Origin of the sequence: Sphingomonas zeicaulis (genome assembly GCF_050433225.1) — a bacterium.
In the GTDB taxonomy this organism is placed as follows: domain Bacteria; phylum Pseudomonadota; class Alphaproteobacteria; order Sphingomonadales; family Sphingomonadaceae; genus Sphingomonas_D; species Sphingomonas_D zeicaulis.
This window is the reverse complement of record NZ_JBNPXQ010000001.1, coordinates 1,767,988-1,882,639: the sequence shown is the minus strand read 5'-3', so window position 1 is coordinate 1,882,639 and position 114,652 is coordinate 1,767,988. Positions and strand designations below refer to the sequence as shown.

Sequence of the window (114,652 nt, the reverse complement as noted above, 5' to 3'; positions counted from 1 at the left end):
TGGAGGCGATCGGCCAACTTACCGGCGGCGTCGCACATGATTTCAACAATCTGCTCACCATCATCCGTTCCTCGGCGGAGCTTCTTGCCCGCCGTGAACTGCCGCGGGACAAGCAGAAGAAATATATCGATGCGATCGCGGAAACTGCAGATCGCGCTGCCAAGCTGACCAGTCAGCTGCTCGCCTTCGCACGGCGTCAGGCGCTCAAGCCGGAAGTCTTCAACGCCGCGACGCAGGTCGGCAGCGTGGCCGACATGCTGCGCACCGTCGTCGGCGCGCGGGTAGATCTCGTCGTCGATGCGGCGTGTCCGTCCTGCCACATCGAGGTCGACGCCAGCCAGTTCGAAACCGCGCTGGTCAACATGGCGGTGAATGCGCGTGACGCCATGGACGGTGAAGGGCGTATCACGATCGCGATCGAGGCGGCCGGATCGGTGCCAGCGCGTCGCGGCCATGCCGCGGCGAAGGGGGATTTCGTCAAGATTTCCGTGGCGGACACCGGTTCGGGTATGCCGGCCGGGCAGTTGGAGCATATCTTCGAGCCCTTCTTCACCACGAAGGAGGTCGGCAAGGGCACAGGTCTCGGGCTGAGCCAGGTCTATGGCTTCACCAAACAGTCCGGCGGCGAGATCGACGTGCAAAGCTGCGTTGGCGAAGGCACGACCTTCAGCCTGTATCTCCCGAGGGCAGCGGCGTCGAATGAGTCGGAGGCGGTTTTCGTCTCCGAGCAAATTGCCGCGGCCGAGGCCAGCATCCTGATCGTCGAAGACAATGAGCAGGTCGGTGAATTCGCGTCGCAGCTTCTGGGCGACCTCGGTTTCACCACCCGCCGGGCAGCCAATGCGTCCGACGCAATCGCCATTCTCGAACAAGACCATGCTGAGATCGACATCGTGTTTTCCGATGTCATCATGCCCGGCATCGATGGCGTGGAGTTAGGCCGGCAGGTCCGCGTGCGTTGGCCGGAACTGACCGTCGTCCTGACCAGCGGCTACAGCCATGTTCTGGCCGGTGACGCACGGCACGGGTTTGCGCTGCTGCACAAGCCCTATTCGGTCGATGAACTGTCACGCGTGCTGCGCGATGCGCGCCAGGCCTGCGCACGGCGCTGATCGCGGGGATACGCGGCCGCATAGCCTTGCGCGCTTCGAGTAAGCGGCTCGTGAGGAAATGACCGGTTGCGACGGGCCGGCCATTCCCTCACGTGAGGCGACTACATCTTCAGGCGAAGGCCGGCGTAGAAGCGGCGGCCAATCTGGTCGTAGACGTAAAAATTACCGGGAAGGCCCGCATAGGGAACGATCGGCTTCACGTCGAACAGGTTGCGCACCCCAAAGAACATCTGGAACTGATCCGAGACTTTGAAGCGCGTCTGCATGTTGGTGTAGAAGCGGTCCGGGATCTTGAATTCCGATTTCGGAATGAAGCTGCCGTCCGCCAGCGGGAAGGTCTCACGGAAGGGCTGTTCGTGATAATAGCGCGGCACATAGTTGCCGCTCAGCGTCAAACCGAAATCGTCATTCTCGAACGTGATGCTGCCCGATGCGGGATTGTCCGGCGTACCCAGTTCGCCCTTCAGGTCCCGGCGGGCGGCGCCGGCTACGGCGGTGGTGTAGCTGCGCAACAAATGGCTGTAGGCGATCTGGAAGCTCAGGCGGCTGTCGTTCAGTCCGATCCCGTCAAGATTGGTGAGGTAGGACAGGGTGAAGTCCAGTCCTTCGATCAGGCGTTTGCCGGTGCCGTTCTGCAGTTGGCTGCTATAGGTGTCGATCGTGCCGACGTTGAAGCCGGCAACCGCTTCGGGGCGGCGCGTGATCAGCGAACACCAGTCGGCGCGGCGGTCGACGTAGCAGAGGATGCCGGCCTGATCGATGCTGATCGTGCCGATGCCGCCGGAGATGTCCACCTTGTAATAGTCGGCGGTGAAGACGAGGTTGCGCAGCGCCCGGATCGATGTCGGGTTGACGACTGCACCGAAGGTGATCGTGTTCGAAAATTGCGGTCCGAGGTTCGGGTTCGGGTCATTGACAGAACGGATCGATGCACCGCGATCGGCCGCGCTGAGCGTGAACGTACCCCCGTTGGCGTTGATGTTTGCCAGCACCAGCGGATCTGCACGGCAGCCGGCGCTCGCCGCACTTGTGGAGGTCAGGGTCACGCCGGCGCAAATGTCGCGAGTGCCAAGATCGAACGTTGTGGTCTGCGGGCGGGTGAGGTTGTCGATGGTGGGCGCCCGAATGGCGTAGGATCTCGTGCCGCGGAAACGGATGTCGCTGATGGGTGACCATTCGAAGCCGACGTTCCAGCCGTAATAGGCCTTGTCGAGCTGGCGATATTTGGAGGCGCGCCCCGCGGCACGGATCGTCAGATTCTCGATGAACGGGGTGTTATGGATAAGCGGAATCTGGATTTCGCCATAGGCTTCCTTGATCGTCGTCGAGCCCGACGCATTGCCGCGTGAATCGAAGCCGTTTCGCCCCGCCACATGCAGCGGATCATGGACCGTCAGTTCAGATTCGCGTCGATGTTCGACGCCGGCGACGACCTCGACCGGACCGGCCGACCAGAGCTGGAAGAGCGGCCCGGCGATGTTGGCCTGGAAGTCCGACAGCGTCTGTTTGGTGTAGCGTGAGCCGGTGGCCTTCGTCCAATCGACCGCCGCCTGCGACACGCCGTTCGCGCCCGCGAAGATGTTGATCGGAATGCAGCCGGCGGCACGCGCGGCCGCATCGGCGCAGATCGCCTCGGCCCGATTGCCATTGCCGTTGAAGTCGAAGACATCGGAAATGACGTTCAGTGCCTGCGCATAACGATCGGCGTTGAGCCCGTTGGGCCAGGTGTGAAACTGCGTGGCCTCGCCATAAGCGTAATAGGCCTCGTACCGCCACTTGCTGCCGATCTCGCCTTCGACGCCGCCAGTGATCTGGAAACCGTCGCGTTCGAGCTCCGAATTATGCGGTCCCCATTCCAGCCCGCGGCGCTGGAAGGTGATGTCGCGCAGGCCGTCGCGCCAGGTTGCGTTGGTGGTGTCGGTCGCACCATTGTAGATCGCGTCCGGAACGAACGGGTTGCGGACAATGGCGACCTCGCCGGTAGGCGCCATCACACGAGTCTCGATATTGTAGGGCGCACCGCCGGGGATGATCGACTGGCCCGACGAGGATTGATGCGCGAGGGGGCCCGAATAGCCCCGCGTCTTCGAGCGCGCATATGTGCCCTCGACGAAGACCTTGAGCTTGTCGGTCAGCTCATAATTGATCCGTGCCGCGGTGTTGATGCGTTCCAGGGGGCTGGCGATCGCGCCGTAGGGCGCGCCATCGAAGAATTCGGAAGCAAGGGGGGCGCGCGCGGTGCCGTCCGGTGCGATGGTGAAGGTGCCGCCGCCGCGCGTTACGAACAGGCCGGCGCCGGTGATCGGATTATTGTCCAGCGCGACCGGCACGAACAGGTTGCGCACGGCTTCCAGATTGGCGTCGCTGCCGCCGCCCCGGCGCTGCTGTACGCCCAGGCTGCTGAAGCTGCGGGCGGTGTAATCGCGCTGTCTGTTGGACAGCAGTGCCTGGTCAGACCAGCCGACATAGAACATCGCATTGCCGCGTCCGCCGGCAAAATTGCTGCCGACAGTCAGGTCTGCGGTGTATTCGGCATTGTCGCCTTCCTCGGAGATGCCGGCCTGGAAGTTCGCCTGCACACCTTCAAACTTCCGCTTGTAGATGAAGTTGACGACGCCGATGATCGCGTCCGAACCATAGACGGCGGAGGCGCCGCCGGTGAGGACTTCAACGCGGTCGACAAAACCAGTGGGGATGAACGCCAGTTCCTTCGAGACGGTGCGGCGTCCCTCGATCAAGGTCAGGGTCAGCGTGTCGCCGCCATTGCGCAGGCCGACCGTGTTGCCACCGAGACCCTGGCGGCTGCCGTTGCTTGTCGTGCGGCTGTTGCTCGGGTTGCCGAACGCCGGGTTCTGCTGGATCGCGTCGATGACGTTGATGAAGCCTTCGCGCTGAATCTGCAGTTGGTCGATCACCTGCACCGGGGCCGGGGCGGTCAGTGTCGGGCTGCGCAAGCGGCTACCGGTGACGATGATCTGCTGTTCGACCGAAGGCGGCAGCTCAGCCGAGGAGTCCCTCCGCGGGATGACCGGCGGCTCGGCGGCCGGTGTCGATTCGTCCTGCGCATATGCCGCGGATGCTTGGCCGATTGCGATTGCCGCGACCGCGCTCGTAAAAAGGTAACCCCTGCGCCTACCCATCAGTCCCCTCCGGTTATTTGAACGGTCCTGCTGGTCCGTGAAGGCAACGTTACAGGTCGGGTGGCAAGTTGTAAATTAGATACGTCATTCGTCAGACGAATTCCGCTGGCTGACGTGGGCGCTTGTGGGTCAAGTCGGCTCCATACCGTCACTTAGGGCTCAGCTAAGATGCTCGCGGTTCAGGCATTTGCCTGATCCATTGGTAAAATTTGTAAGTGCCACGCGCCACGGCAGATCGTTTCGCTAGCATGACCCGGAGAGGTTAAGTCGCCATCGGCACGTATCGTCCTAGCAGGGGCGACGGCGAGTCGGCTTTGCCGAGGCAACCTGTCAAATAAGTGGTCATCCAATGATCCTGCGCCATGCGAGACCCTTCAAAAATATGCGGGAACGCGATAGTTTCCCAGAATGCAGACGAGTCAGGCGCCCGACGACAACCGGTTTACATCCCACGTGCTGGCCGGGAACGGCGAGGCTGGCTTTCGCGGCACCACCTTGGCGGACAAGGTGTATGAGCAGTTGTTCGGCTGGATTTCGAGCGGCCAGTTCGCTCGCCAGTCCAAGCTGCCCAGCGAGAATGAATTGGCCCGCTCGTTCGAGGTTTCGCGCCCGATCATTCGAGATGCGCTGAAACGACTGCGCGACGACGGCGTAATCTATTCGCGTCAGGGCGCTGGTAGCTTCGTGCTGGGGCATGAGCCGGCGGGGGCGACGGATAGCGCGGAGATTCCGCCGATGTTCAGCCCGGCGCAAACAATCGCGGATATCCAGCGCTGCTTCGAGTTTCGCGAGACGATCGAGAGCAAGACCGCTGCGCTGGCCGCGGAACGGCGCAACGATGCGATCATCGCCCAACTGGCCGATATCCTCCACCGACTCGAGCGCGCAACCGCCGACCATGTCCATCGTGACGATGTGGATTTCGAATTTCACCTGACGATCGCCAAGGCCGCCAACAATCAGTATTTCTCAAGCGTGTTGTTCGCGCTGCGCGATCAGGTTGCCGTGGGCATGAAGTTGCACGGCATGGCGCTTCTCAAGCCCAATGCGCGGCTGGAGGAATCGACCGAGGAACATGGCGCGATCTTCAAAGCGATCCGCGTCGGCGACGCCGAGCGCGCCGCGGAGGCGATGCGACGTCACGTCCGCAGTTCGAGAGACCGGCTGTTCGGCGGTGGTTTGATCGACCTTCGTTTGTAGACTGATCCCGGCACCGCCCTTGGCGACTTTCAGGCCAGTATCCCTGCGGCCCGCGCTGCGCGCAGCCAGCTCGGAAATTCGCTGAGAATGCGGTCGTAAAGCTCTTCGTCGCTGATCTGGCGGAGATCGTCGACGCTGAAGAAGCCGGCATTGTCGACGATTCGACCATCCACCGTATCGAGTTCGACCAGCACGCCGTAATTGTCGCGATCATCCTCCTCGTTGTCTTCGTCTTCGAAGTCATCCTCATCCTCGCCCAGATCATTGTCGACGCCAATGAACTGCCAGAAGATCGGCAGACGGGAGGATTCGCGAAGGATCTCGATGATCCGTTCCGACTCGTAGATGCCGCCATCCGTCAGCAGGATCACGAGGCGGGGCACCGTGCGCCGTTCGGGTTCGGTCTGCAGAACTGCGTTCATCACGACTGGCTCGTCATTGCCATAGCCGAGCGACTTGTCGGGGCCGGACTTGGCAAAGCCGAGAAAACCGCGCTTGACCGGATCCGCTCCGCCGACGGGGGCGCCGGGGCTCGGCAAGGTTCGGGCGATGAAGCCGTCGAGATTGTCCGCGTTCAGCGCCTCCACCTGCTTGCAGCGCGAGGCGTAGAACCAGGTGTCCATGCTGCCGTCATCGTCGAGCCTGAGCGCGATCGGGGCGATGCGCTCGACGGTCTCCTGTACGATGCCCCGATCATAGAGCTCACACATCGAGCCGCTGGCGTCGATGATGAAGGTGACTTCGGCCTTCTGATGCTCGATGCCCAGCTTCCTGAGCGACACGCTGACCTTTTGCTTGCGTAGGTCGACCTTGATCAGGGGCGCTCTAGGCGTTGGGGCAGGTCCTGTCATGGTCGGCGGCGTGGCGGGCGGTGGCGGCGCGGGGGGCGGTCCGTCATCGGCAACATCGCCGCCGAAATGCTCGACCAGCGCCGCGAGGCCGCCGTTGAATCCTTGCACGACCGATCCGATCCGCCAATCGCCGCCATGGCGGTAGAGGTCGACCAGCATGATCGCCTTCTCGGCGCCAAGGTGCGGCTTCGCGTCGATGCTGGCGGCACCGGCAACCGCAACCGTCAGCGTTTCGGCCTGGCGCAATGGCAGATCGTCATGCGTGGCGGTGATTGAGATGCGGTGGATCTCCTCCGGCAGCCGATCGAGTCCCACAGCGATGTGCGTCTCGCCACCCTGCTTGGCGTAGGTAATCGCGCCTTCGGGGCTGCGCTCGTTGCTGAACAGGATCACATAGCGGTCATCGCCGATCCGGCGATCGCCATTCAGCCCGAAGGCGGCGATATCGATGTCGGCGGGTGCATGGGTGACGGCGATATGGATCGTGCGGTTGGCGGTGAGGCTGGAGAGGGCGCGCTTCTCGCCCGGTGTCATGATCTCCATGCCGTCCCTCGCCCCCTTGCGGCGCCGGCCTAGCCGTCCCGCCCATAGACGTCCGCGCGGAAACCCAGACCGCGCTCGGTCGGAACCGCGGTGATATAGGTCAGATACACCGGTACGCCTACCGGCAGCGCCACCGCCTGTTCGGGCTGCTTCGGATATTTCAGCGGCTTCTGCATCAGCCAGCGGCCCAGCGCCGCGGCGTTTTCCAGCCGGATGCAGCCATTGCTGAAATGCCGGTCTTCCTTCTTCAGCAGATCGCGATCGGGCGTGTCGTGCAGGTAGATGCCTTCATCGTTGGGGAAGAGGAATTTGACCTTGCCCATCGAATTCTGCGGCCCGGGAAGTTGCCGGATGCGCACCTCGCGCGTGCCCGCCGCCACCGTGTTCCAGTCGATCGTGCGCGGATCGAGCCGGACCGGGTTGGCGCTCCAGTCCGACAGCGCTTCCATCCGCATCATCGCCAGCGATCGGCCGGCGAGCACTTTCTTGGCGATGCTCCGCTGCGCCAGATAATCGGGCACGTTCCAATAGGGGTTGAGGATCGCCCATTGCAGCGTGCCCGCCAGCATCGGCGTCTGCGTCTCCTTTGCGCCCACGACAACGCGCATCGTGCCGACCTGTACGCCGCCCTCATAATACCACAGCCGGCCTGACGAGGCATCGACCACGATATGCTGCGCGAAGGGGCCGGGCAGCAGTCGCGCGCGCTCGAGGTTGAGCCGCAGTCGCTCGAGCGCATCCGCGCTGGCACCGGTCTTCCGCGCGCGGCCGGTCAAGGTGCGCAGACGGACATAATGCTCGCTCATCCACGCCATGTCGGTGATGTACGCGTCGAAGGACTTAGGGAAGGCGGCAGCGCGCAGCACGGCTTCGGGCTTGGGGCGCCGTGGCTTCAGCCGGCGGTCGGCATAATCCATCTTAACGCGGGCCTTGCCGCGCTGATCGCGCGCATAGCGGGCGAAGGCAGCGGAAAGCCGCACCTCCGCCTCTGCCACCGCGTGCGGATCGCCGCTGCGAGCCGTGACGACGGCGGCGCGCAGCTTTTCGACGCCGTAGGACGACGGACGAAGGCCATCGAGTTCGGCGGTTTCCAGATAGGTCAGCAATGTTTCGGCGCTGCGCCCGATCCGGCCGTTCGCCGCCCATAGCGGTTGATATCCGCGGGCTGCGTAGAAGCTCTTCTCCGTGCCGCCGGCCGCATCACGGATGGCCTGTCGCAATGCAGTGGTGTCCACCGGAGGTGCCGGTCTCGCCGCACGCGGTTTCGCTGCCGGCGCAGCTGCGGTTGCAGAGGCGGGCAGGGTGACGTTCAGCGAAAGCGCCGCCAGCGCGGCGATGAAGCAGAGGGGAATGCGGCCGAGCCGCATTCCCGATCGTCGCGTGATCAGCCGCGCTCTCCCGCGCGGGTCGGAGCCGGCGGCGCCGCAGGCGGGGCGGGCGGAACATTGGGATGATAGATCCCGTCCGACGTGTAATAGCCGTCGACGATACCGTCCCCGTCCCGATCGGCCGCTGTGCTTCCCGCGACGGAGCCCGGGGGCGGTGGTGGCGCCGCCGCAACCTCTTCCTGCTTCGAACATGCCGTAAGCGCGATCGCGCTCAGTCCCGCCAGCATGATGGTTTGGAAGCGCATGTCTGTTTCGTCCCTTTATACTTGTCCCCAGGTGGTCCCGAAGACTTACGCTCCCCCTGCCGGAGGATATGGAGCGCGGCGGGCGACGGCGGTCATCAGCCAAGCGGCGACCGGTGCGATCCGCGCGCCGACCTGCCGACCGATGCATTTACGGCTGACAGAGGCTATCGCAGGCGGGTGAGCGCGCGCATGACCTTCTATTTTGACGGTGGCTGCCGGCCCAACCCGGGGCCGATGGAAGCCGCGGTGGTGATCGGCGGCGCCGCCTATCTGCGCGACGGGCTCGGCATCGGCGACAACAACCAGGCCGAATGGCTGGCGCTGCTGCTCGCCGCCGAACTGGCGGCGGCGGCCGGCGCGACGGACGTGCTGTTCGTGGGGGATTCGACGCTCGTCGTCGAGCAGGCGCGCGGGCGGTGGCGGTGCCGCAGCCCGCAGCTGCAGCCCTATGTCACGGCGTTTGCCGCCATGGTTGCGGCGATCCCGAAAGTGCGGCTCAAACAGGTGCCGCGATCGAAGAATCTTGCCGGGATCGCGCTTGCGCGGCGGTGGGATGGCGCGCGCTATAGCGAGAAGAAGTTGGGAAACCGCTTCAACAGCTCTCCGATTTCATTGTCCGAGATGTTGAACTCGAACCCTTCCTCATCACCCTTGCGGCGATAGCCATAGATGTTGAGCCACGACCAGCCGGGGGTGCCATCCTGCGGGAACACCTCCCAGGTCAGGTGGCACAAGGCGGCATCGTCGGAGACGGGAACGACCTTATAATCCTTCAGCCTGATGTCCGTGCCGATACCGGCGCGATCGAAGCGCGCGACCTGCTGGGTGCAGGCCTCGTCAGCGGTGCCACGATCCTCGAAGCTGTGGACGCCGCCCAATGTGAAGGAGATGTAGGGAAAGAGATAATGGCCCGCGATCGCGCGGCCATCCTTGTCGAGCATCGCCTGGCCGTAGCTCCGGCAGAGTTGATCCGGTCCCTTCATCATTCTCTCTCCCTTTTCTTGTGTTTCTTCACCCCTCCCCTTCAGGGGAGGGGCAAGGGTGGGGAGCGGTGACGGGGGCTCAAGGCTCCCGTTTGCGCTTTTCCCGGCTTCGCCGGAAGCTCGCTGCGCCCGCCTCCACCCGAATCCGCCATCAGGTTGGACTGCCCCCGGCAGTCCAAGTCCAGTCCGGGGGACTGGACGACCCGATGCCCTGAAGAGGAGGGGTTGGGGATTTCACCCCTTGAACTCTTGAAACACCCAGTCCCAATACCCCGGCTCAGGCCCATCCTCGAACCCGAACTCGGCGCGGATGTCGGCAATCGACCGATCGAGATGGTCTTCCCAGCGGATCATGAACAGCGGCTTTTCCTGCCGCGCGCCCAGCGCATAGCCGCGTGAGATGCCCTCCAGCAGCGAGGGTAAAGTCTTGGGATAATGCAGCCCCGACCGGCTGAGCGAGGTGGCCATCAGCACGGTGCCGTAGAGGTTGAGCTCGTGCGCAAACTCGACCGAGAAATAATTGGCGTTCGCCATCGTGTTGGCTGCGATCAGCGCGATCTCGCCGACCTGGCTGGGGCAGAGCCCGGTGACCATATGCTCGATGTCATGGTTCTGGGCGCGGCGCTTGGTCAGAAACTGATAGTCGGTCTTCGGCTCGTCCCTGAACAGGAAGTCGATCGCATAGCCGCTGTCGGCGATGAAGGCGTGAATGCGCCCGCCGAGCGTATCGGGCGCGCAATGCGCCACCTGTTCGGCAGTGAAATTGGAGGTGAAGCGCTCGTCCAGCCACGCGGCGAATTCGGGCAGGCGTTCGCGTTCCGCCGCCAGCAGCGCGTCGATGCGCGCAGGGTCGGTCACCTCGCCCATGGCGCGCGACAAGGTTGGGATCAGATAGGCGTCAGGCAGGTCGTGTCCGTCGCGCTTCAGCCCCATCTGGGCATAGACATCGCGGAACAGCGGGCTGTTCAGATATTTGGAATTGCTGATCAGCACGCTTGAGGTTGCCGGTTCGGCGGCACCCATCAGATAGGCGGCCTCGTCGGGCGCCAGCTTGGTTTCGGCGTTCATGCCACGCTCTCCCTGTTCGATTGCTTCGGTGCGCCGAGGAAGGCGGGCGTCTTCACGTCCAGTACCGTCCAGCAGCGCCCCACCAGATCCATCGCATTGCCGACGCCGGCCTTCGCCATCACTGCGCGCACCTCGTCCGCGGCGATCTGGACGTTGGATCGGCCGCCATTGGCGAAGCGCAGGCCGATCACCAGCGCCGCCTCTCCATCGTGCGTCGGCGTCAGCCGCACGGTGTCGATGACGGCGCCGTTCGAGGTCACTGTGCCCGCGGAGGTTCGACGAACATCACGTCCGAAGGCGTGATCACGCTGACCGGGCGGAAGGCGAGGTGGAGGTTCCAGCTCTTGAGCTGTGCGATCGCCTCCTCCCGGTCGGCATCGGGCATCAGCCGGTCGGCGATGCTCGCCCAGTCGTCGCTCGAAAGCGGCTGGATGAAGCGACGGACCGGGGGCAGGGCGGCGGCGCTCATGCCGCGATCCTTTCGGCGACCATGCCGGCGCGCGCCGGCGCGTAACCGGTGGCGCGGCTATAGGCGAGCGCACCATTGACGAACACGCGCATCACCCCCTTGGCGCGGCGGATGTAGCGGAAGCCGGGGGCGGGGAGGTCATCCACCGCGATCTCGGGCCCGCGATCGATCTTCTCGGCATCGAACAGCACGATGTCCGCTGCATAGCCGGGCCGCAGCAGGCCACGATCCTTGAGGCCCCACACCGTCGCCACGTCGTGGGTCAGCTTGCGCACCGCCTGCTCCAGCGGCATCGCGCCGAGGCCGCGGACGAAGCGGCTGAACAGATAGCCGGTATCGCCATAGGTCGCGAAATTCGTGACGTGTGCGCCACCATCGCCGGCGCCGATACCGATCAGGGGATCGGCGAGCAGCCCGGCGATCTTCGCAGCATCGTCATGCCCGATCGCGTCGAGACCGAAGGCGGTTTCGAGATCGTCGGCCAGTGACAGGTCGATGATGGCCTCGGCGATATGGACGCCGCGCTCGGCGGCTATGTCGCCCACGCGGCGGCCCATCAGCGCCGGATCGGGGTGCCCCATTCGCTTGATATAGGCATCGGCGAAATCGATCTTGAGGCCGATCGGCATCATGAAATGATCCATCTCCGCCGCCAGCACGCGCCGCCGTTCGGGATCGGCGAGCGCGGCCAGCTTCTCCTCGCGCGGCAGCAGGGTCATCGCCCACCATGCGGGCAAGGTCGCGAAGGTGGACATCGGCGCGGTCAGGTCGAACGACAGGTCGATCGGCCGGGTCTGCATCTGCGGCGTCACCCGCGCGCCATGCGCGGTCTGCAGCCGGATGCGATCGAGCGCGATGCCGACCAGTTCGGGGGCCGCATTGCTGTCGAACAGGGGTGAGAAGGTGGTGGCGATGCCGTGGCGGCGCGACAGATCCGCCAGCAGGTCGATGCGCGCGCACAGCAGGTCCGCATCCCAGAATTCGGGCACGATCTGGAGGATGCCGCCGTGCGCCCCCAATGTGGCGCACAGCGCATCGAGTTCCTTCGGTTCGGCGAGCCGCGCGGCCACCGGGCGATTCTCATGATCGATGTCGACCCAGGATCCGCTGAGCCCGACCGCGCCGGCGGCGAGGCATTCGGCGAGCAGCGCCTGCATCGCCGCAATCTCCTCGTCGGTCGCAGCGCGCTCCCGCGCCTCCTCTCCCATCACCCACAACCGCACGAGACTATGGCCGACCAGCGGCGCGACATTGACGCCAAGCTGGCCGCGGATCGCCGCGAGATAGTCGGCGAAGCTCTCCCACGTCCACGAGAGGCCGGCGTCGAACGCGTTCTTCGGCATCTCCTCGATCTTGCGGAAGGTGGCGCCCAGCAATTCGCGATGCTCGGCGCGCAGCGGCGCTAGGCTCAGCGAGCAATTGCCGGGCATGATCGTGGTTACGCCATGTTCCAGACTGGGCTGGGCCAACCCATCCCACACCAGTTGTGCGTCATAATGGGTGTGCGGATCGATGAAGCCGGGCGCGATCACCAGCCCGGTGGCGTCGACCGATTCGCGCGCGCGGCCGATGACCTCGCCAATCGCAACGACCTTGCCGTCGCGCACGCCGACATCGCCGCGAAATGGCGGCGCGCCGCTGCCGTCGCAGATCAATCCGTTGCGGATCACCAGATCGAGCATCATCCTCTCCATCGCTGCCGGCGGCCTCTTCGGGCCATCCTTGCGACCAAAAAGGTACACTCTGTTCCGAAAACTGCAAGCGCTTATGATCCGCTCTGGACAGGCTTCCGTGCGTAGGGCCACCACGGGTTATGGAAGTCAGCATCAGGAAAGCACGGGGCCGCCCGCGCGACGCAGACATCGATCGCCGGATCCTCAACGCCGCCCGCAGCCTGCTGGCGGAGGGCGGCTTCCGCGCGCTTTCGTTCGACGCGATCTCGCAGATGGCGGAGGTACCGCGATCGATGATCTACCGGCGCTGGCCGACCAAGGTGCACATCGCCAACGCCATTGCGACGGGCGGCGAGGGACGGCTGCCGGATGTGATTGATACGGAGGGGCTAGAAGCGCAGGTGCTGGCGCTGGTCGAGCAATTGCTCGACCGCTACCAGCGGCCGGATATCGGCGCGGCTGCTGTGGGCGTGATCGCAGTGACCCAGGGCGATCGCGCATTGCAGCGGGAATTGCAGGCGGAGTCGGAAGCGGCGGCTCGCGCGACATTGGCGGATATCGTGACGCGGGGTCAGCGCGCCGGACTGATCGCGGACGGCGTGAGCGCGGATGCGCTGTTCGATCTGGTGATCGGGAGCCTGATCTATCGTGTGCTGTTCAGCCTGGAGCCGCTGCCGGAAGGCTATGCGGCAAGTGTGACGCGGTTGATCGTGGATGGGCTGGTGCGGCGGTAGGCGGCCCCCTCTTCCCTCGGGGGAGAGCGCTAAGTCCGCGCGATGAACACCGGCGGCACATGTGCCGCCAGCCACACACCGTTGCCCGACAAGCGAAACACATGCCCCGCCGTAGCCATTTCCGCCGCCGCGATGCGCAGGATCACCGGCACACCACGCCGCGCGCCGACGATCGTCGCGGTCGCGACATCCGGCGAGAGGTGGACGTGATGGCGCTTCATCGGCCTCAGTCCCTCGGTGAGGATCGCGTCGAGGAAGCGGTCGATCGTGCCGTGATACAGATGTTCTGGCGGTGGCGTGATCGGCCAGTCGAGGTCGACCTTCACCGAATGGCCCTGCCGCGCGCGGATCATGCTGGTGTCCGCGGAAAGCTCGAAGCGGTTCTTGTCGCTCTCCGCGACGACGCGCATCAGCGTTTCCGAATCGTCGGGCAATCCGGCGCGGCCGAGCGCGGCCAGTACTGCGTCGGCTGGCGTCCAGCCCGCGGCGTCTAGAGTGAGGCTGCCCGCGTCAGGCCGGTGGCGCAGCCAATAGGACAAAGTCTTCGATATGTTCTTGTCGTTGTTCATGAAACGCGCCCATAGCCGAACGACGCTACCTATGTAAGCGATCCGCCTAGTGACCGTGCGCGCCGCTCTGCTATTTTCGCTCGCATGACCGAAGGCCCCTGGATCGCCGCCGAAGCCGGCTCCGAAGATCGCCGCCACGCGCCGGCGACCTTGCGCAACCGCGACGCGATCCTCGCGGTGCTGCGGCAGGTGTTGCCGGCGCAGGGGCTGGTGCTCGAAATCGCCAGCGGCAGCGGCGAGCATGCCGCCTGGTTTGCGGGCCAGCTCCGGCGCCTCGTCTGGCAGCCGAGCGATCCCGACGAGGCGGCGTTGCGCTCAATCGTGTCCTGGTCAGCCGAGGTGGGCCATATCAACCTGCGGCCGCCGGTGCGGATCGATGCCGCGGCGGCGGATTGGCCGATCGAGGCCGCGGACGCGATACTGTGCATCAACATGGTCCACATCAGCCCGTGGGCGGCGACCCGGGGGCTGTTCGCGGGCGCGGCGCGGTTGCTGCCGGAGGGCGCGCCCCTCTATATATACGGCCCGTTCGTGCAGGCGGGCGTGCCGACCGCGCCAAGCAACCTCACCTTCGACGAGTCGCTGAAGGCGCGAGACCCGGGCTGGGGGCTGCGCGCAGTCGAGGATGTCTCCGAACTGGCAGCGCGGCACGGCTTCGCCAAAGACCGGATCGTGCCGATGCCGGCCAACAACCTGTCGTTGGTCTATCGGCGCTGACGGCCGGAAAGGAGCGGATCGATGACCGAAGAAAAAGCGCGCGTGGTCGCCACCCCTGCGGCGCTGGCACTGATCGAGCAGATCCGGGAGGAGCATGGCGACATCTTGTTCCACCAGTCCGGCGGCTGCTGCGACGGTTCGGTGCCGATGTGCTATCCCGTCGGCGAATTCCACATCGGCGACAACGATATCCTGCTGGGCGAGGTTGGCGGCGTCCCTGTCTATATCGGCGCAGCACAGGGCGAATTGTGGGCGCATACGCAACTTATCCTCGATGCGGGACCGGGCCGGGGCGGGACGTTCAGCCTCGACAATGCCCGCGGCACCCGCTTCCTGACACGCGGGCGCCTCTTTACCGACTGACGCCTTGACACCCTCTCTCCTAGGGGAGGAGGGTTGGGTGAGGGGCCGAGCGGAGCGAGGCGCTTTTCTTTCGAAGAAGAAGGCCCTCACTCAACCTCTCCCTGGAGGGAAGAGGAGTAAGTAAGGAGCATTTTTGACCGCCTATCGAGTCGATCTTGCCGGCACCCGCCACGTCTTCCGTGACCTTGGCCATGTGCTTGCGGCCGCGTCGCCACTGCGGTCGGGCGATGTGCTTGCCGGAATCGCCGCCGAAAGCGCCGAGCAGCGCGTGGCCGCGCGCTATGTGCTGGCGGACCTGCCGCTCGCGCATTTCCTCGATACGGCCGTTATTCCCTATGAAGTGGACGAAGTCACCCGACTGATCGTCGACCGCCATGATGGGGATGCCTTTGCCTCCATCCGCCACCTCACTGTCGGCGGTTTCCGCGAATGGCTGCTCGATCCTGCGACCGACGATGCCTTGATCGCCGCGGCTGCGGCCGGCATCACACCGGAGATGGCGGCGGCCGTCTCTCGCCTGATGCGCAATCAGGATCTTGTCGCGGCGGCGCGGCGGATTCGCGTGGTCACCGCGTTCCGCAACACGCTCGGCCTGCCGGGGCGGCTTTCGGTCCGGTTACAGCCCAATCATCCCACCGACGACCCGACCGGCATCGCCGCCTCGATCCTTGACGGGCTGCTGCTCGGCAGCGGCGATGCGGTGATCGGCATCAACCCGGCAAGCGACAGCATCGATCAAGCGGCGCTGCTGTTGAATTTGCTCGACGAGGTTCGGCAGGGCTGGCGCATTCCGACGCAAAGCTGCGTGCTCACCCACGTCACCAATACGCTCGCGCTTGTCCAGCGCGGCGCGCCGGTGGACCTGTGCTTCCAGTCGATCGCGGGCACGGAGGGCGCCAATCGCGGCTTTGGTATCGACATCGCGCTGCTCGCTGAGGCGCATGCGGCGACTAGCGCGCTCCAACGCGGCACAGCCGGCAGCAATGTCATGTATTTCGAGACGGGGCAGGGCTCCGCGCTTTCCGCCGATGCCCATCACGGCATCGACCAGCAGACGCTCGAAGCGCGCGCCTATGCTGTCGCGCGCGTCTTCGATCCGCTGCTGGTCAATTCGGTGGTTGGCTTCATCGGCCCCGAATATCTCTATGACGGCAAGCAGATCCTGCGCGCGGCGCTTGAGGACCATTTCTGCGGCAAGTTGCTGGGCCTGCCGATGGGGCTGGATCTCTGCTACACCAACCATGCCGAGGCGGATCAGGACGATATGGACATGATCCTGACGATGCTGGGCGTGGCCGGCATCAATTTCGTGATGGGCGTGCCCGGCGCCGACGATGTCATGCTCAACTATCAGTCGACCAGCTTCCATGACGCGCTTTACCTGCGCGAGGTGCTGGGGCTGCGGCCGGCGCCCGAATTTGAGGGTTGGCTGGCCGATGTCGGGCTGATCGGTGCCGATGGTCGCATCGCCGACGCACCCGCGGCGCTCCCGCTGCGCGCGGTGCCGGCACTGGCGAAGCTCGATGGCTGATCTTCCCGATCGTTCCGCGCGGTTGCGCGCGCTGACGCAGGCGCGGGTGGCGCTGGGGCGGGTGGGGCATGCGCTGCCGACCACGCCGATGCTCGATTTCCAGCTCGCTCACGCCCGCGCCCGCGACGCGGTCCATGCCGAACTGACGGCCGAGGGGTTTGCCGAGGCGATCGGGCGGCCGGTGATCGAAGTGAGCAGCCGCGCTCCCGATCGCGCGACCTATCTCGCAAGGCCTGATCTCGGCCGGTTGCTCGATGAGGGCGACGTGGCGCGCTTCCGGCCGGCTGAGGCCGACCTCGCGATCGTCGTGGCGGACGGGCTGTCGGCGGCAGCGGTGCATGCCCATGCGGCGTCTCTGGTCGTCGCGCTGGTGGAGCGACTGCCGGGCTGGCGGATCGCGCCTGTGGTGCTGGCGCATCAGGCGCGCGTCGCTCTCGGTGACGAGGTGGGTGCGGCACTGGGCGTCGATCTGGTCGCGATGTTGATCGGCGAGCGGCCCGGCCTCTCCGCGCCGGACAGCCTCGGCGCCTATCTCACCTGGGCGCCGAGGCGCGGACGGCTGGACAGCGAGCGCAATTGCGTCTCCAACATCCGTCCGCCGCATGGCCTCTCCTATGATCAGGCGGCAGGGCGCGTCGCCTGGCTGCTGAAGGCCGCACGCGAACGCAGGCTGACCGGCATCGGACTGAAGGATGAGGCTGCGCTCGGCCATGACGGCTGAAGCGCGCGCCGCTTCATTGCTCGATGATCTGCGCGCCGCCGCCGACCCGCGCTACCGCGCCGACATGGGGCCGCGCTACGGCATCGTCGTGGCGGACGCGCTCGGCGTGCCGATGGCGATGCTCCAGAAGATTGCGAAGCCGTTCGGCCGCGATCAGGCGCTGGCAGAGGCGCTGTGGGAGACCGGCGTCTATGATGCGCGGATGCTCGCTAGCCTGATCGGCGAACCGGCGCGGCTGACGCCGGTGCTGATGGACCATTGGCGTACGGGCTTCGATAATTGGGCGATCGTCGACACGGTCTGCTTAAAGCTGTTCGACCATGCGCCGGGCGCTTTCGCCAAGGTCGAACAATGGGTACTGCTCAACCACGAATTCGGCCGCCGCGCCGGCTTCGCCCTGCTCGCCGCGCTGGCGCTGCACCGGACGGGGAGCGAAGACGAACTGCGTCGCGGGTTGGCGTTGATCGAGGCGGCTTCGGGGGACGAGCGCAATTTCGTGAAGAAGGGTGTCAACTGGGCGTTGCGCGCGATCGGGCAGAAGGGCGGGGGCAGTCTGCCGACGGAGGCCTGCGCGCTGGCGGAGCGGCTGGCGGCGTCGAAGGACAAGACCGCGCGGTGGATCGGAAATGATGCGCTGCGGGCGTTTGCGAAGCGCGACTTGCCTCCCGCCTAACGCGAGGGGAACGCGCATGACCATTCCATGACGCGCTGTATTCAGCCTGTCACGAAAAACGGGGATCTGGCGCCGGTCCGGCCGGCTGGGGCCGGTGAGCGGGGAGACCGGCCATCTATCAGAGTGGTCCACTGGTCGCGGCGGGTGAAGAGCGGCGGCTGAGCGAAATCCTGATCCACCTGCTGGCGGCGCTGCTGCTGTTCGCGCTGCTGCGCCAAGGCACGGATTTCGTTGCCGATGCGGCACCCCGGCACATCTGGCTCTGGACGGGGATCGTCGGCGTGCCCGCGCTCGGCTCCGGCTGGGTCGGTTATCGCGCGCTGCCGGCATTCGCGGTCAGGGCGATGCGCGCCGCCGCCTGCTTCCTCGCGCTCTACTTCCTCGCCGAGCCCTTCGCGATTCCCTACGCCGCGCTGGGGGCAGACCATCCCGCCAGCCTGTTCCATGCCCATGCGCGCTATGTCGGGGCCGCGCTTGCGCTGGTCGGTTTCTGGCGCCCGTCCGCGATCTTCGCCGCCGCGATGATTCTGTGGATGATGCGCGAACTGCAGACCGGCATCACCGGCTTCTATTTCTCCACGCTGGACATCCGCAACGTCGCCGAGGTGATCGCCTTCTGGTCGATCGGGTTCGTGTTGATCGGGTCGGCGCGTGCGATCCCGCGGATCCGCGTTGCGCTGGGCGTGGACGAGGCGGTCCTGGGCCGTGCGGCGCTCACCATTTTTGCCGCCGGCGTCGGCGCGCATCTCGCCAATTATTTCTGGTCCGGGCTCGCCAAGCTCGCGCTTGATGGCGGCCCGCTCTCCTGGCCGCTGGGTAATCGGCTGGCCGATGGCGTGCCGGCCGCGCTGGAGAAGGGGACGATGCCCTTCGCCGCCTGGCCCGGGGCGGTGCAGATGATCCACGACGTGCTTCTGTGGACCGCGATACCGGTCAACCTGCTCGCGCTCGGCGTGCAACTGATCGCTATCGCAGCACCGCTGCGCCGACGCTGGCTGCTGCTCGCGACACTGTCGTTCGATGTGTTCCATATCATCGTCTGGGCGAGCCTCGGCCTGCTGTTCTGGAAATGGGTCGCGCTCAACCTGATCATCGTCGTGGCGCTCACCCGCATCGACGAGCGCGACTGGACCGCGCTGCCCCGCTGGACCTGCATCGCCTTCGTCATTGCCGGCATGGCGATGTTCCGCACCGCGACGCTCGCTTGGTACGAGACGCCGGGTTTCGCGACCCCGCATTTCGAGGCGGTGATGGACGATGGCACGCGCCACCGCATCCCCAATGCCTATTTCAATTCGTCTTCCTACCAGGTCTCCCAGGGGCGGCTGTGGTGGCCGGGCGGGAGCGGCCATTTCAACCCGTCAATCTGGGGATCGGTGCTGCATTGGGACGATGCACTGGCGGGCCGGAATTGCCACGTGCCGCCGCGGACGGTCCCCGCGGCACCCGAATGGGGGCCGACAGACGCACTCGGCCGCTTCGTGCAGGCGCATCACCGTCAGATGCTGCCACGCCTCGATGCGGCAGGGCGCAGCAACTATTATCTTGTGCCGCATCACCATGTGCCTTCCGCGTTCGTGCCGGATCCCTTCTTCGCACTCGATAAGCGCCGCATCGCCACCTACATCTACGTCATGGATTCGGTCTGCCTCGGCCTCGATGATGGACGGCTCACCCGCCGCGTGATCGCGCATACCGAATTGCCGCTCTACGACGCGAAGCATGATCGGGTGCTGCCATGAGCCGCCCCGGCGTCGACATCGTCTATGATGGCGAATGTCCCTTCTGCTCCGCCTATGTGAAGATGGTGCGGCTGCGCGAGGCGGCAGGGCCGGTGCGGCTGGTCGATGCGCGCAGCGACGATCCGCTGGTGGACGAAATGCGCCGGCGGGGCTTCGACCTCGATCAGGGCATGGGGATGCGCATCGGCGACGATTATGTCCATGGCGACGCGGTGATGCAGCGCATCGCGATGATGAGCAGTCCGTCGGGCGCGCTCAACCGGGTGCACGCGTGGATCTTCCGCGACGCCCGCCGCGCGAAGCTGCTTTATCCGCCGCTCCGCGCCTGCCGGAATGCGACATTGCGGCTGCTGGGGCGCAAGCCGATTGGTGCGGGCGCGGCCTGAGCCGCGCTATTCTACCGCGGCCGCCGCCTCGGTCAGTTCCCTGTTCCGGCGATGCTCGCGCCAGACGATGTAGAGGCCGCTGGTGATGATCAGCGGCGCCCCCCACCAGGTGCTCTCCACCGGCAGCATGCCGAACACCAGCCAGCCGAAGATCGTCGCCCACAGCAGGTTGGTGTAGTCGAAGGGCACCACCAGCGAGACCGGCGCCCAGCGCAGCGAGGCGGTCAGGGCGATCTGGCCCATGCCGCCCAGCGTGCCCATCGCCAGCAAAAGGCCCCAGGTGCCACCATCGTGCCATCGGCCCGCAAAAGGCAGGATGAGTCCCAGCGGCAGTACCGAGAGGAAACTGAACCAGAAAACGGTGGTGAGCGCCGGTTCCGTCCGGCCGATCTGGCGGAGCAGCACCGCGATCAGCGAGATCATGAAGGCGGAGGCGAGGGCGACCAGCGCGCCGACCATCGGGATGTGGCTCTGCCCCGGCTGCACCACGACGAGCACGCCGATGAATCCCAGTAGCACCGCCCCCCAACGATGGATGCCGGCCTGTTCCTTGAGCAGAAGCACCGAGAGGATGGTCGCGAAGATCGGCACGGTGAAGCCGATCGTCGTCGCTTCGGCCAGCGGCAGCAACAGGACCGCGCCGAACGTGGCGGACATGCCGATCAGCCCCAGTACCGAGCGTGAAAGATGGGCGCCGAAACGCTGGGTGCGGATCGTGCCGAGGCCCGGGCCGAGGATGATCGCGCCGACCACGATGGGGAGCGCGAAGAATTGGCGGTAGAACATGGCCTCTGGCAGGGAGACACCGCGATCGCCGCTCAGCTTCACGATGGCGGCCATCGATGCGAGGCACAGCGTCGCCAGCAGTCTCAGGCCGATCGCATATAAGCGCCGTTCGCCTGCCCCATAGCCGTCCGATCCGTTCACGCCGTCTCCGCCCCATGAGCCACGGAGGTGCGGTTGGAGCGGGTCAGTCGATGCGTCAAGCCATTCGGCGCGCGGATGACCGCCAGCGGGATATCGCGACAGCGGCACCGGCAGATGCGGTGGAGACATGGCATCGGGCGATCATGCTGGCTATGGAGGCGTCCATGATTTGGCACCGGGCGGGTTCAACCCGATCCTGCCGCGGCGTGCGACGGGCAATGGCCTGCGCGTCTCGGGTGCCTGAATGGACATGAGAGGAAGCCGGCGGAATGACCGCAATGTTCGACCTGACCGATGACCAGCGCGAGATCCAGGATCTCGCCCGGCGCTTCACCGCCGATGCCATTACCCCGCACGCCGCGGAGTGGGACGAGAAGCATATCTTCCCGCGGGATACGATCCGCGCCGCTGCCGAACTCGGATTCGGCTCGATCTACGTCTCCGAAGCGTCGGGCGGAATCGGCCTGGGGCGGATGGAATCGGCGTTGATCATGGAAGCGATGGCCTACGGCTGCCCTTCCACCAGCGCGTTCATCTCGATCCACAACATGGCATCGTGGATGATCGACCGCTTCGGCAGCGAGACCGTGAAGGCGCGCTATCTTCCGTCGATGGTGACGATGGAGCGGATCGGGTCCTATTGCCTGACGGAGCCTGGCTCGGGGTCCGACGCGGCGGCACTCAAGACCAAGGCGGTGCTCGACGGCGACCATTATGTCGTCACCGGCACCAAGGCGTTCATCTCTGGCGGCGGCGAGAACGACATTTACGTCGTGATGGTCCGCACTGGTGAGGATGGCCCCAAGGGGATTAGTTGCCTGGTGATCGAGAAGGACATGCCGGGCGTGTCGTTCGGCGCGCAGGAACGCAAGCTGGGCTGGCACTCGCAGCCGACCGCGCAGGTCAATTTCGATGCTGTGCGGGTTCCTGTGGATAACCTTGTGGGCAGCTTGGGGGAAGGTTTCCGCATCGCGATGATGGGGCTGGATGGCGGGCGGCTCAACATCGGCGCCTGCTCCCTGGGGGGGGCGCAGCGCTGCCTCGACGAGGCGGTGAAATACACCAAGGAACGCCGGCAATTCGGTCAGGCGATCGCCGATTTTCAGAACACGCAGTTCATGCTCGCGGACATGGAAACCGAGCTGCAGGCCGCGCGCTGCCTGCTCTATACCGCCGCGGCGAAGGTAACCGCGAACGCGCCCGACAAAACCCGCTTCGCCGCGATGGCCAAGCGTTTCGCGACCGATACCGGATCCAAGGTGGTCAACGACGCGCTGCAGCTTCACGGCGGCTATGGCTATCTGATGGACTATCCGATCGAACGCTTCTGGCGCGACCTGCGCGTCCATTCGATCCTCGAGGGAACGAACCAGGTGATGCGGATGATCGTTGGGCGCGAACTCACCCGTCAGTGAGCGAGCCGATCCCGCCAGGAGGATATGTGACCGAAGACCTGATCATTCGCACCGAGGGCGCCGCCGGGCGCATCCGCCTCAACCGCCCCAGGGCGATCCATGCGCTGACCGCCGGCATGGCCGAGGGCATATTGCACACGCTGGAGGGCTGGCGCGGGGACGGCGCCGTCGAGCTGGTGATGCTCGATCATGCCGAGGGGCGCGGTTTCTGCGCGGGCGGTGATATCCGCCTGATCGCGGAGAGCGGGGCAGGGGACGGGGTAGCAGCGCGGCGCTTCTTCTATCTCGAATATCAGATGAACCATCGGCTGTTCACTTTTGCCAAGCCGACCGTGGCGTTCATGGACGGCATCACCATGGGCGGCGGCGTTGGCATCTCCTTGCCCTGCAAATATCGCATCGCGACCGAGAATACGCGCTTCGCCATGCCCGAGACCGGGATCGGCCTGTTCCCCGATGTCGGCGCCGGCTGGTATCTGTCGCGCCTGCCCGGGCGGGTTGGGCAGTATCTGGCGCTGACCGGGGCGCGCATCGACGGCGCGGATTGCCTCGCGCTGGGGCTAGCGAGCCACTATCTGCCGGCGGCCGTGCTCGAAGAGGCGAAGACGCGGATCGCGGCCAATCCCCGCGCCATCGAGGAAATCCTCGAATCCTTCGCGGTCGCGCCGCCGCCGGCCGCGATCGAGGGCCAGCGCGCGGACATCGCCCGGCTGTTCGCGTCGGACGTGCTGGAGGATGTCTATGCCGCGCTTGAGGCCGATGGCGGCGACTGGGCGGCGGCGCAACGCGCGACGCTCGACAGCAAGTCACCGCAGACGATGAAGGTGTCGTTGCGGCTGCTCGCGGATGGCGCGCTGTTCCAGGATTTCACGGACGAGATGCGGCAGGAATATACAGTCGCCTGCCATGTCGTGCAGCGCCATGACTTCATCGAAGGCGTCCGCGCGGTGATCGTCGACAAGGATCATGCACCGAAATGGAATCCGGCGACGCCCGAGGACGTGACCGATCATCTGATCGACACGATCTTTGCGCCGCTGCCCGAGGATGAGGCGTGGCAGCCGGCGCGGGCGGTCTGACCAGCGGAAGATAATGCAACGATACGAGCATGAAGGAGCAGCGCGTTAGATGAGCTACGAGACTTTGCTGGTTGAAACCCGCGGGGCGGTTACGCTGGTGACGCTGAACCGGCCGCAGGCGCTGAACGCGCTCAATTCGCAGGTTCTGGCCGACCTGATCGCCGCGTTCGCCGCCTATGATGCCGATCCGGCGCAGCGCTGCCTGGTGCTTACCGGCAGCGAGAAGGCGTTCGCGGCGGGCGCCGACATCAAGGAGATGCAGGCAAAGGGCTTCGCGCAGATGTTCGGCGAGAATTTCTTCGCTGGGTTCGAGAGGGTGACGGCGACGCGCAAGCCTTGGATCGCCGCGGTTTCTGGCTATGCGCTGGGCGGCGGCTGCGAAGTGGCGATGATGGCCGATTTCATCATCGCCGCCGACACCGCGAAGTTCGGCCAACCCGAGATCAAGCTGGGCGTGGCGCCCGGCATGGGCGGATCGCAGCGTCTGACCCGCGCGGTCGGCAAGGCCAAGGCGATGGACATGTGCCTTACCGGGCGGATGATGGACGCGGCCGAGGCGGAACGTGCCAGCCTGGTCAGTCGGGTCGTGCCGGCGGCGGATCTGCTTGCTGAGGCGCTGAAGGCCGCCGAAGCGATTGCGGGCATGCCGCCGCTGGCCGCCATCGCCAACAAGGAAATGGTCAACACCGCGTTCGAAACCGGGCTTGCCACTGGCATCCTGTTCGAGCGCCGGCTGTTCCACGGCCTGTGCGCGACCGATGACAAGGCGGAAGGCATGGCGGCGTTCGTCGAAAAGCGGCCGGGGAACTGGACGGGGCAGTAAGGATCGACGTTCTTCCCTGAAGGAGAGCGCGCAAGAAAAAGGGAGAGGATATGCCACGCATCGGTTTCATCGGGCTCGGCAATATGGGCGGCGGCATGGCGGCCAACCTCGCGCGGGCGGGGCATGACGTTCGCGCGTTCGATCTTTCGGAAGCGGCGCTGGCTCGCGCGGCTGAGGCGGGATGCGCCGTCGCCAGTTCCGCCGCCGCGGTGGCCGAAGGCGCCGAAGTGATTGTCACGATGCTGCCGGCGGGCAAGCATGTCGAACAGGTTTACACCGATGCGCTGTTCGGCGTTGCGACCGTCGGCACCTTGCTGATCGATTGTTCGACCATCGATGTCGCAACGGCGCGGCGCGTGGCGGATGCGGCGGGCAGCGTCGGACTGGTCGCGGTTGATGCGCCGGTCTCCGGCGGCATCGCCGCTGCCAATGCCGGCAGCCTGACCTTCATGGTCGGCGGTACGGACGAGGCGTACGGCCGGGCCGAGCCGATCCTTGCGAACATGGGAAAGGCGGTGATCCGCGCCGGCGGCAATGGCGCTGGGCAGGCTGCCAAGATCGCCAACAACATGTTGCTCGGCGCAACGATGGTTGCGACCTGCGAGGCCTTCCTGCTTGCCGACAAGCTCGGGCTCGATCTCCAGACCTTCTACGACATCTCGTCGAAGGCGTCCGGCCAGAGTTGGTCGATGACCAGCTACTGCCCGGTGCCCGGGGTCGGACCGCAGACGCCTGCGGACAACGGCTATCAGGGGGGCTTCGCTGCCGGGCTGATGCTGAAGGATCTCAAGCTGGCGATCGAGGCGGCAAGCGGCGTCGGCGCTAGCGTACCGATGGGCGCGAACGCGCTGGCGCTCTACCAGGCGCTGCAGAACGCCGGCGGCGGCGGGTTCGACTTTTCGTCGATCATCCGGCTGCTCAACGGCGATGGCGTGCCGGAAGCGTAATTCCCCTCCCGCTTGCGGGAGATGAGGGGAGGGCCTGTCCGCCCGCTCCTCATCTCCCGGCAGGCCCTCCCCCGGCCCCCTCCCGCAACCGGAAGGGAGCAAGGGCGTTGCGGTTTGGTGCCCATCAGGGCATGTGCGGCGGCTCAACGAGCCATTGAAGAAGATCATGAAGCACGCCCTTTCCGTTACCCGTGAGCAGGATTTCGCCGCCTGGTATCAGGCCGTCGTCTCGGAAGCCGACATGGCCGAGGAATCGGGGGTGCGCGGCTGCATGGTCATTCGGCCGTGGGGCTATGGCGTGTGGGAACGCATGCAGGCGCTGCTCGACAAGGCGATCAAGGAAACCGGGCACGAGAACTGCTATTTCCCGCTGTTCATCCCCTTGAGCTATTTTGCCAAGGAGGCCGAGCATGTCGAAGGCTTTGCCAAGGAGATGGCGGTTGTCACCCATCATCGCCTGAAGGCCGCGGACGGCACGCTTGTCCCAGATCCCGAGGCGAAGCTCGAAGAACCGCTGGTCGTGCGCCCCACCTCCGAAACGGTGATCGGCACCGCCTTTTCGCGCTGGACGCAGTCGTGGCGCGATCTGCCGCTGCTGATCAACCAGTGGGCGAACGTCGTCCGCTGGGAGATGCGGACGCGCATGTTCCTGCGCACCACAGAATTCCTCTGGCAGGAAGGCCACACCGCGCACGCGACGCGGGATGAGGCGGTGGAAGAGACGCTGCGGATGCTCGAAGTCTATCGCCGCTTCGCGGTCGACGGGCTGGCGCTGCCGGTGATCGCCGGCGAGAAGCCGGAGAATGAGCGTTTCCCCGGCGCCGACGCGACCTATTCGATCGAGGCGATGATGCAGGATGGCAAGGCGCTGCAGGCCGGCACCTCGCACTTCCTCGGCCAGAATTTCGCGCACGCGCAGAACATCCGCTTCCAGGATCGCGAGGGCGAGATCGCCTATGCGTGGACGACGAGCTGGGGTGTCTCCACCCGCATGATCGGCGGCGTCATCATGACGCATGGCGATGATGACGGGCTGCGCCTGCCGCCGGTGATCGCGCCGCAGCAGGTGGTGATCATCCCGATGCTGCGGGACACCGAGGAGGACGAGACCGTCCTCGCGCATTGCCGCGCGCTCGCCGCCGAACTGCGCCAGACCAGCGCGTTCGGGGAGGCGCTGCGCGTGCAGGTCGACGCCAAGGACATCAAGGCCTCGAACAAGCGCTGGGCATGGGTGAAGAAGGGCCCGCCGCTGATCGTCGAGGTCGGCCCGCGCGACATCGCCAACGGCGTGGTTTCGGTGGTGCGTCGTGACCGGCTCTATGGCGACAATGGCAAGCTTGCTTCGGCGGCGACGCCGCGGGGCGATTTCGTCGCGGGCGCGGCAGCGCTGTTGGAAGAAATCCAGGCCGGCATGCTGGCGGAAGCGACCGCACGGCGTGACGCCAACATCCATTATGACGTGGCCACCGTCGAACAGCTGACCAGCTTCTACGAGAAGGGTGGCAAGTTCCCGGGCTGGGTCTCGATCAACTGGTCGCGCCCGACCGGCGCCGCGCTCGACAAGGTGGTCGAAACGCTCAAGGGGCTGAAGCTGACCATCCGCAACGCGCCGTCCGACGCCGCGCCGGCGGAGGGCAATTGCCTGTTCACGGGTGAGCCGGCTGTGGAACGCGTGCTGATCGGCCGCGCTTATTGATGCGGGGCAAGGCCTGCGGCGCGCTGACCCGCCTGGGTCAGCGCCGTCGCCGGTCGCCCAGCCACAGCCCGACCGCGACAAGGACGCCAAGCGCGATGCCGGCGATCAAGCCTGCCGAGGGCTGGCCCACTATCGCGCCCACGACGGCACCGGAGATCGAAAGAAGCGCGATCGCGGCGCCGGCGCCGCGCGGTTCGGGAGTCTTGGAACTCGTCATCACCGCCGCATAGACCATGCTCCGCGCCAAGCGAACGGCTTTTCGATCGCGGCGGCGGCACGGCCTGCCGACGATCGCCATCTTGCTGATCGGCAAGTGCGAAGGCCGCTGGCGGTGCTCGCGGTGAGCGGCTAAGCGACGAAAATGTGTCGCGTCCCATCCGCAGGCAAGGGATCTGCCGCGGCGGCCTTTCTGATTTTGGCGGCTTCGCTCGCGTCGACGGCGCGCGCGCAGGTGCAGACGCCGGCTGCCGACCCGGCGCAGGCGGGAACCGGCACGCTCGATCCCTCGTCGCCGCTCGACGAGATGCCCGATATTGGCGTGGATTGGCCCGACCTCTCGCGCGCCGATGGGCTGGCGCCGGGAACGCCTGTGCCCGACAGCGCACAGCAGGCGACGGAGATCGCGGCCGAGCAACGTTACAGCCTGTCGGTAGAAGGTCTGGACGATCTCTCAACCGAGGATGCCGCGCAGTTGCGCCAGCGCTTCGATGCTCTTTCGACGTTGAAGGCGGGGGAAAGCAAGCCGGCGAATGTCGCGCAGATCGATCGTCGCGCGCGCGAGGATGCCGAATTGATGGCGCAGTTGCTACGCGCGGAGGGCTATTACAGCGCGAGCGTCGAGCCCGTGGTTGCGGCCGACCCCGCTCGCCAGCATATCACCGTCACGCTCGATATCCGGCCGGGTGATGTCTACAGGCTGGAGGCGGTCGAACTGCCCGGCCTTGATGCGGCCGGCGACAAGAGTGCCGCGTTGCGTGGCGTGTTCGGTGTTACGCCGGGCGCGCCGGCGGATGCCGACGATATCGTGAAGGGCGAGGATGAGTTGCGCGCGCGCATTGGCGCGGAGGGCTTTCCCTTTGCCAAGGTCGCGGAACCCGAACTCGTCGTCGACCACGAGACGCGTACCGCGCGGCTCAAGGTTGATGTCGAACCTGGCGAGGCCAAGCGCTTCGGTACGATCCGCATGGCCGACCGCCGCATCTTCGGGCCGCGCCATGTGATGAGGATCGCTCGGTTCGAGACTGGCCAGCCCTATGATGCGCGGATGATCGAGGATCTCCGTCGCGCGCTAATCGCGACTGGGCTGGTTTCCTCCGTAAAGATCGAGGCGGTGCCTGCCGGCGAGGACAAGGTTGACATCGCCGTCGCGGTCGAACCCGCGCCGCGCCGCACGATCGCTGCCGAGGCGGGTTATGGCACGGGCCAGGGCATTCGCACCGAAGTGAGTTGGCAACACAGGAATTTGATCCGCCCAGAAGGCGCCGTCACCTTCCGCGGCGTCGCCGGTACGCAGGAACAATTGATCGGCACCAGCCTTCGGCGTAGCAATTTCCGCGCGCGCGATCAGGTGCTGACCGCGCAAGCCAGCCTCGCCAACATCAACCGCGATGCCTATGACGCGCGCACCTTCAGCGTCGGGGCGGGCATCGAGCGACAGACCAACATCATCTGGCAGAAGACCTGGACGTGGTCGGCCGGCGTCGAACTGCTCGCGTCCGACGAGCGCGACACGGTGGGGCTGGAGGCGACGCCCCGCCGGCGCACCTTCCTGATCGGCGCGCTGCCGGGCATGTTGGCCTATGACGGCACTGACGATCTGCTGAACCCTCAGCGCGGTTTCCGTCTGTCTGGCCGGCTCTCGCCCGAATTGTCGCTGCAGTCGGGCGCGTTCGGCTATGCGCGTGCGCAGATCGATGCCAGTGCCTATCAGCCGGTCAGTGAGCGGGTGGTGGTGGCCGGGCGCGTTCGGCTGGGCACGATCCTGGGCGCAGGGCGGGATCGGATCGCGCCGTCGCGGCGCTTCTATGCCGGCGGCGGTGGATCGGTGCGCGGCTATGGCTATCAGGATATCGGCCCGGTCGATCCCAACAATGATCCGATCGGCGGCCGCAGCCTCACCGAATTTTCGCTGGAAGCGCGCGTACGCATCGGCGATTTCGGCATCGTGCCCTTCGTCGATGCCGGCAACATCTATACCTCACCACTGCCGCGGGTGAACGACCTGCGCTACGGTGCCGGCATCGGCGCGCGCTATTACACCAGTTTCGGTCCCATCCGGGTCGACGTCGGCACGCCGCTCAACCCGCGCGCCGGCGATGCGCGCATCGCTGTCTATGTCTCGCTGGGGCAGGCGTTTTGAGCGCGGAGGCGGCGCTTCCACTGGCCGATCCGGCACCGGCGCGGCGCCGCCGGCGCGGATTGTTCGGCTGGCTGTGGCGGCTGCTGCTGATCCTCGTCGGCTTCGCCGCCGTTTCGCTATGGCTCATCGATACGGGGCCTGGGCATCGCCTGATCATCGATGGCATCGCCCGCATCGAGACGCCCACCGGATTGCGGTTCCGCGTCGGCCGGATCGACGGATCGATCTATCGCCGCGCGACGTTGCGCGAGGTGAAGATCCTCGACCCCAAAGGCGTCGTGTTCAGCACCCCCGAGGCGCGGCTGGATTGGCAGCCGACCAAATGGCTGGTGAACCGGCTGGAGATTCGCAGCCTGACGATGGCGCAGGCGACGTTGCACAAGCTGCCGCAACTTCGCCGCACCGGGCGCGCCAGCCCGATCCTGCCAGGCTTCGACATCCGCATCGGCGAACTGCGCATCGATCGGCTCCGCATCGCCGCCGGCCTTGCCGGGCCTGAGCGGAGCGGCCGGCTGGCGGGCGTCGCCGATGTACGCAGCGGACGCGCGATGGTCCGCCTCAACGCCGCCATCGGCCGGGGTGACCGGCTCAACCTGGTGCTCGACGCCGAGCCTGACCGCGATCGCTTCGACCTCAAGGCGGGTCTGGTCGCTGAGGCTGGTGGGGTGTTCGGCAAGATCATGGGCACCGACCGCTCGGTTGCGGCGCGGATCGACGGCGACGGGCGTTGGACGGCGTGGCAGGGCCATGCGCAGGTGGACATGTCCGCGATGCGCATCGTCGATCTGTCGCTGGGTGTGCGCGGCGGCGATTACAGCCTCTCCGGCATCCTCTATCCGTCGCGCGTCAGCCAGGGCAAGCTGATGCGGCTGTCGGCGCCACGCATCCTCGTCAACGGCAACGCGACGCTCGTCGCGCGACGCATCGACGGTCGCCTTTCGCTGCGGTCACAGGCGGTGGCGCTAGAAACCGAGGGACGCGTAGATCTCGGTGCGGGCGCCTATGACGATCTGCGCATCGACATTCGGTTGCTGCGCCCCTCCGCGCTGTTCCCGAACATGACCGGCCGCGACGTCCGCGGCCGTCTGCGCCTCGATGGCCCGTTCGCCACCGCGCGCTTCGACTATCTGCTCACCGCGCCGCGGCTGGCGTTCGACAACACGGGGTTCGAGACGGTGCGTGCCGAAGGGCGCGGCCGGCTTTCGCCCGCACCGATCGCCGTACCGATCAAGCTCAGCGCGCGGCGCGTGACCGGGGTGGGCGATGTGGCGGGCGGCATCCTCGCCAATCTGCGCGTCGAGGGGCTGCTCAAGCTCACCGCAAAGGCGCTAACCGGCGATGGCCTACGCGTCCGATCGGACAAGCTGAACGGCAAGCTCTCGTTGTTCGTCGACCTCGTCACTGGCCGCTACGATGTCGGGCTCGCCGGCGGGCTCACGTCCTACCTGATCCCCGGGCTGGGCATCGTCGACGTCAAGACCGAACTCAAGGTGGTGCCGGGAGCGGGCGGGCGCGGTACGATGGTCGTCGGCCGTGGCCAAGCCTGGGTGCGACGCTTCGACAATGCGTTTCTGCGCTCGCTCGCCGGCGGCTTGCCCTATCTGGATACGCGATTGGAGCGCGGGCCCGACCGCGTGCTGCACTTCAAGGGGCTGAAGCTCACTTCGCCGGACCTGCGGCTGACCGGCAACGGCTATCGCCGCACCGATGGCAGCTTCTTCTTCGAGGGGAGCGGCGATCAGGCCAGGTACGGCCCGGTCAAGCTAACGCTGGACGGGCGGATCGAACGGCCCAAGCTCGACATCTTCCTGCCCAAACCGCTCGACGCTCTTGGCCTGTCGGATGTGCGGCTGCTGCTCGATCCGGCCGCCGACGGGTTCAATTATCGCGCCGCCGGCGGATCGATGCTCGGTCCGTTCACCAGCAATGGCCAGATCCTGCTGCCGAGCGGCCAGCCCGCCACGATCCGCGTCGCCGACGTGACCGTATCCGGTACGCATGGGCGCGGCGACGTTCGTTCCGATCCAGGCGGCTTCACCGGCCGTATCGATCTTTCCGGCGGCGGCGTCTCTGGCCCCTTGCTGTTCGGTGTAGAGCGCGAACTGCAGCGCATCGAGATGCAGTTGCGGGTCGCCGACGCCAGCTTTGCCGGCCCGCCGGCGATCAGCATCCGCCGCGGCAACGCGAACGTCGTGTTCCTGCTCGATCCGGAAGGCATCTCGATCAAGGGTAGTGCCTCCGCACGTGGGCTGCGGCGCGGCGGTGTGAGCCTCGCGCGTTTCGCGGGCACCGCTGACCTGAAGGGTGGCACCGGCACAGTGACCGCTGCGTTCGCCGGCTCGCGCGGGCGCGCCTTCGATATTCAGACCAGCGCGCGGATCACGCCCGAGCGCATCGAACTCAGCGGCCAGGGCAGCGTCGATCGCCGCCCGATCGCGCTCAAGCGGCCGGCTGTGCTTACCGCCGAGGATGGCGGCTGGCGCGTGGCGGAGGCAGCGCTCGCGTTTTCCGGCGGCGATGCCACCCTGTCCGGATTGTTCGGCACCACCCGCACCGAGGTGGAGGCGAAGCTTACCCGCATGCCGATGACTGTGCTGGACATCGGCTATCCGGGTCTTGGACTCGGCGGCTATGCCTCCGGCTCGCTCAGCTACCGCCAAGCCGATGGGGCGCTGCCCTCAGGGCGGGCGGACCTTACCATCCGCGGGTTGAACCGGTCCGGGCTGGTGCTGTCATCGCGGCCGATCGATGTGGGCGTGGCGGTGGTGCTCAGCGGCGGCTCTGCCGGCATGCGCGCGGTCGCGGCGAGCGGAGGACGCACGATCGGTCGGGCACAGGCGCGGCTGGCGCCGTTGCCGGGAAGCGGCGATCTTCTCACCCGCCTGTCAAGCGCGCCGCTGCTCGCGCAGTTGCGTTATGACGGCGCCGCCGACACGCTGTGGCGGCTGACCGGCGTCGAGAGCTTCGATCTGTCCGGCCCGGTCGCGGTAGCGGCCGACGTGCGCGGCACGATCGACAATCCTCGCATCGACGGCTCGGTGCGGACGACGGGCGCGCGGCTGGAAAGCCCGGTCACCGGCACCGTCGTCAGCAATATTCAGGCTACCGGGCGCTTCAACGGGTCGCAGCTCGTGCTCGATCGCTTCTCCGGTGTCGCGGGGCAGGGCGGCAGCGTGACCGGCAGCGGCGCGTTCGATTTCGCCGCGGCCAACGGCCTCGGCATCGCGCTCGACCTGCAGGCGAACCATGCGGTTCTGCTCAACCGTGACGATATCGGCGCGACCATCACCGGGCCGCTGCGGATCGTTTCGGATGGTGCGGGCGGCACGGTCAGCGGCACTGTCGCGATCGACCGGGGCCGCTTCCGTATGGGCCGCGCCGTCGCCACCGATGCCGTCCCGCGGCTCAAGGTGACCGAACTAAACCGCGCGGGCGAGGAGATCGAACGCGATGCACCGCCTGCGCCGTGGAAGCTTGATGTCCATGCGACCGCACGCAATCGGTTGATGGTGACGGGGCTGGGACTCGACAGCGAATGGCGTGCCGATCTCGACATCAAGGGTGAGGCGACGGCTCCAGCGATCGGCGGGCGGGCGGATCTGATCGAGGGCGGCTATGAATTCTCCGGCCGCCGCTTCGACCTCGAACGCGGTTCGATCCGCTTTACCGGCAGCGTGCCTGCCGATCCGGTGCTCGATATCGTCGCCATCGCCGACATCCAGGGCCTGAACGCCTCGATCCGCGTCTCGGGCACCGGACAGAAGCCGGACATCGCCTTCACCAGCACGCCGGCGCTGCCCGAGGATGAACTTTTGTCACGCCTGCTGTTCGGCACCTCGATCACCAACTTGTCGGCGCCCGAGGCCTTGCAACTCGCCGCTGCGGTCGCCTCGCTGCAGGGCGGCGGCACCGGGCTCAACCCGATTAACGCCGTGCGGCAGGCGGTGGGTCTCGATCGGCTGCGGATCCTGCCCGCAGACGTGACGACGGGGCAGGGGACGTCGGTGGCGGCGGGCAAATACATCACGCGACGGACCTTCGTGGAGGTTATCACCGACGGGCAGGGCTATTCAGCGACGCGCGTGGAATTCCAGGTGACACGCTGGCTGTCGCTGCTGTCGAGCATCTCCACCATCGGTCGGCAGAGCGTCAACGTCCGCGTATCGAAGGATTATTGAGCCGAGTTGTGACGGGTTCCAATCGGCTGAACGCTTCATCCCACGTGCTCAACCATTCGCCGCAATGCAGCAGCGGGGTACTGTTCAGACCTGAACCATCCAGTCAGAACAGGCTCAACGAAGGGTCGAACGGGGGTTTTCTTCATGGTCCGGACTGTACGAGCTGCGTTTGCGGCTGCGGCTTTCTGCGCTTTGGCGATCGCGATGCCGGCCCAGGCACGTTTCTGGCAGTGCGCTCCGTTCGCGCGTGAGGTTTCCGGCATCCAGATCTTCGGTAATGCCGGCACCTGGTGGGATCAGGCGGAGGGCCGCTATGATCGCGGGCAGGAACCGGAAGTCGGTTCGGTCCTTGTCTTCCGCCCGCACGGCAAGATGCGCGTCGGCCATGTCGCGATGGTCAGCCAGATCGTCGATGCCCGCCACGTTAAACTCACCCACGCCAACTGGTCGCGCCGCGGCGGCGTCGAAACCGATGTCGAGGCGGTCGACGTCTCGGAAGCCGGTGACTGGAGCAAGGTAAAGGTGTGGTATGCGTCGCAGCAGGGCCTCGGCATCACCAGCTACCCCACCTTCGGTTTCATCTATGCAGTGCCCGGGGCTCCTGCGCTGCCCCCGATCGATACCAATATCGCGCCGGCCCCGGTGGTCATCGCCGATGCCGGCACCGCGGCCAGCACTGCGATGACGGCGCTGCGCCGCTGATCGAAGGCAGGCGCGTCCAGCGCGGTCTGTTTTAATCGACGTCGCAATAGATCTGGCGGATCGTGCCATTCGCCAGCCAGCGTTCGAAGCGCTGGATCGCATCGTCCGGCCCGGCGATCGGGCGCGCGCCGCCGCCACCGCTTCCCGCCAGCAACCGTAGTGCGTCGGGCCGTGTGGTCAGCACGCGGCCGCGCCGGTCACTGCCTGCCGAATTGACGCCGACGACGCGGCCATCGGCGTCCAGCGTCGGGCCACCGCTGATGCCGGACAGCGTGGTATCGAATTCGGGGAAGCGCGCTTCCTCCGCCCAGGCGAGCGTGGGTTCCGCGCGGCCGCCATTGCCGCGCAGTGCGTTGGCTGCGCCGATCAGCCGACTCTCCACCACTGCGGGCTGGCCGCCGGGGAAGCCCATATGATAGCCGATCGAGCCCACCGGCGGCATCCGCGGCGCCAGCGGCAATGCTTCGGGGGCGGGCAGGCCGTCCTCGATCAGCGCCGCATCGGCGCTGGCGCTCTCGATGACGCGAAAGCTCTGCTCGGCGCGGCCGGGGGCAAGCGCGAGGCCGAGCCGATCGCAGCCGTCGACGACATGCTGCGCGGTCAGCCAGCGGCCGCGGCGATCGACCGCGAAGCCGGTGCCGAAACTGTCCTGCGCGCGGCCGGGCTGGTCGATGACATATTCGGGCAGCCCGCCGTTCGGCGGCGGGCGACGCGGATTGCCGTCGTCGATCACGCTGCGCTCGATCCGGCGACCGCCATCCACGCTGCCCTGGAACTGGTTGTAGAGCGCGACGAGGATGACCAGCAAGATCAGCGGCAGGCAACCGCAGCCGCCTCGCGGCGAGGATCGCGCCATCGGCTCAGCCGGCGAAGGCGGCAGCGGCGAACAGGCCGACCGCCAGCTTGATCGACGCAAGGAATAGCGCCGGGCCGATCTCGTCGCGCTCGATCCGCTTGGGCAGTTCGCGCAGGAACAGGTCGGTCGCGCGGAAGGCGGCGACCTGCACGATCAGGATGGCGATGCCCCAGACGATGATGTCGATCAGGTTGACCGAGGCGTGCAACGAGGCAGCCATCGGCATGGCGAAGCCGACCGCGGCGCCACCCAGCGAGATCGCAGCCGCGCGATTGCCCGCACGGATCAGCATCATCTCGTCATGCGGCGTCGTCCACATATAGATGGCCAGCGCCGCGACGAACACGGCCAGCGCCGCCGCGAGCTGGACCAGCAGCACGGGCAGGCCGTTGAGCAGGCTGTTGACGATCGGTTCCATGCATTCCCCTTGAGCGCGTCCGTCGGTTCAATGCAGCGGAGACGTCGGGCTGGCAAACGCGCGGTGGCACGGGGCGTTGCAGCCGGGGTGACGGAAACATCGCCGCAACATCCCGACATATGGCGGCAAGCGCGGGCCGCGATGCCGATGTTCCATGCCAGAAGGAGCCGGAGCCGAATGAGCATCCCCAGTCAGCCCCCCATTGCCCTCGAACCACATGATCGCGGCCTAGCCTTCGACCTTGCCACGATCGAGCGCCGCCGCATCGACCGCCGCCGCGCGCTCGGCCTTTTCGCCAGCGCCGGCAGTTTCGCGCTGGTCGGCTGCGGCGGCGATGACGGAGGTGCGGAATCGGGCGCCACCGTCGTCGTCACGCCCACACCGACGCCGACACCGACGCCGACCCCAACTGCCACGCCGACACCCACGCCATCAGGTACCTGCACCGCCTATGCGACCGAAACCAACGGACCCTATCCGGCGGACGGCACCAACACCTCGAGCGGCGCGACCTCCAATGTATTGACGTTGAGCGGCGCGGTGCGCAGCGACATCCGGTCGAGCTTCCTGTCCTCGACGGCCACCGCGGCGGGTGTGGTCGTCGCGTTGACCATAACTGTCGTCGACGCCAACAATGGCTGCACGCCGCTCGGCGGCTATGCGCTCTATCTGTGGCACTGCGACCGCGACGGCAATTATTCGCTCTACGACCTGCCGGCGGAATCCTATCTGCGCGGCATGCAGGTGACCGACGCCAATGGGCAGGTGACCTTCACCACCATCTTCCCCGGCTGCTATGCCGGGCGCTTCCCGCACATCCATTTCGAGCTGTTCACCAGCCTCGCCAACGCGACCGGCGGTCGCTACGCCCGGCTGATCTCGCAATTCGCGATGCCGTCGGCGGCCTGCACCACCGTCTATGCGACCGCGACGGGCTATACCAGCAGCGCCAGTCGCTTCGCGGCAACCTCGATCTCCAGCGACACTGTGTTCGGCGACAACAGCAGCGCTCAGATCAGCGCGATGACCTTGACGATGAGCGGCAGCGTGACGGCGGGCTACACCGCGACCGCAACGGTAGGTGTGGCGACCTGAGTTTGCGCATGACCGTGACGAACGGCGCGAAGGTGACACATGTTACAGTGGAGCGCGGCTTTCCCGATGCGCAAATCGGTGTCGCGTGCGTTGTCGCGCCAGGGTGCTCCATCGCTTGGCGCATCTGCCTGGCAGACGAACAGGGCGCTGTGAATCGAGCGCGACGGCGATCGATGCCGTCCTGCACTCGCAGTTTTGCTGCCTAGGCCCGGCTCGAGAGGAAAGGTCCGCCTGCGCGCGCCCGTCGCCGGACCGTCTCCGTTACGTCACGCGTCTGTAAGACAGCTATCCTAGCTCCCCACGCGCAGCCCGGCGGTTCCAGCCGGCGAGAACGAACCTTCGCAGGGGGAAAGCATGAAATTCACCACCGCGAGCGCGCTTGTCGCGCTGACCTTCGCTTGCGCGCCCGCCATAGCGCAAACTGTGGAAAAGGCGCCCGCGTCCGATTCGGTCGACGCCGGCGACGCAATTATCGTCACCGGCACGCGTGAGCGCTCGCGCACCCAGTTCGAGACGATCGCGCCGGTCGACGTGCTGCCCGCCGAAATCATCAAGTCGAGCGTGTCGGGCGACCTGACCGACAATCTCGCGCAGCTTCTGCCCTCGTTCAACGTCCAGCGGCTGCCCGCCGCGGATGGCCAGGCCTTCGTCCGCCCGGCGACGTTGCGCGGCCTCTCGTCGGACCAGACGCTCGTGCTCGTCAACGGCAAGCGCTATCACCGTTCGGCGCTGCTCGGCACGCGCGGCGCGCAGGCGCCCGACCTTGCCAGCATCCCGACCCTCGCGATCAAGCGAATCGAGGTGCTTCGGGACGGCGCTTCCGCGCAATATGGTTCGGATGCGATCGCGGGCGTGATCAACATCATCCTCGAAGACCAGCCGGGGATGGAGGCCTTTGCGCAATTCTCGCAATATTATGAGAGCGATGGCGAGGAGTATCGCGGCGGTGCGCGCGGCGGCGTGGCGCTGGGTGACCGCGGCAGCATCGTCTTCACCGCGCAATACGACCATAGCGACGCGACCTCGCGCACCCGCCAGCGGCCCGACGCGATCGCGTTTCAGAATGCTAACCCCGATCTGGTCGTGCCCAACCCCGTCCAGCGCTGGGGCCAGCCCGATGAGGAGCGGATCCGCGGCGCGATCGACGCGCGCTACGAACTGGCCGAGAGTGCCACCGTCTATGCGTTCGGCACCGCCCAGTCGGGCGAGGGCGTGACCGACTTCAACTGGCGCAACCCGGTCAGCACCGGCAGCGTCTATAATCCGAGCAGCGCGTTTCCGGGCTTCTCGTTCAACGATCTCTATCCGGTCGGTTTCACCCCACGCTTCGGCACGCGGTTCAGCGATCTGCAGGCCAATGGCGGCCTGCGCGGCGATATCGGCGAGCGCTTCAGCTATGACCTGAGCGCCTCGTACGGCCGCAGCCGCATCGCCTATGAGATGGGTGAGAGCCTCAACGCCTCGCTCGGGCCGGACAGCCCGACCAGCTTCTACCTAGGTAAACTCGAACAGCGCGAGTTCAACCTCAACGCCGATTTCGTCTACCGCCTGCCGGTGGGCACGGACGAGCCGGTCAACATCGCCTTCGGTGCCGAGCGCCGGCGCGAGACCTATCAGGTGTCTGAGGGCGATCCGGCCTCCTATGCGATCGGGCCGGGCGCGGCCACCGGGCTCGCGCCCAATTCGAACGGCTATCCGGGGTACAGCCCGGATATCGCCGGCACCTGGGCACAGACGAGCTATGCCGGCTATGTCGACGTGGAATGGCAGCCGGTAACGATGCTGACGCTCGGCGCAGCCGGCCGTTACGAGGATTTTTCGGCGTTCGGCGACACCTTCAACTACAAGCTGTCGGCGCGGCTGGAGCCGGTGCGCGGCATCGCGGTGCGGGGCACCTATTCCACCGGCTTCCGCGCGCCGACGCCGGCGCAGCTGAACACGCGCCAGACGACGCAGGGTCTCGATACGACGACGCTGACCATCTTCAACCAGGGCCGCCTGTCACCCAATGATCCGCTCGCCATTGCGTTCGGCGCCAAGCCGCTGACGCCGGAGGAGTCGACCAGCGCCACCGCCGGGCTGACCTTCCAGACGGGTATCGGCTTCAGCGGCAGCGTCGATCTCTACCAGATCGACGTCGACGACCGCTTCAGCCAGTCGCGCACCTTCGCGGTGCCGGCGAGCGTGCCCAACCCGCAGCGCTTCACCTCGATCAGCTATTTCACCAATGATTTCGACACGCGCACGCGCGGCATCGATGCGGTGCTGAGCTACACGCGTCCGCTCGGCGGCGGGCGGGTGAATGCCAGCATCGCCTACAACTATAACCAGACCAAGGTACGCAGCGGCAGCACCGCGGCGATCCCCAACGAAACACAGCGCCGCGTGTTCGAGCAGCGGCTGCCGCAGCACAATGGCACCGCGACGCTGGGCTATGACATCGATGGCCTCTCGCTGCTCGTGCGCGGCCGCTACTATGGTGCGTGGACCGACGTCTCCGGGAATGCCACGGGCGAGATCTTCCAGGATTTCGGCGGCATCGCGCTGTTCGACGTTGCGGCATCCTATCGCTTCGACGATCATTTCACGATCCGCGTGGGGGCCGAGAACGTGTTCGACAAATATCCCGACGAAGCGACCAACCAGGCGGTGCGAGGCCTGATCTATTCGCGCAACGCCCCTTACGACACTGATGGCGGCCAATATTATGTCCGCCTGGGCATGAACTTCTGATGGCTGCGCCCGTCGTCGATCGCCGCACGGTGCTGGCGGGTGCCGCGGGGCTCGCCTTTCCAGCTGGCGCCGCGGCGGCGGGCGCGCCCGCCGATGAGGATGGCTATTGGCGCGGCATCGCCGCCCAATATGACGTGACCCGAGATGTCATCCAGCTGGAGAACGGCAATTGGGGGATGATGGCGCGGCCGGTGCTCGCCGCCTATGAGGAGCATCTCGCGCGGGTCAATCGCGACACCAGCTATTACACGCGGCGCGGCTTCGGCGCCGACTGGATGGCGGCGCGCGCGGCGCTGGCCGCCGAACTGCGCGTGCCGGCGGATGAGATCGCCTTCACCCGCAACGCCACCGAGGCGCTGAAGGCGCTGATCCTCGGCTATAACCGCATCGCGCGCGGCGATGCGGTGCTCTATGCCGACCTCGACTATGACAGCATGCAGGCGTGCATGGAGAGCCTGGCTAGGCGGCACGGCGCGCAGGTCGTCCGAATCGCGCTGCCGGAGCCGGCATCGCGCGAGTCGCTGATCGCGGCCTACGCGGAGGCGTTCGACGCCAATCCGCGATTGCGGCTGGTGTTGCTGACGCATCTCAGCCACCGCACCGGGCTGGTGCTGCCGGTGCGCGAAATCGCCACGCTGGCGCGGGCGCGCGGTATCGACGCGATCGTCGACGCTGCGCATAGCTGGTGCCAGATCGAGACCTCGCTCGCCGATCTCGATTGCGATTTCGTCGGCCTCAACTGCCACAAATGGCTGGGCGCGCCGCTGGGCGTCGGCGCGATCCACATCCGCAAGGCGGCGCTCGGCCGCATAGACTATGACCCGGCCAATCTGGCGGGCGACCGCGACACGGTGATGGCGCGCATCCACCCCGGCACCAGCGATTTCGCCGCGATTTTGAGCGTTCCCGCCGCGCTGGCATTCCAGCAGGCGATCGGCAGCCAGCGCCGCGCCGCGCGGCTGCGCGCGTTGCGGGATCGCTGGGTGGGGCAGGTGGGGGGCGTCGCGGGCATCGAGGTGCTGACGCCCGACGATCCCACGCTCCACGGCGGCATCACCTCGTTCCGCTTCACCGGGCAGACGAGCGACGAGGCCAATGGCGCGCTGGCGAAACGACTGCTGGAGCGCCACCGCATCTTCACCGTCGCGCGTGATGGCGTTGCCAAGGGCGCCTGCGTGCGGGTGACGCCGGCGCTGTTCACGACGATGGGGGATGTGGACCGGCTGGCGGCGGCGCTGAAGGAAGAGGTCGGGATTTAGCGCTGTCCACCGAAGAACTACCGGATTCACGCATCGGATATGGATTGAACGGAGCTGCCGCCGCGCTCCCTCGCCCCTATGGGGAGAGGGACGGGGAGAGGGGAAGTCGCGCCAAGCGTAAGGGTTTTGAGGACTCGGCGATGCTGCTTGTCCACCTTTTTCCGGGGCGAACCCGTCTGAATCTTTACGCTTGGCGCGACTGCCCCTCTCCCTGGTCCGCTACGCGGACCTGTCCCCTCTCCCCGTAGGGGCGAGGGCAAAGAGCGGCTCCCGCGCCGATCTAGCGATCGATCCCGTCCTGCGCCCTTACCCCGTCGCGGAAGGCGTGCTTTTCGTCCTTGATCACGCTCACCGTGTCCGCCGCTTCGATCAGCGCGCCGTCGGCGGCGCGACCGGTGATGACGACGTGCTGCATCGCCGGGCGGGCGAGGATCGGCGGCAGGATCTCGTCGATCGACAGGTAACGGTAGCTGACCAGGTAGGTCAGTTCATCGAGCACGACGAGGTGAATGTCCGGATCGGCGAGAGCGGCGCGGGCCTTGTCCCAGCCGGCGCGGGCGGAGGCGATGTCGCGTTCGCGGTTCTGGGTTTCCCAGGTGAAGCCCTCACCGCATTTCTCCCAGGTCACATCCGGGTGGCTGGCGAAGAAGGCATGTTCGCCCACATCCATCGCGCCCTTGATGAACTGGAACACCGCCGCCTTGCGGCCATGCCCCAGAGTGCGCGCGACCATGCCAAAGGCGCTTGAGGATTTGCCCTTGCCATTGCCGGTGAGCACCAGCAACAGCCCCTTGTCGATCTGCGCGGCGACGATGCGCTTGTCGACCACCTCCTTATGCTTCACCGCGCGCGCCTTGTGGCGTGCGTCGCGATCGTCGGTCTCGGTGGTCATGGTCTTGGCTCCTCCCGCGCCCGATTAGGTGCGGCGGGGAGGGGGCGCAAGCCGGCGCGGCAGCGCACCGCGCCGGCTGCGCTTTGGCATCAATGCTCGCTCTTCTCGCGCTGTTCGCGCTGCGCGGTGCGGCGCGCGGTGGTGGCGGCGACATCGGCCGGGGTGATCGTGCCGTCCTTGTCGGCATCCTGCTCGGCAAAGCTGCGCTCGGCGATCGCGTCATATTCGGCGCGGTCGATCTTGCCGTCCTTGTTGGTGTCGATCACGCCGAAGCGCACGCGGGTCTGGCGGATCTGGCGCTGGCGCGCCTCGGCCTTCTTCTCCTCGCCGCGATCGAAGCTAGCGAGTTCCACCTCGAGCCGGGCCGAATATTCGCCGACATATTCCTCTTCGGTGATCGCGCCGTCGCCATTGGCATCGGTCGCCCTGAAGCGCGCGTCGCGGCCGGCATCATATTCGGCACGGGTGAGCGTGCCATTCTTGTCGGCGTCATAGGCGGCGACGAAGGCGTTGCCGCCATGCTGGGCGAAGGCGGGCGTGGCGGCGCCGGCGGCAATCAGGCTGGCGGCGAGGATGATGCGCAGGGTCATTGGAATGATCTCCGTTCAGGCGGCGTCGAAGGCGAGGGTGTAGGTGTAGCTGCGATAGGGCGTCTCACTGCCCGCGGGCGCCATCGTCCGGTGGCGGACGAGAATGAGGTAGAGCCCGGGGTCCTTGGGGCTCAGCACGAAGCTGCCATCGGCGCCGCTGTCGACCTGTGCAGCGACCTTCTGGCCATCATAGTTGCCTGCTGCGCGGAACAGGGTGATACGGCTGCCGGCGAGCGGCTTGCCGTCGAACAGCAGGCGGAATCGGGCATCGGCGCCGCTGGCGATCTCGGCGGGGTGGGTGACCGGCTCGATCTCCAGCGCGGCGCCGATCGGCTTGAGCGCGCCGCGCGTGGCTTGGCCGCGGGTGACGAAGGCCTCGGCCAGCGTCGTGCTCTGCACGTCCACCTCGCGCGCGCCGGCGGGCGGATTGCCATCTTCGCCGCGCATCAGCCACTGGCCGTTCGCTTCGAACATCTTGCCCTTGCGGCCCAGCCGCTGGCCGGTGGTGAGGCGATAGGTGCCCTCCGCCTTAAGGTCCGCCTCAAAGATCGAAAGGTCACGCAGATAGGTAACCGGGCCAACCGTACCCCTGGCACCATCGGGGCCAACGAGATGGAAGGGCGCATCGCGCATCGCGACTTCGGGCGCGAACGCATCCTCGCCGAACGAAGACTGCAGCGTCACATGGTCGCTGTGGCCGACATCGAACGCGGAGGGCAGGAGATAGGGCATGTGCGCCTCGGCGCCCGCGCCGATCAGCAGCGTCGTGACGGCGCTGATCGCCGCCCAGGAACGGATTCTCATCATTGGTCCCCCGTGAGTGATTGCGTCAGCTATAGCTGTTGAGACTCACTTGCAATATCAATTTGATGCGGTATGTCCGCCGTCACGCGGTTTGCCGCGACAATCGAAAATCGCGAACTTCGGGGGATCGAATGAAGAAGACGACGGGTCTGCTGTGTGGCGTTGCGCTGCTGCTCGTGCCGGGTGTCTCGATGGCGCAGGCCACTGGCGCGCCGCAGCCCGCAGCCGATGCGCAGGCGAAGGATGACGGCGAGGAAACCGAAACCATCCTTTCGCTTGACCGCCTCGTGGTCTCCGCCGGCGCCGACAAGGTCGCGATCGATACGCCGCAGGCGGTCACCGCGCTGGATCAGGAGGATATCGACCGCACCCAGGCGACGACGATCGGCGAATTGCTGGAGGGTATTCCTGGCGTCAGCGTGCAGGGCGGCGTCAGTGCGCTGGGGCAGGGGTTCAACATCCGCGGCCTCGGCACCGGCCTTGCCGATTCCGACAGCCGCATCCTGATGACCGTCGATGGCGTCACCAAATTCTTCGAACAGTATCGCATGGGCGCGTTCTTCAGTGAGCCCGAACTCTACAAGCGCGTCGAGGTGCTGCGCGGCCCGGCCTCGTCGACGCTGTATGGCGCCGGCGTGCTTGCGGGTGTGGTCAACTTCACCACCAAGGATGCGTCGGACTTCCTGTCGAATGGCGATCGCATCGGCGTGCGCCTCAAGGGCAGCACCGAAACCAATGCCGAGGGCTATCTGCTTTCGGGCATCGTCGCGACCGAGCCGGTAGAGGGCGTCGAACTGCTTGGCAGCTATAACTATCGCCGCTCCGAAAATTACGAGGATGGCCGTGGCGATGAGGTGAACCCGTCCAACGCGCTTTCCGATAGCTGGCTGGTGAAGGCGCGCGTCTCGATCGGCGGCAACCGCAAGCACGCCTTCTGGGCATCCTATCAGGACTGGATCAGCGACAGCTCGCAGATCTACGACCAGGCCGAGGCGCTCGCCGCGTTGCCGGTGCGCCGCCGCGTTCACGACAAGACCGGCGTGCTCGGCTACGTCAATGATTTCGACGGTAGCAAGATCTTCAACGTCGAGGCGCAGGTCTCCTACGCGGACTCAGTCGTGAACCAGACCGAGACCGCCTTCCTCGGCCCGCTCGAATATTCCGAATTCTCCTATGAGACGAAGCAGGCGCGGCTGCAGAACACCTCCAACTTCGAACTGGGCGGGGACTGGAACCTCGTCTTCATCCTCGGTGGCCAGTGGAGCGAGCAGAAGCGGCGCAACCCGCGCAAGAGCTCCGTCACCGGCGTGATCACCCCGGGCGCGGCGACGCACCCCGAAGGCGACATGACGAAGTACGGCCTTTACGCGCAAGCCGAACTGATGTGGTCGGACAAGCTGACCATCATCCCCGGCGCGCGCATCGACTGGACCGACATGAAGCCGGGCAAGGCGATCGTGAATGGGGTGGAAACGGACATTCCGGGCGCGCGCAAGGTCCACAACAATGGTGTCTCGCCCAAGCTGGCGGCGATCTACGCGCTGACCGACTGGGTCTCGGTGTTCGGCTCGGTCGCGCACACCGTGCGCATGCCCGTGCTCGATGAGCTTTACAGCCGCACCAGCGCCACCGCGAACAATGTTGCGCTCGATCTGAAGCCAGAGAAGTCGGACAATTATGAGCTTGGCTTCACATTGTCGTTCAACGGCATCGCCTCTTCGCGCGATCGCTTCCGGCTGAAGGCCACCGCTTTCCGCAACAATGTGAAGGATCTCATCACCCGCGGCACCGCGACCTCGCCCTATTTCATCAATGTCGGCGAGTCGCGCTTCGAGGGTGTCGAGGTTGAGGCCGAATATGGCCTGCGCGGCTTCTTCGCGCGCGGCAGCCTGGCGATCATCGACGGCAAGGATCGGCTGAACGGCCTCTACCTGAACACGATCCCGGCCAACCAGTACAACCTGACGCTCGGCTATGCCGATCCGGTTAGCGGACTTTCGGGCGGCTGGCGCGGCGAGTTCGCCGAGAAGCAGGACAAGGTGACGACCGCCGCGCTCGCGACGCCGGGCTATTCGGTTCACGACCTGTTCTTCGCGTTCAAGCCGCAGCGCGGTGCCGCCGAAGGCTTCGAGTTCCGGCTGGGCGCCGAGAACCTGTTCGACAAATATTTCGAACGGCATCTCTCGTCGCTGCCGGCGCAGGGGCGGACGTTCCGCTTCACCGTCGCCGCCGGCTTCTGACGACGCCAGTGGCGCAACCCGCTTCCCGCACGGCCGCGGCGGCCCTCTCGCTGGTGATGACGGCGGCGACCTTCGCCGGCCTCATAACCATCGGGCTCGCCTCGACCGCGCGGAAGCCCCATCGCGAACGGGCGCTGACCGTGCTCGACCTCGCTGTCCTCAAGGGCAGCGAGACCGCGGAGGCGGATGCGGCGGCACCCGCCGAGGCTGCGCCACAGCCACCCGCCGAGACGACCCCGCCGGTGGAGCCACCGCAGCCACCGCCAGTGCCGACCCCGGCACCGCCGCCGATCGTGCCGATGCCGGCGCGGCCGGTGGCGGTCTCGATTGCGCCGCCGACGCCGCCCGCGGCCGCGGCGCCATCACCGGCCAGCGCGGCGCCCGCGGCCGTCACCGCCGCGCCGGCGCGCACCGCCCAGCGCAGCGAGGCGGCGGCACCGCAGCGCAAGGGTGCGCGCGACGGGATGGATGTCGATGCGCCGGCGGGCAACAGCCGCGCCTATGCCGCGCGCGTCCGCTCCTGGCTGCTCGCGCATCAGGTCTATCCGCGTTATGCGAAGATGCGGCGGCTGGAAGGCAGCGTGGGCGTGCGCTTCGTGCTCGATCGCAGCGGCCGGCTGATCGAAGGCGCGCTGACCGGCCCATCGGGGCTAGCCTCGCTCGACGCCGAAGGCGCGGCGATGCTGCGCCGCGCCTCACCCTATCCGGCCGCGCCCACCGATGTGCCGGGCGAGCGCATCACCTTCAATGTCGCCATCGATTTCCGCCTGCGTGATTGAGCTCCGAAAAGTTCAGCTCCGCACGCCCGCGATCAGCACGTCGACCAACCGCCGCGCCTCCGCCTGCCAGCCGTCACCGGAGCTCATCTTGGCGACACCGCCCAGCGCCCACAGCAAGGTCAGCGGATCCATGTCGACGCGAAGCTCGCCGCTCGCGGTGCCGCGCTCGACGAGCTTTCCGGTCGCTTGCTTCACATGTGCGCTCGACGCGGCGAACAGGTCGGATGCGCCGCCGGCGATCGAATTGAGCGCGTCCATCATGCCATACTTGGTCGACATGAAGTCCACGAACAGCAGCAGCCATTCGCGCAGCGCCTCGATCGGCGGCAGCGTTTCCGCGAAGCGCGCGGCGGCGGCGACGATCTGATCGGTTTCGTTGCGGTAGACGTCGGCGATCAATGCATCGCGCGTCGGGAAGTGGCGGTAAAGCGTGCCGATCCCCACCCCGGCGCCGCGCGCTATCTCTTCCAGGCTCGCTGCCGCGCCCTTTTCCGCAAAGGCAGCCTTGGCCGCTTCCAGAAGCTGCGCGCGATTGCGCAGCGCATCGGCACGCGGCTTTCGGCTGGTCTGCATTTCGGTCTCGACGGCCACGCCAATTCGCCCTTGCTAAACGGAGGATCCCTCCGTATGTAAACGGAGGCGACCTCCTATTTATATCGTCTCGGCCCCGCATACAAGCCATTGCAGGCCGGACGGGGCGGGGCGCCGGTACAAGGAGATTCATGATGTCCATGGTTTTCGGAGCGACTTCCACGACCGACGAAGTGCTCGCGGGGATGGATCTGTCGGGCAAGCGGGTGGTGGTGACGGGCGTTTCCGCCGGCCTCGGTGTCGAGACCGCCCGTGCGCTGGTGGCGCATGGGGCGCAGGTGGTCGGCGCGGCGCGCGATCTGGCGAAGGCGGAAAAGGCGACTGCGGCGGTGCGCGAAGCCGCAGCCCATGGCGGCAGCCTCGAACTGATCGAACTGGACCTTGCCTCGCTGGCCAGCGTGCGCACGGCGGCGGATGCGCTGGTGGCGGATGGTCGGCCTTTCGACGTGGTGATCGCCAATGCCGGCGTGATGGCGGCACCGTTCGGCCATACGGCCGACGGGTTCGAAACGCAGTTCGGCACCAACCATCTCGGTCACTTCCTGTTCGTCAACCGCATCGCCGGGCTGATCGCAACGGGCGGGCGGCTGGTGAACGTCGCGTCGTCCGGCCATCGCTATTCGGATGTCGACCTTGAGGATCCGGGCTTCGAGCGGACTGATTATGATCCGTGGATCGCCTATGGCCGTTCGAAGACCGCCAACATCCTGTTCGCTGTCGAGTTTGACCGTCGCCACCGCGACCGCGGCGTTCGCGCCACGGCGCTTCATCCCGGCGGTATCCATACCGAGCTGGGCCGCCATGTCGCCGACGATCGCTTCGAAGTAATGATCGCGCAGATCAACGAGGAACTCGCGGCAGAGGGCAAGCAGCCCTTCGAATGGAAGACGGTGCCGCAGGGGGCCGCAACCTCGGTCTGGGCGGGCTTCGTTGCGCCGGCGGACGAGGTCGGCGGCAAATATTGCGAGAATTGCCATGTGTCGGCGGTAACCGACGGGCTGATCAATCCCGTGGCAGAAGGCGTGCGCTCCTACGCGCTCGATCCGGCCAATGCCCGGGCCCTGTGGGAAAAGAGCGAGGCGATGGTCGGCGAGCGCTTCTGAGCGCACCGACCACCCCGCAATCGGAGGAACGGATGATGACGAGAACCTGGCTGATCACCGGTATCGGCAGCGGCTTCGGCCGCGTCATGGCGGAACGCCTCCTTGCCCGTGGCGATCGCGTTGCGGGCACCGTGCGCGATCGTGCGGCGGTGGCCGATCTCACCGCGGCTTATGGCGGGCGGCTGTGGCTGGATGTGCTGGACGTGGCGCAGAGCGATGCGATCGGCGGCACCGTCGATCGCGCCTGGGCTGCGCTGGGGCGCATCGACGTGGTCGTCAGCAATGCCGGCTATGGGCTGATGGGCGCCGCCGAGGAAGTAACCGACGCGATGATCCGGCACCAGATCGATACCAATCTGCTAGGATCGATCATGCTGATCCGCGCCGCGCTGCCCCACCTGCGCGCGCAGGGCGGCGGCCGCATATTGCAGCTTTCGAGCATGGGCGGACAGGCGGCATTCGCCGGCGGCGCGATCTATCATGCGACCAAATGGGGCATCGAGGGTTTCGTCGAGGCGGTAGCGCAGGAGGTCGGCGTGTTCGGCATCGGCTGCACGATCGTCCAGCCCGGCGGCGCGCGCACTGATTTCAGCCGCCGCAGCGCACAAGTGGCGCCGATGCTGCCCGCCTATGATGCTTCGCCGTCTCGCATGGTCAATCACGTCATCGCCGACACCGCCCATCCGCCGGCCGGCGATCCGGGGAAGATGGTCGAGGCGATGATCGCCAGCGTCGAGCAGGAGCCGGCGCCGCTGCGGTTGGCGCTGGGCAACGATGCCTATCGCGTGATGCGTGCACGCTATGCGGAGAGGCTGATCTCGCTGGAAGCGCAGCGCGACGTCGCGCTCGCGACCGACGCGGATGATGAAGTGGAGGGGGATCCGGCGTGGTTCGAACGGCATGGCGGGGTGGTTGTGGCGCCGGCGCTGCAGCGCGCGTGAGGTGGTTTTTGCTTCTGCGTTTTGGAAGGAGGATGATCCAGCCACTCACACAGCCTCATCCAGCCGCGGCAGCGGCAGGCGCAGCATGAAGATCGAACCGCGTTCGGCGCCCGGTTCAAACACGATGTCGCCGCCCATTGCCGTCACCAGCGCGCGCGCGATGTAAAGGCCTAGCCCGGATCCGCGCTCGCCGTGCAGCGGCTGGCGCGAACCGCGCTTGAACTTGCCGAACAGCCCGTCGCGCTCGTCGGGTGGGATGCCGGTGCCCTCGTCGATGACGGCGATCTGGGCGCGACCGTTGGCGCGGCGGCACCGCAGCGTCACCACTGCGCCTTCGGGCGAGAAGCGGATCGCGTTCGAGACGAGATTGTCGATCGCACGCTCCATCGCATAGGGATCGAATGCGGCGAGCAATGGGGAGAAGGGCTGGTCGATCTCGATCGTCACCCCCGAGGCGATGGCAAGCGCCGCGTGGCGTCGCCGTGCGGCGGTCGCCACGGTTCGGATGTCGTTGATCGCGAGGTCGAGCTCGGCCATCGTCTCCAACTCATGCGCCTCGAGTATGCGCGCGATCAGTGCCAGCATCGCGGTGACGCTGCCGCTGCCCTCGTCGAGCACACGGTTGTAGAAGGCGGCGTCGGCACCACTGCGGTCCGCGGCGAGCTGCAGCAGGTTGCGTAAGCCGAACAGCGGGCTGCGCAGGTCGTGCGCGGCGACCGCCATCAATTCGTTGAGCTCGTGGATGTGCGTCGCGAGATCGGCATTGGCCAGTTCCAACGCGGCGTTCTGGTCGGCGATGATTTCCCGCTGATGACGATCGCGCTGGCGCAACTGATAGAGCGCGATGCGCACGATGATCGCCATCGTGCAGGCCAGCGCGACGTTGAAGATCGCCATGACCCGCTGGAGTACGGTGTGTTCGAACGAGATTGTGGCGAGCAGCGTATAGATGGCGAAGGTGCCGAGGATGATCGCGGTGAACGGACGCGGCGGCATCATGAAGACCGCGGCGAACGCCAGCACCACCATCGCATAGCCATAGGGCATCGCGCCGATTTTCGAGATCAGACAGCCGGCGGTGATCGACAGCAGCATCGCCGAGATGATGAAGGCGGCGGGCAAGGCCGGGCTGGTCGGCGCGGGCCGCCGGCGGCGCGCGGCGCGTGCGGCGATCATGAAGCCGATCATCACCACCGCCGCCACTGCGGACAGGATCTTCAGCGGATCGCTGGGGCGGTAGAACGCGAAGACGAATTCGAAGGCGGCATCGATCAGCCCGAGGACACCGACGATTTCTACCCGCGTATAATCGATGCGGACCGCCGCCTCATCCTCCACGCTCCGCGTCGAACGGATCAGTTCGCGCAGCGCGGCAGCCGCTCGCCCGGCCGTCGACCGGGGGCTGATCACCCCGCGCTCTCGTTCTGGACGAATTCGCGTGCCGCCTCTTCCAGCGCTCGCGCGCGATCGAGCCCCAGCTTGATCTTGATCCGGTCGCGATAGGTACCCACCGTCTTGATCGAGAGACTGAGGTCGCTGGCGATCTCCTGCGATGAAAGGCCGCTGCCGATCATCCGCAGCACCTGCACCTCGCGGTCCGAAAGTTCCTCGAAGCGCGACCGACCCAGCGCGACGCCACGCGCGAAATCGGCGACTAGCATCTGCTGCACGGCGGCGCTCACGTAGAGATCTCCGGCGACGACCGCGGTGACCGCATCCGCGACGATCGAGAGATGCTCCCCCTTGGCGACATAGCCGCGCGCGCCGGCGCGCAGCACACGGCGTGCGAAATGGCGCTCGTCCTGGCTCGAATAGACGATGATCCGCACCATCGGATGCAGCCGGATGAGCTCGGCGATCATCTCGATGCCGTCGCGCCCGCCGAGCACGAGATCGAGGATGATGATGTCGGGCCTCAGCGTTTCCGCGGCCTGATAGGCGCTCTGCACGTCGCGCGCCTCGCCCACCACCTCCATCTCGTCATGCGCGTCGAACTGTAGGTGCAGCCCGAACAGCACGACCGGATGGTCGTCGACGATCAGGATGCGGACGCGCTCGGCTGCCATGGAAGGATCGATGATGCCCCAGTTGCCGCCCGCACGGAATGGCGAACATGCGGCGACGCAATCTACAGCATGGAAGATGCATTCCGTGTAGGTCTAGCACCGACGGCGCTGTAGGTGCGGCGGACTTACAGGTGCATGGGCCAACCGGATTAAGCCTCGCTCACGATCCGCGATCCGGTGGCCGGGGGGCGCCGGAATGCGAAGGCAGAGGATGCTGGATCGCGTGCGCACGCCGCCGCTGAAGTGGCCCTGGCTTGCTTCGCCGGCGTGCGCACGGTCTTTTTGCCGCCCGCTATGTCAGGCGAGGTGAGGATAGCCCATCGTCCGAGCCATCGTTTCGATTGCGACGATCCTGCCATAGGATTCGAGGCTGAGCGTCTCAAACCCCTCGAGCGCCAGTGTTGCGGCGGCCGGAGCGAATGCGGGGTCGGTGACAAGCTGCTGCAGCACGCGCCGCATCGTAGCGACCGTTTCGGGCGGGGTGGCGGCGGCGGTGACGAGCGGAAGCCCCGGCACCGCGGCGGTCCAGGCGAGGATGCGGATCGCAGGCGCGATGCCCGGATCGTGGCGAGACAGAAGTTCGAGCGTCACCGCATCGATCGCGGCCACGTCTATCGTGCCGGCGACCAGCGCCTCGATGCTGGCGGCGTGCCCGCCGGTGAGGCAGACCGTGTCGAAGAAGCGACCCTCGCGCGCAAAGGGCGCGAGCGCCGCGCGGAACAGGTTCATGCCGGTGTTGGAATTGAGGCCGTTCACGCCGGCCCGCCGGCCGCGGAGATCGGAAAGGCGGTTGGCGGGATCGCCCGCCCGCACCACGATCGCGGCACGGTGCCAGGCGCCCTCCGCACCGGGCACGCGGTAGCGCGGCGTCGCAACGATCTGCACCGTCTCGCGCAATTCGGTCATCAGCGGATAGCCGCAGGTCTGCGCGAGCAGCAGCGCGGGAGAGCGCCAGAGATCGTCGAGGTCGGTCGCGCGGTCGAGCGTCGTCGGCACATCGGCGATGCCGGCATCGGCCAGTCGTGCCGCGATCAGCGCCCACAGCCGATCATTGGCTGCGTGCAGCCAGGGCGGATCATACATGCCGAGCGAGGCGCTGCGCATCAGGCCTGCACTCGCCGATAATCGGGGTGGATCACATCGTCCTGCGGCCGCCGCCAATAGCGCCGCACGACCTCGGCATAGCCGCGATAATAAGGCGCATCGGCAAAGCGCCGCCGCTGCGCACGATAGTGCACCGGCAGGCGATACCAGGCGAGGTCGGGTCGGTCATGGTGCACGGCGTGGAGATTGTTGTTGAGGAACAGCAGCCCAAGCAGGGGCGCGCGCTCGACGACCGCTGCGCGGCGCCGGCGGGCCGGATCGGCGCGGTGCTCTGCAAAGGAGCGCAGCAGCGCGAGCGAGGCGCCAGGATAGACGAAGGCCAGAGCATAGGTGGTCAGTGGCAGACCGACATGGTCGAGCCACCACAGCATCGGCACCAGCGCTGCGAGATGCGGCAACCAGTCCCGGGCCAAGCCGCGCGGGTCGCGCGCCAGCCGCGCCGCCTCGTCCAGCAGGAAGCGGCCGATGCGGATCGCCGGGCCGAGCAATAGCCGGCCGGTGAGCGTCGCCTCCAGTTGGGCAAAGCGGTGCGCCCAGCCACCGCCCCCAGCGACGTAATGGCTCTCGGGATCCTCCAGCGGATCGGTGGTCTCCTGCGCGGCGTGATGCGCGCGATGCGATCGCCAGTAGATCGCGTAGGGCAGCCAGAGCGAGAGCGGCGCGGATCCGATCGCGGCGTCGATCCAGCGCCGGCCGGTCGGATGGCCATGGATGGTCTCGTGCTGCAGCGAACCGTGCCACGCGATCACCACGCCGCCGCCGATTATCAGCACGGGCAGCGGAATCATCTTATGCCACCATGTCAGCGCCAGCCAGCTGGCATGGATGAGAATGGCGACGGCGATCGTCGGAAACTCGATGGTCGGGCCGGATACGGTCCGGTTCTTCAGGGGCATGCGGTACGGCTTCGGCAATGGATCGTTCGAATAACCTAGTAGATAAATAGGGAATTGGAATGCGGGAAAGGCTTGGGGGCGCGACAGTTCAGCTTTGCCTGTTGCGCCAAGGGCAACACCCGTCGCCCGATCATCAATACCGCCTAAGCGGCGCGGCTCGCTGTGCGGCCCGCGAACAACCAGCGGGGCCATATGCGACGCACGCTGCTGACCGGAATAATCGCCATCGCCTGCGCCACGGGCGCGGCCCATGGGCAGGCGCCGGACGAGGGAACGGGCGACGCCATCATCGTCACCGGCACGCGCAGCGCCGGGCGCGCCGCGCTGGACTCATCGGCGCCGATCAACGCGGTGGATGCCAATGCGCTTGCCGATACCGGCTATCCCGATCTCGGCCGCGCGCTCAACTTCCTCCAGCCCTCGATCAACTTCGCCCGTGCCGCCACCACCGCCTCGGCGCCAGCGGCGGCAGCGACGAACTGATGGCCGGCATCACCGAGGAGGGCGATGGCAGGAACGGTCTTGCGAGCATCAGCGGCGCGCTGCCGCTGGGCGACGCCGAACTCTGTGCCTTCGGCACGCTGACCCGGAAGATCTCCAACAATGCTGCGGGTTTCCGCGTGCCCCGGCTTCTCCCCGGTGCATCCGCGGGGTTTCCTGCCGATCATCGAGCCGTGCATCTGGGATGTCGGCGCCACCATCGGCTTGCGCGGCGATGTCAATGCGGTGAAGGCGGATCTCAGCCAGAGCTTCGGATCCAACAAGGCCGATTTCCGTGTGTTCGATACCGCCAACCCATCGCTGGGCGCGGACAGCCCGACGCGGTTCGATGCGGGCAGCTTCACCTATCGCCAATATGTCTGCGACCTCACCGTCTCGATGCCGCTCGACGGCGTGCTCGCCGGCGGGATGGATTTGCCGCACTGTCGGCGACGCGCTCGGTGGATACGGCGAGCTGAGCCGCGATTGTGCCGTCGGGCACTGTTTCGGGGGGCACGAGGGAGTAAACAGGGCAAAACAGAGGGCCGCATCCTAATCATCATCGACGAGGTGAGACGATGAAACGCGGCTTGTTCCTGACCATGATCACATTCGTAGGCGCGATCGCCGCGCCGCTCGCGCTGACCGCGCCCACGGTGGCGCTCGCCGCCAATCCTGTGCAGAAGAAGCTCGACCTCGCCGATCGCGTAGTGGGCACCTATGAAGGCGCGGTGACGTCGGACTCGCGCGGATCGTCGCGCAACAATATCACCGTCACTATAACCAAGATCGGTCGAAACATGATCGAGATCAAATGCGACTACGCGCGCATTCCCTCGCGTCGCGTTCAGCTCGAGCAGGTCGCGGATTCGATCCAGGCGGTAAGCGGTTCGGATATTACATTCCTGGTTGAACTGCAGCGTGACGCCGACCGCATCGATCTTTATATCGACGGTGCTGCATTGCTGGTCAGGCGAAGCTGATCCGATTCCGAAGGGCGCGAGAACGTCGTTCGTCGATTATGGCTTCACGGCAGGCTCGTCACGGTTAGTCTCGTTGCGTCGCACAACGAGGGACTTACGGATGCTCGAGCTTGCCAATCTCATCCATGTCTATCCCAATGGCACCCGCGCCCTCGATGACGTGACATTGTCGATCCCGAAGGGGATGTATGGACTGCTCGGCCCCAATGGAGCCGGCAAGTCGACCCTGATGCGCACGATCGCGACGCTGCAGACGCCAACATCGGGCAGCATCCGCTTCGGTGATATCGACGTGATCGCCCAGCCTGAGCGGCTGCGCGAGACTTTGGGCTATCTGCCGCAGGACTTCGGCGTCTACCCGCGCGTTTCCGCCTACGACATGCTTGATCATATGGCGGTGCTGAAGGGCGTCGCTTCGGCGCGCGAGCGCAAGGAAACCGTCGAGACGCTGCTCAACCAGACCAACCTCTGGAGCGTCCGCAAGAAGGCGATCGCTGGGTTTTCGGGCGGCATGCGCCAGCGCTTCGGCATCGCGCAGGCGCTGATCGGCAACCCGCAACTGATCATCGTCGATGAGCCGACCGCCGGCCTCGACCCGGAGGAACGCAACCGCTTCCTCAACCTGCTCGCCGAGATCGGCGAGAATGTGGTCATCATCCTGTCCACCCACATCGTCGAGGATGTCGCCGATCTGTGCCCGCGCATGGCGGTGTTGGACGCAGGGCGCATCCAACTCGAAGGCGCGCCGCTCGACCTGATCGCGCAGATGCATGGCCGGGTGTGGAAGAAGACGATCGGACGCGAGGAACTCAAGGCCTATAGCGAAACCTATCAGGTGATCGCGACGCGTCTGTTCGCGGGCCGGACGATCATCCATATCCTGTCGGACGGCGACCCCGGCGATGGCTTCGCACCGGTCGAGGGCGGGCTCGAAGACGTCTATTTCGCGACGATCGACACCAGCCGCCGCGGCGCCGCCGCCGCGGCGGCCTGAGGCGCGGCCATGTTCGCGCGCATCGCAGCGTTCGAGCTGCGCTACCAGCTTCGCAACCCGGTATTCTGGGTGGTGCTGGTGCTGTTCTTCCTGCTGACTTTCGGCGGCACGACGGTCGAGCAGATCCAGATCGGTGGGGGCGGCAACGTCCACAAGAACAGCCCGGCGGCGATCGCCGAGGTGCATCTGATCTTCTCGATGTTCTACATGTTCGTGACGACCGCGTTCGTCGCCAACGTGATCGTGCGCGACGATGAGAGCGGGTTCGGATCGATGGTCCGCTCCACCCGCGTGCGCAAGTTCGACTATCTGTTCGCGCGGTTCCTGGGCGCCTTCGCAGCGGCGGCGATCTCGTTCATCGCGGTGCCCGTCGCGATCTGGTTCGGATCTTTGATGCCGTGGCTGGACAGCGAGACGCTGGGGCCCAACAAGCTTGCCGACTATCTCTATGCGTTCGGCGTATTGGCGCTGCCCAATCTGTTCATGACCTCGGCGGTATTCTTCGCGGTGGCGACGATGACGCGGTCGATGCTCTATTCCTATGTCGGCGTCGTCGTCTTCCTCGTCCTCTATATCGTCCTGGTCTCGTTCACCGTCTCGAAGCCCGAATATCGCGAGGCGGCCGGGTTCATCGAACCCTTCGCCAATGCCGCCGTGGCGAACGCCACGCGCTACTGGACTGCGGCGGAGGCGAACAGTCTGACTCCGCCCGTCACCGGCGCGCTGCTGTGGAACCGCCTGATCTGGTTCGGCGTCGGGCTGGCGGCGCTGGTGCTGGCCTATACCCGGTTCAGCTTTGCCGAGCGCGGTGCTTCGGCGCGTTCGCTGCGACGCCAGGCCAGGAAAGCGGCGAAGCTGGCCGCGCAGCCCCCCCTGATCGTGGCGCAGTTGCCGCCGGTCCGGCCGGCTGCAGCGGGCTGGACGCAATTATGGGCGCGCTGCCGGTTCGAGATGGTTCTCGTCTTCCGCAGCCCGGCTTTCGCGGTGCTGCTGCTGCTCGGCCTGTTCAACTCGGTCGGCGGACTGCTGTTCGGCAACGAGATCTATGGCACGCCGGCGATCCCGCGGACCTTCTCGCTGATCGAATTGCTGATCGGCACGTTCGGCATCTTCCCGGTCATCATCGCGATCTACTATGCCGGCGAACTGGTGTGGCGCGATCGGGACCGCAAGTTTCACGAGATCATCGATGCCACGGCGCTGCCCAACTGGGCCTATATGGTGCCCAAGACGCTGGCGGTGACCGGTGTGCTGTTCGCGACGCTCGCCATCTCGGTGATCGCGGCGATTGTCGTCCAACTCGGCCGTGGACTGACCGACATCGAGATTGGCCAATATCTCGGCTGGTATCTGTTGCCGCAGACGGTGGAGATGGCGATCCTCGCCGTGCTCGCGGTGTTCGTGCAAGCGGTGAGCCCCAACAAATATATCGGCTGGGGGGTGATGGTCATCTATCTCGTGGGCACGATCACGCTGACGAACATCGGCTTCGAGCATCCGCTCTACAATTATGGCGCGACCGGCCAGACGCAATTCTCCGACATCAACGGCAGCCAGGTCGGCGGGATGCTTGGCTGGTGGCTGAGGCTCTATTGGGGGGCGGTTGCGGTGGTGCTGGCGGTGCTCGCGCATCTGCTGTGGCGGCGGGGCACCGAAACACGGCTGCGGCCGCGACTGGCGCGCATGCCCGCGCGGCTCATGGGACCGGCCGGCGCGATCCTGGGAACGGCGCTGCTTGTCGCGGTGCTGACCGGGGGCTGGCTGTTCTACAACATGAACATCCTCAACCGCTATGAAACGCGCGAGGATCGCGAGAAGCAGCTCGCCGACTACGAGAAGAAATATCTGAAATATGAGAAGATCCTTCAGCCGTCGGTGACTGACATCAAGATGGATGTCGCGCTCTACCCGCGTGAGCGGCGGATGCAGGCGAGCGGCACCTATCGCTTCGTCAACGATACCGGCGCGCCACTGTCCGAACTTCATGTGCGCTTGTCCAATCGCGACACGCGGCTGGTGTCGGTGAACCTGCCTGGCGCCCGCCTCGTTTCCAACGACGCCGATGCCCAGTACCGCATCTATCGCTTTGCGACGCCGTTGGCGCCGGGGGCCACCGGCGCGATCAGCTTCGCATCCGAACGGCACCAGAAGGGGCTGCGCGCCAATGGTGACGATGTCCGCCTCGTCGGCAATGGCAGCTTCCTCGACAATAGCGAGTTCGCGCTGCAGATCGGCATGAGCCGCGCCGGGCTGCTCGACGATCGCATCAAGCGCCGCAAATATGGCCTGCCCGCCGAGCTACGGCCGGCCAAGCTCGAGGATCTTTCGGCAACGCAACGCAACTATCTCGGCAATGCGGACTGGGTGCATTCGGACATCACATTGTCGACCGATGCGGACCAGACGCCGATCGCGCCGGGCCGCCGTTTGTCGGATGTGACGCGGGGCGGGCGGCGCACCGCGCATTTCGTCTCGATGGCGCCGATGCTCGCTTTCTTCTCGGTGCAGTCGGCGGCCTATGCGGAAAAGTCGATCGACGCCGACGGTGTGAATCTGACGGTCTATTATGACCCCAAGCATGGCGCCAATGTCGATCGCATGCTGAAGGCGATGAAGCTGTCGCTGGCCTATTATCGCAAGAATTTCGGGCCCTATCAGTTCGACTATACCCGGATCATCGAGTTCCCGGGCTATGCGACCTTTGCGCAGGCGTTCGCGGGCACGGTACCCTATTCGGAAAAGATCGGCTTTCTCGCCAACACGACCGATCCCGACGCGATCGACTATGTCACCTATGTCACCGCGCATGAACTAGGCCATCAATATTGGGGGCACCAGCTCGTCAGCGCCGACATGCAGGGCGGCACGATCATGGTCGAGACGCTCGCGCAATATTCGGCGCTGATGGTGATGAAGCATCTCTATGGCGAGGAGAAGATCCGCCGCTTCCTGAAATATGAACTCGACAATTATCTGCGGTCGCGCGGTGCCGAGAAGATCGAGGAATTGCCGCTCAACCGTGTCGAGGATCAGGGCTATATCCATTATCGCAAGGGATCGGTGGTGATGTACCTGCTGCAGGACCGGCTGGGCGAGGCGCGGGTCGATGCGATGCTTGCGGGATTGCTCGATCGCTATCGCTTCAAGAGCCAGCCCTATGCCCGCTCGACCGATCTGGTCGATGGCTTCATGAGCCTCGCCCGTACGCCGGCCGAGCGCGAACTCGTCGCCGACCTGCTGACGCGGATCACGATCTACGATCTCAAGACCGAGACCGCGGTCAGCCGCAAGCTGCCCGACGGCACTTATGAGACGCTGCTGACGGTGAAGGCGGGCAAGGCCTATGTCGATGGCAAGGGCAAGGAGAGCAAGGCGACGCTCGCCGACGACATCGACATCGGCCTGTTCGACAAGCGGCCGGGGCTCGGCGCATTCGATCGCAAGGATGTGATCCTGATGGAGCGCCGGCCGATCCGCTCGGGCACGCAGCAGATCCGCGTTGTCACCAAGCGGCAGCCGCTGTTCGCGGGGATCGACCCCTACAACAAATATGTCGACCGCAACTCGGACGATAATGTTGCGGACGTGACGCTGAATTGAACGGGGCGCATACCAAGCTGCGATGGGCGTGACGCATCGCAGCTTGGTCAAGCCCGCGCGGCGCCTGAGCGAAGCCGTCTCCCGATCGGTCGCAGACCGAGCGGGACGGTATTAACGACTGGCCGCGGCGATCACCGTGGCCAGCCCGGCGCTCATGCCGCGTACGCTTTCCTCGATCTCGACATCGATCCACTCGTCGGGCGAATGTTCCGCACCGCCGCTGCCGCCCGAACCGATCGCGATCGCCGGGATGCCGAGGTTCATCGGCACATTGGCGTCGGTGGAAACGGGGATGAAGCGCGTCTTGTAGCCGAACGCGCGGGAGGCGGCGAAGGCGAGGGCGCCGAGCCCTGCGGTCTCGTCGGTCTGACCCGCCGGGCGTTCGCCGATCCGCTCGAAGGTGACGCTGACGGTACCGCGCGAGGTATCGCGCGTCGCATTCTCCTCGGCGACCGCCCGGTCGACGATCGCGCGCAATTCGCGATCGACCCGTTCGACCTCCGCCGGCGAGACCGACCGGATGTCGACATCGAGGAAGACGCGCGGCGGGATGGTGTTGACCGAGGTGCCGCCGCCGACGACGCTGGCTGAATAGGTCGTCCGCGGATCGCCCGGCACGGTGATGCCGTAGAGGCCGGTCACCGTCTTCGCGAGCGGCACCATCGGGTTGACGATGCCGAACTTGTCGAAGCTGTGCCCGCCCGGGCCGTTGAAGATGATGTGGTGCCGCCGTGAGCCGACGCCGCGGGTCACGATCGTCTCGGCGCCGCTGCTGTCGACCGAGATGAACGCCGCGGCCTTGCGGCCCGGCTGCGCCTCGCCGAACAGATGGCGCATGCCGCGCAGGTCGCCGGGGCCTTCCTCACCGACATTGCCGACGAACATGATGTCGCGGTCGGTTTCGATGCCGGCCTTGTCCAGCGCACGGCGGAAGGCGAGGAGGACTGCAAGGCCGCGGCTGTCGTCGCCGATGCCTGGTGCCATCAGCCGCGTGCCCTCGCGCTTCACCTTCACGTCGGTGCCTTTGGGGAACACCGTGTCGAGATGCGCGGCGACGATCAGGGGGCCAAGCTTGCGGTTCTTGCCAGGGCGGATGGCGATGACGTTGCCGACCGGGTCGGTCGTCACGTCGGTGAAACCGCTCTTGCGCATCAGGTCGGCATAGGCGCGGCCACGCTCCGCCTCGCCAAACGGCGGTGCGGGGATTTCAGTGAGGGCGATGATTTCGGCCACCAGCCGCTCATGGTCCGCGCGCAGCGCCGTCTTCGCGGCGTCGAACCGTTCGGATGCGAGCAGCTTCACCAACGCGGGCGGTGCTGCGGGTTCCGGCTGCGCGGGCGGCGACGCGGTGGCTGCGGCCGCGAGCAGGAACAGGGTTGCACTCATGATCATGGTCTCCGGCGCGATGACTTGCGACGTCGCCTCAGACCATATTCGCCGGCGGCGGTAAACCGCAGGCGATCTCCCATCCCCCGGCTGCGCGCCGGGGGATGGGAGGATAGCACCTCAGCTCAGCGCCAACCTCAGGTCGCTCAGTTGCGCATTGGTTTCGGACGAACTGCGCACACGGGCCTGCTGCGCCGCATTGTTGCCGGCGACGGCGCTGGCGACCTGCTTCTTGGGCGTGGTCTTGTCCGCCGCGGGCTTCTGCACGACCATCTTGCGCACGCCCTTCTTCTTCGGCGCCGGAGCGGGCGGGCGTGGCGCGGGCGGCGGCGAGCCGTCGAACAGCGAGGCGAGCGCATAGCCCTTCTGGCCGTTCCACTCGACCTCATACCAGCCCTGGGTCGGACTCTGGCGCACCTGCACGGGCTTGCGGGCCGGGATGGTGTCGAGCTTGGCGCCGGTCTGGTTTGCCTCGGCGCGCAAGTTCACCGCCGAGCGCGGATAGACCGTGGTCGTCGGCAGCGGCGCAGGCGGCGGGGGCGGCTCGACGCTGCCGTCGGCAGACTGGGAGACGTAGATCGCCGGCTGCAGCGTCGCATCCTGATAATAGGTCGAGTTGGTGTCGTAATTCTCGGTTTCCTCGGGCTTGGCGCCCTCGGCCAGCCGCTGCGCGCGGACATAATCGGCGACCTGCGAGGTCTGCTGGTTGGCCGCGCCCGAGATCGCCTCGTCATCCTTGACCACCCAGGTTTCGAGCAGCTTCAGCCGTTCGAGCGCGACCTTGGAATCGATCGTCTGGCTCTCGAAATCCGATTGCACGGCGTAGATCTGGGTGCGCCGGCAATTGCCGAGGTCGGCAATCTTCTGCGCAAGCGGATCATAATTGTCGACGGTGCCGGCATAGTCGGTCGCGATCGCGCGCTGCACCTCCTCGCGGTCCTTCGCCTGCTCGGCCTTGGCGGCGACATAGGCGACGACGCCGCCGGTCGCGGCACCCGCCAGCACATAGGGCAGCACCGAGCCCTTGTTCTGCTTGCCCGAATTTGCCGCCAGACCGACGCCCAGGCCCAATATGCCGCCGATCAGCGCGCCCTTGAGCGCCTGGTTGGTCTTGTAATTCTTGATGCGGGTGAAGGGCTTGCGATATTCGGCGCACTGGTCGGCGAACTTCGCCTTCTTGGCGGCGAGGGCAGGGGCGGGCGCGACGAAGCCGGTCATCAGCGTCGCGGCCGCGCCGGCGGCGAGCAGCCCCTGTCGGAACCTACGAAATGCGGACATGTGCGTTCTCCACAGCGATTAGAGCGATTAGAGCGACGCGACCTCGATTTGGCTTATCCATTTATCACGATCTGCCTTGCCCGCGCGTGAATCGCGAACCTGGCCGACGATCACCGGCAGCAGTGCCTTCAGGCGCTTGAGCCCAGCGGCGTCGAGCCGCCTGGTCAGCGCATCGGCGGCGGCATCGACATCATCCGCCGGCCGCTTGCCGAGCGACTCCACCTCGGCCGCGCAGTCGTTGAAGGCGGCGCGGCGCTCGACCTCGTTGTTCTGCATCCGCGCCTCGATTTCGGCAATCTCGCGCGCCATCGCCGGGCTGGATGCCTCGTCCCGTTGGCGGATCGCCTCGATCTGGCGGTTTACCGACAGAATCTTGTCCGAAATCTCGCGCGCATAGGCGGCGCGCAGCAAGGTCGAGTAGAGCCGTTCCTCGATCATCGCCGGGCTGTCGGTACCGCTTTCGCCGAACAGCATGTCGCGCATCGCATAGGCGCCGATGCCGCCGCCGATCAGCACCACCAGCAGCAGCGAGAGCAGGATGACGGCCGCGGAGGACCCGCGCCGTTCGGGTTCCGGCGCCGGGGCAGGCGGCGGCAGCGAACGCTCTCCGGAGGCATATTCGGTCTCGCGGTCGCGGGAGCTATATTCGGTCTCGCGTTCCTGCGGGGCGAAGGCGGTTTCCTCATAGGAGCCCGAGCGTTCGAGCCCCCAGCCGGCGGCGACGGTGGGCGCGGTCTGCGAGCGGGAGGGTTCGGCGGCGGGAAGTTCGCGTGCGCGGCAGGGCACCCCGATCGACGAGGTCGCGCGCTGGCACGAGAAGCTATAGTCGAACGACTGACAGCGATTGTAGAGAACACAATTCGCATCGTCGCATGTGTAGAGCGCCACTTTACCCCCGACTCCCTTCCATCAGTGCGTACCGTGCCCGGCGCGGCGGTGCAACGCGCTCGGCATGTTCGGGCTGGACGGCGCCGGCCTGTGCCGCCATTCGGAACGGCGAAGGAGACTATGGTGAGCGTTGCGTTTCGCCGCGAAAGCGATGACGAGCATAAGGAACCGCGGTTCGAACTGCCGTTGCCGCCCGGCCCCAACCTGGTGACGGCGCGCGGGCTGGCGGCGATCGGGGACATGGTGGGACGGCTGGAGCAGGCGGTGGCCGCGCATGGCGAGCCCGCCGACGATGCTGTGCGCGCCGCGCGGGACGACGACCAGCGCAGCCTGCGCTACTGGCGCACGCGCCTTGCCACCGCGCGGCTTACGGAAGCACCGGCGGAAGGCGTGGCGGGGTTCGGATCGCGCGTGCGCTTCAGCCTTGGCGGGCGCGAACGGATGATCGACATCGTCGGCGGTGACGAGGCCGATCCGGCGGCGGACCGCATCGCCTTCTTCGCGCCGCTCGCACGCGCGATGATGGGGGCGGAGGTCGGCGAACGCGTCGACTTCAATGGCAAGGTCGAGGCGATCGAAGTGCTGGCGGCGGCACCGATTCCCGAATGATCGCTGCACCTGCGAATTGACGGCCCGGTCCCCGCCGCATAGCTTTGGCGAAGAACCCGGCGCTGGGATACGGATGCCGCTTGCTGGTGGGGTAGTGGCCGTTTGCGCATAACGACGAATGCTTATCCGAAGGAACAACGGCGCGATGCATGGCGCTTCGCGCTGCAGCGCCTGTCGCTCACGCTCGATACGGTCGACGAGGGCGCGCTGTATGGCGAACTGATCCAGTTCCGTTCGAGCACCGCGATCGACTTCATCCGGGTGACCGGCACGCCGCAATCCTGGTCGATCGACTTCCGCGAGCAGCCGGGCTGCTTCTGGCTCGCGATGGTGCTCGATGGCAGCGCGACGATGCGCGACGGCGAACAGGCGCTGGAACTGAGCGACGGCGAAATGGTGTGCGGGCGAGGCGACAGCGTCGCGAACCTCGCCTTTCCCGGCGAGAACCGCACCCTGGTGGTACGCGTGCCGCAGAGTGTGCTGAGCATGCGCCTCAAGACGCCGATTTCCGGCCCGCCGCGCAAGATCGCGACCGATGGCGGCGCTGCACGCGTCTTTTCGGGCATGTTGCGGTCGCTGGCCGATACGATCCCTGAAATCACCACCGATCAGGCGCGGCCGGTGGAACTGGCCTTCCCGGAATTCCTCGTCACCGCGCTTCTCGACAATGCGCCGGCCAAGGCGTTGGGCGGAGCCGCGGGCATGCGCGCCGCTTTGCTCGAACGCATCTTCCAGACCATCGAGATTCGCCTCAGCGACCCCAATCTCAACTACCAGCAGGTCGCCGCCGAACATGGCATCTCGCCGCGCTATCTGCAGAAATTGTTCGAATCGATCGATGACAGCTTCGGCCATTATGTGAAAGTTCGCCGGCTGGAACGCTGCCGGCTCGACTTGCGCAGTCCGCTGCACGTGCAGAAGTCGATCTCCGATATCCTCTTCCAGTGGGGCTTCAACGATTCGGCGTCGTTCAGCCGTGCCTTTCGCGAACAATATGGCGTGTCGCCGCGCGAGTATCGCAAGGCACCGGCGCGCGAAGGCGACGAGGCGGAGCAACTCCGCCGCGGCCGGCCGAGCAAGCGGGAGAAGCTCGCGCTCGACGCCGAGGCGGGGCCGCATGGCGAGGATGAGGATGGCGAGCAGGAGGTGGACGGCCTCATCGCGCTGCCCGATGCGATCAACGGCCAGCCGGTGCGGCACCATCACCTGCCGGTCAGTCCCGAGACGGTGCATTGGGGCTATTTCAGCCGCGCGCTGAAGCCCGTGCTCAACGTGCGCTCGGGCGACTTCGTGACGATCGAGACACTGACCCACCACGCCAATGACGATCCGGAGCGGATGGTGGAAGGCGATGGCGGCGCCGAGAGCGTCTATCGCTGGGATGGGACCGGCAAGGCGATCGACCGACGTGGCGCGGGGCCGATGGATGCCAAGGCGTTCGGCCGCGGCCCCGGCGAAGGGTTCGGCGTCCATATCTGCACCGGCCCGATCGCGATCGAGGGGGCGATGCCGGGTGACGTGGTCGAGGTGCGGATCCTCGATCTGAAGCCGCGGCCGAGCGGCAATGCCCGCTTCGCCGGCAAGAGCTTCGGCAGCAATGCCGCGACCTATTGGGGCTTCCACTTCCAGGATCTGCTGACCGAGCCGCGCCAGCGCGAGGTGATCACGATCTACGAGGTGGAGACCGGCGGCGGGCGCACGCCCACCGCGCACGCGGTTTACAGCTTCCGCTGGACCGAGCAGGTCGATCCTTCGGGCGTGCGCCACAGCCGCTACGATTATCCCGGCGTGCCGGTCGATCCAGCAACGATCGAGCGCAACTATGATGTGCTGCGCAACGTCGAGATCCCGATCCGCCCTCATTTCGGTGTGATCGCGGTGGCGCCGGCGCATTCGGGGCTGGTCGATTCGGTGCCGCCGGGGGCGTTTGGCGGCAATCTCGACAATTGGCGCACCGGTCCGGGCTCGCGCGTGTTCCTGCCGGTGCAGGTGCCGGGCGCGTTGCTGTCGCTCGGCGATCCGCACGCGTCGCAGGGCGATTCCGAACTGTGCGGAACGGCCATCGAATGTTCGATGACCGCGCTGATCCAGATCATCCATCACCGTGCCGGATCGCTGCACGATCAGCTGCGCGATCTCGACTACCCGTTGATCGAAACCGACGGCGAATGGGTGATCATGGGGTTCAGCCATCCGGACTATCTGAAGGAACTGGGCGAGGATGCGCAGAGCGAAGTCTACAAGCGCTCCTCGATCGACGCCGCGATGCGCGATGCCTTCCGCAAGGCGCGCCGCTTTCTGATGACCACCAAGCAGTTGAGCGAGGATGAGGCGATCTCGCTGCTTTCGGTCGGGGTCGATTTCGGCGTGTCGCAGGTCGCCAACGGCAATTGGGGCGTTCACGCAATCATCCGAAAGGGGCTGTTCACGGGCTGATCGCCCCGCGCTTGGGCTCGACGGGGCGCGCGAACGCCACCGCCGAGTCCGATGCTGCCGGCATCGGGTGATGCCGGCGAAGCGGGTCATGCCTTAGTCGGCGCGGCCGGGACCTTGTCGACCATCCGCTTGGCCGGGCTCAGATCCTGCAACACGCGCGCGTCGCGGTCATAGGGATCCTCCAGCATCTTGAGCTGGCCATTCGCATCGACGTCGGCGGTGAAGTAAACGAGATAGACGGGCAGCTTGCGATCGAGCGAGACGGTGCGTGTCGCCGAGCCCGCCGCCGCGCGCTCCAGCGTCGCCTCGGCACTATCGTCGGTCGCGACCAGTTCGGCGGCGAGCCGGTCGATATCCTTCACGCGGATGCAGCCATGGCTGAACGCGCGCGAGTCCCGGGCAAACAGCGCCTTGGACGGCGTGTCGTGCAGGTAGATCGCATGCGGGTTGGGCATGTCGATCTTGAACTTGCCCAGCGCGTTGCGCGGACCCGGCGCCTGCACATAGCGCGTATAGCCCCCCGTCGTAATGCGCTGGAAACCGGCACCCATCCCCTTGCGGGCGATGCTTTCCGGCACCGTCCACGAGGGGTTCACGACGATCGAGCTGGCCTGCAACTCAAGCTGTGGGGTCGGCGTGCGCGGCGATCCGACGACGACAGTGTATTGCGAAACGGCCTGGCCATTGTCGACCACCGCCAGCGTATAGCTCGGTACGTTCACATAGATATGATCCTCGCCCAGCGTGCGGGGCATCCAGCGCCAGCGCTCGAGGTTGACGCGCAGGCGGTCGCGCACGGTGGCGTCGCCGCTGGTCGCATAGGCGTGGCGCAGCGCGGCGTAGCGCGGATCCTGCGGCAGCAGGCTGCGCAGCCACGGGCGGACGCCGCCCGTGGCTACCGCCTGTCGGAGGCCGCTGGCGAGCTGCATCTGGTCCATCCCCGACGCTTCGATATGCCAGTCATAGCGGGTGCGCTGCTGGATCAGGCCATTGGCATAATCATCGGCCAGCGCAAGCGCGAGCGCGTTGGCGCGGCGGTCGATCTCGGCGGTGTCGGTGCCGTCGGCGACGGCGAGCAGCCCGGCGATGTCATAGGAGGCCGGATCCATGCCCTCTCCGAGCGAGGCATGCGCTTCGGCGACGAGATCCTGTACAGCTGCTTCCGACCAGGCGCCGCGCGGGGTGGGATCGATCGCGGTGACCGCGGGAAGGGGATTGCTGCCCGCCGCCGACGACGACATCAGCGCAAACGGGGCGGCGACGACGAAGGCACTCACGCTGGTCGCCAGGGCAGCCGCAACGGTTTTGGCACTGACACGCATCGGGACGAACTCCAGTAAAGACGAAGCATCTGCCCTGGCCATTGCGGCCGGTTGGCACATGATCCGAAGTTGAGCGCTCGTCAGCGTCATGCGATTCGCTATGATCATCCAAGCGCGGTTGATGACGCCGTGATAGGATGATTCGTTTCATCGCGCTGTTCACTGGGTCACATCGAAGCTGTGACGCAGGTCTCCCCGTGGCGGGTCAGGGCATCAGCCGCTTGCGGCCCTGCGAAAGGTGCCAGCGCATCGCCAGCGCCGCGCCGTCTGCATCCTGCGCGCGGATCGCATCGACGATCACGTCATGCTCGTTCAGCATAGCAGCGATCGCTTCGGGCGGGCGCGAGCGGGAGATGTCTACGCCGGCGCGCATGATGCGGCCGATCTCTTCATGCATATGGTCAAAAGCGATAACGAACGCCGGGTTTGCGGTACCCTGCAGGATCGCGCGATGCAGCGCCATATCCTCGGCATGCGCCGGTCCGCTGGCGAGCAGGGCGGCGCGCAGCCGTGTCATCGCGCGGTCGATCTCGTCCATCTGCTCGGCGGAGCGGCGCATCGCCGCCAGCCGTGCGGCTTCGGCTTCGAGGACGAAGCGCACCTCGTAGCTGCCCAGGGTGGCGGAAAGCCCGTCCATCGGAACATGCTCGGCCAACCGTTCGGACGGACGGCGCTTGACGAAGGATCCGGCGCCGCGCCGCGCGGCAGTGATGCCGTCCGCCGCCAGCCGCACCAGCGCTTCGCGGATCACGGTACGCGACATGCCGAAGGTCTCGGCCAGTCGAGCTTCGGAGGGAAGCCGGTCTCCCACTTCGAGATGATTGTCGTTGATGATGCCGACGATGCCCGCATAGGCGCGGTCCGCCAGCCGCTCATCACTGGCCATCATCGTCACGAAACCGTTCATTTCGCCATCATAGGCGCCGGACACCACCCGCGCAAAGTGCCACCTTGGTCGCGTGCCACCGGTAGTCTGTAGGACAGGTTAGCGCTATCGCTCGTCACAAATGCGGAGTTGACTGACTAATTCGCCCGATATAGCCTAAATCTGTCCAACTGATTCAAATTATCTGTCATACGGGTTGGGTGCAGAGGAGGGCCTTGGCGGGAACCCGGCGAGGCAGTGCGTAAGGGAGAGCGATGTCATGGAGCAAGTCTCGCAAGCGGGTGCAGGGCAAGACGATCGCGTAGTTGCGTTCGGCAAGCTGACGCCGACGCAGCTCAAGGTCATGCGCGGTGTTTGTTCCGGCCTCGCCAACAAGCAGATCGCCTATGATCTCGGCATCGCGGAAGCGACGGTCAAAGCGCACATGACGGCCTTGATGCGCAAGTTGAACCTGCGCAACCGCACCCAGGTGGCGATTGCCGCGCAGTCTGCGCTGGACCGGGCGGCCTGACCTGATCGCGGCGAAATTTCGTCGTCTTTCCTTATGATTGCCGCCGCACGTTGGAACGCCTGCGTTTCGTGCTCGTTCACCGCGGAGCGGCATCAAAAGATGGAGGCGGGAATGAGCAACGATCGCGAGCGCAGAGTGCGCGACAGGGCCTATGCGCTCTGGGAGAGGGAGGGGCGTCCCTCCGGGCGGCATGATGAGCATTGGTTTCGCGCCAGCCGCGAGATTGCGGCGGAAACGCTGTCTGACGAGACAGTTACGGCAGCGGCCGCACCAAATGTCGCAACCAACACGGGCGTCGCCAAGTCGGTCTCGAGCAACAGCGCTGTCAAACCAGCAATTCCCACGACTGAAGAAGCTTGGCCCAAGGATGCCGGTTCCGACGATATGGAAACGGCCTCCGCATCGCCAGAGCCCGCCCCGCCGCGCAAGCGGGCTGCAGTGCGCGCTGCACCTGCGAAGGTCGCCGAGGCTGCGGCTTCTGCGGTCAAGAAGGTTACCGGCACCCAGCGCAAGACGACGGTCAAGCCAAAACCTGCGTCCTGATCAAGTTGTGGAACAGCGCGGCGTATTGTGACGCCGCCTGTTCCCAGGATACGTCCGACGCCAATCCGTTCTGACGTATATTCGCCCACTGCCGCTGATCGGCGTACAGCGTTCCGGCGCGATGCAAGGCTTCGATCAGTGCGGGCGTCGAGCCCGCAGCGAACTGCAGCCCGGTAGCGACGCGCGCCGATAGCGCTGCCGGATTGGCGTCGATCACCGTATCTGCAAGTCCGCCGACCCGCGCGACGATTGGCACCGCGCCATAGCGCAACGCGCAAAGTTGCGTCAGACCGCACGGTTCGAAGCGGGATGGTACGATCAGTGCATCCGATCCGGCCTGGATCAAATGCGCGATGGTCTCGTCATAGCCGATGCGGCAGGCAATGCGATCCGGATAGGCGGTCGACATTGCCCGACATGCGTCCTCGAACGCCGGGTCGCCGCTGCCCAGCAGCACGAACTGCCCGCCCATCTTCAGCAGCGTCGGCAGTGCATCTATCAGAATGTCGATGCCCTTCTGCTCGGTCAGTCGGCCGACTGAGCCCAGCAGAAAGGGTTCGGGCGTCTGCGGCAGGCCGAAGGCCGCCTGCAGCGCTCGCTTGTTTGCCTCGCGCCCGTCGGGGTTGGTCGCGCTATATTGGGCCGCGATCAGTGGGTCGGTGGCCGGATCCCAGACGCGGGTATCGATGCCGTTGAGAATGCCGCTGACATGGCCTGCACGTGTCGCGAGCACGCCATCGAGCCCCATGCCGTTTTCCCGCGTCAGGATCTCGCGCGCATAGGTGGGGGATACGGTGCTGACATGATCGGCATAGACAAGGCCGGCCTTTAGGAAACTGATCGAGCCATGATATTCCATGCCGTCGATGGCATAGGCGTCCGCCGGTAGACCAAGCGTGTCCAGAAGGTAGGCGGGAAAAATGCCCTGGAAGGCCAGGTTGTGTATCGTCATCACCACCGGCGGCCGCTTTCCGGGCGGATCGAAGTGGAGATAGGCGGCGGCAAGGGCCGCCTGCCAATCGTGCGTCTGCACGATATCGGGTTGCCATCCTCCGATGCGGCCCTGCGCGATATCCGCCGCTACGCGGGCAAGCGCCGCAAACCGCACAGGATTGTCCGGCCAGTCGCGCCCGTCGGGCGCCACATAAGGATTGCCATCGCGCACGTAGAGGTGCGGCGCATCGAGCACGAACAGGTCGAGTTCTGCCGCCGAGCCGCGGCGGATAACCGCCGGGCCGCCCATCAACGCAGGATATTCGCCGACCACCTCGCCATCGCCCAGCGCGTCGAGCACCTGTCGATAGCCGGGAACGAGTGTTGTGACCCGCACGTTCTGCGCGGCGAGTGCCGCAGGTAGAGCACCTGCTACGTCCGCAAGACCGCCGGTTTTGACGAGCGGGAAGATCTCGGGCGCAACCGACAGCAGTTGGAGCGGCATCAGCGCCTCAGTGCCGCGATCATGTCTGCGTTGATGAGGCAGATGCCGTTCTCCGTGCGGCGGAAGCGACGGGCATCCTCCACGGGATCCTCGCCGACGACGAGCCCAGACGGAATTTCGACGCCGCGATCGACGATCACATTCTTCAGCCGCACGGAACGGCCGATGTTCACACGCGGCATCAGCACTGCGTTCTCAATGGAAGAGAAGCTGTTGACGCGGACACCCGTGAACAGCAACGCGTGCCGCAGCGCCGCCCCGGAAACGATGCAATCGCCCGAGACGAGCGAAGCGATCGCTTCGCCGCGTCTCCCATCTTCGTCATGTACGAACTTCGCCGGTGCCGTCATTTCGGCGTAAGTCCAGATTGGCCATTCGCGATCGTAGAGATCCAGATCCGGCACGGTCGTCGTGAGATCAATATTGGCTGCGAAATAAGCATCCAGTGTGCCGACATCGCGCCAGTAAGGCTCTGCTTCGGGGCCTGAGCGGAGTGCCGACTTGCTGAAGTGATGCGCCCGGGCGTTCCCGCCGGCGACGAGTTGCGGGATGATGTCCTTGCCGAAATCATGCGATGAGTTTGGGTTTGCAGCGTTGTCGCGCAGCACCTCCGTCAACAGCTTGGTTTCGAAAACATAGATCCCCATGCTCGCCAGCGCAACATCCGGGCGGCCGGGCATGGCGGGCGGATCCTTGGGCTTTTCGAGGAAGTCGATGATCCGATCATTGTCATCGACGTGCATGACGCCGAAACCCGTCGCTTCCATGCGCGGGACCTCGACACAGCCGACGGTGACGCTTGCCCCGCCCTCGCAATGCTCTTCAAGCATCACGCCGTAATCCTGCTTGTAGACATGATCGCCGGCCAGGATCAGCAGGTACTTCGGCGCGTAGCTCTCGATGATGTCCAGATTCTGGTAGATGGCATCGGCCGTGCCCATGTACCAGTTGTCTTCGGAAATACGCTGGCTGGCCGGCAGAATGTCGAAGCTTTCGTTCCGTTCCGGACGAAAGAAGCTCCAGCCGTGCTGCAGGTGGCGGATCAGCGAGTGCGCCTTGTATTGGGTGGCGACCCCGATGCGCGGAATACCCGAATTCAGCGCGTTCGAGAGCGCAAAGTCGATGATCCGTGTCTTGCCGCCGAAGTAAACGGCGGGTTTGGCGCGTTTGTCTGTCAATTCCATCAAACGGCTGCCACGGCCGCCGGCAAGGACGATGGCCATGGCCTGGCGGGTAACGAGGCCTCGCAACGTGGCGCTAGGCGGCATGCATGAATATCCGTTCAGAAAGTTGCCCGGCATGGAAGCGTTCCTGACGGCCTTTCGGTTCCATGAATTTCTGCGGCATGGACACTTTTCCTTGTTACGTCGTTCGGAGCGCGGTGATGGTGAAGGGGGACCGGGGTGAAGCAGGCCGCTAGGCGCGTATCGGAATGGCTGTCGGACCCGTTCGGCTATCTTGGTCGGCACGAGGATGTCGTCAGGACATTCCAGCCTGGCGCCATCGGCGTATGGCTGGTTACGGCCGGTGGCCGGTTGCGCATGCGCGAGACCTCAACCCGCGGATTGTTCGTGGGGCAGGCGCCTGCGGACGGCCCCTACAGCTTCCACATCGAATGGCCCGACGGCAGTGCCGATGCCGAGGATCCCTATCGCTTCCCGCCTCTGCTGGGCGAGTTGGACCTCCATCTGATGGGGGAGGGCGCGCATTGGGATCTGCCGCTGCGTCTCGGCGCCAATCCCTGTACGATCGACGGCGTCGAAGGCACTGGCTTCGCGGTCTGGGCGCCCAACGCGCAGGCGGTGAGCGTGATCGGCGACTTCACGGGCTGGAATGCGGACAAGCTGCCGATGCGGCTCCGCCATGGCGCCGGCGTGTGGGAATTGTTCGTGCCGGGCGTGAACCCGGGCGCGCGCTACAAATATGCCGTGACCGGTGCTGACGGGGTCCGGCGCGAAAAGGCCGACCCGCTGGCCCGCGCGACTGAACTGCCGCCCGCCACCGCCTCGATCGTCGCGCTGGAGCCGGACTTCGTCTGGAACGACGCGGCGTGGATGGCAGGGCGCGCCGCGCGACACCATGCCGGCGCGCCGATCTCGATCTACGAATTGCACGCCGGATCCTGGCGGCGGCCCTGGCACGGCGGCGAGCATGACTGGGATCAGATCGGCGACCAGCTGATCCCCTATCTCTCGGACCTGGGCTTCACTCATGTCGAACTGATGCCGATCATGGAGCATCCGTTCGGCGGATCCTGGGGCTATCAGCCGCTTTCGCAATTCGCGCCCTCCGCGCGTTACGGCAGCCCCGAACAGTTCGCGCGCTTCGTCGATCGCTGCCATGCTGCCGGTATCGGCGTGATCCTCGATTGGGTGCCGGCGCATTTTCCCACGGACGCACATGGCCTGGCGCATTTCGACGGGACCGCGCTGTACGAACATGCCGACCCGCGGGAGGGCTTCCATCCCGACTGGAACACAGCGATCTACAATCTCGGCCGCGCCGAAGTGGCGGGGATGCTGATCGCCTCGGCACTCTGGTGGCTGGAGCGCTTCCACGTTGACGGGCTCAGGGTCGATGCGGTCGCGTCGATGCTCTACCGGGACTATAGCCGCAAGGCGGGGGAATGGATCCCCAATCGCTATGGCGGTCGCGAGAATCTGGAATCGATCGCTTTCCTCCAGCGGATGAACCGTGTCGTTGCGGAACGCTGCCCGGGGGCGATCACCATCGCCGAGGAATCGACAGCTTTTCCTGGTGTAACGGCATCGCCCGACAGCGGCGGCCTCGGGTTCGCGTTCAAGTGGAACATGGGCTGGATGAACGACACGCTCCGCTACATGGAGCATGAGGCGGTTCACCGCCGCTGGCACCATGGCGACATGACCTTCGGGATGGTCTATGCCTTCACCGAGCGCTTCATATTGCCGCTCAGCCATGACGAAGTCGTTCACGGCAAGAAATCGCTGATCGGCAAGATGCCTGGCGACGACTGGCAGAAATTCGCCAACCTGCGCGCCTATTATGGCTTCATGTGGACGCATCCGGGCAAGAAGCTGCTGTTCATGGGGGACGAGACTGCGCAATGGCGCGAATGGAACCATGACGGCCAGATCGACTGGCAGGCGCTGGGTCGGCCTGACCATGCCGGGGTGCAGGCGCTGGTTCGCGACCTGAACGCGATCTACCTCGCCGAACCTGCGCTCCACGCATCGGATGCCGATGCGCGCGGCTTCGCCTGGCTCATCGGCGACGATGTCGACAACAGCGTCTTCGCCTTTCTCCGCAGCGATCCCGCAGGCGGTGCCGCGCCGCTGCTGGTCGTCGCCAACATGACGCCGGTGCCCCGCACCGGCTATCATGTCGGCGCGCCGCTGGCCGGTGAATGGCGGGAGATCATCAGCACCGATGCCGTCGGCTATGGCGGCAGCGGCCTTGGCAATGGCGGGGCGCTGTTCGCCAATGGCGCCGCTGGCCATGGTCAGGCACAATCGCTGTCGCTCACCTTGCCGCCGCTTTCAACCATCATCCTGCGTTACGAAGGATTTGCCGCTTGAGCCCTGTTCCCGTTCGATTGGAAAGCGGATCGCCCTATCCGCTGGGTGCGACCTTCGATGGTCTCGGAGTTAATTTCGCGGTCTTCTCGGCGCATGCCGAAAAGATCGAGCTGTGCCTTTTCGACGAGGCGGGGCGGCAGGAGATCGCCCGGTTCGAATTGCCGGAATGGACCGACGAGATCTGGCATGGCTATCTGCCCGATGCGCGGCCCGGCCTGCTCTACGGCTTCCGCGCCTATGGCCCTTATGAGCCCGAGGCCGGGCACCGCTTCAACCACAACAAGCTGCTGCTCGATCCCTATACCCGCAAGACCTTCGGCCGCATCCGCTGGAGCGACACGCTGCACGGCTATCGCGTCCATTCGCCCAAGGCCGATCTCAGCTTCGATCGGCGGGACAGTGCCGCGGCGATGCCCAAATCGGTGGTGGTGACCGACGCGTTCGACTGGGGCGACGATCGCCGGCCGAACGTGCCCTGGTCGGAAACGATCATCTATGAGGCGCACGTCAAGGGATTGACCCAGCTGATGGAAGGCGTGCCGCACCGCGAGCGCGGCACCTATCGCGCGCTCAGCCACCCCACCTTGATCGCCCATCTCCAGCGCATGGGCATCACGGCGGTGGAACTCCTGCCGATCCACGGCTTCGTGCAGGATCGCTTTCTGCAGGAAAAGGGGCTGACCAACTATTGGGGCTATAACAGCCTTGCCTTCTTCGCGCCCGAAGCGCGCTATCTGGGTGCGGGCGATGCCGACGATCTGCGGCTCGCGGTGCGCCGGCTGCACGCCGCCGGGATCGAGGTGATCCTCGACGTGGTCTACAACCACACCGCCGAGGGCAGCGAACTCGGCCAGACCATGTCGTTCCGCGGGCTCGACAACGCGACCTATTACCGGCTGCAGAAAGATAATCCGCGCTACTGCGTTAACGACACCGGTACCGGCAACACCTTCAATCTCGATCAGCCGCGGGTGCTGCAGATGGTGACGGACTCGCTGCGCCATTGGGCGGAATCCTACCGCATCGACGGTTTCCGCTTCGATCTGGGCGCGACATTGGGGCGCACCGGCGATGGCGGGTTCGATCCTGGCGCGTCGTTCTTCGATACGCTGCGGCAGGATCCGGTACTCGGCCGGATCAAGCTGATCTCCGAGCCCTGGGACATCGGGCCCGGCGGTTATCAGCTCGGCAACCATCCGCCCGGCTTCGCCGAGTGGAACGACAAGTTCCGCGATTCCACCCGCCGCTTCTGGCGCGGCGATGCCGGTGTCCGTCCCGAATTCGCTGCTAGGCTGTCGGGCTCGGGCGATCTGTTCGATCGGCGCGCGCGGCGGCCTTGGGCCAGCGTCAACTATGTGGCCAGCCATGACGGCCAGCCGCTGGCCGACATCACCAGCTACGAACAGCGCCATAACGAGGCCAATGGCGAGGATAATCGCGACGGCCACAGCGACAATCTCTCCTGCAACTGGGGCGCCGAGGGGCCGACCGACGATCCGGCGATCAAGGCGGTGCGCGCGCGCGTGCAGCGATCGATGCTGGTCACCGTGCTCTCCGCGCTCGGCACGCCGATGCTGCTCGCAGGTGATGAGTTCGGACGCACCCAGAAGGGCAATAACAATGCCTATTGCCAGGACAATGAGATCAGCTGGCTCGACTGGGCGGCAGCGGCGGAGCCCGAGGGGCAGACCCTCATCCACTTCGTCCGCCGGCTGATCCTGATCCGCAAGCATTACCCGCTCGTCCGCTCCGGCGCCTTCCTCTACGGTGAGGAGATCGCACCGGGCCTGCGCAACATCGACTGGTTCGATGAACGCGGCCTCAACCTCTCGCCCGAGGACTGGCAGAACCCCGAAGGCAAGGCACTGGCAATGCGCCGTGCGCGGATCGTGGGGGACAACTATTTCGAGGCGATCAACCTGCTGATGAACGGATCCCAGGTGCCGCTGGAGTTCCAGCTTCCCGAGCCGCACGATTATCGCCGGCTGCTGGTGGACAGTTCGGATCCGAGCATCGGTGAGCGCGAACTGACCGAAACGGCGATCACCGTGCAGGATCGTTCCGCGCTGCTGATCTACGCGACCGGTCCGGTCGAATGAGCTGGGGAGCGACGCTGATCGCGGCGGAGCGCACGCGCTTCCGCCTGTGGGCTCCTGCGCTCGATGCGCTGGTCGTTGAAATCGAAGGGCAGGACGCGGTTGCGATGGCGCCGGCCGGCGACGGCTGGTTCGAGGCGGAGGCGCCATGCGGCGCCGGCGCGCGCTATCGCTTCCGCCTGCCGGACGGGATGGCGGTGCCCGACCCGGCATCGCGTGCGCAGCAGCAGGATGTGCATGGCTGGAGCCTCGTCGTCGATCCTGAGGCCTATGCTTGGCGCGAGACGGCGTGGCGCGGCCGCCCGTGGCGCGAAACGGTGATCCAGGAATGCCATGCCGGCGTCGACGGCGGTTTCTTAGGCCTGATCGACCGGCTGCCGGAGATCGCCGCCACCGGCTTCACCGCGATCGAACTGATGCCGGTCGCGGCGTTCGGCGGAACCCGCAATTGGGGCTATGATGGCGTGCTGCCCTATGCGCCCGCCGCCGCCTATGGCAGCCCTGACGATCTGCGCCGGCTTGTCGATGCTGCCCATGCGCACGGGCTGATGATCTTCCTCGACGTCGTCTATAATCATTTCGGGCCGGACGGGAATTATCTCTCCGCCTATGCGCCCGATTTCTTCCGGCAGGATATCTCGACGCCCTGGGGCGGCGCGATCGACTTCGGCAAGGAACCGGTCGCGCGCTTCTTCATCGACAATGCGCTTTATTGGCTGCGCGACTTCCGCTTCGACGGGCTGCGCTTCGATGCGGTCCATGCGATCGGCGACACCGGCTTCCTGCGTCGCCTCGCCGCCGAGATCCGCGCGGCGATCCCCGATCGCCAAATCCACCTCGTGCTCGAGAACGAGCATAATGACGCGCCCTTGCTCGAGGCAACCTACGACGCGCAGTGGAACGATGATTTCCACAACGTCATGCACGTGCTGCTGACCGACGAGGCGCATGGCTATTATCGCGACTTCGCCGAGGAGCCGACCGCCAAGCTGGTTCGCTGCCTTTCCGAAGGCTTCATCTATCAGGGGCAGGGATCGCCCAACCAGAAGGGCAAGCCGCGCGGCTCGTCCAGCGGGCATCTGCCGCCCTTCCGCTTCGTGAGCTTCCTGCAGAACCATGACCAGATCGGCAACCGCGCAATGGGCGAGCGGCTGACCGTGCTGACCGAACCCGACCGGCTGCGTGCGGCCACCGGGTTGCTGCTGCTCTGCCCGCAGATCCCGCTGACCTTTGCCGGCGACGAGACCGGATCGACATCGCCCTTCCTCTTTTTCACCGACTTCCGCGATGATCTCGCCGATGCGGTGCGCGAAGGGCGGCGCGGCGAATTCTCTAACTTCCCCGGCTTCACCGACCCCGAACTGCGCGAGCGCATCCCCGATCCCAACGCATCCGCCACCTTTGCCGCCTCGCGCCCGCAACCGGGCGCGGATGCCGCGAACTGGCGGGCGCTCTACGCCGAGCTGCTTGCGTTGCGCCGCGCGCATATCGTCCCCGGCCTCGAAGACGCCCGCGCGCTCGGTGCCGAAGCGATCGGCGACAAAGCGGTGGTCGCGCGCTGGCAATTCCCCGAGGGCGTGCTGACATTGGCGATCAACCTGGGCGATCGTCCCGCCGCGTTTGCCGCGCCTGAAGCGCCGCCGCTGAGCGTCATCGGCGCAGGGCTTTCCGGTGCCGGAATCGCGCCGGCGAGCTTCGCTGCCTGGCTCGTCTGATGAGCGACGCGAAAATCGCCGCGCTCGCCGAGGCCGCGGGCATCCTGATCGACTGGGAGGATGCCGGTGGCGTAGCACAGCGCGTTACGGTTGAGACGTTGCGCCTCGTTCTCACCGGGTTGGGCCTTCCCTGCGACAGCGATGCGCAATGCGCCGAAAGCATGGCATGGCTGCGCGAAGCCGAGGCCTCGCCGTGTCGCATCATCGACGCCGGCGAACGGATCGAGGGGCTGAATGGGCGCGGCAAGCTGATCCTCGAAGATGGCGGCGAACGCGATGTCGATCTCGATGCCGCACCGATGGTCACCGCGACCGGATATCACCGGCTGGAATGGGATGGCGGCGAACTGGCGATCATCGTCGCGCCGCGCGCCGGCCATGGTCTTGCGCCCGGTAGCCGCGCATGGGGCGTCGGCGCGCAGATCTATGCGCTGCGCGACGGCAACCCGTTCGGCGACTTCGCCACCCTGACCGAATTCACGCGCAGCGCGGCACGCGCTGGTGCCGATGCGGTGATGCTGAGCCCGGTGCACGCGCTCTTCACCTCAGATCCCAGCCGCTACAGCCCCTATTCGCCCTCGACGCGCCAATTCCTCAACCCATGGTTCGCCACGGCGGGCGAGGGCTGGGGCGGCGATCTGCCGGCCGGCCCGTTGATCGATTGGACCCCGGCGGTCGCGGCCAAATTGCTTGCGCTGCGGCAGGCCTATGCCGAGCACGGCGTCGACCCCGCTTTCCATGCCTATGCCGCGGCTGCCGATCCGGCGTTGATTGGCCATGCCCGTTTCGAGGCGCTCCATGCGCATTTCCTCGGTCTTCATGGCGCGCGCGGCTGGCAGGACTGGCCCGAACCCTATCGCCGCCCCGGTTCGCCCGCGGTCGACGCCTTTGCCGAGACCCGCGCGGAGGACGTTCGCTTTCACCTCTTCCTGCAGTGGCTCGCCGATCGCTCGCTGGCCGAAGCCGCCGATGCTGCCGGCGATATGCGGATCGGCCTCGTCGCCGATCTTGCGGTCGGGCTTGATCCGGGCGGCAGCCATGCGTGGAGCCGTGGCGAGGAACTGATGCTGGGTATCGGCATCGGCGCGCCGCCCGATGCCTTCCAGGCGGCCGGGCAAAATTGGGGTATCACCAGCTTCTCCCCCTTCGCGCTCAAGCGGCTGGGCTACCAACCCTTCATCGATCTGCTGCGCGGGACGATGCGTCACATGGGCGGACTGCGCATCGATCATGCGCTGGGGCTGCGCCGCCTGTGGGTGGTGCCCACCGGCGCCAGCCCGCTCGATGGTGCCTATCTGCGCTTCCCCGAGCAGGATCTGCTGCGGCTGATCGCGCTGGAATCGCAGCGTAACCAGGCCATGGTGATCGGCGAGGACCTCGGCGTCGTGCCGCCGGGCTTTCGCGACATGATCGCAGAGCGCGGCCTGCTCGGCATGCGCGTGCTGCCGTTCGAACGCGACGGCAAGGGCCGCTTCACCGCTTCCTCGAGCTGGGATGCCGATGCGGTGGCGATGACGAGCACGCATGATCTGCCGCCGATCGCCGGCTGGTGGCGCGAGCGTGACATCGACTGGCGCGCGCAACTCGGCGCAGCGGGCGATCGCAATGCCGAGCGCGAGGACCGCGCTCGCGACCGCGCCGATCTGTGGCGCGCCTGCGTCGAGGCGGGGGCGGGGGAGGGCGCCGAGCCCGCTGCCGACGAACCTGCCCGCGCAGTCGATGCTGCCATCGCCTTCGCCGCCGCCGCGCCAAGCGCGGTGCTGGTGGTCCCGGTCGAGGATGTGTTCGGGCTGGACGAGGCGCCCAACCTGCCCGGAACGGTCGACGAGCATCCTAACTGGCGCCGCCGGCTGCCGGCTGACGCCGATACCCTGTTCGCGCAGCCCGACGTGGCCGCGCGCATCGCCACGATCCGCACTGCGAGACCCGAATGATCCCGAGCGCGACCTATCGCATCCAGTTCCACAAGGACTTCCCGTTCGCCGCTGCCGCCGACTTGGCGGACTATCTCGCGGATCTGGGCATCAGCCATCTCTACGCCTCGCCGATCGGCACTGCCCGCGCGGGCTCGACCCATGGCTATGACGTGGTCGATCCCACCGCGATCAATCCCGAACTCGGTGGCGAGGACGGTTTCCGCGCGCTCGCGGCGACGTTGCGCGCGCGCGGCATCGGTATCATCCTCGATATCGTGCCCAACCATATGGCGGTCGGCGGTGCCGACAATCGCTGGTGGCTGGACGTGCTCGAACAGGGGCCGGCGAGCGCCTATGCACGCTTCTTCGACATCGACTGGGAGCCGCCGGGCAAGCTGCTCGCGCCATTCCTAGGTGTCCCTTATGGGCAAGCCCTCACCAGCGGCGCGCTTGCGCTCGACTCCGCCGGCGCCGCGGTGATCGCGCACGACGCTCACCGTTTTCCGCTTCGCCCCGAGGACCAGCTTGCGCTGCGCGGCGAGGAGGAACGCGGCACGCTTTATGACGGCCGCACCGCCGAAGGCGCCAACCGCCTCCATGCGTTGCTCGAGCGCCAGCATTATCGCCTCGCCTGGTGGCGTACCGCTGCCGACGAGATCAACTGGCGCCGCTTCTTCGACATCACCGAACTCGCCGGCCTGCGGGTGGAGGATGAGGCGGTGTTCGAGGCCGTCCACGCGCTGCCCCTGCGCCTTTATGCCGAGGGGCTGATCGATGGCGTCCGCGTCGACCATGTCGATGGCCTCGCCGATCCCGGCGCTTATTGTCGCCGCCTGCGCGCCGCGCTTGATGCGGCGCGGCCCGAGCCCGGCTATTTCGTTGTCGAGAAAATCCTCGGCACGCACGAGGCGCTGCCCGCCGATTGGGCGACCGACGGCACCAGCGGCTACGACTTCATGGACCAGGTCTCGGCGCTGCTGCACGCGCCCGCCGCAGAGGTGCCGCTGGCGACGCACTGGGCCGCGCTAAGCGAGCGTTCCGCGGACTTCGCCGAGGAGGAGCATCAGGCGCGCCACGAGATCCTCGAACGCACATTTCCGGGGCAGTTGAACGCGGCGGTGGCGGCGTTTCACGGGATCGCCCGCGCCGACCCGGCGACGCGCGACGTCACCGCGGGGATGATCCGCCGAGCGATGACCGGCCTGCTCGTCCATTTCCCTGCCTATCGCGCCTATGGCCAGAAGGATCGGCTGGCACGCGTCGCCGCTGCGGCGCGTGCCGATGCGGCGCCGGGCGAGGGCGCCATGGTCGACCAGCTCATCGGCTGGATGACGGCCGGCACGCCGCAGGCCGCCGACGCGCTGCGCCGCTTCGAACAGCTCAGCGCGCCCCTCGCCGCCAAGGCGGTGGAGGATACCGCCTTCTATCGCTACGGCCGGCTGCTCTCGCGCAACGATGTCGGCTTTCACGCCGCGCGGCTGTCGCTGGAGCCTGCCGATTTCCTCGCAGACGCCGCTGCGCGCCAGCGCCACTTTCCCGCGGCGATGCTGACCACCGCCACGCATGATCACAAACGCGGGGAGGATGTCCGCGCCCGTCTTGCCGTGATCAGCGAGCGGCCCGAGGCATGGATCGCCGCCGCGTCGGACTGGCTCCGCCACCCGCTCGCCGCCGAGATCGACCCTGCCGACGCGTACCAGATTCTCCAGACCATCGTCGGCGCCTGGCCGCTCGACGGCGGGCAACTTGGCGATTTCGGCCCGCGCGTTTCCGCCTGGTCGATGAAGGCGCTGCGCGAGGCCAAGCTGCGTTCGTCATGGACCGCGCCCGACGAGCCCTATGAGGCCGCCTGCGCCAGCTTCATCACCGGCCTGCTTGCCGATCCTGCGCTCAGCGCCGACCTCGCCGGCTTCGTCGAACGGATCGCGCCGGCGGGCGCGCTCAATGGCATCGTCCAGGCGGTCCTGCGCTGCACGGTGCCGGGCGTGCCGGATTGCTATCAGGGCACCGATCTTTGGGATTTCAGCCTCGTCGATCCCGACAATCGCCGCCCGGTCGACTATGATACTCGGCAACTCGTTGCCTCCTTCGCGGATATGCCCGCGCATCTCGCGGACTGGCGCAGTGGCCGCGCCAAGCAGGCGGTGATCGCGCACCTGCTGAACCTGCGCCGCAGCAACCCGGCGCTGTTCACCACCGGCGCGCTCGAACCCGTGTCGGTCACCGGCGAGCGGGCCGACCATGTGCTGGCTTTTGCCCGTAGCGATGGCGCGGCGCGTCTGCTGGTCGCCGTGCCGATCCGCTGCGCGACTGCGGTGCGCGCAGAACCCGCGCTTGCGATCGACCCCGAATGGTGGGGCGATACCGCGATCGAGGCGGGTGGGGAGTCGCTACCGGTGCGTGCACTGTTCGCCGAAACGCCCTTCGCCATCCGCGCCACGGGTTTCTGACCCGCCGGCGGGCCGTCCATCACCGCAAAATGCAGGAATTTCGGCGCTATATGGCCGCTTTTAGGCGCTCCCAAGCTGGACATCGCAGCCCGACGAACCTAGAGCGCCCGCCTCGATACTAAGGAGGATCTAACATCATGAACAATGCCGATCTCGCCGAGCGCCTTGCCGCGGACCACGGCCTGACCAAGGCTGATGCCCGCAAGTATGTTGATGGCGTCCTCGCCACCATCGTCGATGCGGCTGCCGCTGGCCAGGAAGTCTCGCTGAACGGCTTCGGCAAGTTCAAGCTCAAGGAAACCGCCGCCCGTGAAGGCCGCAACCCGGCGACCGGCGCGACGATCCAGATCGCGGCCGCCAAGAAGCTGACCTTCGCCCCCGCCAAGGCGGTCAAGGACAAGCTGAACGGCTGATGCGCCGTGCGCCGTGCCGCCCCCCGCGGCCGGCGCGCACGCTCCCCGTCGCCGTGCCGGACCGGATCCGGCATGGCGGCGCAAGGGGAAGGCCCCGCGCGGCCCGCCTTCCCGACGATCGTCCGCCCGCTGGCGGACCTGCCGCGATCCCCATGATTGCCCCCGTTATATGCCGCAAGCGCCGTTCGCCCCGAGCGAAGTCGAAGGACGAGCCACTCGAAGGCGTATTCCGAACATCCCCGATCCGCCCTACAGCGCTCATATGCCTCGCCAGATCGCTGCCTTCGCGCTCATGTCCTTGATCTGGGGGCTTACCTGGGCCGCCATCAAGATCGGCCTCACTGTCCTCCCGCCGGTCCTTCTTGCGGCGCTGCGCTATCTCGCCACCACCGCGCTGCTGCTCCCCATCGTCGGCCCTCGGACCGGCGCCTTCACGCCGGACAAGCGCTGGCGCACCGTGGCGTCGGCCATCCTCATCAACGTCGGCACGTACCCGCTGATGTTCTGGGGCATGCAGTCCGTCTCCTCGGGGCTCGCCGGCCTCGTCAACCTCGCGCTCATCCCGGTGCTGCTGTTCGGGCTCGCCGCGCTGACGGGAGAGGAGCGAGCAGGGTGGCGGCATGCGCTGGCGCTGGGCATCGGCTGCGTCGGGCTGGTCGGCCTGTTCTGGACGCGACTGACCGAGGGCAGCGGCGGCAGCGCGCTCGGGCTCGGCGCGATCGTCGTCGGCACCGCCTGCTATTGCCTCGGCAGCATCGTCGCGCGGCCGCTGGTCGGCCAGGTCTCACCACTGCGCCTCACCTTGGCGCAGGCGGCGCTGGGCGGCGTGGTGCTGCTTGCGCTGTCCTTTGCGATCGAGCCGCTGTCGGGCGCGACCTGGGCGGCGCTTGCATCGCCGCAGGCGATCGGCAGCGTGCTGTTCCTGTCTTTGGCGGGCACGGTGATCGGCTTCAGCGTCTATCTGATGCTGATGCGCGAATGGGGCACCGCACGCGCCGGGCTCTACGCCTTCGTCTCGCCGATCGTCGCGCTGATCTCGGGCTTCATCATGTTCGGCGAGCATATCGGCCTCGCCGAGATCGGCGGTTCCGCGCTCATGCTGATTGCCGCCGCCATCGCGATGCGCCGCCGCAAGGCACCGGCCTCCGCCTGAAGTCCGCTTCATCCGCGCAGATCGGCGGAAGATGTGTCGAGATTGGGCAGACCGGATCGTCCGAGGGGTTGAAAAAGCTGCGTACTGCGCCGAAACAACCGCATTGCGTCGCCGGAGGGAGCCCTATGGCGTTTGATCCGTTGCAGTCTTTGTGATCGACCGACTTGCACTCCCCGATCGCGTGGCCGGCGACATCGCGCTCGATCTGGCCAACACGATCAACCGGCGCGGTACGTCGTGCGCGGTCGATCATCTTGCCGACGCCGATGCAATCCTGCGCTGGGCAGAGGATGCAGGCGTCGTCGATCCGGGCTTCACGGTGGCGCCGCTCAAGCGCCAGGCGCTGCTCGCCACCGTCCACCGCCTGCGCGGCGCGGTGATCAGTGCCGGCACCGCCATCGCCGACGGCAACCCGCCACCCGCCCCGGCGCTCGACGCCATCCGTGAGATCGCTGCGCGCAGCCTCACCGGCGCCACGCTGGAGGGCTCCCCCCCGCGCCTCGGCTTCATCGGTGCCGACCGGCTGCTCGGCCCGCTCGCCTGGGCCGCGCTCGACCTGCTGCGGGGCGCCGAGCTCGACCGGCTCAAGCGCTGCGAGGCGGAGGACTGTCGCTGGCTGTTCCTCGACCGCAGCCGCAATGGATCCCGCCGCTGGTGCGATACCGCCACCTGCGGCACGCCCGAGACCGAACGCGCCCACACGGGCGAGGCCGCCGCCCCATCAGCCCCCGAACCAAACGAACCGGCCCTTCAGGACCGCGCCCCCGGCACGAGCCGCTGGCAACCCCGTTGGAACCGCGCCACCCGCACGCGGCGGTGAAGAAGAGCCCCCTTCCACTTGCCTGAAGCCTTCTCCCGCGCTTCGCGGGAGAGGGTTTGGGTGGGGGCGCGAGCAAAGCGAGCGTTCTTCAGCGCCGAAGCGTCGGCAGTCGCGATGCATCCAGAAGGGCGCGTGCAGCACCGCAGCAGATTGAACCCCGCGCACGCGTGTTCCATATATGTTCGATGCCCCGCGTCGCCCCCGCACTCCCCGACCTCTTCGACACCCCCATCATCCCGGGCCTTACCACCCACGCCGCCTTCCTCACTCCATCCGAGGAATGCGCCCTTATCCGTGCGATCGACGCCACCGGCCTCACCCCGTTCCGCTTCCAGCAATGGACCGGCAAGCGCCTGACCCGCAGCTACGGCCCCTCCTACGACTTCCAGACCGGTCGCCTCACCACCTCCGACCCGATCCCGGACTGGCTCCGCCCAATCGCCGACCGCGCCGCCGACACCTGCGGCCTGCCGCGCGCATCGATCGAGCAGGCGCTGCTGATCCGCTACGACCCCGGCGCCGGCATCGGCTGGCACAAGGACCGCCCGGCCTATGAGCACGTCATCGGCCTCTCCCTCGGCGCCCCCGCCACGATGCGCTTCCGCCGGCGGGAGGGGGAGGGCTGGCAGCGCCGGACGATGGAACTGGAACCGCGGGGACTCTACCATCTTGCCGGGGAGGCACGGCATGGCTGGGAGCACAGCATCGCGGGGGTGGGGGAGACGCGGTGGGCGGTGACGTTGCGGAGCTTGGGGCGAGAACTCACAAGTCGCGAGTGGGCAATGGCTGGTTGACCCCATGAAGACGGTGTTATGCTGGAACCAATGCTTTCCCTTGATGATCCCCGTTGGAGCGACCTGCAACACGCCTACGGTAAGGCTGATGATGTGCCTGGGCTTCTGCGTATGCTCGCTTCGTCAACCGGACCAACAGCGGACTATCGGGACGAGCCGTGGTTCAGTCTCTGGTCAAGCTTGTGTCATCAAGGAAACGCGTACACCGCGTCTTATACTGCCGTTCCCCACATCGTGTGGATCGCGAGCCAAGCGAAAGCGCCGGTGCATTTCTCGTTCTTCCAATTGCCAGCGGCCATAGAAGTGGCTCGTCAGACTGGGCGTGGCCCCGACATGCCCGAGGCTTATGCTGACGATTATCATTCTGCGATCAAGCAATTGATGGAGAATGTAAGCCTTCATCGCAATGAAGCCTGGGATCAGTCGATGCTCCTGTCAGCGGCGGCGGCGCAAGCTGCTGCCAAGGGGCATATCGACGTTGCAGAAGCTATGCTGAACCTGGACGCCGACTGGATCACCAAGATCAATAATTGCGAGTTTGATTGAGCATTCCCTGTGGGCGAAGTTTCGTAGCGGAGAGAGGCGGCGAGTTCGGACCGGATGAATTGGGCAAAGCTCTTCCCGCGAGGAGGCGCGCTGCCAGACGCCTTCCATCGACCTGTAATGGCGTCCCTGACGGGCAGCGGCGCAGGGAGAGGTCAGCGAAATTCACTGTAACTTTTGTCACTTTCGCCCGGTTCGGCGGGTTGCCGGAATGCGCGCAGCTTTCTCCCGATACTACTCCCGCCTCATCACCCCCACCGCCGCTGCATTCACCAACCCCCGCAACTCATACGTCCGCTTCGCCATAGGCCCAGGCGTCAGCATGTTGGTCATCAGGATCGCGACCAGCTTGTGCTCCGGGTCGGCGAAGAAATAGGTGTTGCCGGATCCGGCCCAGCTTCCCGCGCCCTTGGGCAGGCCGCCTTTCGCCTCCGTTTCGGCGTCGCCCAGCGCGAGGCCGTAGCCGAACATGCTGTCCTCCTCGGGCGCGCCGCCGGTGCGCAGGCGGGGGGTGAACATCGTGTCGACCGTCTCGGGCCTGAGCAGGCGGCGGCCGTGCCAGGTGCCGCGGTTGGCGAGCATCTCGGCGAAGTGGCGATAATCCTCGATCGTGCCGGCGAGGCCGCCGCCGGCGTCGCGCAGGCGGCTGGGGTCGCGATATTCGGAGGTGGCGGCGTTTTCCTGCAGCTTGAGGCCGGTGGGCGTGGCGAGGGTGTTGGCGACCAGACGGGCCACGCGGGCATCGTCGACCACGAAGCGGGTGTCGCGCATCTCCAGCGGATCGAAGATGCGGCGCTGGTAGAAGGCGTTCAGCGTCTTGCCGGACACGCGCTCGATCACCGCGCCCAGCACCGTCGTCGAGAAGCCGTAGCTGAAGCGCTCGCCCGGCTGGTGGAGCAGCGGCGCCTTGCCCAGCCGCGCGACCAGCTCGGCGAGGGTGGCGGCGGGTGGCGCCTGATCGCGGCCGCTCGCCGCCGCGGTCGCGCGGGCAACGCCATGGCGGCGATAATAGCGCTGCACCGGCGTGTCGCCCATGAACTCATAGGTGATGCCGGAGGCGTGAAGCAGCAGGTCCTCGATCGTCACCGCGCGCGTGGCGGGCACGGTGGGCACCGGATCGGCGTCCGGCGCGGCGGCGGCCGCCGCGGCGTTGTAGACGCGCAGGTCGGCGAGTTCGGGGAGATATTTGCCGACCGGATCCTTGAGGCTCAGCCGCCCTTCCTCCGCCAGCATCATGATCGCGACCGAGGTGATCGGCTTGGTCATCGAATAGAGGCGGAAGATCGCATCCTCGGGGAGCGGGGCCTTGGTCGCGATGTCGCTGTAGCCGAGGCGGAAGGCGGCGAGGGGCTTGCCGTTTTGGGTGATGAGGATCTGTGCGTTGGGGATTTCGCCGGCGTTCACCATGGCGGTGAGGCGGGTACGGAGGGTGGCGATGGCGTCGGTCTTCGGCCTTTCGCCTTCAGCAGTGGGCCGATCGGATGCTTCGGCGCCGAAGAACGCTCGCTGCGCTCGCGCCCTCACCCAACCCTCTCCCGCGAAGTGCGGGAGAGGGCTTTGAGCACGTGCTGGAGTGGGATGCACCGGGGTTTCGGGTGCGGGCGCGCCGCTGATAAGCACCGGCGCCGCCAGTCCCAACGCCGCGACGATCCGTCCGTGCCCCACCTTCAAAACGGCTTGTCGCCCGCCACTGTCACCCGGAACCCCGATCGTGTATCTGGAAAATAATCCCACACCGCGAAATGCTGGGTGCAGCGATTGTCCCAGAAGGCCACCGAATTCTTCTGCCAGCGGAAGCGCACTTGGAAGTTGGCGTTGTTGGTGTGCTTGAACAGGAATTGCAGCACCGCGTCGCTCTCATCCTTGCCCAGCTCGTTGATGCGCGTGGTGTAGGATGAGTTGACGAACAGCAGCTTGCGGCCGGTCACCGGGTGGGTCCGGATCACCGGGTGGCTGTTGATGTTGTACTTCTTGGTCGAGTCCGGGAAGATCGCCTTGTAGACATGATCGCCGTCATGCACCGCGGTCAGCGGATCGAGGAAGGCCTTCATCGCGGGCGAGAGCGCGTCATAGGCGGCATACATGCTGGCGAACAAAGTATCGCCGCCATGATCGGGCAGAGTGTGCATGTAGAGGATGCTGCCCATCGGCGGTTCGGGATCGCAGCTCAGGTCCGAATGCCATTTCTCGCCGGCCACGAACTTGCTGGTCTCGTCCGCGTGGATCACCACCACCTCGGGATGCTCCTCCAGACCCGCCACGCCCGAATGGATGTGGAGGTCGCCAAAGGCGCGGCCGAACGCCTTGTGGGCGTCGTGGGTGAGGTTCTGGTCGCGGAAGAACACCACCTGGTGCTTCATCAGCGCGTCGTGGATCTCGCTGAACGCCTGGTTGCCGAGCGGCTGGCTGAGATCGACGCCGAAGATCTCGGCGCCGATGCGCTTCGTCATCGGGCGGACGTCGATCAGGTCATGGGCCATCGCGATAATCCTTCATGGGCAGATATGATGCGGAAGCTGGGCGTCGCGCTCAACCGATATCGAGCACGCTGCCCTTGTCGGGGAAGATGCGGCGTTCGATGCGGCAGTGGATGCCTTGGGTGCCGTCCACCACCTGGGTCACGCCGAAATCGGCGGCGACGCTCATCAGCGAATAGCCGTCGACGCGCGAGAGGCCCTGATGCTCGGTCAGCAGATGAAGCATGTCGGTGGCCGCGCTCTTCATCGCCTCGTCCAGATCGCCGCCGAAGCCGTGGACGATCCAGCAATCGTCGGTCTGCAGCAGCGGCGAGGGGAACTGAAAATCCTTGCGCAGCACGATCTGGAACAGCACGTCCAGCGATGCCTCGATCGCGGTGCCGCTGATCTCGCCATCGCCCTGGCTGACATGCGGGTCGCCGATCGAGAACAGCCCGCCCTTCACCTGCACGGGGTAGAACATCGTCGCACCAGCGCCGATCCGCCAATTGTCGATATTGCCGCCATGAAGGCCAGGCGGGATGGTGCTGACCGGCGCGTCGACCGCGGGCGCGACGCCGGCGGTGCCGAGGTGCGGGCGTGCCGGGATGGTGATGCCGGGAAGGGCGGGGTGACGATCGCATTCCGGGCAGTTGGTCATGCGGCCGGGCAGGCCGTAATCGCCCTCGATGTCATAGGCGTAGAGCGCGCTGGCGGTGTGCGCGTTGCGATCCAGCTTGTAGATCGTCACGCGCTCCTTCTCGCCGAATTCCTTGTAAAGATGACCCCAACTCGCCGACAGGTTCGATCCATAGTTGAAGCGTGGCTTCATCTGGAAATAGCGCACCTCCAGCATGTCGCCGGGCTCCGCGCCCTCCACATAGATCGGGCCGGTCATGATGTGGCAGCCGGGCGCGCGGGTTTCGGGCGCGATCTCGGTGAAGATGCGGCGAATGTCGCAATCCATCATCAGGTTGGGATCATCGCCGGCATGGTGCGTCACCGCCTGCGCCTGGATCAGGTCTCCGCTCTTTACCACCAGCGCCGGTTTGATCTCCGGCGAGAAATAGCCCCAGTGAACCGTCTCGGGCGTCGCCCGCAGATAATGGAGCGCGCTCGGCTGGATATCATCACGGACCGCGGCGGCTTGGGCGCTGATCAGGGCCATCGAAACTCCTCTGGGCAAAAATACGCTGAGACTGTGGGCAGAAAGCGCGGGTCAGGCGCCGATGAGCACGCTCGTCATGCTGAGCGACTTGTGATGGATGAAGTTTGGCTGAAACTCGGCCGGCTCGCCGTCGTGGCGGGCGCCCAGCACGTAGAGCAAAGGCCAGAAATGGTCGGGGGTCGGCACGGAAAGCTTCGCCGCCTCGCCCATCGCCTCGAAATCGATCACCACCTCGGGGCGATCCTCGGCAATGGCATCGACCATCGTCGTGTTGAAGCGCTCCGCCCACGGATAGGCCGGCGCATTGGGATTGCCCCAGTCCATCGCCGGCAGGTTGTGCACGATATTGCCGGTGCCGATGATCAGCACGCCCTCGTCGCGCAGCGGTCGCAGCAGGCGGCCGACCGCCCAATGGTCCGCGGGCGATTTGCCGACATCCATGCCGAGCTGGACGACGGGCACATCCGCCTCCGGATAGGCGTGGACGAGCACGGACCAGGTGCCGTGATCGAGCCCCCAGCCCTGATCGATAGTGACGGGCATCGGGCTCAGCAGTTCGCGCACGCGCCCGGCCAGCTCGGGATCGCCCGGTGCAGGATATTGCACATCGAACAGCGCCTGCGGGAAGGCGCCGAAATCGTGGATGGTGCGCGGCTGCGGCATCGCGGTGACGGCAGTGCCGCGCGTCAGCCAGTGCGCTGAGATGCACAGGATCGCCTTCGGCTTGCCGACGCGTTCCGCAATGGCGTTCCACGTCCGCGTCACCGCGCTCTTCTCGAGCGCGACCATCGGGCTGCCATGGCCGAAGAAAATGACGGGTAGGCGGCTCATCCGCTGAAACTCCACTTCACCTGATTGTTGTGCACCGACGCGCCCCTGATCGCGTTCCGTGCGGCCCCTGTTTCTGTGCCTGACGCTAGGTAGACGCGGGCTTCGGGGTCTTGCGGCGCGACGCACAAGAACTTGTCGCCGCGCCGCCCGTCGCAGTTATTCGCGGGTGAAGTTCGCGGGAATTTGCGGATTTTCGCCGGCCTTGCCCCACAGCACGATCTCATTGCCCCAGGGATCGGCGAAGGCGTGGTTATAGCCGTTGAATTCTTTCCAATAATGGTTGCGCCACAAGATGGTCGCGCCCAGCTTTTCCGCGGCGGCGAGGATGCGATCGGCGCTGTCGTCGTCGCTGATCAGCACCCAGATCCGCGGCTTGCGGCCACCAGCCGAGAGCGTCCGCGGCTCGACGCCGGCGGGTTCGGGGTGGGGGCGGGCATTGCCTGCGTCGAAGATACCCAGGTGGAGGTTGCCGATCTGGCTGTCGCTTCCATCCTTGTTCTTGAAGAAGCCGCCCGGCACCATGCGGTGATAGATGCCCTCGGGCCGCGCATCATTTTCCCAACCGAACACCTCGGCATAGAAGGCGCCGGCAGCGGCGGGATCGTCCGAGGCGAGATCGACAAAGATCAGCGTGTTGGTCATTTCTGTGCTCCTGTGCTGTCGTCGCGAGGGGTATTCAGCACCGCGCTCCGGTGCGCGGCGGCGGACGCACAAAAGCTTGATCGCCATCCCCCGCCCGCTCCCGGAAGGAGCCCAAAAAGAAGGCGGCACCGGTTCCGGAGAACCGATGCCGCAAGTCCCTTCCCGAACCGCGGGAAGGGGCAGGAGAGCGTTGATCAGGCGGCGCCGCTGCGGCGCAACTGGGTGACGGGCGCGGACGGGCCGCGGCGGCGGTTCCATTCGCTCCAGTAGCGATCGACCAGCCACAGGTTGAACTGGCGCTGCGCGCCTTCCTGCCAGCTATAGCGACCGCGCGGCGCGAACTTCGATTGCAGGCCCTGCTGTACCAGCAGGTCAACATGCAGATCCTGCTCGACGATTTCGTACACCGCCTCGTCGTTCATCTTCATCTTGAGCTCGTAGAGCGGGTCCGACATCGCTTCCGGGTGGAGCAGCGTGCCCATCGTCAGCGCGTGACTGGCGCCGCCATGCGCGTCGAGAATCAGGAACAGGACCATGTCGCTCATGATCACCATCGACAGGCTCGGCGGCAGGTTCACGAACAGCAGCCTATGGCGTTCCTCGTCGGTGAGCTTGGGAAAAACCGGGAAGACCGCTTTCTGCGTCGCGTTGAAGCTGGCATCGGGGTGGAGCGAGCCGTTCAGCCGATAATAGCCGGCGGTGTTCTCGGGCAGCTCGGGGAAGCTGGCGAGCGAGCTCGGCACGAAATCGTGCAGCGGGCCCTGGTGGAGACGGTTGGCGTGGTAACCATCATTGTTGTTCTCGAACATCACCTTCCAGTTCCACGCATAATGCGTGGGCGCCTGCGGGCGGGGACCACGCAGCGAGGCGAAGTCGTAATTGGCGACGACCTCTTCCAGACCCGCCAGCCGCGGCTTGAGCGGTGCGGCATCTGCATCGAAGTTGATGAAGACGAAACCGTGCCAGCTCTCGATGCGCAGCTTGGGCAGGCTGGCTGATTTCTTGTCGAAATTGCAGGTCTTGTTCATCGCCGGCGCGCCGACCAGCGTGCCATCGAGATCATAGGTCCAGTGGTGATAGGGGCAGACGAAGGCGCGGGTGTTGCCGGCGCCTTCCGCTACCAGCATTGCGCGGTGTTGGCATACGGCGGACATTGCGTTGAGCTGGTCGTTGCGGTCGCGCGCGACGATCACCGGCTCGCCGGCATGGGTGGCGGTGAAGAAATCTCCGGGCTTCTCCGCCCATTCCTCGCGCCCCACGCATAGCCATTCGCGATAGAAGATCGCCTCGCGTTCGAAGCGGAAGAATTCCTCGTCCGTATAGCAGGCCGGCGGCAGCGTATCGGCTTCCAGCGTATCGCGGATCGAACTCGAGAAGCTGTCGAAGAACTGGTCGGTCAGAATCGTCATTCAATCGGTCCCGTCGGCTGTGTCGGCCCGGCGACGCGCACCAGGATGGCGCCGCCGGACCTCTCACGGATGGTGGATGGTTTAGCGCCGCCTTTTGCCGGCGGCTTTGCGCTCCGCGCCGTCTCTTTTGGCAGGGACGGTGCGTAGCGGGTGATGCGCGCGGTTTATTCCGCGGGCATCAGTTCCGCAGTCTCGGCCACCGCATCGCCCGGCCGGCGCGGCGCGCGCAGCAGGAAGAGGGTGGAGAGGAAGGCGAGGCCGAGAAGCCCGGCGAAGGCGAGGAAGGCGGCGGCGAAGCTGCCGGTGGTATCGGCGATGTTGCCGGCGAAGGGCGGGCCGAGCACCGCGAAAGTGGTCGCCATCGTTGCCATCGCGGTCATGTCACCCGCGATCGCCGCGCCGAAATAGCGCAGCAGCAGGATGTGCGCGCTCAGCCAGGAAAGCCCCCAGCCGATGCCGAACAGCACGGCCGAGGCATAGACCGCCGGCTCGACGCGCACGACGTAGAGCAGGAGCATCGCTCCGCACTGCAGCGCAAGCCCGCCGACCAGCAGGCTCTTGGGGGCGACCTTCTCGCTCAGCGCGCCGGTCACGCCCTTGGCGACGGTGCCGGCGAACGCCAGCAGGCTCATCGCGAAGGCGCCGGCGGTGGCACCAAGGCCAAGGGTGGCGACGTGGGCGACCAGTGCGGAGTGCATCGTCGTGACCACGGTCTGCACGACCATCATCGCGAAGGCGAGGATCAGGAAGGAGGGCGTGAGCAGCGCCTGCCGTACGGTCCAGGGCGAGCCGCCGGTTGCATCATGGCCCTTCGCGGCGGCGTTGGTCACTTGCTCCACGCTTTCCACCTTCACCGCATCGCGGATGCCGACCAGGCAGATCAGGCCGTAAACCAGCGCGAAGATCGCCATCACGATCCAGTGCATCCGCCAGCTTCCGCTCGCGCCGACGATCGTCTCGACGATCAGAGGACCGGCAATCCCGCCGGCCGCCCCCGCCATGAAATAAATGCCGATCATCCGAGCCGAGGTATTGGGAAACCATGTGGCGAGCAGATAGACCGCCGGGGATGGAGCGATCAGCGAGAAGCCGATCCCCATCAGCGAGGTCGCGACGAAGAAGAAACCAAGCGCCTGAATGCCCGAGGCGATGAAGAAGCCGACCGCCAGCACCAGCGCGCCGAACGCCATCGTCAGCCGGGTGCCGAACATCTTCATCATCATCGGCGGCAGGGGGCTGCTGAGCCCGCACGCGAGGCCGAGCAGGGAGAAGCTGAAGCCGGCGGCTGCCTGTGACCAGCCCAGTTCGGCAACCATCGTATAGAGTACATAGCCCAGCGACGTGAACGTCGTGGCCGTTACGAAGAAGAAGCCGAGCGACGAGATGATCATGACGATTAGGTTGCGCGGCATAGCTCGCTCCAGAAGTGGCGCCCGTTTCGCAGGGATGCAAGGCCCGACGATTGCGGGGAAGCTGACACAGCGGTGCCACGCCGCTCTTGATGATCCGCGCAAGAAGAATTGACCCGGGTGGCGAACGCCCGCCCGTTTAGCCTTTTCGTCGCAACCCCTCGACGCGCGGGCGCTCCTCCGGTGGGATCAGGCCGTCGAGCACCGCCCAGAAGCCGGAAACCGAATCCTGGCCGGCCGCCGCATAGGCCACCGACATCCGCTCTCGCAGTGCCTCGAACAGCTCGGCCTCTAGCGCGAGGCCGGCCGGCGTCAGCCGCAGCAGCCGCTGGCGACGGTCCGTGGGGCCGGGGCGGCTTTCCACCAGCCCGCGGTCGGATAGCTCGTTGAGCACGCGGCCCAGCGACTGCTTGGTGATGGCGAGCAGCCCGAGCAACTCGCTGACCGACAGGTTCGGGCTGCGCGCGATGAAATAGAGTGTGCGGTGGTGCGCGCGCCCCAGCCCTTGCTTCGCCAGCCCCTCGTCGATCCCGCGATACAGATGGCTGTAGCCGAAATAGAGCAGTTCGATGCCGCGGCGGATTTCCGCCTCGCGCAGGAAGAGCGCGGATGCGCCTTGGTTTATGACAGCCATGTTGACCTATTTTGCCGCGGACGGTACACGCACTAAAGCCCCGGATGGGCCCACATACGGATTCGGTGAGGATGGACGATGGCCGATACGCGCACCTATGACGACCGTGATGGTTGGATCTGGTTCGACGGCAAGCTTGTGCCCTGGCGCGAGGCGAACATCCACGTACTGACGCATGGGCTGCATTATGCCTCCTCGGTATTCGAGGGGCAACGCGCCTATGGCGGCACCATCTTCGCGCTGACGAAGCATAGCGAGCGGTTGGTCAATTCGGCGGGCATCCTAGGCTTCGAGCTTCCATGGAGCGTCGCCGAGATCGACGCTGCGTGCATCGCGGTGATGAAGGCGAACGACCTGACCGACTGTTACGTGCGGCCAGTAGCGTGGCGCGGATCGGAACAGATCGGTGTCGCAGCGCAGGCAACGAAGCCGCACCTCGCGATCGCGGCGTGGGAATGGGGGGCCTATTTCGGTGAGGATGCGCTGGCAAAGGGGCTGCGGCTCGATATCGCGCCGTGGCGTCGCCCGGCACCGCATACCGCGCCGGTCCATGCCAAGGCGTCCGGCCTCTACATGATTGCGACGATGTCGAAGCATCATGCCGAGGGGCGGGGCTTCAACGACGCGCTGATGTTCGATTGGCGCGGGCAGGTGGCCGAGGCGACCGGCGCCAATGCCTTCTTCATCCGCGACAATGTGATCCACACACCCACGCCCGACTGCTTCCTGAATGGCATCACCCGCCAGACCGTGATCCAGCTGGCGAAGAAACGTGGCATCGAAGTGCAGGAACGTGCGATCTGGCCGGAGGAACTCGAGACGTTCGAGCAATTCTTCCTGACCGGCAGCGCCGCCGAGGTCACTCCGGTCGGCTCGGCGGGGCCGTGGACTTTCGAAGTCGGAGCGCTGACCCGCCAGATCCAGAAGGATTATTCGGATCTGGTCAACGGCCGACTTTCGAACTGGTGAGCGGGCACAAAGGATGATGTCGGCCGTTCTTGGATGGATGAGTGGTGCCCTCGTCCATGTGCCGATCGCCGTCGGCGTCCAACTCGCAAGCTGGGGTATCGGTCGCGCGCTGGGCGTGCCGACCCGCGCGGGGCTGTGGCTCGGCGCCTTCGCCGGCAGCACGGTGTGCGGGATGCGGGAGGTCACCCAGCATGAATATCGCTGGATCGAAGCGTTCGGCAACGGGCGCCGCGCGAATATGGCGGGCTATGAAGGGCTGAAGGTCTGGGATTGGAACCGGCACTCGATCGAGGAAACGGTGCTGGCGGTAGCTGCGGTTGCTGTCGTCGCGTTCGTCGCGGGCCGCCGGCGCTGATGCCCTTGGGCGGAACCAGCGCCCGCATCCTCCCGTTATCGTCCCTCCCGCACCCCCGCGGGGCGGAACGCGAGGACCATGTCGGATCTGCCAGCCCCCATCGATTGCAGCATCTTCGATCCACCCGAAGACGCCGTCGAATTCTATGCCGAGAGCCTGCGCTTGCTGAATAGCTGGAAGGTGCCGTTCCTGCTGTCGGGCACATACGCGCTCACCTGTCACACCGGCGTGATCCGGCCCACCAAGGATATCGACATTTTCTGCAAGGCCGGCGATGCGCCGCGCCTGCTCGCCCATTTCAAGGAAGCCGGATACCGCATTACCGTCGAGGATGATCGCTGGATCGGCAAGGTGTGGGACGGCGAGAACTTCTTCGACGTCATCTACAACATTTCGTCGGCTTCGATCCCGGTGACCGACACCTGGTTCACCGAGGTGTATGAGGCGGATATCTACGGCCAGCGCGTGCGGATCACGCCGCCCACCGAATTCATTCTCTCCAAGCTCTTCATCCAGGATCGCTACCGCTATGACGGGGCGGACGTCGCGCACGTGATCCTGCGCAAGCATGACGAAATCGACTGGCAGCGGCTGCTGTCCGCCATGGAACTGCACTGGGAAGTGCTGCTGATCCATCTGCTGAACTTCCGCTTCATCTATCCCACCGAGCGCGACCTCGTGCCGCGCTGGCTGTTCGATACGCTGATCGAACGCGTACGTGCGCAGGCGGAACTGCCGCCGGCCAACGTCAAGGTCTGCCGCGGCCGCCTGCTGTCGCCGCGCGACTATGTGGTGGACATCACCAATTGGGGTTTCGCCGACGTCGTCGGCAAGGGCCTGGAGGAAAAGCATGAGCGACATTTCTGAGCCGCTCCGCCTCGCGGCGATCGGCGACCTGCACGTCACCGAAGACTCGCACCAGCGCTACCGCGCCTTGTTCGAGGAGATTTCCGAGAAAGCCGATGTGCTGGCGCTGTGCGGTGATCTCACGAATTTTGGCAAGGTCAGCGAGGCTGAGGTGCTGGCCGAGGATCTGCGCGGCTGCACCATTCCCGCCGTCGGCGTGCTCGGCAATCATGATTATGAATGCGGCGCGCCCGAGGAGGTGGTTCGCATCCTGCGGCAGGCGGGAGTGACCATCCTCGACGAGCAGGCGGTGGAGATCGAGGGCGTCGGCTTCGCCGGCGTGAAGGGCTTCGTTGGTGGCTTTGGCCGCGGCGAGCTTGGCGGCTTTGGTGAGAGCGCGATCAAGGCGTTCGTCGAGGAATCGGTGAACGAGGCACGCAAGCTGGAAAACGGCCTGCGTTCGCTACGCACCGATCGCGCCGTGGCGGTGCTCCATTATGCGCCGATCCCGGAAACGGTCGAGGGCGAGCCGGCGGAGATTTACCCTTTCCTCGGCTCATCCCGCCTAGCCGATGCAGTCGATCGCTTCGACAATGTGAAGGCGGTGGTGCACGGCCACGCCCATCGCGGCACCTATGAGGGGCGGACGCGTCGCGGCGTGCCGGTGTTCAACTGCGCGCAGTTCGTGGTGAATGGCCGGTTCGAGCGGCCCTACGCGCTGCTGGAGATCTAGGCGACAGCGAGCCTCGCGGCCAGCGCCGCACGTGCGTCCTCGGCGGCCACCGGCAGCGCGAGCAGCGCGAGGCCGTGCGCGGTAACGGTGCACCAGCCCTGTGCATCGATGCGCTGTTCGGACCAGTCGAGCATCGCGCCGGTCAGCAGGTGAACGAAGCAGCGCCCGAACAGCGCGACATTGGCGCCCGCCCGGAAACGATCGGCAGCCGCCGCTTCGGCAACCGCCGATCGCCAGAAATCGATGCCGGGATCGGCTGCTGCTGCGTCATCCGTACCGTCAGTGGGCGAACGATAGACCGCGCCGTAGAGTGCGCGGTGGAAATGCGGGTGGCGGGTGAGATCGTCCGCCAGCAGGTCGACCGCGTCGAACAGCCGCAGCAGCGGATCGGCAGATCCGCCGGCATGCAGCCGCGATTCGAAGCTCGCCCGCTGGTCCGCATAGAGCGCCGCGATCACCCCCCGCTTAGACCCGAACAGGTTGTAGGGGGTTGCCTCCGCCACGCCCGCTTCGTCCGCCAGCCGCCGCATCGAAATGTCAGACGTTGCCAAGATCCGCCGCGCCGCATCGAGCAACGCCGCGCGCCGCTCACTCTTAGCCTGTTCCCGCCTGCCCTGATTCAGCTGAGTTGCCACGTCGCAACTCTAGACGAAGATGGCGCCTTGCAAAATATTATAGCGCGCTATAAAAATATTCCGACGCCGGCACAGACCGGCGGCAGGTGGAGAGGGCAGATGAAATTCTCGGCATGTTTCGAGGCGCAGATGGTCGATACCTCGCGCGAGAGCGAGCAGCGGACCTTTCACGAAGCGGTGGAACAGGCGGTTTATGCCGAGGAAATGGGGCTGGACGGCATCTGGCGGTCGAGCACCACGCGCTCACCCAATATTCGCACATGTCCTCGCCGGAGACCTTTCTGGCGTTCGTCGCGGGCAAGACCGATCGGATCCGGATCGGTCATGGCGTGATCTGCCTGCCACCGGCGATGAACCATCCGGTGAAGGTGGCGGAACGGGTGGCGACGCTGGACATATTGTCGCGCGGGCGCGTCAACTTTGGCATCGGCAAGGGCGGCACCCAGCAGGAAGCAGGCACCTTCGGCTATGATCTCGCCGAGCTTCAGCCGATGATCGACGAGTCGATGTATCTGATCCCCAAGATCATGGTCGAGGAGGAGATCGAGCATCACGGCAAATATATCGACATCCCACTGAGGCCGATCCACCCCAAGCCGTGGCAGCAGCCGCACCCGCCGATGTTCATGGCCGCGACGCGGGAGGAATCGCTGATCGCCGCCGCGTCGCGCGGCCTCGGCGGCATGATCCTTGGGTTCAGCAAGCCCGATGACACCGCCCGCCTCAACGCCGCCTATCGCGCCGCCTTCGCCGCGCGTGATCCGGCGCAGCAGGTGCCCTATGTGCCCAACGAATATCTCGCCGTCGGCTGCCCGATCATCGTCAGCGACGATCGCGAGAAAGCGCGGCGGATCGGCTTCCGAGGGCAGCGCTTCTTCGCGCAGGCGATCCACTACTGGTATGGCGGCGGCACCAAGCCCGAGGTCGAGGAACTGACCTCGGAAGAACATGCCGCCGAGGTGAAGAAGGTGGAGGCGGCGACCGTTGCCTATCTCAACGAAGCGAAGATCCCGGTCACGTCGGCCGCGACCGACATGTACAATCTCGACCATGCCTATGGCACGCCGGCCGATGCGATCGCGCATATCGAGCGGCTGGAGGCGGCGGGGGCGGACGAGGTGCTGATGCTAATGCAGATGGGCACTGTGCCGCACGAAGCGATCATGGAGACGCTGCGGCACCTCGGCGAGACGATCATACCGCATTTCAGGGCGAAGGAAGCACGGGCCAAGGCGGCCTGACGGAGCGCAGCGCCATGTCGCTCACCCCCGCCGCGCGCGCGATGCTCGGCCAGCTTACCGCGCAGAAGATCGACTGGAGCCGGATCGGCGCGGTCGAATTCCGCGCGATGTCGGCCGCGGTGGTCCAGCCCGCCGACCCGGCCGATCGCGTGGAGACGCGCGATCTCGATGCGGACGGCGTTCGCGTCCGCCTCTATCGCCGTGCCGAGGCGGGCGATGCGCCCGAACCGGTGCTGCTGTTCCTTCATGGCGGCGGCTACATCGCCTGCTCGATCGACAGCCATGAGCGGCTGTGCAGCCGGCTCGCGCGGTTGGCGGGCTGTGCGATCGTCTCGGTCGAGTATCGGCTGGCGCCCGAGAACGTCTTCCCCGCTGCGGTCGACGATGCGTGGACGGCGCTGAACTGGCTGGCGCGTGAGGCCGCCGGGCTCGGCCTCGATCCGGCACGAATCGCGGTGGGCGGCGACAGCGCCGGTGGCACATTGGCAACGGTGGCGGCGGTGCGCGCACGTGACGCGGGCGGGCCGGCGATCGTCCATCAACTGCTGATCTATCCGGGCGCGGATCTGGTCGAACCGACCGAATCACGACGCGCCTTCGCGGAGGGCTATTTCCTCGACGCCGATTTCTCGGAACTCTGCCTCAATGCCTATCTGCCGAGGCGGGAGGATCGCGCGCATCCATGGGTCTCGCCGGCGCGCACCGCGTCGTTGGCCCGGCTGCCGCCCGCGACCATCCTGACTGCCGAATGCGATCCGCTGCGCGACGAGGGGCGGGATTATGCCGCGCGGCTGCGCGCCGCCGGCGTCGCCGTCGACGGCCGGACCTATACTGGCATGTTCCATGGCTTCGTGAGCATGTTCGGGGTGCTGCCCGAAGCCGATGCGGCGGTGGACGATGCTGCCGCCGCGTTGGCGCAGGCCTTCGGAGGCCGCGCGTGACGGTCCGCCCGTTCCGCATCGACATACCCCAGCAGCGATTGGACTGGATCGCGCGGCGGCTCGACGAGGCGGCGTGGCCCGACGAGGCTGCGGGCGATCCCTGGGCTTATGGCACCAGCCAGCCGGCGCTGCGCGACCTCGTCGCTTATTGGCGCGATGAGTATGACTGGCGCGCCCGCGAGGCGGCGATGAACCGCTTGGATCAGGTGCTGGTCGATGTCGAGGTGGATGGCGAAACCTACAGCGTCCACATGATCCACGCGTTAGGAAAGGCGCCCCCGCCGAAGGCGGTGCTGATCAGCCATGGCTGGCCCGGCTCCTTCGTCGAATTCCTCGATGTCATCGGTCCGTTGACCGACCCCGCCGCGCATGGTGGCGATCCGGCGGACGCGATGACAGTGCTGGTGCCCTCGCTGCTCGGCTATGGCTTCTCGTCGAAGCCGAAGCGCCCGATCGGGCCGCGCACCATCGCCAAGGCATTCGACCGTGCTGTCGCTGCGCTCGGCTATACCGACTATGTCGCACAGGGCGGAGACTGGGGATCGTCGGTCTCAGGCTGGCTCGGCTATGAGGGCGCCGGTTGCACCGCGGTGCACATCAACTTCGCGTTCGGCTGGACCAACCCGAACGCAAAGCCCGAGACATCGGACGAGATCGCCGCGATGCAGGCGCTGGGCGAGGTGTGGCGCACCGAAGGCGGCTATATGGTCGTGCAGTCGACCAAGCCCATCTCGCTGTCTTACGCGATGGCGGACAGTCCGCTGGGCGTGGCGGCCTGGATCCTCGAGAAATTCCACGGCTGGTCGCAACTGCCCGACGGCGATCTCTGGACGGTCCACACCCGCGAACGCGTCCTCGACAATATCATGGTCTATCTCGCCGGCGATACGTTCGGCACCGCGTCATGGCTCTATCGCGGCGTGCTCGATGAGCCGGTGCCGGCGGGTGCGCGGGTCGAAAAGCCGGTGTCGGTGGCGAATTTCCCCGGGGAAGGGGCACTGTTCCCGCGATCTTGGGTGCAGAAGAGCTACAACGTCGTCCGCTGGACCGAATTGCCGCGCGGCGGGCATTTCGCGGCGATGGAGCAGCCGGACCTGTTTGTGGAGGATCTGCGGGGGTTCGTGCGCACGCTGCGCTGAACGCCGGACAACGCGGCTGCTTCTCTCCCTTCCGCTCGCGCGCGGCTCCGCCTAGAAGCCGGGCGATGCAAAAGATGATGCGGGTGACATGGGCGGAATGACGGCGGAAGTGGCGGCGGTAATCGGTGCCGTCATGGCCTTGTGGCTTGGGCTCGCGGCCTGGGCGATGTTCAGCGGCATGCGGATGCGCGCGCGCGCGCGATCGGCCGCCTCGCAGGCGGATCGGCTGAAGCTGCTGCTCGACAGCGCGCCGGCATTGCCGCTGGTGGTGCGTGCCGATGGCCGCGTCGAGGCGCCAGAGCGGCTCGCCGACTGGCTCGGCCTGCCGCAGCTGCCCACCTTCATCGGCGATATCGCGGGCGAGGAGGTCGGCCTAAGTGCCGACGATGCGGATCTGCTCGTCAAGGATATTTCTGCCGCGCAGCGTTCGGCGGGCAGCTTCGTTCGCACGGTGCGCGCGCAGGGCTCGACGCGGACTTTGATGATCCGCGGTGCGGCGGCCGGTACCGGGCTTTCCGCCGCCGGTGGGGTCATCCTCTGGTTCTTCGACGCGACCGAGAGCGAGACCGAGATCGGCAGGCTGGGACGTGAGGCGGCGCGGCTGGCGAGCGCGTTCGATGCGCTCTCCGCGCTTATCGACACTGCGCCGATGCCGATGTGGCACCGTGGCGAGGGGCTGGGGCTGACACTCGTGAACCAAGCCTATGTCCGTGCCGTCGAGGGCGGCAGCGTCGCCGCAGTGGTCGAGCGTGGTATCGAACTGGTTGATAGCGGGGCGGAACTCAGCCCGACCGCGACCGCCGCCACCGCGCGTGACGAGAATCGCACGATCGTGCGTACCGCGCCGGCGACGATCAACGGCGAACGGCGGATGCTGCGCATCGTCGATGTGCCGCTGGGCGATCTCGGCGTCGCCGGCTATGCGATCGACATCGAGGATGAGGAACAGGCGCGCGGCGCAATGCGGCGCTTTGCCGCCACCCAGCGCGACATGCTCGACCGGCTATCCGGCGGCGTCGCGCAATTCGGGCCGGATCGTGCGCTGGTCTTCTCCAACCAGCCCTTCCGCCGGATGTTCAACATGAAGTCCGAATGGCTGGCAGATGCGCCAGAATTCGATCGCGTGCTCGAACGCATGCGCGAGGGCGGCCGCCTGCCGGAGGTGCGTGACTTCCCGGGCTGGAAGGCCGAGCGTCGTGACTGGTTCCGCGCCGCGGACGGCGCGATCGAGGAGAACTGGCTGCTGCCGGCAGGCGCGCACATGCGTGTGGTCGGGCACCCGCTGCCCGATGGCGGGCTGCTGCTGATCTTCGAGGATCGCACCGAGCAGATCCAGCTCGCCAGCGCCCGCGACACTCTGCTGCGCGTGCGCGCCGCCACCTTCGACAATCTGTTCGAGGGTGTCGCGGTGTTCGCCGCGGACGGGCGGCTGCAGATGTGGAACAATCGCTTCCGCTCGATCTGGGGATTCGACGAACGGCTGCTCGACGCGCATCCTCGGATCGACCAGCTTGCCGAAGTTGCGGGGCAGGCACTCGCCAACCCGTCGCGCGCCGGCCTGATCCGGGAACTGGTGCGCGTTGCCACCGTCGAGCGCGGCCAGCGCAGCGGCCGCGTAGCGTTCGCCGACGGACGCCATTTCGATTTCGCCGCGGTGCCGCTGCCCGATGGCAACGCGCTGTTCACGATGCTCGACATTTCCGACAGCCGTCGCATCGAGCAGGCGCTGCGCGACAAGAATGAGGCGTTGGAGGCCGCGGGCAAGGACAGTGCCGGCTTCATGGGCAATATGAGCTATGAGCTGCGCACGCCCGTGACCGCGATCGCCGGCTTCGCCGAGATGCTCGCGGGCGGCTTTGCGGGCGATCTGCCCGAGGCGGCAGAGCCTTATGTCGTCTCGATCCGATCCGAGGTCGCGCGCCTTTCAACGCTGATCGACAATATGCTCGATCTCTCCCAGCGCGGTGCCGGCGGCATCGCCATCGAGAAGACGGTGTTCGATCTGGCGACCACGATGAATGCCGTCGCCGAGACGCTCGACATGTCGGCGCGCGCGCGCGCGATCGACCTTGCCGTGCAGACCGAGGAGTCGCTGGGCAGCATAGAGGGAGACGACCGGCGGATCCGCCAGGCGCTCGACCATCTCGTCCGCCTCGCCATCGCCGGCATGCCCGAGGGCGGGCGCGTGCTGCTGCATGGCGACGGCACCGTTGCCGGCGCCCGGCTGATCGTCTCCGACGACGGCCCCGGCATGGATGAGGCGGCACAGGCGCGCGCGTTCGAGCGGCCCATAGAAGGCGACGTGGGCGGTGAGGGCCAGCCCGCGAGCGCGCTGCTGATCGCGCGCGACATCGTCGAGGCGCATGGCGGCACGCTCAATCTGGTTTCAGAGCCGGGCGAGGGGACGATGATCACGATCGTGCTGCCCCGCCGATGAGGCTTGCCGACGCGGAGGCGACCGCCGCGGCGGGGGCGGCGCTCGCTGCTCTGCTGCGCCCCGGCGACATCGTCGCGCTCAGCGGCGGACTGGGCGCGGGCAAGACCACCTTCGCACGCGGCCTGCTTTCCGCGCTTGGTCTGGAACAAGAGGCGCCGAGCCCGAGCTTCGCGATCATCCAGCCCTATGAACCGCCCGAAGTGCGGCTGCCGGTGCTCCATGTCGACCTCTACCGCCTCGATGAACCCGAAGAAACCGACGAACTCGGCCTCGACGATGCGCTCGCTGACGGGGTGCTGCTGATCGAGTGGCCCGAGCGGATGGGCGACCGGCTGTGGCCCGAAACCTTGCGTCTGAGCTTTGCGGTGGAGCCCGATGGCGCGCGACGCTTGACAGCGGAAGTGCCGGGGGCTTGGGAGACGCGATGGCCGCCATCATGACCCCACCAGATTCTGCACCCGAATTTCTCCACCGCAACGGCTGGGGAGGGGCGGATATCCGCCCGCTCGCCGGCGACGCGTCGTTCCGGCGTTACTTCCGGGTGATTGAGCCTGGCCGTCAGAGCGTGTTGATGGATGCGCCGCCGCCCAACGAGGATCCGCGGCCGTTTCTGGCAGTGGCCGATCACCTGCTGTCGCTGGGCTTCTCGGCGCCGCGCCCGCTCGCCATCGACCTCGACCATGGCCTCGTACTGCTCGAGGATTTCGGCGATGCGCGGATGCGCGAAGTGGTCGACGCGGCGCCCGAGAGCGAGGCACGCGTTTATAGCGAGGCGGTCGATCTGCTCGCGGCGCTCCATCGGCACCCTGCCGCCGGCGGCTTGCGCCCCTATGACGGTGCCGAACTTCAGCGTGAAGTCGGGCTTCTGACCGAATGGTTCTGCCCCGCTGCCGGCCTGACCGTCGATCTCGACGGCTATCGGGCCGCGTGGGACGAGGTGCTCCAGCCGATGCTTGCGGACGGCCATCTGCCCGTCACCGTCCTGCGCGACTACCATGCCGAGAACATCATGTTGCTCGAAGGGCTTCAGGGCGTGGCCGGGCTGGGATTGCTGGACTTTCAGGACGCGCTAGCCGGGCACCCGGCCTATGATCTCGTCTCTTTGCTGCAGGATGCGCGGCGCGACGTGTCGCCCGATCTCGAAGCGGCGATGCTGGAGCGGTATCGCACGGTTGCCAAGCCGATCGCCGGGTTTGACACCGCCTATGCGGTGCTCGGTGCGCAGCGCAACGCCAAGATCGTCGGCATCTTCACCCGGCTGTGGAAGCGTGACGGCAAACCCCGCTATCTCGCTTTCCTGCCGCGCGTATGGACCTATCTGGAGCGCGATCTCGCGCATCCGGCGCTCGCGCCGGTCGCGCGCTGGTTCGCGGCGAATGTGCCCGCCAAGGCACGCTGGACCGCGCTTCGGGATTCGGCCGGCGTATGACCCGCAACGCCAAGCCGCTCAGCCTGCGGCCCAATGCCGGCGGCCCGCCGCTGAAGACCGCGATGGTGATGGCGGCCGGGCTCGGCAAGCGGATGCGTCCGCTGACCGCGACGCGCCCAAAGCCGCTCGTAGAGGTGGCGGGGCAACCTCTGATCGACCACGCGCTTGACCGGTTGCGTGCAGCCGGGATCGAGCGCGCCGTCGTCAACGTCCACTACCGCGCAGACGCGCTCGAGGCGCATCTGAAGGCCAAGGCCGGCGGGCTCGATATCATCATCTCCGACGAGCGCGACCTGCTGCTGGAAACCGGCGGCGGGCTGGTGAAGGCCGGGCCGCTGATCGACGATGATCCCTTCCTGGTCGTCAACAGCGACAATCTGTGGGTGGATGGGCCGACCGACGCGATCCGGCTGCTCGCCGCGCGCTGGAACGATGCCGAGATGGATGCGCTGCTGCTGCTCGTGCCGCTGGCGCGCGCGCACTGCCACAACGGCCGCGGCGATTTCCACATGGATGCGCTGGGCAAGATTCGTCGGCGCGCGCATGGCCGTGTTGCGCCCTTCGTCTACACCGGCATCCAGTTGATCAGCCATCGCCTGCTGGCGGATGCGCCGGGCGGTCCCTTTTCCACCAACCTGTTGTGGGACAAGGCGATCGAGGCGGGTCGCTGCTACGGCTTCGTCCATCAGGGGCTGTGGTTCGACGTCGGCACGCCGCCGGCGATCGCGCGGACCGAAACGCTCCTTGCCGACGGCTGAGCAACTTCCCCTTGCCCTGAGCGCCGCGGTTCGCCCCGCGGTCTTCACCATCCCCGCGCATCGTGCCTTCGCCGATGCGTTGGCGGCGGGGATCATCGCGCGGTGGGGCGGTTCGCCGCTGGAACTGGCGCGCGGCATCGTCATCCTGCCCAACAACCGCGCGCAGCGGGCGTTGACCGACGCCTTCGTCCGCCGCGCCGAGGGCGGGTTGCTGCTGCCGCGGCTGATCGCGATCGGCGACGATGATCTCGACGAGCGGATCGGGCCCTTGTTCGATCCGGCGGAGGGAGAATCGCCGCCGCCGCCTGCGATCGATCCGCTCGATCGCCAGATGCGGCTGGCACGGCTGGTCCAGCTGGCGCGGCGCGATGCGGGCGTCCCCGTGGACGCGGCGGAGGCGGTGCGCCTCGCCGCCGATCTCGCGCGCACGCTGGATCAACTCATCGTCGAGGAGGTCGATCCGCGTCGTCTCGGCGCGCTTGAGGTGGCGCCCGAACTCTCCGCACACTGGGCGCGCGCGCTCGATCTGCTCGCGATCATCCTCGATCGCTGGCCGCGCGAACTCGCCGAGATCGGCCGGATCGACCGCGCCACCCGCCGCAACCTGCTGCTGCATCAGACCGCCGAGCGCTGGAAGCGCGAAGCGCCGCCTGGCTTCGTCGTCGCCGCGGGCGTGACGGTCGCGGCGCCCGCGGTCGCCGCCCTGCTCAAGACGATCGCCTGGCTGAAGCGCGGCATGGTCGTGCTGCCGGGCTTCGACCAGGCGATGCCCGAGGACGAATGGGAGGCGCTTGGGCCATTTCCGCCCGAAAGCGGCCGCCGCGCGGCGGAGACGCATCCGCAGTTCAACCTCAAGCTGCTGCTCGATCGCATGGACATCGCCCCCGGCGAGGTTGAGCGCTGGCGCTGGGGCGGCGGCCATGATGCCAGCGCCGCGCGCGGCCGCGCGGTCAACAATGCGCTGAAGCCCGCGCGTTTCACCGGCAAATGGCATGAACTCGATGCGCCGGAGCGATTGTTGACCGGCGTGCGCACATTGGAAGCCGCGACCCCCGCCGAGGAGGCGCAGGCCATCGCCATCGCGCTGCGCGAGGCGCTGGAAACGCCCGAACGCACAGCCGCGCTGGTCACGCCCGATCGCGGCCTTGCGCGGCGCGTGTCGGCACTGCTGCGGCGCTGGGGTATCGCCGCCGATGACAGCGCTGGCGCGCCGCTGTCGATGACGCCCCCGGGCGCCCTGCTGCTCGGGCTGGCCGATGCGGCGGCGCAGCGTCTTGCGCCGCCCGCCTTGCTCGCCGTCCTCAAACATCCGCTGGTGCGTGCCGGCGAAGGACGGCTCGCCTGGCTTGAGGGCGTGCGCGCGCTCGACCTCGCGCTTCGCGGGCCGCGACCGGCGGAAGGCAGCGCCGGCCTTGCCGCCTTTCTGCGCGAAAGTGATGAACGCACCGCGAAGCTGCGCGAAAGGGCGCGGCCGTTCTGGGATGAGGCCGCATCCTTGCTGGCGCCGCTCGAAGCCGCGTTCCGCGATGCCGATGGCGGCCGCCTCGAACCTCTGCTCGCGGCGTTGCGCGATGTCGCGACCGGCTTGTGCGGCGACGCGATCTGGTCCGGCCCCGCCGGCCGCGCCGCCGCCGATCTTCTTTCCGAGGCCGAGCGTTGTGCCGCCAATGGCCCGCGTGAGGTCAGCGCGGATGGCGTCGGGCCGCTGCTGCGGCGATTGATGGATGATGTCGCCGTGCGCCCGCCGCAGGGCGGCCATCCGCGCATCTCGATCTGGGGGCTCATCGAGGCGCGGCTTCAGCAGGCCGATCTGATGATTCTCGGCGGGCTCAACGAGGGCACCTGGCCCTCGGTGCCGGCACCCGATCCCTGGCTGGCGCCGCGCATCCGCAGCGAACTGCGCCTGCCGGGGCTCGATCGCCGCATCGGCCTTGCCGCGCATGACTTTGCCGGCGCGCTCGGTGCGCCCGAGGTGATCGTCACCCGCGCGCATCGCGACACCGCGCCCACCGTCGCCTCGCGCTTCTGGCTACGGCTGGCGGCGATTGATCCGGCCGACCGCGAGCATCGCCGCGCCGACCGGTTCGTGGCGCTCGCCCGGCAGCTCGATCGCGCGCAGCACAAGCCCGCCAGTCGTCCGGCGCCGGTGCCGCCCGTCGCTGAACGACCGACGCGGATCAGCGTGACCGAGGTCGATCGGCTGAAGGCCGATCCCTACGCCTTCTACGCACGGCGGATGCTGCGCCTGTCACCGCTCGACATGATCGACGCCGACCCCACCCCGGCGTGGCGCGGCACCGCGATCCACGCCGTGCTCGAGGCCTGGGCGCGCGACGATGGCTGCATGCCGGAGAAGCTGCGCGACCGCGCGCGGGCGATGCTCGCCGGCCCCGGATCGCATCCGCTGGTGCGCGCGCTGTGGGAGCCGCGACTAATGGAGGCGGTCAACTGGATCGCCGAGACCATCGTCGAGATGCGCACCGCAGGGCGCATCGTCGCGACGGTCGAGGCCAAGGGCGCGGTCGAGATCGGTGGTATCACGCTCGACGGTCGCGTCGACCGCATCGATCGCCTCGCTGACGGCAGCCTTGCGATCGTCGACTACAAGACCGGTACGCCACCCAGCGCGCGCGCGGTGCGCGCCGGCTATTCGCTGCAACTCGGGCTGCTGGGGCTGATCGCCGAGCGGAGCGGCTTCGGGGATGTCGGCGGCAAGGCTGGCGCGTTCGAATATTGGTCGATGGCGCGGCGCAAGAAGGGGCAGGGGTTCGGCTATATCGAAACCCCGGTCGACCCAGATGGCGCGCGTGGCAAGATTCCGACCGACGATTTCGTCGGCGTGGCGGCGGCGAACTTCATCGAGGCGGCGGAGAAATGGCTGGCGGGCGAAGCTGCCTTCACCGCCAAGCTCCACCCCGAATTTGCGCCCTATGCCGAATATGACCAGTTGATGCGCCTCGACGAATGGTATGGCCGCGATGGCTAGATCGACCACCCCGCTCAGCGAACTCAAGGATGCGCAGAAGCTCGCCTCCGATCCGCGCGAACATATCTGGCTCTCCGCCTCAGCGGGTACGGGCAAGACGCATGTGCTCTCGGCGCGGGTGCTGCGGCTTTTGCTGGGCGGCGCGCGGCCCGAATCGATCCTGTGCCTCACCTTCACCAAGGCGGGCGCCGCCGAGATGGCGGAGCGCATCCACGCCCGGCTCGCCTATTGGGTGCGACTGAGCGAGAATGCGCTGCGCAAGGAATTGTTCGCGCTGGGCGAGGATCATCGCGACGACGCGCTGGTCGCCCATGCCCGGACATTGTTCGCCAGCGTGATCGACGCGCAGGGGGGGGGCCTGCGCATCCAGACGATCCACGCCTTCGCGCAGGCGCTGCTCGCCGGCTTCCCGCTGGAAGCGGGGCTGATCCCCGGCTTCCGGCCGATGGAGGGGCGCGAGGAAGCGGTGCTCCAGCGCCGTGTGCTCGCCGAACTGCTGGTCGAGGCGGAGGCCGGCGTGCTGCCCGGATTTGTTGCCGCGATCCAAGCGCTGAGCCTGCGGCTGGGCGAGGGCGGGGCGGAGGGCTTCCTCCAGCAATGCGCGCGCGCACCGGATGCGCTGGAGCAACTCCCGTCCGGGATCACGCCCTTCGTTCGTCGCGCGTTCGAAATCCCCGAGGGCGATCTGGATTCGGCACTGGCCGAAGCGTGCAGTGACGCGAAGTTCGACCTTGTCGGGCTGCGCCGGATATCCGCCGCCAACGCGGCCTGGGGGACCAAGACCGCGCTTGGCCATGCCGATATCATTGCAGCCTGGTTGGCCGCCGATGCTGCCGCCCGGGCAGCGATGCTCCCCGATCTCATCTCGGTGCCGTTCACGGCCAAGGGGGAGCCGCGCAAATATAGCGACAAGCTCATCGCCGCCGAGCCCGACTATGCCGGGCTCGCGCAGCGACTGGGCGATGCCTGCCGCGATCTGATCGACCTGAGGACGCGCGCCGAATTCGTCGCACTGCTCGGCCCCGCGCTGGAGGCGGGGCGCAGCTATGCGCGCGCCTATGCGGAGGCGAAGCGGCGCAGCGGGCTGCTCGATTTCGATGATCTGATCCGCGCCACCGTTGCGCTGCTTCAGACCGAGGGCATGGGTGAGTGGATCCGCTACAAGCTCGATCTGTCGACCGATCATGTGCTGGTCGACGAAGCGCAGGATACCAATGCCCAGCAATGGGCGATCGTCCGCGCGCTTGCCGACGAATTCTTCGCGGGCGAGGGCACGGGGGAAGGGCGCATCCGCACCCTGTTCGCGGTGGGCGACTTCAAGCAGGCGATCTACGGCTTCCAGGGCACGAACCCGCTGATGTTCGAGGCGGCGTCGCAGCACTTCACCCGGCTGGCAGCCGATCCAGCGCATGCTGCGCGGCTGCAGGCGGAGGGGTATCGCCCGCGCCCGCTGCATCGCCTGTCGCTCAACCAGTCCTTCCGCTCGACCGCACCGGTGCTCGAACTGGTCGACATGCTGATCGACCAGTTGGGGCATGAGCAGCTCGGCCTGTTCGATCCCGCCGAGCCGCACCAGTCCGCCGTAACCGGGCCAGGCGTCGTCACGCTCTGGCAGCCGATCGCGCCGGCGATCGAAGGCGGCGAGGAAGGGGAGGATGCCGAGGGCGAGGAAGAATGGCTGGCGGACAGCACCCGCGCGTTCGCGACGCGCCTCGCCCGGCAGATCCGGGAATGGCTGGCCGAGCCGCTCTGGCTGGAAAGCAAGGGCCGGCCGCTCAGGCCCGAGGATATCATGATCCTCGTGCGCAAGCGTGGCGACCTCGCCTCGCTGATCGTCGCGCGGCTCTATGCGGAGAATGTGCCTGTGGCCGGTGTCGACCGGCTGCGGCTCGATGCGCCGCTCGGGGTGCAGGATCTGCTCGCCGCTGTCCGCTTCGCGCTTCAGCCCGGCGACGATCTCAACCTCGCCGCATTGCTGGTCTCGCCGCTGATCGGCTGGACGCAGGACCAACTCTACGATCATGGCCGCCGCCCGGCTGGAACGACCTTGTTCGAACGCTTGCGCCAGCAGCAGGCGATGATCCCCGATGCGCTCGCGGCCTTGTCCTCGATCCTCAACGCCGCCGACTTCTCGACACCCTATCGCTTTCTCGAAGACATTTTGTCGGGGCCGCTCGACGGGCGCCGCAAGCTGCTCGGCCGGTTGGGCGAGGAAGCGCGCGATCCGATCGAGGAATTGCTGAGCACCGCGCTCGCGTTTGAGGCGGATGCGGTGCCGTCGCTGCAGACCTTCATCGACTGGTTCGATCGCGGCGAGGTGGAGATCAAGCGAGATCCAGCGCAGCCGCAGGCGGCGGTGCGCGTGATGACCGCGCATGGCGCCAAGGGGCTGCAGGCGCCACTGGTGATCCTGGCGGATGCCACCACCGATCCCGACGCCGCACCCGCCCGCGCCCTGGCGTGGAACGCGATGGAGGGCGGCGATCCGGTGCCGGTGTTCCGCGCGCGCAAGGATGAGATGTGGGGCGGGCTCAAGGCCGATGCCGAGGAACTCGCCCGACGCGACCGCGAGGAACATTGGCGACTGCTCTATGTCGCGCTGACTCGTGCCGAGGAGCGGCTGGTGATCGGCGGCGCGCTCGGCCGGCGATCGAAGAACGGGCCGCCCGAACGGAGCTGGCACGCCGCGGTTTCAGCGGCGATGGACGGGCTCGGCATCGAACCGGTCGAAGATGTGCATTGGGGCGGCGCCCAGCATTTCCGCGGGATCAAGCCGGTCGCCGCCGCGCGTCGCGCGCCGGCGCCGCCCGAAGAGCCCGCAGTCGCCGACACGGCGCTGCCGGACTGGCTGTTGCGCCCCGCGCCGCAGGAAGCGCGCCCGCCGCGTCCGCTTGCGCCGTCGTCGATTGGCGAGGATCGCGACGCCGACCCGCCGCCCGGACCCGCGATGCGCGCGGCCGCCGAGCGCGGGCGGCTGCTCCACGCTCTGTTCGAACGGCTGCCGGCGCTGCCGCTCGCCCGGCGAGAGGCGGCGGGGCTCGACTGGCTCGAACGCTCCGCCGGCGTTGCCGACAGGGATGAACGCACGAAGCTTGTCGGCGATGTGCTGGCAGTGATCGGCGATCCGCGCTTCGCGGCGCTGTTCGTGCCCGAGGCGCTGGCGGAGGCGCCGGTGGCGGCGGTGGTCGATGGCGAAGTAATCGCCGGTACCGTCGATCGGCTGCTGGTAACCGACAAGGACGTGCTGATCGTCGATTTCAAGACCGGCCGGCGTGCGCCGGCGTCGGTCGAATCCGCTCCGGTGCATCATCTGCGGCAGATTTCCGCCTATGCTGCCGCGCTCAAGGTCATCTTTCCCGATCGCCATATCCGCGCCGGTCTGCTCTACACCGCGGCACCCGTGCTGCTGGAACTGACCCCCGCGCTCATCGCGGAGCACAAGCCGCGCTTCGCGGGCACGGAGCAAAGCTTGATCGCGCCCCGTTGAGGCGGAGCGGAGCACATCCTAGATACGTCCCGAAACAAGGAGATTCCCCCATGGCGACCAAGGCGATCAGCGATACCTCGTTCGACAGCGACGTCCTGTCTTCGGACAAGCCGGTGCTCGTCGATTTCTGGGCGGAGTGGTGCGGCCCCTGTAAAATGATCGGGCCGGCGCTCGAAGAGATTTCAGAGGAATTGGGTGAGCAGGTGACCATCGCCAAGCTCAACATCGACGACAATCCAGATGCCCCCGCCAAATATGGCGTGCGCGGCATCCCGACGATGATCCTGTTCAAGAATGGCGAGCCGGCGGCGACCAAGGTCGGCGCGGCTCCGAAGAGCGTTCTCAAGGGTTGGCTGCAGGGCGAGCTCTGATCCGGTCTGTCAAAACGAATGAAAAAGGCCCGTAGCGGAAGCGCTGCGGGCCTTTTTCTTTGGTCAGCAAGGACGGCCGTAGCGCGGCCCGCACTGGTTATCATTGCGATAGTCGCGCTTCGTCTTGCGCAACTCGCGTTCGGCCTCGCGCTGGTCGCGGCGGTCGCCATAGCGGTGGGCGTCGCGGACGTCGCGGCGCGCTTCGCGGACATCGCCGCGCGTGGTGGTGGCGCAGGCCGACGTCATCATTGTCGCCGCGGCGAGGCTGGCGAACAGCAGGGCATGTTTCATCGTGCGATCCCTTATGCTTTGGTTACAGGCGATGAACGCGCCGATCCCGCGGAAGGCTCCCGCCGCGGTCAAACGGCTTGATCTGACGGATTTTCCTGGCGCATGCCGTGCCGATGCCATCTTCCGATCCTCTCATCGTCACCGCGCTTTTCGGCGATCGCGATTTCGCCTGGCTGGATGGCCTGCGCCGGCAGCATTTCCCGCGGGAACGCAACCAGGTGCCGGCGCATCTCACGCTGTTCCATCAACTGCCGCCAATGCTAGCCGATGAAGTGACGGGGTTGCTCAAGACGATGGTGCGATCACATCCGCGTCCGCCGGCGCGGATCGCGGCGGTGATGCATCTGGGCGGCGGCGTTGCCTTCCGCGTCGAAAGCGATGCGCTGGCGGCGATCCGCGAGGATATCGCCGAGCGCTTCCACGGCCTGCTCACCGTGCAGGACCAGCAGGGCTGGCGCGCGCACGTGACCATTCAGAACAAGGTGACCGGAGCGGAGGCGAAAAGGCTTCAGGTGGCGCTGGCTGCAGACTTCGCGCCGCGTCCGCTGGCTATCGCCGGGCTCGCCGCCTGGTGGTATCGCGGCGGTCCGTGGGAGAAGCTCAGCGCGGCGCGGTTTCGCTAGCGGGTGCTTCGAGCGCGAGAAGGGCAAAGCTGCATAGCCAGTGGCTGCCCATATAGTTGTCGGCGACGTGCGGCAGGCTGGCGGCAATATGGCGCGCGGCGGCGTTTTCGGCGACTTCGGTCACCCCATGATCCCCGCCCAGCGCCGCAGAAACCCCTCGCCAGCACCATGCGCGCGCGAAATTTAGGCCGTCGAGATGCGCGATCTTGCCGTCGGTGCGGTCCGAGACATGCGCGGGAACGAACAATGTTTCGGGCCGTCCCGATGCGGCTTCGGGCAGGAAATCGTCGAACCAGCGGCGGAAGTCGGCCGTGTGCAATATAGTGCTCATCAGCAGCGCCTCGGTCAGCGCCGATGACAGGAACTCGTCGCCGCAAGGCTCCCATGCCTGGCAGGCGCGATCCTTTGCGTACCAGTCGGTCGCGGTGCGGTCGATCAGGGCGGCCAGATCCGCGTCACGGGTGCGTGCCCAGCGGCGGGCGTGGAACAGCGCGAAGGCGCTGTTGGCGTGGGTGCCGACGCGGATCGGATAGGTGAGGCGGGGGAGATAGTCCGCCAGACGGTCGGCGAAGGCGCGGGCGAGCGGAGCCAGCGCCTCTGCCCAGCGCTGGTCGCCATGGTGGGCGAGTTCATCGTGCAGCGCGAGCAGCCATGCCCAGCCATAGGGGCGCTCAAACCCGCCGGTCATCGGCCGGTCGAGATAGGCCAGTTCGCCGGCGACCTTTTCGGGCACCAGCATCGCGTCGGCGCGCGCGCGGGCCTGTGCGGCATGGAGTGCATCGGGGAACAGGCGGGCGAGGCGCATCACCTGCCACCAGCCATGGACGCAGCTGTGCCAGTCGAAGCTGCCATGGAAGATCGGATGAAGCTCGATCGGCGCGGCGACGTCCGCTAGGCCGGTCAGCACCTGATCGAGCTTGTAGGGCCATTGCTGGCCGAGATGGCTGAGGGTGACGCCGGCGAAACGGGCGGCGAGGTCTACGGTAAGGCGCGTCATGATCGGAAGCCCAGCACATAGATCATCAGGATGTTGAAGGCGAGCAGGGGCAAGGCGGTGCCCACCTGATGGCGGATCACCGCGTTGCGATCGCGCAGTTCGAGAAGAGCCGCCGGCACCAGGTTGAAGTTGGCCGCCATTGGCGTCATCAGCGTGCCGCAGAAGCCGGCGAGCATGCCGATCGCCGCGATCACCGCCGGATCGCCGCCATAGTGGCGGATCAGCAGCGGGACGCCGATCGCCGAGGCCATCACCGGGAAGGCGGCGAAGGCGTTGCCCATCACGATCGTGAACAGCGCCATGCCGAGGCCATAGACCAGCACCGCGCCGATCAGGCTGCCCTCGGGGATAGCATGGCCGGCGATAGTGCCGACGGCGTCGCCGACGCCCGCCAGCGCGAACACGGCGCCCAGCGCCGCGAGCATTTGCGGCAGCAGCAGCGCCCAGCCGACA

At 66.5% G+C, this 114,652-nt stretch carries 101 protein-coding genes (2 of these 101 running past the window's edge); 60 read left to right on the top strand and 41 right to left on the bottom strand.

Features of this window, described 5'->3' with window-relative positions; translation table 11 throughout:
• Positions 1 to 1,112 carry the 3' portion of an ATP-binding protein gene (locus FHS96_RS08825; RefSeq protein WP_429589398.1) on the top strand. The gene continues 691 nt to the left of window position 1, outside the view, so 1,112 of the gene's 1,803 nt are visible here — the last part of the coding sequence; its start codon lies beyond the left edge, outside the window; it ends in the stop codon at positions 1,110 to 1,112.
• A 101-nt stretch (positions 1,113 to 1,213) separates the two neighbouring features.
• Here the strand turns inward: FHS96_RS08825 and FHS96_RS08820 are convergent, their stop codons facing one another.
• Positions 1,214 to 4,252 (bottom strand): TonB-dependent receptor domain-containing protein, encoded by a 3,039-nt coding sequence (locus FHS96_RS08820; RefSeq protein ID WP_429589395.1) that lies wholly within the window; start codon positions 4,250 to 4,252, stop codon positions 1,214 to 1,216.
• A 408-nt stretch (positions 4,253 to 4,660) separates the two neighbouring features.
• Between FHS96_RS08820 and FHS96_RS08815 the strand changes: the two genes are divergently transcribed.
• Complete coding sequence (locus FHS96_RS08815; protein WP_429589392.1) at positions 4,661 to 5,452, top strand: FadR/GntR family transcriptional regulator; 792 nt, start codon at positions 4,661 to 4,663, stop codon at positions 5,450 to 5,452.
• A 29-nt stretch (positions 5,453 to 5,481) separates the two neighbouring features.
• Here the strand turns inward: FHS96_RS08815 and FHS96_RS08810 are convergent, their stop codons facing one another.
• Genes FHS96_RS08810 through FHS96_RS08800 form a run of 3 tightly spaced genes read right to left on the bottom strand, consistent with a single transcriptional unit; the run spans position 5,482 to position 8,479 of the window.
• Positions 5,482 to 6,846 (bottom strand): VWA domain-containing protein, encoded by a 1,365-nt coding sequence (locus tag FHS96_RS08810; protein ID WP_429589389.1) that lies wholly within the window; start codon positions 6,844 to 6,846, stop codon positions 5,482 to 5,484.
• A gap of 29 nt (positions 6,847 to 6,875) precedes the next feature.
• Entirely contained in the window at positions 6,876 to 8,213 is a 1,338-nt protein-coding gene (locus tag FHS96_RS08805; protein WP_429589385.1) for a L,D-transpeptidase scaffold domain-containing protein, read from the bottom strand.
• A gap of 17 nt (positions 8,214 to 8,230) precedes the next feature.
• Positions 8,231 to 8,479 (bottom strand): hypothetical protein, encoded by a 249-nt coding sequence (locus FHS96_RS08800; protein WP_429589382.1) that lies wholly within the window; start codon positions 8,477 to 8,479, stop codon positions 8,231 to 8,233.
• Between the two features lie 189 nt (positions 8,480 to 8,668).
• Here FHS96_RS08800 and FHS96_RS08795 point away from each other — a divergent pair, with 189 nt between their 5' ends.
• Positions 8,669 to 9,142 (top strand): reverse transcriptase-like protein, encoded by a 474-nt coding sequence (locus FHS96_RS08795; protein WP_429589379.1) that lies wholly within the window; start codon positions 8,669 to 8,671, stop codon positions 9,140 to 9,142.
• On the opposite strand, the gene FHS96_RS08790 is transcribed toward FHS96_RS08795, so the two are convergent.
• The 5 genes from FHS96_RS08790 to FHS96_RS08770 form a co-directional block, all read right to left on the bottom strand.
• The gene (locus FHS96_RS08790; RefSeq protein WP_429589376.1) at positions 9,043 to 9,465 is read right to left on the bottom strand and encodes a hypothetical protein; all 423 of its coding nucleotides are present in this window, start codon (positions 9,463 to 9,465) and stop codon (positions 9,043 to 9,045) included. The genes FHS96_RS08795 and FHS96_RS08790 overlap by 100 nt on opposite strands.
• A 231-nt stretch (positions 9,466 to 9,696) precedes the next feature.
• Entirely contained in the window at positions 9,697 to 10,530 is an 834-nt protein-coding gene (locus FHS96_RS08785) for a Coq4 family protein (protein ID WP_429589374.1), read from the bottom strand.
• On the bottom strand, positions 10,527 to 10,790 hold the full coding sequence (locus FHS96_RS08780; RefSeq protein WP_429589371.1) for a hypothetical protein: 264 nt from the start codon (positions 10,788 to 10,790) through the stop codon (positions 10,527 to 10,529). The genes FHS96_RS08785 and FHS96_RS08780 overlap by 4 nt, the downstream gene beginning before the upstream one ends.
• On the bottom strand, positions 10,787 to 10,999 hold the full coding sequence (locus FHS96_RS08775; RefSeq protein WP_429589368.1) for a hypothetical protein: 213 nt from the start codon (positions 10,997 to 10,999) through the stop codon (positions 10,787 to 10,789). The genes FHS96_RS08780 and FHS96_RS08775 overlap by 4 nt, the downstream gene beginning before the upstream one ends.
• Positions 10,996 to 12,681 carry an N-acyl-D-amino-acid deacylase family protein gene (locus FHS96_RS08770; RefSeq protein WP_429589365.1) on the bottom strand — a complete coding sequence of 562 codons (1,686 nt, stop codon included), beginning with the start codon at positions 12,679 to 12,681 and terminating at the stop codon, positions 10,996 to 10,998. Before FHS96_RS08770 ends, FHS96_RS08775 begins: the two co-directional genes overlap by 4 nt.
• A gap of 131 nt (positions 12,682 to 12,812) precedes the next feature.
• Between FHS96_RS08770 and FHS96_RS08765 the strand changes: the two genes are divergently transcribed.
• Entirely contained in the window at positions 12,813 to 13,406 is a 594-nt protein-coding gene (locus tag FHS96_RS08765) for a TetR/AcrR family transcriptional regulator (protein WP_429589362.1), read from the top strand.
• A gap of 29 nt (positions 13,407 to 13,435) precedes the next feature.
• Here FHS96_RS08765 and FHS96_RS08760 read toward each other — a convergent pair whose 3' ends face one another.
• A complete protein-coding gene (locus FHS96_RS08760; protein ID WP_429589359.1) occupies positions 13,436 to 13,975 on the bottom strand; it encodes an RNA 2'-phosphotransferase in 540 nt (179 codons plus the stop codon).
• Positions 13,976 to 14,059: 84 nt separating this feature from the next.
• Between FHS96_RS08760 and FHS96_RS08755 the strand changes: the two genes are divergently transcribed.
• From FHS96_RS08755 to FHS96_RS08725, 7 genes are all read left to right on the top strand, one after another.
• The gene (locus FHS96_RS08755; protein ID WP_429589356.1) at positions 14,060 to 14,692 is read left to right on the top strand and encodes a DUF938 domain-containing protein; all 633 of its coding nucleotides are present in this window, start codon (positions 14,060 to 14,062) and stop codon (positions 14,690 to 14,692) included.
• Between the two features lie 21 nt (positions 14,693 to 14,713).
• The gene (locus FHS96_RS08750; protein WP_429589353.1) at positions 14,714 to 15,055 is read left to right on the top strand and encodes a DUF779 domain-containing protein; all 342 of its coding nucleotides are present in this window, start codon (positions 14,714 to 14,716) and stop codon (positions 15,053 to 15,055) included.
• 133 nt (positions 15,056 to 15,188) lie between these two features.
• Positions 15,189 to 16,586: an ethanolamine ammonia-lyase subunit EutB gene (locus tag FHS96_RS08745; protein ID WP_429589350.1), complete on the top strand. Its 1,398-nt coding sequence runs from the start codon at positions 15,189 to 15,191 to the stop codon at positions 16,584 to 16,586.
• Positions 16,579 to 17,307, top strand: a complete 729-nt coding sequence (eutC, locus tag FHS96_RS08740; protein ID WP_429589347.1) for an ethanolamine ammonia-lyase subunit EutC — start codon at positions 16,579 to 16,581, stop codon at positions 17,305 to 17,307. The genes FHS96_RS08745 and eutC overlap by 8 nt, the downstream gene beginning before the upstream one ends.
• On the top strand, positions 17,297 to 17,980 hold the full coding sequence (locus tag FHS96_RS08735; RefSeq protein WP_429589344.1) for a DNA alkylation repair protein: 684 nt from the start codon (positions 17,297 to 17,299) through the stop codon (positions 17,978 to 17,980). The genes eutC and FHS96_RS08735 overlap by 11 nt, the downstream gene beginning before the upstream one ends.
• Before the next feature lie 281 nt (positions 17,981 to 18,261).
• Positions 18,262 to 19,722, top strand: a complete 1,461-nt coding sequence (locus FHS96_RS08730) for a hypothetical protein (RefSeq protein WP_429589341.1) — start codon at positions 18,262 to 18,264, stop codon at positions 19,720 to 19,722.
• On the top strand, positions 19,719 to 20,108 hold the full coding sequence (locus FHS96_RS08725) for a DCC1-like thiol-disulfide oxidoreductase family protein (RefSeq protein WP_429589339.1): 390 nt from the start codon (positions 19,719 to 19,721) through the stop codon (positions 20,106 to 20,108). The genes FHS96_RS08730 and FHS96_RS08725 overlap by 4 nt, the downstream gene beginning before the upstream one ends.
• A 6-nt stretch (positions 20,109 to 20,114) precedes the next feature.
• Here FHS96_RS08725 and FHS96_RS08720 read toward each other — a convergent pair whose 3' ends face one another.
• Positions 20,115 to 21,035, bottom strand: coding sequence for a DMT family transporter (locus tag FHS96_RS08720; protein ID WP_429589337.1), 921 nt, complete (start codon positions 21,033 to 21,035; stop codon positions 20,115 to 20,117).
• Positions 21,036 to 21,304: 269 nt separating this feature from the next.
• Between FHS96_RS08720 and FHS96_RS08715 the strand changes: the two genes are divergently transcribed.
• The 5 genes from FHS96_RS08715 (at position 21,305) to proS (ending at position 26,995) form a co-directional block, all read left to right on the top strand.
• On the top strand, positions 21,305 to 22,450 hold the full coding sequence (locus FHS96_RS08715; protein ID WP_429589334.1) for an acyl-CoA dehydrogenase family protein: 1,146 nt from the start codon (positions 21,305 to 21,307) through the stop codon (positions 22,448 to 22,450).
• A 26-nt stretch (positions 22,451 to 22,476) separates the two neighbouring features.
• Entirely contained in the window at positions 22,477 to 23,529 is a 1,053-nt protein-coding gene (locus tag FHS96_RS08710) for an enoyl-CoA hydratase/isomerase family protein (protein WP_429589331.1), read from the top strand.
• Between the two features lie 49 nt (positions 23,530 to 23,578).
• Entirely contained in the window at positions 23,579 to 24,352 is a 774-nt protein-coding gene (locus FHS96_RS08705; RefSeq protein ID WP_429589328.1) for an enoyl-CoA hydratase-related protein, read from the top strand.
• A gap of 50 nt (positions 24,353 to 24,402) precedes the next feature.
• The gene (gene mmsB / locus FHS96_RS08700; RefSeq protein WP_429589325.1) at positions 24,403 to 25,299 is read left to right on the top strand and encodes a 3-hydroxyisobutyrate dehydrogenase; all 897 of its coding nucleotides are present in this window, start codon (positions 24,403 to 24,405) and stop codon (positions 25,297 to 25,299) included.
• 166 nt (positions 25,300 to 25,465) lie between these two features.
• Positions 25,466 to 26,995 (top strand): proline--tRNA ligase, encoded by a 1,530-nt coding sequence (proS, locus tag FHS96_RS08695; protein WP_429589322.1) that lies wholly within the window; start codon positions 25,466 to 25,468, stop codon positions 26,993 to 26,995.
• A 37-nt stretch (positions 26,996 to 27,032) separates the two neighbouring features.
• Here proS and FHS96_RS08690 read toward each other — a convergent pair whose 3' ends face one another.
• On the bottom strand, positions 27,033 to 27,293 hold the full coding sequence (locus FHS96_RS08690) for a hypothetical protein (protein ID WP_429589320.1): 261 nt from the start codon (positions 27,291 to 27,293) through the stop codon (positions 27,033 to 27,035).
• A gap of 63 nt (positions 27,294 to 27,356) precedes the next feature.
• Between FHS96_RS08690 and FHS96_RS08685 the strand changes: the two genes are divergently transcribed.
• From FHS96_RS08685 to FHS96_RS08675, 3 genes are all read left to right on the top strand, one after another.
• A complete protein-coding gene (locus tag FHS96_RS08685; protein ID WP_429589318.1) occupies positions 27,357 to 29,354 on the top strand; it encodes an autotransporter assembly complex protein TamA in 1,998 nt (665 codons plus the stop codon).
• Positions 29,351 to 33,532, top strand: a complete 4,182-nt coding sequence (locus FHS96_RS08680) for a translocation/assembly module TamB domain-containing protein (RefSeq protein ID WP_429589315.1) — start codon at positions 29,351 to 29,353, stop codon at positions 33,530 to 33,532. The genes FHS96_RS08685 and FHS96_RS08680 overlap by 4 nt, the downstream gene beginning before the upstream one ends.
• Positions 33,533 to 33,676: 144 nt before the next feature.
• Entirely contained in the window at positions 33,677 to 34,234 is a 558-nt protein-coding gene (locus FHS96_RS08675; protein ID WP_429589313.1) for a CHAP domain-containing protein, read from the top strand.
• Between the two features lie 31 nt (positions 34,235 to 34,265).
• Here the strand turns inward: FHS96_RS08675 and FHS96_RS08670 are convergent, their stop codons facing one another.
• Together FHS96_RS08670 and FHS96_RS08665 are read right to left on the bottom strand one after the other, a co-directional pair.
• Entirely contained in the window at positions 34,266 to 35,090 is an 825-nt protein-coding gene (locus tag FHS96_RS08670) for a S1 family peptidase (RefSeq protein ID WP_429589310.1), read from the bottom strand.
• Between the two features lie 4 nt (positions 35,091 to 35,094).
• Positions 35,095 to 35,508 carry a DUF350 domain-containing protein gene (locus tag FHS96_RS08665; protein WP_429589307.1) on the bottom strand — a complete coding sequence of 138 codons (414 nt, stop codon included), beginning with the start codon at positions 35,506 to 35,508 and terminating at the stop codon, positions 35,095 to 35,097.
• 177 nt (positions 35,509 to 35,685) lie between these two features.
• On the opposite strand from FHS96_RS08665, the gene FHS96_RS08660 reads away from it, so the two are divergent.
• The 3 genes from FHS96_RS08660 (at position 35,686) to FHS96_RS08650 (ending at position 40,595) form a co-directional block, all read left to right on the top strand.
• Positions 35,686 to 36,603, top strand: coding sequence for a dioxygenase family protein (locus FHS96_RS08660; protein ID WP_429589305.1), 918 nt, complete (start codon positions 35,686 to 35,688; stop codon positions 36,601 to 36,603).
• Positions 36,604 to 36,957: 354 nt separating this feature from the next.
• Positions 36,958 to 39,336, top strand: a complete 2,379-nt coding sequence (locus FHS96_RS08655; RefSeq protein ID WP_429589302.1) for a TonB-dependent receptor plug domain-containing protein — start codon at positions 36,958 to 36,960, stop codon at positions 39,334 to 39,336.
• Positions 39,336 to 40,595: an aminotransferase class V-fold PLP-dependent enzyme gene (locus FHS96_RS08650; RefSeq protein ID WP_429589299.1), complete on the top strand. Its 1,260-nt coding sequence runs from the start codon at positions 39,336 to 39,338 to the stop codon at positions 40,593 to 40,595. The genes FHS96_RS08655 and FHS96_RS08650 overlap by 1 nt, the downstream gene beginning before the upstream one ends.
• A 280-nt stretch (positions 40,596 to 40,875) precedes the next feature.
• Here FHS96_RS08650 and cobO read toward each other — a convergent pair whose 3' ends face one another.
• The 3 genes from cobO to FHS96_RS08635 all read right to left on the bottom strand — a co-directional run bounded on the left by cobO (position 40,876) and on the right by FHS96_RS08635 (position 42,881).
• Positions 40,876 to 41,487 (bottom strand): cob(I)yrinic acid a,c-diamide adenosyltransferase, encoded by a 612-nt coding sequence (gene cobO, locus FHS96_RS08645; protein WP_429589295.1) that lies wholly within the window; start codon positions 41,485 to 41,487, stop codon positions 40,876 to 40,878.
• Positions 41,488 to 41,576: 89 nt separating this feature from the next.
• Complete coding sequence (locus tag FHS96_RS08640; RefSeq protein ID WP_429589292.1) at positions 41,577 to 42,077, bottom strand: EF-hand domain-containing protein; 501 nt, start codon at positions 42,075 to 42,077, stop codon at positions 41,577 to 41,579.
• Positions 42,078 to 42,092: 15 nt separating this feature from the next.
• Positions 42,093 to 42,881: a DUF4198 domain-containing protein gene (locus FHS96_RS08635; protein WP_429589289.1), complete on the bottom strand. Its 789-nt coding sequence runs from the start codon at positions 42,879 to 42,881 to the stop codon at positions 42,093 to 42,095.
• Positions 42,882 to 43,012: 131 nt separating this feature from the next.
• Between FHS96_RS08635 and FHS96_RS08630 the strand changes: the two genes are divergently transcribed.
• Complete coding sequence (locus FHS96_RS08630; protein ID WP_429589286.1) at positions 43,013 to 45,121, top strand: TonB-dependent receptor domain-containing protein; 2,109 nt, start codon at positions 43,013 to 43,015, stop codon at positions 45,119 to 45,121.
• An 8-nt stretch (positions 45,122 to 45,129) separates the two neighbouring features.
• On the top strand, positions 45,130 to 45,900 hold the full coding sequence (locus FHS96_RS08625; RefSeq protein WP_429589283.1) for an energy transducer TonB: 771 nt from the start codon (positions 45,130 to 45,132) through the stop codon (positions 45,898 to 45,900).
• Positions 45,901 to 45,912: 12 nt separating this feature from the next.
• Here FHS96_RS08625 and FHS96_RS08620 read toward each other — a convergent pair whose 3' ends face one another.
• On the bottom strand, positions 45,913 to 46,491 hold the full coding sequence (locus FHS96_RS08620) for a TetR/AcrR family transcriptional regulator (protein WP_429589280.1): 579 nt from the start codon (positions 46,489 to 46,491) through the stop codon (positions 45,913 to 45,915).
• Positions 46,492 to 46,625: 134 nt separating this feature from the next.
• Between FHS96_RS08620 and FHS96_RS08615 the strand changes: the two genes are divergently transcribed.
• Both FHS96_RS08615 and FHS96_RS08610 read left to right on the top strand, forming a co-directional pair.
• Positions 46,626 to 47,594, top strand: coding sequence for an SDR family NAD(P)-dependent oxidoreductase (locus FHS96_RS08615; protein WP_429589277.1), 969 nt, complete (start codon positions 46,626 to 46,628; stop codon positions 47,592 to 47,594).
• 35 nt (positions 47,595 to 47,629) lie between these two features.
• A complete protein-coding gene (locus tag FHS96_RS08610) occupies positions 47,630 to 48,535 on the top strand; it encodes an SDR family oxidoreductase (protein WP_429589275.1) in 906 nt (301 codons plus the stop codon).
• Positions 48,536 to 48,580: 45 nt separating this feature from the next.
• Here FHS96_RS08610 and FHS96_RS08605 read toward each other — a convergent pair whose 3' ends face one another.
• The 4 genes from FHS96_RS08605 to FHS96_RS08590 form a co-directional block, all read right to left on the bottom strand.
• Entirely contained in the window at positions 48,581 to 49,945 is a 1,365-nt protein-coding gene (locus FHS96_RS08605; protein WP_429589272.1) for a sensor histidine kinase, read from the bottom strand.
• Entirely contained in the window at positions 49,942 to 50,601 is a 660-nt protein-coding gene (locus FHS96_RS08600; RefSeq protein ID WP_429589269.1) for a response regulator, read from the bottom strand. The genes FHS96_RS08605 and FHS96_RS08600 overlap by 4 nt, the downstream gene beginning before the upstream one ends.
• 297 nt (positions 50,602 to 50,898) lie before the next feature.
• Positions 50,899 to 51,705 (bottom strand): phosphate/phosphite/phosphonate ABC transporter substrate-binding protein, encoded by an 807-nt coding sequence (locus FHS96_RS08595; RefSeq protein ID WP_429589266.1) that lies wholly within the window; start codon positions 51,703 to 51,705, stop codon positions 50,899 to 50,901.
• On the bottom strand, positions 51,705 to 52,601 hold the full coding sequence (locus tag FHS96_RS08590) for a fatty acid desaturase (RefSeq protein ID WP_429589263.1): 897 nt from the start codon (positions 52,599 to 52,601) through the stop codon (positions 51,705 to 51,707). The genes FHS96_RS08595 and FHS96_RS08590 overlap by 1 nt, the downstream gene beginning before the upstream one ends.
• A gap of 192 nt (positions 52,602 to 52,793) precedes the next feature.
• Between FHS96_RS08590 and FHS96_RS08585 the strand changes: the two genes are divergently transcribed.
• From FHS96_RS08585 to FHS96_RS08565, 5 genes are all read left to right on the top strand, one after another.
• The gene (locus FHS96_RS08585; RefSeq protein WP_429589260.1) at positions 52,794 to 53,084 is read left to right on the top strand and encodes a hypothetical protein; all 291 of its coding nucleotides are present in this window, start codon (positions 52,794 to 52,796) and stop codon (positions 53,082 to 53,084) included.
• Positions 53,085 to 53,204: 120 nt separating this feature from the next.
• Positions 53,205 to 53,663 carry a hypothetical protein gene (locus FHS96_RS08580; RefSeq protein WP_429589258.1) on the top strand — a complete coding sequence of 153 codons (459 nt, stop codon included), beginning with the start codon at positions 53,205 to 53,207 and terminating at the stop codon, positions 53,661 to 53,663.
• Complete coding sequence (locus FHS96_RS08575) at positions 53,660 to 54,064, top strand: hypothetical protein (protein ID WP_429589255.1); 405 nt, start codon at positions 53,660 to 53,662, stop codon at positions 54,062 to 54,064. The genes FHS96_RS08580 and FHS96_RS08575 overlap by 4 nt, the downstream gene beginning before the upstream one ends.
• A gap of 100 nt (positions 54,065 to 54,164) precedes the next feature.
• On the top strand, positions 54,165 to 55,058 hold the full coding sequence (locus FHS96_RS08570) for an ABC transporter ATP-binding protein (RefSeq protein ID WP_429589252.1): 894 nt from the start codon (positions 54,165 to 54,167) through the stop codon (positions 55,056 to 55,058).
• A gap of 9 nt (positions 55,059 to 55,067) precedes the next feature.
• Positions 55,068 to 58,658, top strand: coding sequence for an ABC transporter permease/M1 family aminopeptidase (locus FHS96_RS08565; RefSeq protein ID WP_429589249.1), 3,591 nt, complete (start codon positions 55,068 to 55,070; stop codon positions 58,656 to 58,658).
• 111 nt (positions 58,659 to 58,769) lie between these two features.
• Here the strand turns inward: FHS96_RS08565 and FHS96_RS08560 are convergent, their stop codons facing one another.
• The 3 genes from FHS96_RS08560 to FHS96_RS08550 form a co-directional block, all read right to left on the bottom strand.
• Complete coding sequence (locus tag FHS96_RS08560; RefSeq protein WP_429589246.1) at positions 58,770 to 60,044, bottom strand: M20/M25/M40 family metallo-hydrolase; 1,275 nt, start codon at positions 60,042 to 60,044, stop codon at positions 58,770 to 58,772.
• 120 nt (positions 60,045 to 60,164) lie between these two features.
• On the bottom strand, positions 60,165 to 61,322 hold the full coding sequence (locus tag FHS96_RS08555) for an SH3 domain-containing protein (RefSeq protein WP_429589244.1): 1,158 nt from the start codon (positions 61,320 to 61,322) through the stop codon (positions 60,165 to 60,167).
• A 27-nt stretch (positions 61,323 to 61,349) separates the two neighbouring features.
• Positions 61,350 to 62,210 carry a hypothetical protein gene (locus FHS96_RS08550; RefSeq protein ID WP_429589241.1) on the bottom strand — a complete coding sequence of 287 codons (861 nt, stop codon included), beginning with the start codon at positions 62,208 to 62,210 and terminating at the stop codon, positions 61,350 to 61,352.
• A 123-nt stretch (positions 62,211 to 62,333) separates the two neighbouring features.
• On the opposite strand from FHS96_RS08550, the gene FHS96_RS08545 reads away from it, so the two are divergent.
• On the top strand, positions 62,334 to 62,819 hold the full coding sequence (locus FHS96_RS08545; RefSeq protein WP_429589239.1) for a GreA/GreB family elongation factor: 486 nt from the start codon (positions 62,334 to 62,336) through the stop codon (positions 62,817 to 62,819).
• Between the two features lie 102 nt (positions 62,820 to 62,921).
• A complete protein-coding gene (locus FHS96_RS08540) occupies positions 62,922 to 65,255 on the top strand; it encodes an acetamidase/formamidase family protein (protein ID WP_429589236.1) in 2,334 nt (777 codons plus the stop codon).
• 86 nt (positions 65,256 to 65,341) lie between these two features.
• Here FHS96_RS08540 and FHS96_RS08535 read toward each other — a convergent pair whose 3' ends face one another.
• Both FHS96_RS08535 and FHS96_RS08530 read right to left on the bottom strand, forming a co-directional pair.
• Entirely contained in the window at positions 65,342 to 66,577 is a 1,236-nt protein-coding gene (locus tag FHS96_RS08535) for a L,D-transpeptidase family protein (RefSeq protein WP_429589234.1), read from the bottom strand.
• Positions 66,578 to 66,782: 205 nt separating this feature from the next.
• Positions 66,783 to 67,484, bottom strand: coding sequence for a FadR/GntR family transcriptional regulator (locus FHS96_RS08530; protein ID WP_429589231.1), 702 nt, complete (start codon positions 67,482 to 67,484; stop codon positions 66,783 to 66,785).
• A 238-nt stretch (positions 67,485 to 67,722) separates the two neighbouring features.
• On the opposite strand from FHS96_RS08530, the gene FHS96_RS08525 reads away from it, so the two are divergent.
• Positions 67,723 to 67,974, top strand: a complete 252-nt coding sequence (locus FHS96_RS08525) for a helix-turn-helix domain-containing protein (RefSeq protein WP_429589228.1) — start codon at positions 67,723 to 67,725, stop codon at positions 67,972 to 67,974.
• A gap of 111 nt (positions 67,975 to 68,085) precedes the next feature.
• Positions 68,086 to 68,517 carry a DUF2934 domain-containing protein gene (locus FHS96_RS08520; protein ID WP_429589225.1) on the top strand — a complete coding sequence of 144 codons (432 nt, stop codon included), beginning with the start codon at positions 68,086 to 68,088 and terminating at the stop codon, positions 68,515 to 68,517.
• Here the strand turns inward: FHS96_RS08520 and glgA are convergent.
• Positions 68,495 to 69,955 carry a glycogen synthase GlgA gene (gene glgA / locus FHS96_RS08515; protein WP_429589222.1) on the bottom strand — a complete coding sequence of 487 codons (1,461 nt, stop codon included), beginning with the start codon at positions 69,953 to 69,955 and terminating at the stop codon, positions 68,495 to 68,497. The genes FHS96_RS08520 and glgA overlap by 23 nt on opposite strands.
• The gene (gene glgC, locus FHS96_RS08510) at positions 69,955 to 71,223 is read right to left on the bottom strand and encodes a glucose-1-phosphate adenylyltransferase (protein ID WP_429589710.1); all 1,269 of its coding nucleotides are present in this window, start codon (positions 71,221 to 71,223) and stop codon (positions 69,955 to 69,957) included. The genes glgA and glgC overlap by 1 nt, the downstream gene beginning before the upstream one ends.
• A 135-nt stretch (positions 71,224 to 71,358) precedes the next feature.
• On the opposite strand from glgC, the gene glgB reads away from it, so the two are divergent.
• The 10 genes from glgB to FHS96_RS08460 all read left to right on the top strand — a co-directional run bounded on the left by glgB (position 71,359) and on the right by FHS96_RS08460 (position 85,415).
• The gene (gene glgB / locus FHS96_RS08505) at positions 71,359 to 73,512 is read left to right on the top strand and encodes a 1,4-alpha-glucan branching protein GlgB (protein WP_429589219.1); all 2,154 of its coding nucleotides are present in this window, start codon (positions 71,359 to 71,361) and stop codon (positions 73,510 to 73,512) included.
• Positions 73,509 to 75,611: a glycogen debranching protein GlgX gene (gene glgX, locus FHS96_RS08500; RefSeq protein ID WP_429589215.1), complete on the top strand. Its 2,103-nt coding sequence runs from the start codon at positions 73,509 to 73,511 to the stop codon at positions 75,609 to 75,611. Before glgB ends, glgX begins: the two co-directional genes overlap by 4 nt.
• On the top strand, positions 75,608 to 77,323 hold the full coding sequence (gene treZ, locus FHS96_RS08495) for a malto-oligosyltrehalose trehalohydrolase (protein ID WP_429589212.1): 1,716 nt from the start codon (positions 75,608 to 75,610) through the stop codon (positions 77,321 to 77,323). The genes glgX and treZ overlap by 4 nt, the downstream gene beginning before the upstream one ends.
• On the top strand, positions 77,323 to 79,257 hold the full coding sequence (gene malQ, locus FHS96_RS08490; RefSeq protein ID WP_429589209.1) for a 4-alpha-glucanotransferase: 1,935 nt from the start codon (positions 77,323 to 77,325) through the stop codon (positions 79,255 to 79,257). Before treZ ends, malQ begins: the two co-directional genes overlap by 1 nt.
• Positions 79,254 to 81,689 carry a malto-oligosyltrehalose synthase gene (treY, locus tag FHS96_RS08485; protein ID WP_429589206.1) on the top strand — a complete coding sequence of 812 codons (2,436 nt, stop codon included), beginning with the start codon at positions 79,254 to 79,256 and terminating at the stop codon, positions 81,687 to 81,689. Before malQ ends, treY begins: the two co-directional genes overlap by 4 nt.
• Before the next feature lie 137 nt (positions 81,690 to 81,826).
• Complete coding sequence (locus FHS96_RS08480; protein WP_429589203.1) at positions 81,827 to 82,102, top strand: HU family DNA-binding protein; 276 nt, start codon at positions 81,827 to 81,829, stop codon at positions 82,100 to 82,102.
• Between the two features lie 262 nt (positions 82,103 to 82,364).
• A complete protein-coding gene (locus tag FHS96_RS08475) occupies positions 82,365 to 83,255 on the top strand; it encodes a DMT family transporter (RefSeq protein WP_429589200.1) in 891 nt (296 codons plus the stop codon).
• Between the two features lie 151 nt (positions 83,256 to 83,406).
• Positions 83,407 to 84,075: a CGNR zinc finger domain-containing protein gene (locus FHS96_RS08470; RefSeq protein WP_429589197.1), complete on the top strand. Its 669-nt coding sequence runs from the start codon at positions 83,407 to 83,409 to the stop codon at positions 84,073 to 84,075.
• Positions 84,076 to 84,260: 185 nt separating this feature from the next.
• Positions 84,261 to 84,869 (top strand): alpha-ketoglutarate-dependent dioxygenase AlkB, encoded by a 609-nt coding sequence (locus tag FHS96_RS08465; protein ID WP_429589194.1) that lies wholly within the window; start codon positions 84,261 to 84,263, stop codon positions 84,867 to 84,869.
• Positions 84,870 to 84,887: 18 nt separating this feature from the next.
• The gene (locus tag FHS96_RS08460; RefSeq protein ID WP_429589191.1) at positions 84,888 to 85,415 is read left to right on the top strand and encodes a hypothetical protein; all 528 of its coding nucleotides are present in this window, start codon (positions 84,888 to 84,890) and stop codon (positions 85,413 to 85,415) included.
• Positions 85,416 to 85,646: 231 nt separating this feature from the next.
• On the opposite strand, the gene FHS96_RS08455 is transcribed toward FHS96_RS08460, so the two are convergent.
• From FHS96_RS08455 to FHS96_RS08420, 8 genes are all read right to left on the bottom strand, one after another.
• A complete protein-coding gene (locus tag FHS96_RS08455) occupies positions 85,647 to 86,936 on the bottom strand; it encodes a serine hydrolase domain-containing protein (protein ID WP_429589188.1) in 1,290 nt (429 codons plus the stop codon).
• 143 nt (positions 86,937 to 87,079) lie between these two features.
• Entirely contained in the window at positions 87,080 to 87,892 is an 813-nt protein-coding gene (locus FHS96_RS08450) for a TauD/TfdA dioxygenase family protein (protein ID WP_429589185.1), read from the bottom strand.
• A gap of 49 nt (positions 87,893 to 87,941) precedes the next feature.
• Entirely contained in the window at positions 87,942 to 89,036 is a 1,095-nt protein-coding gene (locus FHS96_RS08445) for an acetamidase/formamidase family protein (protein ID WP_429589182.1), read from the bottom strand.
• A 51-nt stretch (positions 89,037 to 89,087) separates the two neighbouring features.
• Positions 89,088 to 89,867, bottom strand: a complete 780-nt coding sequence (gene ygiD, locus FHS96_RS08440; protein ID WP_429589179.1) for a 4,5-DOPA-extradiol-dioxygenase — start codon at positions 89,865 to 89,867, stop codon at positions 89,088 to 89,090.
• A 156-nt stretch (positions 89,868 to 90,023) separates the two neighbouring features.
• Positions 90,024 to 90,509, bottom strand: coding sequence for a VOC family protein (locus tag FHS96_RS08435; RefSeq protein WP_429589175.1), 486 nt, complete (start codon positions 90,507 to 90,509; stop codon positions 90,024 to 90,026).
• A gap of 194 nt (positions 90,510 to 90,703) precedes the next feature.
• Complete coding sequence (locus FHS96_RS08430) at positions 90,704 to 91,918, bottom strand: aromatic ring-hydroxylating oxygenase subunit alpha (RefSeq protein ID WP_429589172.1); 1,215 nt, start codon at positions 91,916 to 91,918, stop codon at positions 90,704 to 90,706.
• Positions 91,919 to 92,082: 164 nt separating this feature from the next.
• The gene (locus FHS96_RS08425; RefSeq protein WP_429589170.1) at positions 92,083 to 93,330 is read right to left on the bottom strand and encodes an MFS transporter; all 1,248 of its coding nucleotides are present in this window, start codon (positions 93,328 to 93,330) and stop codon (positions 92,083 to 92,085) included.
• A 136-nt stretch (positions 93,331 to 93,466) separates the two neighbouring features.
• Positions 93,467 to 93,961, bottom strand: a complete 495-nt coding sequence (locus tag FHS96_RS08420; protein WP_429589168.1) for a MarR family winged helix-turn-helix transcriptional regulator — start codon at positions 93,959 to 93,961, stop codon at positions 93,467 to 93,469.
• 78 nt (positions 93,962 to 94,039) lie between these two features.
• Here FHS96_RS08420 and FHS96_RS08415 point away from each other — a divergent pair, with 78 nt between their 5' ends.
• The 4 genes from FHS96_RS08415 to FHS96_RS08400 all read left to right on the top strand — a co-directional run bounded on the left by FHS96_RS08415 (position 94,040) and on the right by FHS96_RS08400 (position 96,864).
• A complete protein-coding gene (locus tag FHS96_RS08415) occupies positions 94,040 to 94,930 on the top strand; it encodes a branched-chain amino acid aminotransferase (RefSeq protein WP_429589166.1) in 891 nt (296 codons plus the stop codon).
• A 16-nt stretch (positions 94,931 to 94,946) separates the two neighbouring features.
• Positions 94,947 to 95,285, top strand: coding sequence for a hypothetical protein (locus tag FHS96_RS08410; protein WP_429589163.1), 339 nt, complete (start codon positions 94,947 to 94,949; stop codon positions 95,283 to 95,285).
• Between the two features lie 78 nt (positions 95,286 to 95,363).
• Positions 95,364 to 96,152, top strand: coding sequence for a nucleotidyltransferase family protein (locus FHS96_RS08405; protein ID WP_429589160.1), 789 nt, complete (start codon positions 95,364 to 95,366; stop codon positions 96,150 to 96,152).
• Entirely contained in the window at positions 96,136 to 96,864 is a 729-nt protein-coding gene (locus FHS96_RS08400; RefSeq protein ID WP_429589157.1) for a metallophosphoesterase family protein, read from the top strand. Before FHS96_RS08405 ends, FHS96_RS08400 begins: the two co-directional genes overlap by 17 nt.
• Here the strand turns inward: FHS96_RS08400 and FHS96_RS08395 are convergent.
• Entirely contained in the window at positions 96,861 to 97,499 is a 639-nt protein-coding gene (locus tag FHS96_RS08395; RefSeq protein ID WP_429589154.1) for a TetR/AcrR family transcriptional regulator, read from the bottom strand. The two genes, FHS96_RS08400 and FHS96_RS08395, sit on opposite strands and share 4 nt — an antisense overlap.
• Before the next feature lie 260 nt (positions 97,500 to 97,759).
• Here FHS96_RS08395 and FHS96_RS08390 point away from each other — a divergent pair, with 260 nt between their 5' ends.
• The 10 genes from FHS96_RS08390 (at position 97,760) to trxA (ending at position 112,288) form a co-directional block, all read left to right on the top strand.
• The gene (locus tag FHS96_RS08390; protein ID WP_429589152.1) at positions 97,760 to 98,740 is read left to right on the top strand and encodes an LLM class flavin-dependent oxidoreductase; all 981 of its coding nucleotides are present in this window, start codon (positions 97,760 to 97,762) and stop codon (positions 98,738 to 98,740) included.
• Positions 98,741 to 98,754: 14 nt separating this feature from the next.
• Complete coding sequence (locus FHS96_RS08385) at positions 98,755 to 99,681, top strand: alpha/beta hydrolase (protein WP_429589149.1); 927 nt, start codon at positions 98,755 to 98,757, stop codon at positions 99,679 to 99,681.
• Positions 99,678 to 100,820, top strand: a complete 1,143-nt coding sequence (locus tag FHS96_RS08380; RefSeq protein ID WP_429589146.1) for an epoxide hydrolase family protein — start codon at positions 99,678 to 99,680, stop codon at positions 100,818 to 100,820. Before FHS96_RS08385 ends, FHS96_RS08380 begins: the two co-directional genes overlap by 4 nt.
• Positions 100,821 to 100,908: 88 nt before the next feature.
• Entirely contained in the window at positions 100,909 to 103,257 is a 2,349-nt protein-coding gene (locus FHS96_RS08375) for a sensor histidine kinase (protein ID WP_429589143.1), read from the top strand.
• Positions 103,254 to 103,697, top strand: a complete 444-nt coding sequence (gene tsaE, locus FHS96_RS08370; RefSeq protein WP_429589140.1) for a tRNA (adenosine(37)-N6)-threonylcarbamoyltransferase complex ATPase subunit type 1 TsaE — start codon at positions 103,254 to 103,256, stop codon at positions 103,695 to 103,697. The genes FHS96_RS08375 and tsaE overlap by 4 nt, the downstream gene beginning before the upstream one ends.
• Positions 103,694 to 104,686, top strand: coding sequence for an aminoglycoside phosphotransferase family protein (locus tag FHS96_RS08365; RefSeq protein ID WP_429589137.1), 993 nt, complete (start codon positions 103,694 to 103,696; stop codon positions 104,684 to 104,686). The genes tsaE and FHS96_RS08365 overlap by 4 nt, the downstream gene beginning before the upstream one ends.
• A complete protein-coding gene (locus FHS96_RS08360) occupies positions 104,683 to 105,444 on the top strand; it encodes a nucleotidyltransferase family protein (protein ID WP_429589135.1) in 762 nt (253 codons plus the stop codon). The genes FHS96_RS08365 and FHS96_RS08360 overlap by 4 nt, the downstream gene beginning before the upstream one ends.
• Before the next feature lie 16 nt (positions 105,445 to 105,460).
• Positions 105,461 to 108,430: a double-strand break repair protein AddB gene (gene addB / locus FHS96_RS08355; protein WP_429589707.1), complete on the top strand. Its 2,970-nt coding sequence runs from the start codon at positions 105,461 to 105,463 to the stop codon at positions 108,428 to 108,430.
• The gene (gene addA, locus FHS96_RS08350; protein WP_429589132.1) at positions 108,423 to 111,917 is read left to right on the top strand and encodes a double-strand break repair helicase AddA; all 3,495 of its coding nucleotides are present in this window, start codon (positions 108,423 to 108,425) and stop codon (positions 111,915 to 111,917) included. Before addB ends, addA begins: the two co-directional genes overlap by 8 nt.
• 50 nt (positions 111,918 to 111,967) lie before the next feature.
• Positions 111,968 to 112,288 (top strand): thioredoxin TrxA, encoded by a 321-nt coding sequence (gene trxA / locus FHS96_RS08345; RefSeq protein ID WP_025291686.1) that lies wholly within the window; start codon positions 111,968 to 111,970, stop codon positions 112,286 to 112,288.
• Positions 112,289 to 112,351: 63 nt separating this feature from the next.
• Here the strand turns inward: trxA and FHS96_RS08340 are convergent, their stop codons facing one another.
• Entirely contained in the window at positions 112,352 to 112,579 is a 228-nt protein-coding gene (locus FHS96_RS08340) for a hypothetical protein (protein ID WP_429589129.1), read from the bottom strand.
• A 113-nt stretch (positions 112,580 to 112,692) separates the two neighbouring features.
• Here FHS96_RS08340 and FHS96_RS08335 point away from each other — a divergent pair, with 113 nt between their 5' ends.
• Positions 112,693 to 113,202: a 2'-5' RNA ligase family protein gene (locus FHS96_RS08335; RefSeq protein WP_429589705.1), complete on the top strand. Its 510-nt coding sequence runs from the start codon at positions 112,693 to 112,695 to the stop codon at positions 113,200 to 113,202.
• Here FHS96_RS08335 and FHS96_RS08330 read toward each other — a convergent pair.
• Complete coding sequence (locus tag FHS96_RS08330) at positions 113,180 to 114,199, bottom strand: DUF2891 domain-containing protein (protein ID WP_429589126.1); 1,020 nt, start codon at positions 114,197 to 114,199, stop codon at positions 113,180 to 113,182. The genes FHS96_RS08335 and FHS96_RS08330 overlap by 23 nt on opposite strands.
• Positions 114,196 to 114,652: the 3' end of a DUF979 domain-containing protein gene (locus FHS96_RS08325; protein ID WP_429589702.1), read on the bottom strand. The gene runs 488 nt beyond the window's last position; the window shows 457 of its 945 coding nt (coding positions 489–945); its start codon lies beyond the right edge, outside the window — the gene reads right to left on this strand; the stop codon is at positions 114,196 to 114,198. Before FHS96_RS08325 ends, FHS96_RS08330 begins: the two co-directional genes overlap by 4 nt.

Excerpts from the sequence above, each read along its gene's own strand:
- FHS96_RS08820 (WP_429589395.1), bottom strand. The coding sequence starts at position 4,252 with ATGGGTAGGCGCAGGGGTTACCTTTTTACGAGCGCGGTCGCGGCAATC.
- FHS96_RS08815 (WP_429589392.1), top strand. The coding sequence starts at position 4,661 with ATGCAGACGAGTCAGGCGCCCGACGACAACCGGTTTACATCCCACGTG.
- FHS96_RS08810 (WP_429589389.1), bottom strand. The coding sequence starts at position 6,846 with ATGGAGATCATGACACCGGGCGAGAAGCGCGCCCTCTCCAGCCTCACC.
- FHS96_RS08805 (WP_429589385.1), bottom strand. The coding sequence starts at position 8,213 with ATGCGGCTCGGCCGCATTCCCCTCTGCTTCATCGCCGCGCTGGCGGCG.
- FHS96_RS08800 (WP_429589382.1), bottom strand. The coding sequence starts at position 8,479 with ATGCGCTTCCAAACCATCATGCTGGCGGGACTGAGCGCGATCGCGCTT.
- FHS96_RS08795 (WP_429589379.1), top strand. The coding sequence starts at position 8,669 with ATGACCTTCTATTTTGACGGTGGCTGCCGGCCCAACCCGGGGCCGATG.
- FHS96_RS08790 (WP_429589376.1), bottom strand. The coding sequence starts at position 9,465 with ATGATGAAGGGACCGGATCAACTCTGCCGGAGCTACGGCCAGGCGATG.
- FHS96_RS08785 (WP_429589374.1), bottom strand. The coding sequence starts at position 10,530 with ATGAACGCCGAAACCAAGCTGGCGCCCGACGAGGCCGCCTATCTGATG.
- FHS96_RS08775 (WP_429589368.1), bottom strand. The coding sequence starts at position 10,999 with ATGAGCGCCGCCGCCCTGCCCCCGGTCCGTCGCTTCATCCAGCCGCTT.
- FHS96_RS08770 (WP_429589365.1), bottom strand. The coding sequence starts at position 12,681 with ATGCTCGATCTGGTGATCCGCAACGGATTGATCTGCGACGGCAGCGGC.
- FHS96_RS08765 (WP_429589362.1), top strand. The coding sequence starts at position 12,813 with ATGGAAGTCAGCATCAGGAAAGCACGGGGCCGCCCGCGCGACGCAGAC.
- FHS96_RS08760 (WP_429589359.1), bottom strand. The coding sequence starts at position 13,975 with ATGAACAACGACAAGAACATATCGAAGACTTTGTCCTATTGGCTGCGC.
- FHS96_RS08755 (WP_429589356.1), top strand. The coding sequence starts at position 14,060 with ATGACCGAAGGCCCCTGGATCGCCGCCGAAGCCGGCTCCGAAGATCGC.
- FHS96_RS08750 (WP_429589353.1), top strand. The coding sequence starts at position 14,714 with ATGACCGAAGAAAAAGCGCGCGTGGTCGCCACCCCTGCGGCGCTGGCA.
- eutC (WP_429589347.1), top strand. The coding sequence starts at position 16,579 with ATGGCTGATCTTCCCGATCGTTCCGCGCGGTTGCGCGCGCTGACGCAG.
- FHS96_RS08735 (WP_429589344.1), top strand. The coding sequence starts at position 17,297 with ATGACGGCTGAAGCGCGCGCCGCTTCATTGCTCGATGATCTGCGCGCC.
- FHS96_RS08725 (WP_429589339.1), top strand. The coding sequence starts at position 19,719 with ATGAGCCGCCCCGGCGTCGACATCGTCTATGATGGCGAATGTCCCTTC.
- FHS96_RS08715 (WP_429589334.1), top strand. The coding sequence starts at position 21,305 with ATGACCGCAATGTTCGACCTGACCGATGACCAGCGCGAGATCCAGGAT.
- FHS96_RS08705 (WP_429589328.1), top strand. The coding sequence starts at position 23,579 with ATGAGCTACGAGACTTTGCTGGTTGAAACCCGCGGGGCGGTTACGCTG.
- mmsB (WP_429589325.1), top strand. The coding sequence starts at position 24,403 with ATGCCACGCATCGGTTTCATCGGGCTCGGCAATATGGGCGGCGGCATG.
- proS (WP_429589322.1), top strand. The coding sequence starts at position 25,466 with ATGAAGCACGCCCTTTCCGTTACCCGTGAGCAGGATTTCGCCGCCTGG.
- FHS96_RS08690 (WP_429589320.1), bottom strand. The coding sequence starts at position 27,293 with ATGGCGATCGTCGGCAGGCCGTGCCGCCGCCGCGATCGAAAAGCCGTT.
- FHS96_RS08685 (WP_429589318.1), top strand. The coding sequence starts at position 27,357 with ATGTGTCGCGTCCCATCCGCAGGCAAGGGATCTGCCGCGGCGGCCTTT.
- FHS96_RS08675 (WP_429589313.1), top strand. The coding sequence starts at position 33,677 with ATGGTCCGGACTGTACGAGCTGCGTTTGCGGCTGCGGCTTTCTGCGCT.
- FHS96_RS08670 (WP_429589310.1), bottom strand. The coding sequence starts at position 35,090 with ATGGCGCGATCCTCGCCGCGAGGCGGCTGCGGTTGCCTGCCGCTGATC.
- FHS96_RS08665 (WP_429589307.1), bottom strand. The coding sequence starts at position 35,508 with ATGGAACCGATCGTCAACAGCCTGCTCAACGGCCTGCCCGTGCTGCTG.
- FHS96_RS08660 (WP_429589305.1), top strand. The coding sequence starts at position 35,686 with ATGAGCATCCCCAGTCAGCCCCCCATTGCCCTCGAACCACATGATCGC.
- FHS96_RS08655 (WP_429589302.1), top strand. The coding sequence starts at position 36,958 with ATGAAATTCACCACCGCGAGCGCGCTTGTCGCGCTGACCTTCGCTTGC.
- FHS96_RS08650 (WP_429589299.1), top strand. The coding sequence starts at position 39,336 with ATGGCTGCGCCCGTCGTCGATCGCCGCACGGTGCTGGCGGGTGCCGCG.
- cobO (WP_429589295.1), bottom strand. The coding sequence starts at position 41,487 with ATGACCACCGAGACCGACGATCGCGACGCACGCCACAAGGCGCGCGCG.
- FHS96_RS08640 (WP_429589292.1), bottom strand. The coding sequence starts at position 42,077 with ATGACCCTGCGCATCATCCTCGCCGCCAGCCTGATTGCCGCCGGCGCC.
- FHS96_RS08635 (WP_429589289.1), bottom strand. The coding sequence starts at position 42,881 with ATGAGAATCCGTTCCTGGGCGGCGATCAGCGCCGTCACGACGCTGCTG.
- FHS96_RS08630 (WP_429589286.1), top strand. The coding sequence starts at position 43,013 with ATGAAGAAGACGACGGGTCTGCTGTGTGGCGTTGCGCTGCTGCTCGTG.
- FHS96_RS08615 (WP_429589277.1), top strand. The coding sequence starts at position 46,626 with ATGTCCATGGTTTTCGGAGCGACTTCCACGACCGACGAAGTGCTCGCG.
- FHS96_RS08610 (WP_429589275.1), top strand. The coding sequence starts at position 47,630 with ATGACGAGAACCTGGCTGATCACCGGTATCGGCAGCGGCTTCGGCCGC.
- FHS96_RS08600 (WP_429589269.1), bottom strand. The coding sequence starts at position 50,601 with ATGGCAGCCGAGCGCGTCCGCATCCTGATCGTCGACGACCATCCGGTC.
- FHS96_RS08595 (WP_429589266.1), bottom strand. The coding sequence starts at position 51,705 with ATGCGCAGCGCCTCGCTCGGCATGTATGATCCGCCCTGGCTGCACGCA.
- FHS96_RS08590 (WP_429589263.1), bottom strand. The coding sequence starts at position 52,601 with ATGCCCCTGAAGAACCGGACCGTATCCGGCCCGACCATCGAGTTTCCG.
- FHS96_RS08585 (WP_429589260.1), top strand. The coding sequence starts at position 52,794 with ATGCGACGCACGCTGCTGACCGGAATAATCGCCATCGCCTGCGCCACG.
- FHS96_RS08580 (WP_429589258.1), top strand. The coding sequence starts at position 53,205 with ATGCTGCGGGTTTCCGCGTGCCCCGGCTTCTCCCCGGTGCATCCGCGG.
- FHS96_RS08575 (WP_429589255.1), top strand. The coding sequence starts at position 53,660 with ATGAAACGCGGCTTGTTCCTGACCATGATCACATTCGTAGGCGCGATC.
- FHS96_RS08570 (WP_429589252.1), top strand. The coding sequence starts at position 54,165 with ATGCTCGAGCTTGCCAATCTCATCCATGTCTATCCCAATGGCACCCGC.
- FHS96_RS08565 (WP_429589249.1), top strand. The coding sequence starts at position 55,068 with ATGTTCGCGCGCATCGCAGCGTTCGAGCTGCGCTACCAGCTTCGCAAC.
- FHS96_RS08560 (WP_429589246.1), bottom strand. The coding sequence starts at position 60,044 with ATGAGTGCAACCCTGTTCCTGCTCGCGGCCGCAGCCACCGCGTCGCCG.
- FHS96_RS08555 (WP_429589244.1), bottom strand. The coding sequence starts at position 61,322 with ATGTCCGCATTTCGTAGGTTCCGACAGGGGCTGCTCGCCGCCGGCGCG.
- FHS96_RS08535 (WP_429589234.1), bottom strand. The coding sequence starts at position 66,577 with ATGCGTGTCAGTGCCAAAACCGTTGCGGCTGCCCTGGCGACCAGCGTG.
- FHS96_RS08530 (WP_429589231.1), bottom strand. The coding sequence starts at position 67,484 with ATGAACGGTTTCGTGACGATGATGGCCAGTGATGAGCGGCTGGCGGAC.
- FHS96_RS08525 (WP_429589228.1), top strand. The coding sequence starts at position 67,723 with ATGGAGCAAGTCTCGCAAGCGGGTGCAGGGCAAGACGATCGCGTAGTT.
- FHS96_RS08520 (WP_429589225.1), top strand. The coding sequence starts at position 68,086 with ATGAGCAACGATCGCGAGCGCAGAGTGCGCGACAGGGCCTATGCGCTC.
- glgA (WP_429589222.1), bottom strand. The coding sequence starts at position 69,955 with ATGCCGCTCCAACTGCTGTCGGTTGCGCCCGAGATCTTCCCGCTCGTC.
- glgC (WP_429589710.1), bottom strand. The coding sequence starts at position 71,223 with ATGCCGCCTAGCGCCACGTTGCGAGGCCTCGTTACCCGCCAGGCCATG.
- treZ (WP_429589212.1), top strand. The coding sequence starts at position 75,608 with ATGAGCTGGGGAGCGACGCTGATCGCGGCGGAGCGCACGCGCTTCCGC.
- malQ (WP_429589209.1), top strand. The coding sequence starts at position 77,323 with ATGAGCGACGCGAAAATCGCCGCGCTCGCCGAGGCCGCGGGCATCCTG.
- treY (WP_429589206.1), top strand. The coding sequence starts at position 79,254 with ATGATCCCGAGCGCGACCTATCGCATCCAGTTCCACAAGGACTTCCCG.
- FHS96_RS08480 (WP_429589203.1), top strand. The coding sequence starts at position 81,827 with ATGAACAATGCCGATCTCGCCGAGCGCCTTGCCGCGGACCACGGCCTG.
- FHS96_RS08475 (WP_429589200.1), top strand. The coding sequence starts at position 82,365 with ATGCCTCGCCAGATCGCTGCCTTCGCGCTCATGTCCTTGATCTGGGGG.
- FHS96_RS08465 (WP_429589194.1), top strand. The coding sequence starts at position 84,261 with ATGCCCCGCGTCGCCCCCGCACTCCCCGACCTCTTCGACACCCCCATC.
- FHS96_RS08460 (WP_429589191.1), top strand. The coding sequence starts at position 84,888 with ATGCTGGAACCAATGCTTTCCCTTGATGATCCCCGTTGGAGCGACCTG.
- FHS96_RS08450 (WP_429589185.1), bottom strand. The coding sequence starts at position 87,892 with ATGGCCCATGACCTGATCGACGTCCGCCCGATGACGAAGCGCATCGGC.
- FHS96_RS08445 (WP_429589182.1), bottom strand. The coding sequence starts at position 89,036 with ATGGCCCTGATCAGCGCCCAAGCCGCCGCGGTCCGTGATGATATCCAG.
- ygiD (WP_429589179.1), bottom strand. The coding sequence starts at position 89,867 with ATGAGCCGCCTACCCGTCATTTTCTTCGGCCATGGCAGCCCGATGGTC.
- FHS96_RS08435 (WP_429589175.1), bottom strand. The coding sequence starts at position 90,509 with ATGACCAACACGCTGATCTTTGTCGATCTCGCCTCGGACGATCCCGCC.
- FHS96_RS08430 (WP_429589172.1), bottom strand. The coding sequence starts at position 91,918 with ATGACGATTCTGACCGACCAGTTCTTCGACAGCTTCTCGAGTTCGATC.
- FHS96_RS08425 (WP_429589170.1), bottom strand. The coding sequence starts at position 93,330 with ATGCCGCGCAACCTAATCGTCATGATCATCTCGTCGCTCGGCTTCTTC.
- FHS96_RS08420 (WP_429589168.1), bottom strand. The coding sequence starts at position 93,961 with ATGGCTGTCATAAACCAAGGCGCATCCGCGCTCTTCCTGCGCGAGGCG.
- FHS96_RS08415 (WP_429589166.1), top strand. The coding sequence starts at position 94,040 with ATGGCCGATACGCGCACCTATGACGACCGTGATGGTTGGATCTGGTTC.
- FHS96_RS08410 (WP_429589163.1), top strand. The coding sequence starts at position 94,947 with ATGTCGGCCGTTCTTGGATGGATGAGTGGTGCCCTCGTCCATGTGCCG.
- FHS96_RS08405 (WP_429589160.1), top strand. The coding sequence starts at position 95,364 with ATGTCGGATCTGCCAGCCCCCATCGATTGCAGCATCTTCGATCCACCC.
- FHS96_RS08400 (WP_429589157.1), top strand. The coding sequence starts at position 96,136 with ATGAGCGACATTTCTGAGCCGCTCCGCCTCGCGGCGATCGGCGACCTG.
- FHS96_RS08390 (WP_429589152.1), top strand. The coding sequence starts at position 97,760 with ATGTCCTCGCCGGAGACCTTTCTGGCGTTCGTCGCGGGCAAGACCGAT.
- FHS96_RS08385 (WP_429589149.1), top strand. The coding sequence starts at position 98,755 with ATGTCGCTCACCCCCGCCGCGCGCGCGATGCTCGGCCAGCTTACCGCG.
- FHS96_RS08375 (WP_429589143.1), top strand. The coding sequence starts at position 100,909 with ATGGGCGGAATGACGGCGGAAGTGGCGGCGGTAATCGGTGCCGTCATG.
- tsaE (WP_429589140.1), top strand. The coding sequence starts at position 103,254 with ATGAGGCTTGCCGACGCGGAGGCGACCGCCGCGGCGGGGGCGGCGCTC.
- FHS96_RS08365 (WP_429589137.1), top strand. The coding sequence starts at position 103,694 with ATGACCCCACCAGATTCTGCACCCGAATTTCTCCACCGCAACGGCTGG.
- FHS96_RS08360 (WP_429589135.1), top strand. The coding sequence starts at position 104,683 with ATGACCCGCAACGCCAAGCCGCTCAGCCTGCGGCCCAATGCCGGCGGC.
- addA (WP_429589132.1), top strand. The coding sequence starts at position 108,423 with ATGGCTAGATCGACCACCCCGCTCAGCGAACTCAAGGATGCGCAGAAG.
- trxA (WP_025291686.1), top strand. The coding sequence starts at position 111,968 with ATGGCGACCAAGGCGATCAGCGATACCTCGTTCGACAGCGACGTCCTG.
- FHS96_RS08340 (WP_429589129.1), bottom strand. The coding sequence starts at position 112,579 with ATGAAACATGCCCTGCTGTTCGCCAGCCTCGCCGCGGCGACAATGATG.
- FHS96_RS08335 (WP_429589705.1), top strand. The coding sequence starts at position 112,693 with ATGCCATCTTCCGATCCTCTCATCGTCACCGCGCTTTTCGGCGATCGC.
- FHS96_RS08330 (WP_429589126.1), bottom strand. The coding sequence starts at position 114,199 with ATGACGCGCCTTACCGTAGACCTCGCCGCCCGTTTCGCCGGCGTCACC.